Here is a 115,343-nt window from a genome sequence, read left to right as displayed (position 1 = left end):
TCTCAGGTTGAAGAAGCAATAAAATTTCTAAAAGAAAACGATAAAGCTTTAATTCGTTTTTATCAAGGAAATGCTTTCCAAGTGGAAGCACCTAACTTTGTCGAACTTGAGATACTAGACACAGAGCCAGGAGTAAAGGGTGATACAGCTACAAATGTTACAAAAGCTGCTACCGTTGAAACTGGAGCTATTGTCCAAGTACCTCTGTTTGTAAATATTGGAGATAAAATAAAAATCGATACACGTTCAGGAGAATATTTATCCCGCGTGTAAATCGAAAAAAGGAGGCTACCCATGCAGCATTTATATGAAAAGGTTTCTTATCTTAGAGGTCTTTGTGATGGAATGGAATTGTCTAAAGAGAGTAAAGAAGGCAAGGTTTTAGCTGCTGTTATTGAAACTTTGGATGAGTTTGCAGATGCAATAGTTGAGCTGTATGAGGAGCAACAAGAGTTATCTGAGTATGTGGATTCAATCGATGAAGATTTATCTGAAATCGAAGACGAGCTATACGAAGATGAAGGCTTGGAATTTGTTCAATTACAGTGCCCTTCATGCGGTGAAGAGGTAGAAGTTGATGAAGACTTACTTTATGACGAAACTCAAGATATTGTTTGTCCTGCATGCAACGAAGTGATTATTCACGCAGAAGATGATAAGGACGAGGAATAGTTTTAGTCTGTGTTCAAAATATCATACTTGTATGAGAAAAGGCTGCCTTTGCAGCCTTTTTTCAAAGTTAAAATTAAAGTCTATATTAATGAGGTCGAGAGATGAAGAGTAAATCATATGAACTTCAAAAAAAGATTAACTATGAGTTTCAAGATGTAAAACTACTTAAAGAAGCACTTACTCATAGTTCTTATTCTAATGAATATAAAAAAATAAAAAATAGAAATAATGAGCGTCTGGAATTTTTAGGTGACAGTATTTTAGGACTTATAATCAGTAACTATTTATTTAGACTTAAAAAAGAGCTTCCAGAAGGAGAATTGACGAAAATTAGAGCAGCTATAGTATGCGAAAGGTCACTTAAAGAGGTTGCAAAATCCATACAGCTAGGAGAGTATTTATATTTAGGAAAAGGTGAAGAGTCAACTGGAGGAAGAACGAGAGATTCCATATTAGCAGATGCTACAGAAGCCCTTATAGCTGCAATTTATCTAGATGGAGGCTTTAGAAAGGCTACTGACTTTGTACTTGAGCATATGGGAGATATAATTTCTCAAGCCATTCAAGGCAAGATTATGAGAGATTATAAGACTCAGCTTCAGGAACTAATTCAAAAGGATAATAAAGAAAATATAACTTATAAGTTAGTAGATCAGCTAGGACCAGACCACGACAAAACTTTTAAAATGAATGTGTTTTTAGGAGAAAAGCTCATAGGAACAGGGATAGGAAAAAGTAAGAAGGAAGCAGAGCAAGAAGCTGCAAAAGATGCCATGGAGAAAGAAAATTGATTATGAAAAAGAAAATTATACCGATATTTATTCCACATCAAGGCTGTCCGAATGATTGTGTTTTTTGTAATCAAAAAAGAATAACAGGAAAAGGTGGATCAATAGATTTTGAAGAGATAAAGTCGGATATTGAAGACTCATTAAAAACTATAAAACCAGATACCCTAATTGAAATAGCTTTTTTTGGAGGAAGTTTTACAGCAATAAATACTGAACTTCAAAGAAAATGTTTAGAAATAGCAAATTATTATAAAGGTATCGATGCTAGAATCCGTGATATAAGGATATCCACAAGACCTGATGCTATTTCTAAAGAGAAACTTGATTTTTTAAAAATGTATAATGTTACCATAATTGAGCTTGGTGTACAATCTCTAGATGAACAGGTTCTTATTTCCAGTGAAAGAGGACATGACTGCTTATGTGTTTACAGTTCTTCTTCTCAAATACAACAATATGGTTTTACTTTAGGACTACAGATGATGGTAGGCCTTCCTAATGATTCTCAGGAGAAGGCTATTTATACTGCACGTGAATTTGTTAAAATTAAGCCAGATTATGTTAGGATTTATCCTGTATTGGTGATTAAGGATACTAAACTTGAAGAACAGATGCTCCAAGGTGTATACTCACCAATTAGCGTAGAGGATTCAATTGAAATCGTAAAGAAAATATATCTTCTATTTGTCCAAAATAAAATAAAAGTAATACGTATAGGACTTCAGGCAACTCAGGAAATAAATGAAAATGAGTCGGTGATTGCTGGACCTTTTCATCCTGCTTTTGGAGAGCTTGTTTTTTCAAGATTATACAGGGACTACTTGGAAGCTTTTTTAATTGAGCATAAAATTCAGGAAAGCATTATTGTACAAGTGAATAAATCTCTTGTTTCTCAATTAGTAGGCAATAAAAAAGAAAATATTAGCTATATATATAATAAGCTGAATATAAGGGTCAGGGTAAAGGAAAATAACAAGCTTAACATTTATGAGCTTATTTTTGGAAATTCAAAGTTAAGTATAAATGATATATACAGTAGGCTTTTTCTAATCTATTTTTAAAGTAGGTGATAAAGAATGTACTTGAAAAAAATGGAAATAAAAGGATTTAAATCATTTCCAGACAAAACAGAAATTTTATTTCCTCATGGGTTAATCTCTGTAGTTGGACCAAATGGGAGTGGAAAAAGTAACATATTAGATGCTATAAGGTGGGTACTTGGCGAGCAAAGCATGAAAAGCCTTAGAGGCGATAAATTAGAAGATGTTATTTTTTCTGGTACAGAGAAGAGAAAGGAAATGAACTATTGCGAGGTTTCACTGCTTATTGATAACCAGGATAAAATGATAGATATAGACTATAGTGAGATAAGCATAAAACGAAAAGCTTTTAAATCTGGAGAAAGTCAGTTTTTTCTTAACAACAAGCAATGTAGGCTTAAGGATATCAAAGAGCTTTTATTAGACACTGGAATTGGAAGAGAAGGCTATTCCATTATAAGCCAAGGCAAAATAGATGAAATAGTAAATGGAAATTCTAACCAAAGAAGAAAAATATTGGAAGAAGCTGCAGGAATCACAAAATTTAGATATAAAAAAGAAGAAAGTGAAAAAAAACTAGATGTAGCAAATGAAAATCTTGAGAGAATACATGATGTATATAAAGAGGTTGAAAAACAAATACTGCCTTTAGAAATCCAAAAAACTAAGGCTGAAAAATATCTATTATTAAAAGAAGAGCTTCTTGCTTCTGATGTGAATAGATTGCTAAGCTCATATTTTTCTATGGATTCAGATGTAGAAAAAATTAATAGCTTAATATTAGAAACAGATGAAAATAATGCAAAACTCAGCGAACAGCTGGTATCAGAGGAAACTGAGTTAAATGAATTAGAAAACAAACTCAAAGAATTAGAGCAAGATAAACAAATTCTTTCTAATGAAAATACTGAGCTGGAAAGAAAAATGAATGAGTATGTCAGAAACAAGGATGTAGATAGCCAAAAAATAATTAACTTAGATGAAAATCTTGAGAAAAGCTATTCTCAGAAAGAAAAAATAATTTTTGAAATTAATTCTAATAAAGTAAATCTAGATAGTATTCAAAAAACTCATGAAGATTTACTCAAGCAAAAGAAGATTTTAGAGGATAGTCATAGCAATAAACGTGAAAAGTATGAAACTCTAGAAATAGAGCTAAAAAAATACGATGAAGAAATTGAGAATAATAGGAATAAAATTCTAGAGCTTATGAATGAACAATCTAGATTAATATCTAGAAATGAAATCTTAAGTGAGAATATTAATGATTTAGAAAAAAAGATGAGCTCATGGCAAAATGATCATCAAAATATTTTAAATCAGATTGAAGAAGTTCAAAAAAGTATAATTGAAAATGAAACTAAAATTAAGCTAACTGTAAATCAAATTGAGAAGCTAGATGAAGAAAAATCATTATTATCTTTAAGAATTACCGAAAATACTAATAAAATAGAAGCTCTTAAGTCTAAAAATAATAAAAACAACATAGATATATCAGAATGTTCATCGAAAGTTGGACTACTAAAAAAAATGGAAGCAGATAACGAAGGTTTATCTAAAGGAGTAAAGGAAGTAATCTTAAATAGGAATTTAAATGGTATCTGTGGAGCAGTAGCTAATCTAATAACAGTTAAGCCAGGGTATGAAAAAGCATTAGAAGCAGCGCTTGGAAGTCAAATGCAAAATATCATAATTAAAACTTCAAATGATGCGAAAAAATGTATTGAGTTTCTTAAAGAAAAAAAATTGGGAAGAGTAACTTTTCTTCCTATAGATTCAATATCAGGAAAGGTATTATCGTATTCTGATGAGGGTATTCTTGCTCTAGATGCAATTAAATACAAAGATGAATACAAGGATATAGCAGCTTATTTGCTTGGAAGAACAGTGATAGTTGAGGATATAGATAAGGCGCTTGAGATATCTAAAAAATATAAAAATTCATTTAGGATAGTTACCAAAGATGGAGATATTTTTAATGCAGGAGGCTCTATAACAGGAGGAAGCATTTTCACATCGAATAGCATTTTTACTAGAAGAAAGCAAATTTCTGAATTAGAAGAAATGCTAAAAGGCTTAGAATTAAAAAGATGTGATATAGAGCTTGAAATTAAGGAATTGATTGGAGTAAATGAGGATTTATTACTAGAATTAAGTAATAAAGAAAAAGAATATAAAAATATATCAGATGTAAAAATGGACTTACTTCAAAATCATAAAACTCACGTAATCCAGATGGAGCATCTAGAAAGCAAATCAAAAAACTCAATAAGCGATTCTGATTTAATTAGCAAGTCATTAGTGGATGCTAAAATTACATATAATAGAGAAAAAAATGAAGTTGAAGAATATGAAAAAACTATAAATCGTCTTAAGCTTCTTACAAATGATTTAATTAATAAGAAGAATAGTATTTCTAAAGTGTTTTCAGACGAGGATAGCGAGCTTAGAAGTTTGGATATGGAAAATGTCAGGCTAAATGAGCTTTTAAATTCTAAGCAGAGAGAATTAGATTCTTTTAATAGTTTAATTGAAAAAAATTCCAAGCTTTTAAATGATTTAGAAAGTGAAATCGCTTTTAATGAGAAACTAAAAAAACAAATGATAGATGATAATGCTTCTTTAGATGAGGAAGTAAATAAGTTGTCAGAGCAGATTGTTATAGTAAAAGATAAGATATATGTATGCAGTAATCAAGAAGATACTGTGAAAAAAGCATTAGCTCAGAAAAGAGAAGACTATAGGAATTTGGAAAAGGATTTAATAAGTTTACAAGCTAAAATCTCAAAGTTGGATTCGGATAAAGCAAAAATAGATTTTCAAAAGAACTCTATAATCGAAAAAATTAGAGATGATTATAGTATGGAGCTAGATGATGCAATAAAGCTTCTAGATGAAACCATAGACACTTCTAAAACTAAAATAGATAATCTGAAAAAATCTATTCAAGATCTTGGAAATATAAATGTAGATGCAATAGAGCAGTATAATGTAATTAAAGAGAGATATGATTTTTATAAGGAGCAAAAGGAAGATTTAGAGGATTCTATAAAGCAAATTAATCAAATAATTATAAGCCTAGAACAAAATATGGTAGTGGAATTTGAAAAAAGCTTCTGTGAGATTAATTCAAAGTTTGACGAGGTATTCAAAATACTATTTGGAGGAGGAAGCGGAAAGCTAATTTTAACTGACGAATCCAATATGCTGGCTTCTGATATTGATATAAACGTTCAGCCACCAGGGAAAAAAGTAAAATCTATCTCAGTTTTATCTGGAGGAGAAAAAGCTCTATCAGCTATTGCAATATTATTTTCTATACTTATGAGAAAACCAGTTCCTTTTTGCGTTTTAGATGAAATTGATGCTCCACTTGATGATGCGAATATAATAAGATTTATTACTTTATTAAATATTTTATCAAAGCAGACACAGTTCATTACTATAACTCATAGAAGAGGGACTATGGAGGCTTCTGAATATATTTATGGTGTAACCATGCAAGACAAAGGAGTTTCAAAAATAATCAGTCTTAAGCTTGAAGAAGCGAAAGAATATATTGAAAATTAATTAGGAGGACTTAGATGTTAAAGAAATTTTGGAACAGTCTAAATAAAAAAAATGATAGCACAAATGAAGAGATAGTTGAGAAAGATGACTTAAAAGCTGAAGAGGAAAACTGGGAGAACGCAAATACGGATGAAGATATAAATGCTAATGAAATGAATGAAGATGATAAAGAAGTGATTGAGGAAGAAAGTATAGTTGAAAGCATAGAAGAAAATATAGAAGAAGCTTCTTTAAATGATAATGTTGAAGCTGGAAAAATAGAGGAAGTGAGCTTAAACCAAGCTGAGTCTGATATGGATGAAGAACAGCCTCAAAAGAATCTTGGCTTTTTTGCAAAGCTTAAAGAAGGCTTAAGTAAAACCACTCAAAATTTAACAGGTAAACTAGATGAGCTTTTCAAAGGACATATAGAGATTGATGAAGAACTCTATGAGGAAATAGAAGAAATACTCATCACTGGTGATGTAGGCTTTGAAACTACATTGAAAATCGTTGATATGCTAAGAAAAAATGTAAAGAAAAAATCTATTCAGGATGTCAAAGATGTAAGAGAAGAGCTTAAATTAATAGTAGAAGAAATTTTATCTGGGGATGACAGTAACTTAAAATTAGAGCCTAAGCCAGCTATTTTAGTAATAGTAGGAGTAAATGGAGTAGGAAAAACAACTTCAATAGGCAAAATAGCAATGAGGCTGAAATCTGAAGGCAAAAGCGTACTTTTAGCTGCGGGAGATACATTTAGAGCGGCAGCAGCAGAGCAACTTGAAGTATGGGCAGACAGGGCAGGAGTGGAGCTTATCAAGCATCAGGAAGGGTCAGACCCTTCAGCTGTAATTTTTGATGCCATAAGTGGTGCAAAAGCCAGAAATACAGATGTACTGATTTGCGACACAGCTGGAAGACTTCACAACAAAAAGAACTTGATGCAGGAGCTAGCAAAAATATTTAGAATAATTGATAGAGAGTACCCAGAGGCGACGAAGGAAGTTCTTCTCGTTATAGATGCTACAACTGGTCAAAATGCTATTAATCAAGTGAAAATATTTAAAGAGGCTGCTCCGCTTACAGGTATAATTTTGACAAAGCTCGATGGAACAGCTAAGGGTGGAGTTGTATTATCTATAAAATCTGAGCAGCAGCTTCCTATTAAGCTAATAGGGGTTGGAGAAAAAATTGAGGATTTACAAGATTTTAATGCAAAGGATTTTGCAAAAGCTCTTTTTAGTTCGAATTAGTACCAAAAATAGCTTGACTTTTAATCGTTGGTGAGATAAACTACATTAGTGTAAAGTTGATAACCTTTACAGGGGTGAAAATATGGAACTAAAAAAAATCGTAGAAATTGCCCAATTGTTAGATTTATATGGGAATCTTCTAACAAAGAAACAAAAAGATGTAATGGAGCAATATTACAATGAAGATTTGTCGCTGAGCGAAATCAGTGAGAACTTGGAAATATCACGTCAGGCCATATATGACACCATTAAACGGTCAGAAAAACTTTTATATCAATATGAAGAACAGCTGAAATTTAACGATTTAATTTTACAGAAAAAGCACGATTTTAAAAATCTTATAAATGGTTTAGAGAATCTTAAGACTAGTATAATGTCTAAAGATGAAGCAAAAATGTTAACTAAGATTAATGAATTAATAGATTATTGCAAGGAGTTATCAGAATGATATTTGAAAATCTTGCTGAAAAACTTCAAAGTACTTTAAAAAATCTCAAAGGTAAAGGGAAGCTTACGGAGAAAGATGTAGACCTTGCAATGAGAGAAGTGAAGTTAGCATTATTAGAAGCAGACGTACACTATAAAGTGGTTAAGGATTTCATAAAAAAAGTTAAGGAGCGCTCTATTGGCTCGGAAGTTATGGAAAGTCTTACGCCAGGACAGCAGGTTATTAAGATTGTAAATGAAGAACTCTCAGAGCTTATGGGAGGAGTTCAAAGCAAAATCAATATATCCTCAAAGCCTCCTACTGTTATTATGCTAGTAGGTCTTCAAGGGGCAGGTAAGACAAGTACAGCAGGTAAACTAGCTCTTAATCTAAAAAAACAAGGTAAGCAGCCAATGCTTGTAGCTTGTGACGTTTATAGACCAGCAGCTATAAAGCAGCTAGAAATAGTAGCAAGTGGTGCAGGAGCAATATTTTACTCTGAAGAGGGTAATACGAACCCTGTAGAAATAGCAACTAAAGGATATGAAAAAGCTAAAACTTTAGGCTATGATATTGTTATTATAGATACTGCAGGTAGACTTCACATAGACGAAAACCTCATGGATGAGCTCAAAAATATTAAGTCATCTATTAAGCCTCACGAAATTATGCTTGTAGTAGACTCGATGACAGGTCAAGACGCTGTAAATATTGCTGAGTCCTTTGACCAAACGCTAGGTATAGACGGAGTTATACTGACTAAGCTAGACGGGGACACAAGAGGTGGAGCGGCTTTATCTATTAAGGCAATAACAAAGAAACCTATTAAATATGCTGCAGTTGGAGAAAAGCTCGAGGATTTAGAACAATTCTATCCAGATCGTATGGCATCTAGAATTTTGGGCATGGGCGATGTTATGAGCCTTATAGAAAAAGCCCAAAGTGCTTTTGATGAAGATAAAGCAAAAGAGATGCAAGCTAAGATGAAATCTTCTGATTTTACATTTGATGATTTCTTAGATCAAATGCAGCAGATTAAAAAAATGGGACCTTTAAAAAACCTTTTGGAAATGATTCCAGGCATGTCCCAGATGAAGCAATTAAAAGATGTAGATATAGACGATAAGGAGCTTGTGAAGATTGAGGCGATAATTCAATCTATGACAAAAAAAGAAAGACAGAATCCAAGCATTATCAACGCAAGTAGAAAAAAACGTATTGCAATGGGTAGTGGTACTCATGTAAGTCAAGTTAATAGGTTGTTAAAGCAGTTTGAAGAGTCAAAGAAAATGATGAAGCAATTTACTAATATGAGCAAATCTATGAAAAAAGGAAAAATGAAATTTCCTTTTCCAGGATTATAGATATACACTTTTAAGGAGGTGAAAAAATGGTAAAGATTAGATTAAGAAGAATGGGTTCTCATAAGAAACCTTTCTACAGAATAGTTGTATCTGATTCTCGTTCTCCAAGAGATGGTAGATTTATCGAGGAAATAGGTTACTACAATCCAGTTTCAGAACCTAAGGTGGTTAAGATAGATAATGAAAAAGCTGCAAAATGGTTATCAACTGGTGCACAACCTACTGAGACTGTAAGAACACTTTTCAAAAAGAATGGAATAATGGAGTAATCTGTAGCCAAGTTTTTATATCAGTAGGAGGGAATGAATATGGGAGAATTAGTAGCATTTATTGCGAGATCCCTAGTTGACCATCCCGATGAGGTTTCAGTTAATGAAAAACATACTGAATATTCGATAGTAGTCGAATTGAAAGTAGCCTCTGAAGATATGGGCAAGGTTATTGGCAAGCAAGGGAGAATTGCAAAAGCGATTAGAACTGTTGTCAAAGCTGCAGCCGTTAAAGAAAGCAAAAGAGTAGTTGTAGAAATTATTCAGTAAGGATTAGAGACTTCTCTAATCCTTTGCTTTTTTTACAAGATTTTCAAGAAATATAATAAATTCTGATTCCTTTTATAAATCAGAGCCATTATTTTATTTTTTGGTATTGCGATGTTTATGATTTGTAGTATCAATAAAGTTATGAGGTGAAAACTTGAAATCTAATAAATTGAGAATAGGAAAAATAGTAAATACTCATGGATTAAAAGGAGAGGTAAAAGTATATCCATATACGGATTACCCAGAGAGATTTAAAGAAATACAATATTTATACATGGAAAATAGCGATGAAAAAATATCAGTTGAAAATGTGAAGATAAGCAAAAATATGGTTATATTGAAACTGAGTAGTATTTTGACTATTGATGATGCAGAAAAAAATAGAAACAACTATTTATTTATAGATAGAGATAATGCAAGAAAACTGGACGAAGATGAACATCTTATAGCTGATTTAATAGGATGCAAGGTTTATGATATAAGTGAAAAATATATAGGGGTATTAGAAGATGTACTTCAGTATAGTGCTAATGATGTCTACTCCATAAAATCAGAAAATGGAAAAACCTACCTTGTTCCTGCGATTAAGAAATTTGTTCCAGTTATTGATATTGATAATAAGAAGATTATAATAGATCCTATTGAAGGAATGATTGAGTAATGAAATTTCATATTATGACCTTATTTCCTCAAATTATTGAAGCATATATGAGTGAAAGTATTATGAAAAAAGCAGAAGAAAAAGGTAACATAGAATATAAGACTTGGAATATAAGAGATTACTCAGAAAGCAAACATAAAAAAGTAGATGACTATCCATATGGTGGAGGAGCGGGAATGGTCATGACTCCTCAGCCTATAGTAAGCTGTTATAATGCTGTAGTTGATGATTTAGATGCATCTTTGAAGCAAGAAAAGAAGCCTAAAGTTATCTACCTTACTCCTAAAGGAAAAGTATTTAATAATGACATGGCTACAGCTCTTGCAAAAGAAGAAAGCTTGATATTGCTTTGCGGTCATTATGAAGGAGTGGATCAAAGAGTTATTGATTTGATTGTGGATGAAGAAATATCTATTGGAGACTACGTTTTAACTGGAGGGGAGCTACCTGCTCTTATACTTATAGATAGTATATCAAGGCATGTTAAAGGCGTTTTAGGACACGAAGAATCCTTGGAGGAAGAATCATTTACAAATGGATTGCTAGAATACCCTCATTACACTAGGCCTGAAGTTTTTATGGAGAAGGAAGTGCCTAAGGTTCTGTTATCAGGCCATCATAAAAATATTGAATCCTGGAGAAAGCTAGAATCTATAAAATTAACTATGAAGCTAAGACCTGACTTGTTTGACTATGAAGCTCTGTCTAAGGAAGATAAAAAATTACTTAAAAAACACAATATTATTGACAAATAGATAGTATTAAGATATAATTTTATAGGTTATAAATACGAACGTTCCTCTGGTGAATTGCATTAAGAACGTTTTATGAGGAGGAAGAAAAATGGAAATTATTAAGGCAATTGAGCAAGAACAATTAAAATCAGATTTACCTAAATTCTCAGCTGGTGATACTGTTAAAGTACATATCAGAGTAAAAGAGGGAAAAAGAGAAAGAATTCAGATCTTTGAAGGCGTTGTGCTTAAAAGACAAAATGGTGGAGTAAGAGAAACTTTTACAGTAAGAAAAATTTCTTTTGGTGTTGGAGTAGAGAAGATTTTCCCAGTTCATTCTCCAAGCATTGAGAAAATTGAAGTTACTAGAAAAGGTAAAGTAAGAAGAGCTAAACTTAACTACCTAAGAGATAGAGTAGGTAAAGCAGCTAAAGTTAAAGAAGCTAAATAGTAGTTTTGATAAAGGGACTGTTTATTCAGTCCTTTTTATTGTATATACAAAAAGCTTTGAGATGAGGGATAACATGAAAAAAAGTAATAGTAAAGTGAACAAGCCTGTTATAAAATCATCACGCAAGCCTAGCACGAAAAATAACAAGGTAAAAGATTTAAAGGCGGATGAAGCTAATAAATCTAGTTCTCAGGATTCTGATTTGAATATAAACTGGTATCCTGGACATATGAAGAAAACTAAAGAACAAATTTTAGAAAATATTAAATTAGTAGATGTAGTTTTAGAAATCGTAGATGCTAGAGCGCCATACAGCACAAGCAATCCTGATATTGACGACATGGTAAAAAACTTACCAAAGGTCGTAGTATTAAATAAGGAAGACCTAGCTGATCCTAATAAGACACAGCAATGGATTGAGTACTATAAGACAAAAGGTCATGAATCTGCTATGATAAATTCCTTAACTGGTAAGGGACTTAACGAATTGCTGGCATCTTTAAATAATAAATCCAAGGACTTATATAAGAAGCTAGAAAGCAAAGGCAGGAGAAAAAGAGCATTAAGAGTAATGGTAGTAGGTATTCCCAATGTTGGAAAGTCTTCTATTATAAATAGAATAGTTGGAAAGAAAAGTGCTCAAACTGGTGATAGACCAGGAGTTACAAAAGGCAAGCAGTGGGTTAAATTAAAAGGAGATTTAGAGCTTTTAGATACTCCAGGAGTCCTATGGCCTAAGATTGAAGATCAAAGTGTAGCTATGAAACTTGCTTTTCTTGGTTCTATAAAAGATCAAGTTATGGAAATTGAAGAAATAGCTATGGAACTAATTAAGTACCTAAAAGAAATTAAACCTCAAATTTTCACTGAAAGATTTGATCTTGATAAAGATATAAGCGATATGGAGGCTATAGAAATAGCAGATTTTATAGCTTTTAAAAGGGGATATATCCTACCTGGAAATCAAGTGGATTATTTTAGACTATCGTCTTCATTACTAATGGAGTTTAGAGCAGGAAAGCTAGGGACAATAACACTTGAAACACCTAAATCAATTTAATATTTGTATAAATAAGATAAGCCTTAATTAAAGTGAGGCTTTTTTTTATTGGTTTTTATTGATAATATTGTTATAAGACTAAAAAATGAGGTATATTATGGAAAACTTAAGTGTAAAAGAAATCAAAGATATAGTGCAAACTAGTAGCTACGAACAATATTTGAGTTATATAAATATTTTATCTAAAGATAAAAGAGAATCAGTAAAGAAAATTGCGATGTCTTTATCAAAAAAATTGGATGCTGTTAGAAAAGAAGAAGAGCGCTTAAAAAATATGTTTATTATTGAAGAATCGCTATTTGCTGAAGGCTATAAAAAAATTGGAGGAGTTGATGAAGCTGGAAGAGGGCCCCTTGCTGGACCAGTAGTTTCAGCTTGTGTTATTTTAGATAAAAATCCTATGATTGATGGAATTGACGATTCAAAAAAAGTCAGCGAAAAAAATAGAGATAGGATTTTTGACACTATCTTAAACTCTGATATTGTATATGGAATTGGAATTTCAGATAGCAATGAAATAGATGAATATAATATACTAAATGCAACCTTTCTAGCTATGAAGCGTTCTATTGCAATGGCATCACAAAGACCGGATTTTATTATTGTAGATGGTAATCAGCAAATAACTGATATAAATCATCCTCAAAGATGTATAGTTCAAGGAGATTCAAAATCTATAAGTATTGCATGTGCTAGTATTCTAGCAAAAGTAACAAGAGATAGAATTATGAAGCAATATGCAGAGATTTATCCCCAGTATGGATTTGATAAACATAAGGGCTATGGGACTAAAGAACACATTGAAGCTATAAATAAATATGGAATTACGCCGATTCATAGATTAAGCTTCTTGAAGAATATATATTAAGAAAAAGGTGATATTTTGAGAATAGATATAGGTTCTAACAGTATACGCCCAGAACTAATACTTAATAAGAGTAATATTGATTCTTTTGAATTTAATAATAGAGGAGAAAACGTAAGGGGTAGAGTAATTGATGTAAACCAAAATATGGTACTTATTCAAACGTCAACTGGTAAAGAATTTGTTGCGAACACTACTATTCCAATGGAAAATTTCATCGGGGAAGAGATGCTATTTACTGTATTATTTAATGAAGAAGGTCAAATCTTTTTAAAACCTCAACTAGATGAAAAAAAGCAGAATCTTATCAAGGACTTAAAGGTCGAAGATTTACTGACTAAGCTTGGAAAAACTGTTAATTCAGAAAATAAAGAAATAGTAAGACAAATGATTAAGTCTGGAATCCCAGTTACAATAGATAGCTTTAAGGAAGTTAAGGATTTATCCTTATCACTTAAAATGCTTCAAAATCTACAAGGAGAGCTATCAGCAGAGCAAGAGGATATGCCGTTAGATAATATTGTTAGGCTGTTCCAAGACGGTAAAGAAGCTACTGCTGTCAATAATTCATCTAAGCAATCAGCCTTACCGAAAGAATTAGGATTAAAAGATATTATCATACTAAAAAGCTTGAATTTAGAAGTGAATCCCAAGAATTTAAAGGCGATGGCTAATATAGAGCAAAAAATTGCTGATAAGGATATAGATATTTTAGATATAAAAGCCTTAGTAATAGATAATAAAAATGTGCAATTAAATTTAAATACGAAGTCAGAGGAAGGAAAAGCTTTAGAAGCGAGTAATATAGCTCCAAAAGCTCAAGAGGACTTATTTAAAGAATTAGCTTTCAAACCTAAGGACGATATCTTGGGTAAAGATAATGCTTTAAATAAATTATCAGATAAAGAAAATGATAGCATGAAAATCCAACAGCAGCCTGATTTAGTGGATATGGTCGTAAAAAAACTAGATTTAAAAACTAAGCTTGGATCAGAGGATATAAAACTAGACTTAAATAAAATAGAATCTGAGTTTGAGAAGATATTAGCTTCACTGGAGCCGGGCTCAAAAGAAGCTACAAAGTTAGAAAAGGAAATTATGCCGAAATTAGAGCTTTTAAAGGATTTGTCGAAGAATATCTTCTATCAAGTTGTTCCTTTTCAGATTGATAAATATGAAAATATAGCTCAGTATTATATGAAAAAAAATAAGAAAAGTAAGACTAGAGAAGAAGGAATAACTGTTGCATTTTCAATTGAAACTCACAAGCTAGGGAATGTTAAAGCGATGTTAAACTACAAAGATATGAACAATATTTCTGTTAATATAGCTACAAAAAGCAAAGAAGTCGAAGATAAATTTAAAAAGGCTATCCCTATACTGAAAGAACGATTAAATTCTATAGGATTTACAGGTGTTTTATTGTCAACAGAAATTCAAAATGTCAATGTCTCGCAAATCCTAGATGATGTGGTGTATAAAAATATTGACTCAAAATCTTTTGAAACTTGGGTGTGATTTATGAAAAGAAAAATTAAAGGCAAGGAAACTGCTGTTGCATTAAGATACGATATGAATGAGTTTATAGCCCCAAAAATTGTAGGAAAAGGGCAAGGAGAAGTAGCTAAACGAATAATTGAAAAAGCAAGGGAGAACGATATACCTGTATATCAAGATGAAAAACTAGCAGGTCAGCTAAGTGCAATGGAAATTGATTCATTTATTCCAGAAGAGCTATATGAAGCTGTGGCGCAAATTTTAGCTTTTATTGCAGGAGTTGATGCTGATGAAATCCAATAATTACTCAAAAGGAAAACTAGGAGAAGATATTGCAGTAAACTATCTCAAAAACTGTGGATTTGAGATACTAGATAGAAATTTTGCAATAAAGGCGGCAGAAATTGATATTATTGCCTATAAAAATAATATAGTGAATTTTATTGAGGTGAAGGCTAGAACCACAATAGATTTTGGATATGCGCATGAAGCTGTTGATGCTAGGAAACAAAATAAAATTAGATTGGCAGCCGAGGTTTACCTAAACCAAACTAACCTAATATATGAAGAAATATCATTTGACGTTGTTGAAATATATTTTGATACTAAAAATATCAATCATATCATTGGTTGCTTTTAAGGGGGCGGATATGTTTTTTAAAATTATTTCTGCAGGAACATCTGGAATAGAAGGTTATATAGTGGAAGTAGAAGCTGATATGACCAAAGGCTTACCAGGGTTTTCTTTAGTAGGCTTGCCAAATGCAGCAGTTAAAGAATCAAAAGAGAGAATTAAATCAGCAGTGTGCAACAGTGGCTTTAGATATCCAAATAAAAAAATTATAGTCAATTTATCTCCAGCTGATATAAAAAAGGAAGGCTCTCACTATGACTTAGCTATTGCTTTAGCCATTCTAAGAGAAGTCGAAAATATAGCTGAAGAAAAGTTTGAAGATATTGCTTTTATAGGAGAGCTGTCACTAGATGGAAAATTAAAACCTATAAAGGCATGTACTGCATTAATCCTTGGGTTACTAAAAAACTCCAAAATAAAAAAGGTTATTATCCCTTTTGAAAATTTTAATGAAGCCTCTATGATTCCAGGTATAGAGATATTACCTCTAAAAACCCTAAAAGAAGTTTATGATTATTTGGTGGAGAAGAAATCAATAGAATATGAAATTAATTTAAATGAAAAAAACCACGAAGAGCCTGATAATCTTCTTGATTTTAAAGATGTGAAAGGCTGCCAATTAGTAAAAAGAGCAGCAGAAATATCGGCTGCTGGATTTCATAATTTGCTTATGATAGGACCACCTGGCTCTGGCAAGACAATGATAGCAGCAAGATTTAACACTATAATGCCAGAGCTTAATAATGAGGAATTTATTCAAGTAAGCCAAATTTATAGCTTTTTAGGTCATATTCCATCAGAAATTAAAATGAGGAAAAGACCATTTAGACAACCTCATCATACAATAACCTATGCCTCGCTTATAGGGGGAGGGCACAATAGCAATCCTGGAGAAGTAGTGTTATCTCATAATGGTGTATTATTTATGGATGAGTTTCTAGAATTTGATAAAAAATTAGTAGAGGGCCTTAGGCAACCACTAGAAGACAAAAAGGTTTCAATTTCAAGATTAAATAATAAATATACTTATCCTTCGGACTTTATTTTGATTGCGGCAATGAATCCATGTCCTTGCGGAAACTTTTTGAATCAATCAAAGGCTTGCAGCTGCAACGATAATAAGATAAAAACATATCTATCTAGAGCCTCAACTCCTATTTTGGATAGAATGGATATTTTTGTCGAAACTTCTCCTATTCCCTATGAGGATTTAGTAGTGGAAATTGATGAGGAGGACTCAGCTACAATTAAGAAAAGGGTAGAAAAAGCAGTTGAAATTCAAAAAAATAGATTTAAATCCTTGAAAATTAATTACAATAGTCAAATGAATTCTAGGCAAATAACAAAATATTGCATACTATCAAAGGAAGCAAAAAGCTTGCTTGAGGCAGCTTTTAAACAGAGCAATTTGACAGCAAGAAGCTATCATAGGATTTTAAAAGTATCTCGTACTATTGCAGATTTGGATTCAAGTGAATTAATTAATATAAATCATATAGCAGAAGCTCTGAATTTCAGGAAAACATTTCATAAGTATTGGGATTAAAACGATTTTAAAATACGAAATTTTCAAAATTTTCACTGAAAGGATTGACTATGAGCCGAAAAAAGTTATTTTTATCATTATTTAAGAAACTCTCAATTGAAAGACTTGCTTATATAGATTCTACTATTGAAGAAGATAATAAGATTCCGAGTATTGAAGAAATGAACGATTCTATTAATTCATCTATAGTTGATAATGAGTTATATTCCTCTAAATATGATTATTTTATTCAAATAGAAAACTATATTGAAAAAAATAATTTGAATTATTTGACATACTTTGATGATAAATTTCCTCAAAAGCTAAGAGAGATAGCACAAGCTCCAAGACTATTATATTACAAGGGAAATTTAGATAATATAGGGTCTCTATCAATAGCTATAGTAGGAACGAGAAAACCATCAAATTATGGGATATGGGCGGCAAATAAATTCTCAAAAGAACTTGCTTCTAATGGGTTTTGTGTAATTAGCGGGATGGCCTCTGGTATTGATAAATTTGCTCACCAAGGAGCCTTAGAAAGTGATGGAAAAACTATATGTGTACTAGGCTCATCGATAACGAAGCCATATCCCAAAACCAATTCTAAGTTGATGCAAACTGTGATTGATTCAGGAGGTTTGGTGATAAGTGAGTATTCTGATTTAAGCCCTATTATTCCTGCGAATTTTGCTTACAGAAATAGAATTGTAAGTGGATTGTCGGATGGGATATTGATAATTGAAGCTGGAATGAAAAGTGGAACACTCATTACTGCAGATTTTGGATTGGAGCAGGGAAAAAATATTTTTGCAGTACCAGGAAGCATTGACTCTGTTTCTAGTATTGGTACAAACAACCTAATAAAGCAAGGAGCACAACTAGTAACCTGTGTAAATGATATTTTAGAAGCTTATGGAATGAATTATGGAAATGTGGTGACAGGCAGTAAAGATATGAGATCTCTTTCTGAGATAGAAAGAACTATATATGGTTGTATTCAAAGTAAGGGAATATGTACTGCTGATATGATATCAATTCATACTTCACTAAATATTAAAGATGTAACAGGAATTCTCAATATCTTGGATATAAAGTCATTTATTAATTATGATGGACATATAGCGAGTATAAAAACATAATGTGTATTGAAATAATTCATTATTTAATATATAATCCATAAAGCATTCAAAATTCAGAATATTATCTTTTAAAAAAATATAATATTATACTTCTAATGCTGATTACAGCTAATTAAGATTAAGGTTAGTATATGAATCAAATTTGTTTTTATTTGACAAAATTGAATTTTAAATATATAAATAGATTCGTATCGTTTTTTTAAGCAAATTGTTTTATTTATATTATATATAAGCAACCAGATAAAATATTTGAGGTGAAATAATGGGAAAAAATTTGGTTATCGTAGAATCACCTGCGAAAGCTAAGACAATTGGAAAATTTCTAGGCAAAAACTATACGGTTAAGGCTTCTGTAGGACATATTCGAGATTTGCCAAAAAGCAAATTGGGTGTTGATGTAGAAAATGATTTTGAGCCACAGTACATCACAATAAGGGGAAAAGGAAGCGTAGTAAACGAATTAAAAAAGCAAGCAAAAAAATCTGACAAGGTATATCTGGCAACTGACCCTGATAGAGAGGGAGAGGCTATTTCGTGGCATCTTGCTTATCTACTAGGGCTAAATGAAGAAGAACCTATAAGAATTGAATTCAATGAAATAACAAAGGATGCAATAAAAAAAGCTATCAAGCATCCTAGGAAAATAGATAGACCTCTTGTAGATGCTCAGCAAGCTAGGAGAGTAGTAGATAGATTGGTGGGTTACAAAATCAGCCCGATTTTATGGGCTAAAATCAGAAAAGGCTTAAGTGCTGGTAGAGTTCAGTCTGTCGCTACTAAGCTAATTTGTGATAGAGAAAATGAAATTAATGCTTTTGAGCCTGAAGAGTATTGGTCTATTGATGCAATAACTCAAATCGACAAGAAAAATAAAGTTGACTTTAAGTTTTATGGTGATGAAAAAGGTAAAATAGAATTGCATAGTAAAGATGAAGTAGATTTAATTTTAAAATCAATTAAAAATAAAGATTTAGTGATAAAAGCTGTAGAAAAAAAGGAAAGAAAGAGAAGCGCGCCAAAACCTTTTACTACAAGCTCACTTCAGCAAGAAGCATCAGGCAAATTGTCTTTTACTACAAAAAAGACGATGATAGTAGCTCAGCAGCTTTATGAAGGCGTAGATATAAAAGGCAAGGGAAGTCTTGGTCTTATAACATATATCAGAACCGATTCCTTTAGAATATCGGATGAGGCTCAGGAAAATGCAAAAAACTATATTAATGATAAATATGGAAAAGACTATTTCAAAAAGTATCAAAATAATTCTAAATCAAAAAAGAAAATTCAAGATGCACATGAATGTATTAGACCTTCATATGTAGACTTAGCACCAGAAGACATAGAAGATTCACTTTCTAAAGAGCAGTTTAAACTATATAAATTAATCTGGGAAAGATTTATCGCGACAATGATGGCAGATGCAATATATGATTCGCAAAATATAAGTGCATCAATAGACAAGTATATTTTTAAAACAAGTGGTTCAAAGCTGAAATTCGATGGTTTTATGAAAGTATATAGTTTTAGCTCTCAAGAAGAGACCATTTTACCAGATATGAAAGAAGAAAGTGTTTTTCCAGTAAAGAAGATAGACCCAAAACAGCATTTTACTCAGCCTCCTGCGCGATATAGTGAGGCTAGCCTAGTAAAGACTTTAGAGGAGCTGGGAATAGGAAGACCTAGTACGTACGCTCCAACGATTTCAACTATACTACAAAGAGATTATGTAGAAAAAAAAGGCAATAGCTTGATTCCTACTGAGCTAGGATTTATAGTAACAGAAATAATGAGTGAAAATTTCAAAGAAATCGTTGATTATACATTTACAGCTGATATGGAAAACAATTTAGATAAGATAGAAGATGGAGAAATTGAATGGCAAAATATAGTTAAGGATTTTTATTCTCCTCTAGAAGAATCTATTGAAAAAGCTGTTGAAAATATAGAGAAGGTTATTTTGGAAGAAAAAACTGATGAAATCTGCGACATATGTGGCTCTGAAATGGTAATTAAATTTGGAAGATTTGGCAAATTTATAGCTTGCAAAAACTATCCTGAATGCAAAGGAACTAAGCCTATACTTGAGAGAATAGGAATTAAATGTCCAGAATGTAGTGATGGCGACGTAATAATTAGAAAAACAAAAAAGGGAAGAATTTTTTATGGATGTTCTTCTTTTCCAAAATGTAGATTTGTTTCTTGGGATAGGCCAAATGGAGAAAAGTGCCCTAAATGTGATTCTTTCTTGGTTATAGCTAAAACTAAGACCACTGAAAAAATAAAATGTTCAAACAAAGAGTGCGATTATGAAAAATAGGTAAAAAAGCTTGAATATTTTCATAAGTTGTGATAATATTTTTTGTGGTATTAAAATACTTTAGAAAATTTAAAAAATTCAAAAAATAATACTAAATTCTCTAATATAAAAAATAATTCATTAATATAATAATTGTGTAGAAACGATAAAGGAGAGAATAAGATGTCAAGCTTATTATTAGAAAAAACAAGAAAAATCAATAAGATTCTTCAAAATTCAGGTTCAAACCCAGTATCATTTACGGAGCTTAGCAAAACATTAAAAGACGTTTTAAATGCCAATGTATATATTGTAAGTTCTAAAGGAAAGGCTCTTGGAGTTGAGCTTACTCATATGTCAGACAGTTCAACTATTATTGATGAAAAAACAGGAGAAGAAAGACTACCAGATAGCTATATTGAATCAGTTAATCGTATATTTGAAACCATATCAAATTTAACTCAAGAAAAGCTTTTAGAGGTTTTCAAAGATGACGTAAAAAGCTATGAAAAATATGCAACAATTGTACCTATAATGGGAAGTGGACAAAGACTAGGAACTCTTATTTTATCAAGATATGAAAGTAAGTTTTCTGATGAGGATTTGATACTTGCTGAATATAGTGCAACTGTTGTTGGTCTGGAAATTCTAAGAGCTAGAAGCGAAGAATTAGAAGACGAAATGAGAAGCAAAGCTGTTGTTCAAATGGCTATTAATACACTATCATATTCAGAGCTTGAAGCTGTTGAGCACATCTTTAATGAACTTAATGGAGATGAAGGGCTTCTAGTTGCTAGTAAAATAGCTGACAGAGTTGGAATTACTCGTTCTGTTATAGTAAATGCACTTAGAAAATTTGAAAGTGCTGGTGTAATTGAATCCCGTTCTCTTGGAATGAAGGGTACTCATATTAAGATTCTAAATGACAAGCTGCTTGATGAACTTAAAAAGAATAAGCATTAGTAATTACAGCCCGGCTATTTGTCCGGGTTTTTTTATGTATAAAATTGATTAAGGATTAGTAAATTATATTTGATTGATTAATCGTTTAGCTTATTATTCAAATACTTAATTTTATCCATAACCATATTAAAAGAGTTATAATAATTTATATTATTATTACGAGGAGTTATCTTTATGAAAAAACCACTGGCAGATATGATAAGGCCTAAAAAAATTGATGAAATAGTTGGACAAGAGCATTTGACAGGGTCTGACGGGGTAATCTATAGGGCTATAGAGAATAATATAATACCAAATATGATATTTTATGGCCCGCCTGGAGTTGGAAAAACAAGTGTAGCAAATATTATTGCAAATTCCTGCAATAAATCTATACACATGTTAAATGCAACCTATACTAAAACTGAAGAAGTAAAAGAAATATTAAAGGACTCTAAGCTTCAAACTCTTGACAGTAAAGAGATTATATATATAGATGAAATACAAAATTTTAATAAAAAACAGCAACAAATTCTTTTAGATTATATTGAAAAAGGGGACATTGTTCTTATAGCTAGCACCACTGAAAATCCATACCACTATGTATATAAAGCGCTGCTTAGTAGATGCTTTGTGCTTGAGTTTAAAGCCTTAGAGCATAAGGATATAAAAAAAGGGGTGCAGGTTCTTATTGCATCTTTAAAAAATGACACTTACAAAATTAAGATTGATGATATTGCCTTAGATAATATCGCTCATTATGCAGATGGAGATATGAGAAAAGCAGTTAATTTAATAGAACTTATTTTGCAGTTATATGAAGATGAAAATGAAATCAACATTAGTATTGAGCTTTTGAAGAAGCTAAATATATCAAAGCAGCTTATGTATGATATAAGTGGAGATAGTCACTACGATATTTTAAGCGCATTCCAAAAATCAATAAGAGGTAGCGATACAGATGCCTCACTTCACTATTTAGCTCGGCTTATTAAATCAGGTGATTTGAAATCTATTTGCAGAAGGTTGCTTGTGATTGCTTCAGAGGATATTGGACTAGCTTATCCTAATGCTATAACTATAATAAAAAACTGCGTTGATAGTGCTCTTCATTTAGGATTTCCAGAAGCGAGGATACCTCTTGCTCAAGCAGTTATACTATTAGCAACATCGCCTAAATCCAATTCCGTTATTAAAGCAATTGATAGCGCTATGGATGATTTAGAAAAGTTTTCAGTAGGAGATATACCTCTTCATTTAAAGGATGCACATTATTTAGGAGCGCAGAATTTGGATAGAGGAATAGATTATAAGTATCCACATAATTATGAGAATAATTATGTTGTGCAACAATATCTACCAGACGCAATAAAAAGCAGAGTATATTACCAATCGCAAAAAAATAAATTCGAAACTAGCATTAAAAATTATTGGAAAGATATTAAAAAATAATTGATTGTCTTTTGATTGACAAAGAAAAGACACTAAGCTATAATAAAATTAATTCATAGTAAATGACTAGGGATTATGAAAAGAGGTTATAAACGTGAAACTATCAACGAAAGGAAGATATGGACTTAAAGCCATTTTTGAATTAGCCTTAAAGGAAGAGGAAAATCTTCCACTTTCATTAAAGTATATTGCAGACAAGAATGGACTTTCAGAGCAGTACTTAGAACAAATCTTTGCTATATTAAAAAAATCAGGTTTAGTGAAAAGTGTAAGAGGAGCTCAAGGTGGTTATTATCTTAGCAAGCCTTCCTCACAAATCACAGTAGGTCAAGTGCTTAGAGCTTTAGAAGGGCCTATGGCTCCATCTGATTGTGTTTTAGAAGAAGATGCTGATTGTGAGAACTCTGACTTTTGCGTTACCAAGGTAGTTTGGCAAAGAATTAAAGATAGTGTAGATAGTGTTATAGATTCTGTAACGTTAAAAGATATGGTTTTAGATCATAAACTAAAAAGTAGCAAAAATAATTTTAAGGAGATGTGATTTATGGAGCAAAAAAGAGTTTATCTTGACAATGCAGCGACTACTCCGGTTAAAAAAGAAGTTCTAGATGCTATGATACCTTACTTTACAAATAATTATGGGAACCCATCTAGTATACATTTCTTTGGCAGAGAGGTTAGAAAGCCTGTAGATGAAGCTAGAGAAAAAGTAGCAAAGTTATTAGGTGCTACAAGCAATGAAATATATTTTACAGCTGGGGGATCTGAATCAGATAACTGGGCAATTAAAGGTGCAGCTTTTAAATTGATGAATAAAGGTAAACATATAATAACAACTAAAATTGAGCACCATGCTGTGCTTCACACTTGTGAATACTTAGAAAAAGAGCATGGATTTCAAATCACTTATTTAGATGTAAACAAGGATGGCTTAGTAGATTTAGATAATTTTAAAAGTAATCTAAGGGATGATACAATTTTAGTTAGTATAATGTTTGCCAACAACGAAATTGGAACAATTCAGCCTATAAGAGAAATCGGCCAAATTTGTAAAGAAAAAGGGATTGTTTTCCATACAGATGCAGTACAGGCAGTTGGAAATATAAAAATTGATGTAAAAGAACTTAATATAGATATGCTATCACTTTCAGCTCATAAAATTTATGGACCTAAAGGAATAGGTGCTCTTTATATTAAAAATGGAGTTAAGCTAGACAATTTAATCCATGGTGGAGCGCAGGAGCGTAAAAAAAGAGCTGGAACAGAAAATGTACCTGGGATTATAGGTCTTGGAAAAGCTTGTGAAATTGCAAATGACAATTTGGAGAGCCATATTTCTAAGCTTACTAATTTAAGAGAAAGACTCATGAATGGAATTTTAAATGAAATACCTCATACTATTGTAACTGGAAGCAGAGAAAATAGGCTGCCTGGAACTGCAAGCTTTTGCTTTAAGTTTATAGAGGGTGAGGCTTTGCTTCTGAGCTTAGATTTAGTTGGTATAGCAGGCTCGAGTGGTTCAGCTTGTACATCTGGTTCACTGGACCCTTCTCATGTGCTTATGGCACTTGGACTTACTCATGAGATAGCGCATGGCTCTTTACGACTTAGCTTATCTGATTTTACAACGGAAGAAGAAATTGATTACGTAATTGAGAAGCTTCCGCCGATTATAGATAGACTTAGAAGAATGTCACCATTATATGAAGATTTTTTGAAGGGAGAATCAGTTAATGTATAGCGATAAAGTTATGGACCATTTTACAAATCCTAGAAATGTTGGAGAAATTGAAGGTGCAGATGGTGTTGGAGAAGTTGGGAATGCCAAATGTGGAGATATAATGAAAATATATCTTAAAGTAGAGGATAATGTAATTCAGGATGTAAAATTTAAAACTTATGGATGTGGCTCAGCCATAGCAAGCTCTAGTATGGCTACAGAAATGATTAAAGGCAAGACTGTTCAGGAAGCTTTAAATTTAACAAACAAAGCAGTTGCAGAAGCTTTGGATGGTCTTCCGCCAGTAAAAATGCACTGCTCAGTTTTAGCAGAGCAAGCAATAAAGAAAGCTCTTCAAGACTATGCGCTAAAGAATAATTTAACTATTGAAGGATTAACTGATGTTGAGTTTGATGATGATCACGATCATCATGATGATATAGAAGAAGATTAATATTGATTTTTGTAGTCCAAGGCTATATAATTGTATCAATATAATTTTAATACCAAACGGCTATGATAAGAATAGTAAAGTAGCTTAATTGCCTTACAGAGAGGGGACATATGCTGAAAGTCCCTAGGTTATTATTACTTGAAGCTGACTTTGAGCCTGACTGTCTAATAAATAGTCACGTTAACTACGTTACAGTTAGATTAAGTGGCCAATTGGCAATTAGGGTGGTACCGCGATTTAACCTCGTCCCTGTGATATAATAGATATCATAGGAACGGGGTTTTTTATTTTGATTTTAATTTGATTGAGGAGGTTATGATTTGAAGAATTTAGGGGTAAATGAAATTAGAGAAATGTACCTTAGTTTTTTTCGTTCGAAAGATCATTATTCTAGAAGTAGCTTTTCTTTAGTACCAGAAAATGATAAAAGTCTTTTGCTTATAAATGCGGGCATGGCTCCAATGAAAAATTATTTTATGGGGATAGAGACTCCGCCTAATAAGAGAATGGCTACCTGTCAAAAGTGTGTTAGAACAGGAGATATCGAAAACGTTGGAAAAACTGCTAGACATGCTACTTTTTTTGAAATGCTTGGAAATTTTTCTTTTGGAGATTATTTCAAAAAAGAAGCTATTGCATGGGCTTGGGAGTTTGTTACAAAAGATTTAGAGCTAAATCCAGATGATTTATGGGTTACAGTGTATTTAGAAGATGATGAGGCCTTTGATATATGGGAAAAGGATATAAATGTCCCTAAAGAAAGAATTGTTAGACTTGGAAAGGAAGATAATTTTTGGGAGATAGGAACAGGAACAGGTCCTTGTGGTCCGTGCTCAGAAATATATATAGATAGAGGAAAAGAATTTGGATGTTCTGACCCTGATTGTAAACCAGGATGTGACTGCGATAGATTTTTAGAATTTTGGAATTTAGTTTTTACCCAGTTTAATAAAGATGAAGATGGAAACTATAACCCTCTTCCAAATCCAAATATCGATACTGGTATGGGATTAGAAAGAATGGCATGCATCATGCAGGGCGTAGATAGTATTTTTGACATAGACACTATGAAAAGCATCAGAGACAATGTATGCGAGTTGTCAGGCAAAGAATATGGAAAATCGACTGAAACAGATGTTTCCATTAGATTGATTACTGACCATTCTAGAGCAGTGACTTTCTTGATTTCAGATGGAGTTCTTCCTTCGAATGAAGGTAGAGGCTATGTGCTAAGAAGGTTAATAAGAAGAGCTGCAAGACATGGAAGATTATTAGGAATAAAAAATAACTTTCTAGTTAAACTTATGGAAACTGTAATAGAAAATTATGGCGAGGCATATCTAGATTTAGTGGAGAAAAAAGAGTATATCAAAAAAATATTAACAGTTGAAGAAGAAAAATTTTCCGAAACCTTAGATCAAGGTATGGTTATTTTAAAAGAGTATATGGATAAAATTAAGTCAGAATCTAAAGCTGTTTTAAGTGGAGAAGATGCATTTAGATTATATGACACTTATGGATTCCCTATAGAATTGACATTTGAAATTGTTGAGGAATATGGACTAAAGGTTGATGAGGATGGATTCAAAGCTGAAATGCAAAAGCAAAAAGAAAGAGCTCGCTCTGCAAGGACAGATAAAGGAGTAGAGGGATGGAAGGAAACTGCTGACACACTTACTTTTTCTATAGAAAAAAATGAATTTATTGGATATGATGAACTTGAAACATCGGCTCAAATTAAAGATATCATATATGATAACCAGAAAATAGATATCTTATCAGAGGGGCAAGCAGGAGAACTGGTTTTTGAAAAAACTCCTTTTTATGCAGAATCAGGTGGACAAGTAGCTGATAAAGGGATTGTAAAAAGTGAAAATTTTGTGGCTGAAGTTAAGGATGTCCAAAAATCTCATAATGGACTATTTATCCATAGGGTAGAAGTTGTATCAGGAGAAGCTAAGCTTTCGGATAAATGTGAATTAGTAGTCGATGAAAAGCTAAGAAAGTCTACTCAAAGAAACCACACTTGTACTCATCTTTTGCATAAAGCTTTAAGGGTGGTATTAGGGGCTCACATACATCAAGCAGGTTCTTTGGTTTCTGATACTAGATTAAGATTCGATTTTACTCATTTTGAACCTATTACTTCTGAGCAATTAAGTCAAATTGAAAATATGGTGAATGAAGCTATATTTAAAGCTTATCCAGTTAAAGTAGAGGTAATGAATATAGAAGAAGCAAAGAAATCTGGTGCTATGGCTTTATTTGATGAGAAGTATGAAGATAATGTAAGAGTTGTTTCTGTAGGAGAATTTTCTACTGAGCTTTGCGGAGGAACGCATGTGAGCAATTCTTCTGATATCGGTATGTTTAAAATTCTTTCTGAATCTGGAATTGCTTCTGGAGTAAGAAGAATTGAAGCAATTACAGGAAGTAATGTATATCAATATTTATTGGAAAAAGAAGCAGTTCTTGATGAGATAAAATCTTTAGTAAAATCAAATGAAGACAACCTAGTAATTAAACTATCTCAAACTATTGAAGATTATAAGACAGCTCAAAAAGAACTTTCAAAGCTAAAATCAGAAATTGCAAAGAATCAGATTAATGAAATTTTAGAGGGAGCTAAAGATATTGAGGGTATTAAATATGTATATAGCTCATTTGAAGATTTAGATGATGAAACACTTAGAAATGCAGCAGAAAATGTAATTGATAAAATAGAAAATTCTGTTGTACTACTAAGCAGCTATTTTGAAAATAAAATTTCTTTTGTTTGTATGGTATCAAAAGGTGCACTTCAAAAAGGTGTTCATGCTGGAAAATTCATAAAAGAAGTATCTTCACTAACAGGCGGCGGCGGTGGTGGAAAACCTAACATGGCTCAAGCTGGTGGTAAAGATATCTCGAAATTGAGCGAGGCTATGAAGCAATCTGAGACGATACTAAAAACTTTTATAAATTCTTAAATTAGATAGATTTTAGAATATAAAGGAGCCTTTATGGCTCCTTTATACTTGATTTAATTTGTTTTATATAATATCATATCTAACATAGATAGTTGTAGAGGAGGAGAAATAATGAACGATAATATGGATTTTACTATGAAGTTTGAGCATAAAAAAGACGAAGAGAAAATGGACGAAAAGGAAGTAGTTAATTTTGTATATGAAGCGTTAAAAGAAAAAGGCTACAACCCAGTAAATCAGCTTGTAGGGTATATGCTTTCTGGAGATCCAACCTATATAACTAGTCATAAAAATGCCAGAACAATAATAAGGAAATATGAAAGAGACGAATTACTAGAAACTATAATTAGGGAATATCTAGAGGGAAAATAATTTTATGAAAAATAAAAAGATAATTAGTATTATATTGTTTGTTTTTTTAATTCAAGTATTTGCTCAAAGCTTAGTTTTTGCTGAAAATAAAGCACCTAAAAATGAAAAGCTAATTATTATCACGGCAAATAGGCTTGATTTAGAAGATTTCAAATCAATTAACTCTATTGGTGAATCTAATCAAGGCTATATCGGGTTGATGAATATCAGAGGGGCAAAGGGTACAAATGATGCAAGTTCTTATGCAAGCATAGGATGGGGAAGAAAATCTTATGTATTGAATAAGGACTTGACTTTTTTTGATTATTCAGATGTAGCAAAATCGAACCATTATAAGTTTACAACAAAAGAAGAACCTAGCAAAATTTCGAATTTGAATATAAATACATTAATTCAGACCAATTCAGAATCTGATTTTGGAGCTATACCAGGGAACCTAGGTGAAATTGCGAAAAAAAATGATTTGAAAATATCAGTTATTGGTAACTCAGATAAAGAAGAGCCTCTTCTTTTTTCTGGTGCTATAGCCATGGACACTTTCGGAAGAATAAATTCTGGAAATATAGATGATGTTAATATAGTAGATTATGAAGCGCCATATAGCATTAGAACTGACTATGATAAACTGCTGATTTCATTTAGAGAGCAATATAAGTCATCAGATATTGTAGTTATAGAGCTAGGTGATAGCTATAGACTAGATGAATATAAAAAAATGATGACAGATTCTGCATATGAAGAATATAAAGGTACGCTCATTAATAGAATAGATTCCTTTATATCAAATGTAGAAAATGAGCTTTCTAAAAATGATTCGCTCATGGTTGTAAGTCCTTTTCCAAGCTTAGAAAATTACAAAGAAGGATATAGACTATCTCCGGTTTATATTTTGAATGAGAATGAAGAAGGTTTGGGAGTATTAACCTCGGCATCTACAAGAAGAGATGGAGTTATATCAAATATAGATATCTCAGCATATATAAATAATAGATTCGAATTAATTAATCCTGAGATTTCTGGAAAGCCCATAGTTGAAAAGCAATATGAAAACCCGTGGACTTTTTTAGAAGCAGAGAATCAAAAAATAGTTTCTCTTTCAAGTGTAAGAATTCCAGTACTTTACACTTACGCAGTTTTTGAAATGTGTGTATGGATTTTGACTTTGATAATTGGATTATTTTATGCTAAAGTTCCTAAGATAATTATAAGAGCAGTGAAATTTATTCTTAGAATTACTTTATTAATCCCACTAGTGATTTTAATAATTCCTATTTTTAAATTTGCTGATGTAATTTATTCTCTTATAATTGGCTTACTGTTTTTAACAGGAGGCTATGCTATAATTTCAAAGTTAATAAAAAATGATTTAAATACCATAGCTATTTTGAGTGGACTTACAACAATAATTCTCTTATTTGATATGGCTGTATTTAATCAGTTTCTAATAAAAAACTCTTTGCTTGGATATGATCCAATTATAGGAGCAAGATTTTATGGTATAGGTAATGAATATATGGGTGTTTTAGTTGGAGCTTCTCTTATAACAATTAGCATATTCTTTGAAAAATTTGGGTTTAAAAATATTATTTTACTACCTTTTGCTTTAGCAGTGGTGTTTATAATGGGGAATCCAATGATGGGAGCAAATGTAGGAGGAACAATTACTATATCTGCAGCATTTTTATTTTTAATATTAAAATCCAATGGCGTTAAAATTGATATAAAAAAAATCATAGGAATTTTTGTGGCAATAGTTTTAATTGTATCTTTTATGGCATGGATGGATTTCAACAACGAAAATAGAAGCCATTTAGCGAACACCATACTCACTATAATAAATACTGGACCATCAGCAATACTGCAAATAATCATACGTAAAATATCTATGAATATACAGCTTATTTCAGCTTCCATGTGGAGTAGGGTGCTTATTCTAGCGATAATACTAATGGTAATGCTATTTTATAAGCCATTTGGAGTGTTAAAAAAGTTATGTCAAAAGCATCCATATATAGCTAATGGATGGATAGCTATATTGGTGGGAAGTGTAGTTGGATTTATGGTTAACGATTCTGGTGTTGTAGCTGCAGCAACAAGCATAAGCTATGTTGTTGTGCCTATGCTAGTTCTTTTATTAAATAACAGTGATGATATTAATTTCTTGAAAAAATAGAAGGTAAATTTATGGAGTATAATATTTTAGGAAAAAGTGGAATTAAGGTTTCTAAAATTTGTTTTGGAACCCTTACATTAGGCCCTCTTCAGAAAAATTATTCTGTGAGGGAAGGAGCAAATCTTTTATCTTATGCATATGATAAAGGAATAAATTTTTTAGATACTGCAGAGCTTTATGATAACTATGCTCAAATTAAAGAGTCCCTAATAAATAGACCTAGAGATTCGGTGAACATATTTACAAAATCCTATGCCTATGATTCTAAAACTGCAGAAGATAGTCTAGCTAAAGCTCTAAAAGAACTAAACACTGACTATATTGATGGGTTTTTACTTCACGAACAAGAAAGTGAGCATACCTTAAGAGGACATATAGAGGCAGCAGAATTTTTTGTTAGGGCTAAAGAAAAGGGATACATCAGAACATTTGGGGTATCAACTCATAGTATTAATTGCGTACTTGCTTCTCTAAAATATGATTTTATCGATGTAATTCATCCACTTTTTAATAAAAGCGGAATTGGAATATTAGATGGAAGCGCTTCAGAAATGCTTTCAGCAATCAAAACGGCAAGGAATAAAGGTGTTGGAATTTACTCGATGAAGCCACTGGGTGGAGGTAATCTTATTAAAAATTACGATGAGGCTTTAGATTATGTTTTATCAGTTGATGAGATTGATTCTATAGCCATTGGAATGCAATCTACATTTGAGATTGATGCGAATTTTATGAGATTCAGTAACGAAATCATTCCAGAAAAGCTCAAAGAAAATCTAAGAGCTCAAAATAGACAGCTAATAATTTCAGATTGGTGTATTGGATGCAGGGAATGTGAAAAGGTATGTAAACAAAATGCAATTAATGTTATAAATGGAAAAGCTGTAGTAGATAAAGAAAGATGCGTTTTATGTTCTTACTGTGCTCCTAGATGTAAGGAGTTTTGCATAAAAATAATCTAGAAGGGGTAGTTGATGAGAAGAATTTTAGGTCTTGATATAGGAGATAAAAGAATTGGAATAGCTGTTAGTGATTTGCTTGGGATGATGGCACAGCCACTTTATACCTTGACTAGAAAGTCCACTAAGGATGCAATAAATGAGATAGCTGAAATCATACAAAAAGAAGATATAAAGCAAGTGGTTGTAGGATTACCTAAGAATATGGATTCAACTGAAGGTATACAAGCTAAAAGAACTAGAGATTTTTCACAGTTGCTTTTAGAAAAAACTAATAGTAATATAGAAATAATATATTGTGACGAAAGATTGACTAGCAAAATGGCTAAGCAAAGCTTAAGTCATATGAAGCTAGCTAAAGCAAAAGAAAAAAAGTTGATTGATACAGCAGCAGCTGTACATATATTACAGGGCTATTTAGATAGCAAAAAATAATTTTGGAGGTTTATTATGAATAACGAAATTAACAATGATATTATCACGCTGATTGATGAAGAGGGAAATGAAGTTGAATTTGAGCTTGTAATGAGCATAGAAGCGAATGAGCATGATTACGCTATACTTGCACCAGTTGAGGAAACTGAAGAAGATGAAGCTTATATTTTTCGTATAGAATACGATGATGAGGATGAAATGTCATTAATTCCAATTGAAGATGATGAAGAGTATGAGATGGTAGTTGAAGTTTATGAAACACTGATTAATGAATAAATAGCAGCTTGTTGACTTTTATTAACAAACTGTTATAATATTAATTGATAGATGTTATTATTTGATAGCTAATTTATAATAGTGGGTGATCATATGGATACTTATGTAGAGCAATTGAAAATGAAACTAAAAGAAGAGGGCTTTAAGTTAACCCCGCAGAGAAGATGTATTGTAGAAACTATGGTATCATCAAAAGGGAAACATTTGAGCAGTGAAGAAATCTACGATGAAGTAAAAAATGAATGCCCAGAGATAGGTTTAGCTACAGTATATAGAACTCTTCAAATGTTGGATAAAATTGGCTTCACAAATAAATTAAATTTAGATGATGGATGCGTTAGATATGAACTTAATTTAGATAAAGACTCACATAACCATCACCATTTGATTTGTAAGTCATGTGGAAAAGTTATAGAGGTTGAAGAGGATTTACTTGATCATCTAGAGGAAAAAATTGAGCGAAGCTATAAATTTAAAATTAATGATCACGATGTAAAATTCTATGGCATTTGTGCTAATTGCCAGTAGATTTAGCTTATATTAAATATGCTGCTCCCCAGTAATATTTGTTGGGGAGTTTTATATTTGATTGATACAAAAGTTAAATAGAAAGCAAGCAGTACCATAAGCAAGATTACAATATTTTCTATTATATTAACAGAGCTTTGCCCTTTAAAAGGATTTAGCTTGAATCTGTGTTTTGATAAAGGCCAGAATAAAGGTATTCCTTGAGGAGTCAGAATATCTCCTAGGAATATATGACTTAGATAGCTTAATGTAGATATCATGTTAAGATTTTTGATTATAAAGCCCAAATTATTGGTAATAAAGTATAATATGACAGCTGAAAAAATCGAATGTGAAAAGGTTCTATGTGAAAACCAAGGAATAAGTATAAAAAACAATAATAGCTTAACAATAGCTATATTTTTAAAAAGATTGTATGATAATATACAAATCAGTATTAAGAAAATGCTTATAATAAGCTTACGAATAATAGAAGTTTTAAATTTCTTTTTAATTGATATGAATAAAATTAAACCTAAAAAAAATAATATAGAATAATCAAATTTTTTTAAATATCCAAGGTAAAGAAGCGTTGATAGTGGAACTAGCATCATTAATGCTTCAACAAGAGACTCTATTTTTTTATTTGAAAGCTTTTTTGAGATTACAGAGTTAAAGTGGTCCAAATCAGGAAGAAGAGAAAAAAATAGGCTTATAGCTCCTCCTAAAATAGTTAACTCAGTGTTACTTAAAATAGTGTAGTTGTAATATGTCAATAACCCTATGGATGCGTGGGCTTTGCCCTTCAATATAATCACTTCCTTTGATTCAGATAAGATTTTTTAAGTCTATCAGTTTCAAATATGGTTGTCAATTTAAAAAGATTTTATTATTAGGTATTATAAAAATGCCTTAATTATAATAACGCCCGGAAAAAAATGAAAAGGAGAGATTAAATGGCAAGAAAAACATCAAAATTAAAAATAATTCCTTTAGGAGGATTACAGGAAATAGGAAAGAATATGACTGTCATTGAATATAAAGATGAAATCATAATCATAGATTGTGGACTTAGTTTTCCTGAAGATGAAATGTTAGGAATAGATATAGTTATTCCAGACATAACCTATTTGATAAAAAACAGAGAAAAAATTAAAGGCCTAGTATTGACCCATGGACATGAAGACCACATTGGTGCGATACCTTATGTTCTAAAGAAATTAGATATACCTATATATGGGGCAAATTTAGCTATAGGTTTATTAGAAATTAAACTCAAAGAGCATAGGATAAGTACAAATTCATTAAATGTAGTTAATCCAGGCTCAAAAATTAAGCTAGGTAACTTTGAAGTAGAATTTGTTAGGGTTACTCACAGTATACCAGATGCATGTGCTTTAGCTATCACAACTGGCGTAGGCACTATTTTCCATACTGGTGATTTTAAAGTGGATTATACTCCAATAGATGGACAAGTAATGGATCTTCATCGTATAGCAGAATTAGGAAGCAAGGGCGTACTGCTAATGATGGGAGAAAGTACAAATGTTGAAAGACCAGGGTATACTTTATCAGAAAGCAATGTAGGACATACCTTAGACGAAATTTTTTCTGAAGCTACATCTAGAATATTAATTGCAACATTTGCATCTAATGTTCATAGACTTCAGCAAATTATAAATGCAGCATACAAAAATGGTAGAAAAGTAACTACCTCAGGAAGATCTATGGTCAATGTCGTTAATGTAGCTAGGAATTTAGGTTATTTAAATATTCCGGAAAACACTTTTATAGAATTAAAAGATATTAACAAATATCAAGACCATGAGCTTGTTATTATGACAACAGGATCTCAAGGAGAGCCATTATCAGCACTTACTAGGATGGCTTCTCAAGAACACAGGCAGATAGAAATTAAAAAAGGTGATTTAGTAATTTTTTCTGCTCATCCTATTCCAGGAAATGAAAAGCTAGTTTCTAGGGTTATAAATCAGCTTTTTGAAAGAGGAGCTAATGTAATCTACGAGAGCATATCAGATATACATGTATCTGGACATGCTTGCCAAGAAGAGCTTAAACTAATGCACAGACTAGTTAAACCTAAATTTTTTATACCGGTGCATGGAGAATATAGACATCTAAAACAGCATATGGAGCTTGCAAAAAAACTTGGTATGCCAGAAGAAAATGTTTTTATGCTTAGCAATGGCTGTGTATTTGAGCTTGATAAGGACCAAGGTAAAATAGTAAGTAAAATACCTTCTGGAAATATTCTTGTAGATGGATTAGGCGTTGGAGACGTAGGAAACATAGTTCTTAGAGATAGAAAACATTTATCAGAAGATGGTTTGATGGTTGTGGTAGTTAGTATGTCAAAAGATACAGGAAGAGTAGTTTCAGGACCAGATATTATTTCAAGAGGCTTTGTATATGTTAGAGAATCTGAAGATTTAATGGATGGAGCTAGAGAGGTAATAAAAAAATCTCTTGAAACCTGTGAAAATAAAAATATGAGAGAATGGTCTTATCTTAAAAACACAATTAAAGATGAGCTTAGAAACTATCTTTACGAAAAAACAAAACGAAATCCTATGATATTACCTATAATTATGGAAGTTTAATCTAAATACCCCGATATCATATCGGGGTATTTAATATAGAAATATTTAAAATGTGATTAAGACGACAAGGTGGAAAAATATGATAATAGATATGCTCACAATGTTACCTGGAATACTAATTGCACTAACTTTTCATGAATTTGCACATGGTCTAGCGGCCTATGCTATGGGAGATGATACTGCGAAAAATGCAGGTAGACTTTCCCTGGATCCTATGAAGCATATAGATCCTATTGGTTTTATTATGCTTTTTATTATGAGATTTGGATGGGCAAAACCAGTTCCTATAAATGAAAATAACTTTAGACATGAAAGACTAGGCTTATTTTTTGTATCAATCGCTGGAATTACTATGAACTTGATATTAGCCCTTATATTTCAGCTTATTTTATTTTTTACTGCTGATATAGTGCAGTTATCTGCATATGTTGATGTTATGAGAGGCATAGTTTGGATAAATATTATGCTTGCTGCATTTAATCTACTTCCAATACCTCCTCTAGATGGTTCAAAAATAATATATACTTTTTTACCAAGGAATTTAAGATTTACATTTTATAAATATGAAAGCTATGGCAGTATAATATTAATAATACTATTGTTGACTGGAGGGATAAGCTTACTGCTTAATCCAGTAATTAGTGCCTTGATTTCATTCCTCAATTCTATTATCCTATTATTTAGAGGATAAAGGAGAGAAAAATAATGTCATATGAAATTTGCGTAGACTGTTATGAAGGCCCTATGGATTTGCTTTTAGATTTAGTGTCAAAAAAGAAGATAGATATTTATGATATTTCGATATCTCAAATAACAAAACAATATATGGATACTATATCTGAGCTTAATGAAATGAATATGGATATAGCAAGTGATTTTATTTACATGGCTTCAAGATTGCTTGAAATAAAATCCAAGTATATGCTTTATGTAGGATTAGAAGAAGATATGGAAGATCCTAGAGTTGATTTATATGAATCAATAAAAGAATATGCAAAATTTAAAAATGCAGCATTAGAGCTCAATGAATCGCTAATGAAGGCACCCTCACGTTATTTTAGACCTAGTATAGAGATATACTATGAAGACGTTATTGATTTATCAAAAATATCACTTGATGATATTATTAAATCTTTCCCAAAATTTAAGCCTCAAGAAAAAGAGATTAAAAGAGATTTTACAAGAAGAATTATATCAATTGAAGACAAAATTAATGAAATAAAATCTATATTAAGCGAAAAAACATCTTTTTATTTTGATGAGATAGCTGGAGAAATTATAAAAGAAGAAAAAATAGCTTCAATGCTAGGAATACTAGAACTAGCAAAAGCTAAAGAAGCTTATCTTACCCAAAGTGATCATTTGGAAAGGATTCATATAGAAAGGTGGAAGGATATTGGATAAGCAATTTAATGTAGAGTCAGACGGACAAATCTATTTAAATCATCCAAAGTCTGATAAAATCAATAAAATTATATCTGTATGTGAATCGTTGATGTTTGCATATGGTGATTTGATATCCTTTAAGGATATACAAGCTATTTTCAAGAGTAAGAGTATAGATGTGTCTTTAAAGGAAATTAGGTATAGCTTAGAGCTTTTAAAAGAAAGATATAAGGAATCAGATAGTGGTTTAGAGTTAGTGATTATTGATGAAAAAATGCAACTTGCCACAAAATCAGATAACTATGATTACATTTCACTTTATTTACATCCTATTAAGAAAAAATCTCTAACACAAGCTTCTTTAGAAACTCTTTCCATCATAGCGTACAAACAACCAATCACAAAGCCAGAAATAGAAAGCATCAGGGGAGTAAAATGTGATAAAGCAATAGCGACATTATTAGAGGCAAATCTAATTGAAGAAGCTGGAAGACTTGATAAGATAGGAAAACCAATAATCTATAAGACAACTGAGATGTTCCTAAAGCAGTTTTCTATAGAATCTCTCAAAGACTTGCCAGTTCTTAAAGAAGATATGTAAATTATAATTAAAATGAAGGTGGAGTTGAAACCCAAATAATCTCAGCATTTGTTGTAGAATTATTTATTATATAGTGTTCTTTGTCAGGAGTAAAGTAGAAGCTTTCTCCTTTTTTTACTTTATACTTTTTGTTTCCTACAACTAAAATTATTGAACCTTTTAATACATATCCAAATTCTTCACCAGGATGAGGTCTATCTAGTTCACTTATCCCCTCTGGTTCAATTTCGATTAGGATTGGTTCCATGGAGTTTTTCTGAGAATTTGGAATTAGCCAGTGAATTTTAGACTTGTTATGTTCATAATATGCATCGTAAATATCTTCTTTTCCAAAAACAATTTTGTTGTTTGAGCTTTCATTGAAGAAATCTTTTAAATCTGTTCCTAGAGCTTCTAGTATATCTACAAGCGTTGCTATAGATGGAGAGGTTAAATCTCTTTCCAATTTAGATATAAATCCTTTAGTTAAATCGCACCTGAGTGCTAATTCTTCCTGTGTAAGGTTGTTTAATATTCTTAGTCGTTTAATTTTTTCTCCTATTACCATATAGTACATCTCCTTAAAGATATTGCATAGACAATTAGTTAAAATAGTAATTCAATTATTTTTTTATAGTTACATTTATGATATATACTTATTATAACAGTAAAATAGTAAAGAAGGGAACCTTATGAGGATAAACAAATTTATAGCTAGCTGCGGAATTGCTTCTAGAAGAAAAGCAGAAGAAATGATACAAGAAGGAAGAGTTAGAATTAATGACAGTGTAGTGAGCGATTTATCAACTAAAGTAAGTGAAATAGATATTGTAAAAATAGATGGAAAGATTATAAATAAAGTTGAAGAAAAATATTATTATATGCTAAATAAACCTATAGGCTATGTTTCTACGGCAAAGGATCAGTTTGGAAGACCTTCAGTAGTAGATTTTTTTGATAAAAAACAAAGAATTTATCCGGTTGGAAGACTGGATTACGACAGTAGAGGCTTGCTACTTATGACAAATGATGGAGATTTAACCTATGCCTTAACTCATCCCAAATATCATATTGAAAAAATATATGAAGTTAAAGTAAGCTCAGCTCTATCCAATAGTGAAATTGAAAAGTTTAAATCTGGAATTGATATAGGGGGATATATAACAGCTAAAAGCAGGATAACATTTATTGGTAATACTTCTTATGAAGTGATTATAAAAGAAGGTAAGAATAGGCAGATAAGAAAAATGTTTTCAGCACTTGGAAAGAATGTCCTAGATTTAAAAAGAGTCTCAATAGGTAAATTGAAATTAATGGATTTAAAAGAAGGAACATACAGAAAGCTAACAAATGAAGAAGTTGAATACTTGAAAAAAATATGTGAATTAAAAGGAGAATAACAAAATGATTCTATTCAAAAATTATGGTAAAGAGAAAAATGAAATTATATCTGCCTTATTGTCTGAGATACCATCTGAGTATGTAAATGACAATGTAATGATAGCTCAAGATGGAGATGAAATTATTGGGTCATGTTTTTATGAAATTGAAGGTCAATTTTGCAAGTTAAATTATGTACATATGATGACTGATGAAGAACTGATTAAAGATGGGTTAATTAGAACTCTCATCAATGCTATGGACCTTCTAGATGTAACTAAAATTATTGTGAAAATTGCAAGAGATGAATCATTTTATGCAAAAATAGGTTTTAATCCTTTATTTTTCAGTGATTTTATGATAGATTTAAAGGGAGAAGAATCAAATTATTTAATTTTGGACACAAAAGATTTCTTTGCAAATACATGTTGTAGTTCCAAATAAATTTTTTTAGGAGGAAAAAATGAAGAAGATTCGATTTACCGAAACAATCCTAAGAGATGCTCATCAATCTCTTATTGCAACTAGACTTAGTACAAAAGAAATGCTACCTGTTTTACAGCAGCTTGATAGTGCAGGATATTATTCACTTGAGATGTGGGGTGGAGCAACTTTTGACTCTTGCTTGAGATATCTTGGAGAAGATCCATGGGAGAGACTAAGAACTATAAGAAAAGCAGTAAAGAAAACGAATCTTCAAATGCTCTTAAGAGGTCAAAATTTATTAGGATACAAGCATTATTCTGATGATATAGTAGATTTATTCGTAAGAAAATCAATCGAAAATGGTATAGATATTATTAGAGTTTTTGATGCGCTAAACGACGTTAGAAATATAGAAACAGTAGTTAAATCTGGGAAAAAAGAAAATGGACATATCCAATGTGCTATATCTTATACTACAAGTCCAGTTCACAATGAAGAATATTATGTATCAGTTGCTAAGCAAATGAGAGATCTGGGAGCTGATAGTATATGTATAAAAGATATGGCTGGAATCCTTCTTCCTCAGGATGCATATAACTTAGTTAAAGCAATAAAAGAAAACGTTGATTTGGATTTAGAAATCCATAGCCATTATACTAGTGGAGTAGCTTCTATGATGTATTTAAAAGCTATAGAGGCAGGTGCTGATATAATAGATACTGCAATATCACCTTTTGCTATGGGAACGTCTCAGCCTGCTACAGAGTCTATGGCAGCAACCTTAATTAACTCTGGTTATGACACTAATCTAGATTTAAAAGCTTTGACTGAGATATCGGATTATTTTAAGGAAATAAAAGAAAAGTACATTAAAAATGGCATGCTAAATTATAAGGTTACATCTGTAGATCCAAATGCACTTATATATCAGGTTCCTGGGGGTATGCTTTCAAACCTTCTTTCACAGCTGAAGCTACAGCAAATGGAAGATAAGTATGAAGAAGTATTAAAAGAGGTTCCTAGAGTAAGAGAAGATTTAGGATATCCTCCTCTTGTTACTCCTATGAGTCAGATGGTAGGGACTCAAGCAGTTATGAATGTGATTATGGGAGAAAGATATAAAATGGTTCCAAAGGAGATAAAAGATTATGTAAAAGGGCAATATGGAAAATCTCCTGCTCAAATCAACCTTGAGGTTATAAGTAAAATTATTGGAAATGACAAACCTATAACTTGTAGACCTGCAGATTTAATTGAGCCTCAGTTTAAAAAGTTTAAAGACGAGATTAAAGAATTTGCAACGTCAACAGAGGATATTTTGTCATATGCACTTTTTCCAGAAGTTGCAAAAAAGTTTTTAGAAGATAAGTGGTCAAAAAAATATAAGATAGAAACTACTCTATACAATTCAAAAGATTGCACACATCCTGTATAAAAATGAAATATATGATGTGTAAAAAATCAAAATAAAGCTTTTCTATTACAAAAACACCTAAAAATTTAGGTGTTTTTGCAATTTATACTGCAAATGAAATTAAAACTCATCAACATGAAATAAAACTTGCAAAATTGCAATAATTTTGCTAAACTTAAGCAGTAGAATCTTTTAGAATATACAGTATAAATCAATATTTGAGGAGATGTGACCATTGGATAAGAAATTGGTAATAAAGCCAGAATGGTGCAAGGGCTGTGGAATTTGTGTTGCTTTTTGTCCTAAGAAAGTTTTAGGATTAGAAAATGGGAAAATAGCTATATTAGATGGCGATTCATGTATAAAATGCGGGCAGTGTGAACTAAGATGTCCTGATTATGCTATCTATTTGAAAGAGGTGTAATTATGAAAAAAAATATAAAATTATTGCAGGGTAATGAAGCCTGTGTTCACGGTGCGATTTATGCAGGAATGAATTTTTTTGCTGGTTATCCTATAACTCCGTCAACAGAAATTGCTGAGGTTTCATCGGAACTTCTGCCTAAAAATAAAGGTAAATTTATTCAAATGGAAGACGAGATAGCAGGAATGGCTACTACAATAGGGGCAGCGGTTGCAGGAGCTAAGGCAATGACTGCGACAAGTGGTCCAGGATTTTCACTTAAGCAAGAAAATATTGGATATGCATGTATCACTGAAATTCCTTGCGTCATAGTTAACGTTCAAAGACATGGTCCTAGTACAGGTCTTCCTACATCTCCAGGACAAGGTGACTATATGCAAGCTAAATGGGGAACTCATGGAGATCATCCTGTAATTGCTCTTTCTCCTACAACTGTAAGAGAAGTATTTGAATTAACTGTAAAGGCATTTAATTTTTCTGAAAAATATAGAACTCCTGTTATCTTGTTAATGGATGAAGTAGTAGGTCATTTAAGAGAAAAAATAGAAATTCCTGAAGCTGGAGAGCTGGAAATAGTACCTAGAAAGCTTCCAAAAGTAGCTCCTAGTGAATATAAAGCATACGAGTTTACAGAAGATTTAGTTCCGCCTATGGCAAATTTTGGAACTGGATATAGATATAATATCACTGGTTTAGTACATGATGAGACTGGGTTTCCAACAAACAGTACTAAGGAAGCAGCTAAATTACTCGATAGATTAATGGCAAAAATCAATAATAATTTAGACGATATTTTGATTTATGAAGAAGGCTTTGCTCAAGAAGCAGAGACTTTGTTTATTGCATTTGGAGGAATTGTAAGATCAGTTAAAGAAGCTGTTGCAACGCTTAGAGAGCAAGGCTACAATGTAGGCTATTTTGCACCGAAAACTGTATGGCCTTTCCCAGAACAAAGAATGCAAGAAATATCAAAAAATAAGAAAAATATTTTTGTTGCAGAAATGAATTTAGGTCAGATGATAGAACCAGTAAAGTTAGCTGTAGAGGATAAGAATATTGTTAAAGGTGTTAATAAAGCTAATGGAGAAATCATATCTCCTGAAGAAATTATAGAATCATTTATGGAGGTTGTGAAATGTCCAGTGAAATAATCAGTCAAACTATGAGAACAGATAGACTTCCACATATTTGGTGTCCTGGTTGTGGACATGGTATATTAATGAGAGCAATTGCTGTTGCGATTGAAGATTTAAAGCTAGATAAAGATAAGGTGTGTATAGTATCTGGTATTGGATGTTCATCTAGAGCAAGTGGATATATGGATTTTAATACTTTACATACGACCCACGGAAGAGCCTTGGCTTTTGCTACAGGAGTTAAGTTTGCAAATCCAGACCTTCATGTTATCGTGGTTACAGGAGACGGAGATGCATCTGCAATTGGTGGAAATCATTTAATTCATGCCTGCAGAAGAAATATCGATATAACTACTATTGTGTTTAATAACAACATTTATGGAATGACTGGAGGACAGTTCTCGCCTACTACTCCAAAAGGAGATAGAGGAACTACAGCGCCTTTTGGTAATATAGACAAAGCATTTGACATTTGTTCATTAGCAAAGGGAGCAGGAGCGACTTACGTTGCAAGATCAACTGCTTATCATGCTAATAAAATGATTGAATATATTAAAACTGGAATTAACCATAAAGGATTCTCTCTTATTGAAGGAATAAGCTCATGCCCAACCTACTACGGAAGAAAAAATAAAAAAGGTGGAGCTGTTGATTTATTAAATCATTTAAAAGATACCTTTGTAGATATAAAAGTAAAGGATAAATTGTCTCCTGAAAAATTAGAAAATAAAATGTTTATGGGAGAGTTTCATCATTCTGTGGAACCAGAATATACTGCAGAATATGATAAAATCATAGAGCTGTTTTCTACAGGAGGAGAAGAATAATGAAAAAAGAATTGAGATTAAGCGGTTCAGGAGGCCAAGGATTAATTCTAGCAGGAATTATATTAGCTGAAGCAGCCATAAATCAAGGGCTAAATGCAATTCAAAGCCAGTCTTATGGACCTGAAGCTAGAGGGGGAGCTAGTAAAGCAGAAGTAATAATTGGAGATGAAGAAATATTCTTCCCAAAAGTTAGAAAACCAAATATATTACTTGCTCTTTCACAGAAGGCTTTTGATCAGTATATTCATGATTTAGATTCAAAGTCAATAATAGTTGTTGACGAAAGTATACAAACTAATGATAAAATAGAAGTAGATATGATTTATAAATTGCCTATTCTAAAAACTGCAAGTGAAAAGATAGGAAAATCCATGGTTGCAAATATTGTTGCTCTGGGTGTGTTAACTCAGCTGATACCTGAGCTTGAGAAGCAATCTGTATTAGATGCTATACTTCAAAGAGTTCCTCAAGGAACTGAGAGTCTTAATACAACTGCATTTGAAGAAGGGATTCAGCTAATAAAATTATAATTAAAGGGGATTTGCATATGGGTAGTGAATCGGAAAAAAAAGATTTAATATCATTAATCCAAGGAAAATTTTCTAAACTTAGCAAAGGTCAAAAAATAATTGCTCAATTTATATTAGTGAATTATGATAAAGCAGCGTTTATGACTGCGGCTAAATTGGGAGAAACAGTAGGGGTGAGTGAATCTACAGTAGTAAGATTTGCCAATGCTCTTGGATATAGTGGCTATCCATTATTACAAAAATCCCTGCAAGAATTGATTAAAACAAAGCTTACAACTGTTCAAAGAGTTGAAATGTCAAAGGAATATTCAAGTGATTTTGCGATATTAAAAAAGGTGTTAAAAGCTGATATAGAAAATATAAAGGGAACCCTTGATGAAATCAATCCATCTTCATTTGAAAGTGTTATAAATCAATTGCTGAGTGCAAAGAAAATTTATATAGTAGGTCTTAGAAGCTCAGCTGCTATCGGAGAATACTTAAGCTTTTATCTAAACCTAATTTTGGATAATGTTGTTTTAGTTAACTATGGAATAAGTGATGTTTTTGAACAAATTTTAAAGGTTGGCAAGGATGATTTAGTTATTGGAATAAGTTTCCCTAGATATTCAAAGCGAACCTTTGAGCTATTGCAATATGCAAAAGAGCAAGGTGCAGAAATAGTATCAATTACTGATAGCCATTTATCTCCAATTGCGACATTATCTGATGAAACTCTTATAACAAGAAGTAATATGGCTTCCTTCGTAGATTCCTTAGTTGCGCCATTAAGTGTTGCAAATGCTTTAATTGTAGCTGTAGGGATGAGGAAAAAAGAAGAAATTACTAAATATTTTGATATGCTTGAAGAAATTTGGAAAGAATACAAAATTTATGATGAAAAATAAGTACAATGAGTAAAAGTGATTAAATAAATTTACATTAATCATTGTAATGGTGTACAATAAGTATTAAAAGAGAAATATAATATATTTCTCTTTTTTGTTGCTGAGATTTATTTTTAGCTAAGAACATCAAATTTTATGTTACTATATTTTATTATTTTTATGATATGAGGGATAATAATATGAATACATACTATATCGTTAGACATGGAAAAACTGTTTGGAATACTGAAAAAAGAACACAAGGCCAAAAAAATTCGGAGCTTACTGAGCAAGGTATTGAGCATGCAAGACAATTTTCAAGAAAAATTTCTCATATGCATATTGATGAAGTATATTCATCGGATTTAAAAAGAGCTTATGAAACAGCTAAAATAATCAGACCATCCTCAGAAATTCATTTAGAAAAAGGATTTAGAGAAATCAACTTTGGATTATGGGAAGGTCTAACAATAGAAGAGATTCAAAAAAATTATTCAGAGCTATATTCAAGTTGGCAAACCTCGCCAGAGGAAGTTGCTTTTATCGAAGGAGAAAAAATTGTAGAGGCTTTTGAGCGTGTAAAACAAGCTTTTTGGGAAATAGATTCAAAACATGAGAATAAACATATACTAATAGTTGCGCACGCTATGGTAATCAAATTACTCTTAGTTGGATTTTTAGATGCACCTATAAATAAAATATTTAACATAGTTCAAGGTAATTTGGCTATGAATATAGTGAAAACTAAAAATAAAAAAGCTACAATAGTTACAATGAATGATACATCGTATTTAGATTAATTGATAAAGAGGTATTAGTATGATAATAGCTATAGATGGACCTGCAGGGGCAGGAAAAAGTACAATTGCAAAGAAAGTGGCGGATAGCTTAGGATATGTTTATATTGATACAGGTGCTATGTATAGAGCTTTCACATATGAGCTTTTGACTTCTTCTATATCACTAAGCGATATAGAAGAAATTACTAAAGTGCTTGAAAAAACTAATATAGAATTCAAAAATAACGAGATATTTTTGAATAATTTAAATGTAACTAATGAAATCAGGAGCAAAAATGTAACCGCTAATGTATCAACAGTTTCTGCCATCCCTCAAGTAAGAGAAAAGCTAGTTGATCTTCAAAGAAAAATTGCTAGTGAAAGTAATAGTATTTTAGATGGCAGAGATATAGGGACTGTTGTATTTCCTAATGCAGAGCTTAAAATATTTTTAACTGCTAGTGTAAAAATAAGAGCACTCAGACGATATAATGAATTAATAGCCAAAGATAAAAATATAGATATAAATGAAATCGAGGCTGAAATTGAAAAAAGAGATAAATTAGATTCAAGCAGAGAAACATCTCCGCTTATTAAAGCATCTGATGCCATTGAAATTGACACCAGTGACTTAAGTATAGATGAGGTTGCAAATACTATATTAAAACTTGCAGAGGAGATTTGTGAGAATGAATCTTTATAAGTTATTAACATCTATTATTAAACCTATTTTTAATATATTATACAAAGTTGAGATTAAAGGAAATAAAAATTTACCAAGCCAAGGAGCATATATAGTAGCATCAAATCACATACACAATTTTGATCCTGTATTACTTGCATGCTTTTTAAAAGAAAGAGAAATTCACTATCTTGGGAAAAAAGAACTATTCAAATACAATTTTTTTGCAAAGATATTTGATAAAGTTGGAGTCATACCAATAGATAGAAATAAAAATGACATAAATGCTATAAAAAAGGTTTTGAAGCTATTAAAAACAGGAGGAGTTCTAGGTATTTTTCCACAAGGAACTAGAGTAAAATCAGAAGAACAAGATTCTGCTAAAGCTGGACTTGGAATGTTTTCTTTGAAAACAAATACTCCAATAATACCTGTTAGAATAGAGGGTAATTATAAGTTATTTAGCAAATTAACTATTAATATATTCGATATTTACGAGATACCTGACCAGTATAAGGATGTTCCTAATCAAGAAAATTATATGAACATTTCAAATGAAATTATGAAAATTATAAAATCATAATTAAAGGAGTAAACTAATGAAAGTTTTATTAGCAGAGCATGCCGGATATTGCTTTGGAGTCAAAAGAGCAGTAGAGCTTGCAATAAAGACCGCTCAAGATAATGATAATAAAGTATATACACTAGGCCCATTAATACACAACAATTCTGCAGTAGATATGCTTAAAGAAAAAAATGTATTTTCAGTTGATGATATAAATAATGTAGAGGGTGACAACATTATAATAAGATCTCACGGTGTTGGAAAAGAAATATACGATCATTGTAGCGAAAAAAAAATTAATCTTACTGATGCCACATGTCCTTTTGTCAAAAAAATACAAAAAATTGCTTACGAAATGTATAATAAAGGGTATAATATCATTATCATAGGAGATAAATCACATCCAGAGGTTCAAGGCATAAATGGTTGGTGCGATAATAAAGCAATTATAGGTAAGAATTTAGAAGAATTTTATCTAATTGATTTTAATAATAGCAAAAAATATGCAGTTGTAGTTCAAACAACCATGCCTCAAGATACATTTTTTGCTGTAAAAGAATATCTAATTTCATTAGGACTTACACTTGAGTTTTATAATACTATTTGTTTTGCTACTAAAGAGCGCCAGCAAGCAGTTTTAGATTTATCTAAAAAAGTTGATGCTATGCTTATTGTAGGAGGAAAACACAGTTCTAATACAAAGAAATTAGCAGAAATAGCAAAAAAAAATTGTGATACATTTTTAATTGAAACAGCAAAAGATATTGACCTAGAGAAAATTAAAACTTATGATATTATAGGAGTAGGAGCAGGTGCTTCTACACCGGACTTTATAATTAATGAAGTTATGGATCTTATTAACGAGCTATAGCTTTATAATTAATAAGTTAATCAATAAAGGCTTCAAGTAAGAAGAAGGACAAGTTCTTTTTTCTTAATTATGTTCACAAAATAAATTTTAAGGAGTTGGATTTAATGAGTAGCGAAATGGAAAAGCTATTATTGGAAGAAGAAAAGAATTATCAGGAAGTATACAAAGGAAGTATAGTAAAAGGTAGAGTAATGATTGAGAAAGATGATTCTTTCTATATAGATTTAAATTATAAAACTGACGGTATCCTGCCAAAGGATCAAGTGATAGATAGTGAATCAATAAAAGTTGGAGACGAAATAGAAGTTCAAGTAGTTAAAATTGATAAAAATACAGGAGACATTCTTTTATCTAAGAAAAGAGTTGACGAGTTTAAGGTATGGGATGAGGTTAAGGTTGGAGATGTTCTTCAAGTTAAGGCAGTTGAGTTCAATGCAAAAGGTCTAATTTGCGTGTACAAAACAGCTCTTAGAGGATTTATGCCACTTAGCCATATTGAGCTTAAATTCATCGGAGAAGATGTGTTAAAGAGCTACTTAGGAAAAACTTTTGAAGTGGAAATTATTGATATCGATCCAAAGAAGAGAAGATTAATTTTCTCTAGAAAAAATATTCTTTTAAAACAACAAGAAGCTCTTAAGACTGAAGTTGTTGAAAAAATAAAAGAAGGCGAAGTATTCGAAGGAATAATTAAGGATATTAAGGACTATGGAATTTTTGTTGATATCGGTGGATTTACTGGCTTAGTTCACATTAGCGAAATTTCATGGGATAGAAGTGAAAAAATCAAAGAGCAATACAAAATAGGTGAAAAAATCAATGTTCAAGTTATTAGCTTTGACCAAGCTTCAGAGAGATTATCACTTAGCATAAAATCACTTGCTGGTCATCCATGGGATGAGTTTATTTCTAATAATAAAGTTGGAGATATTGTAGCTGGAGAAGTTAAAAATATTAAAGAATATGGTGCATTTATTAATCTACATCCTACAGTAGATGGCTTTGTTCATATTTCAAATTTATCTTCTGACTTTATAAAAAATCCTAACGAAATTTTAAAGGTAGGCCAAAAAGTTGAAGTGAAAATCATTAGTATAGAACAAGAAAACAAGAAAATAGAACTTAGCTTAATCTTAGAAGATAAAGAAGTGGCAGAAGAAGAAACTACCGAAAAGGAGTAACTTATGTCTCAATACGAGTCTTTTAAAGAAAAGATTTTAAGAAAAACAGGAATAAACTTAAGTCTTTATAAAGAAAAGCAAATGAAAAGAAGAATTGAATCTTTAGCTAGTAGAAATGGCTATTCTGATTTAAATTTGTATTTCACTGCTATAGATAAAGATGTTGAGCTATTTAAAGAGTTCATAAATTATATGACAATTAACGTGTCTGAATTTTATAGAAATCCTGAGCAGTGGAAGATTGTTGAAAACGAAATTTTTCCTGCGCTGATAAAGAAAAAAGGTAATATTAAAATTTGGAGTGCTGCTTGTTCTACAGGTGAGGAGCCATATACAATTACAATGATACTCAGCCAGCATTTGCCTTTATCTAAAATTAGTATTATAGCGACTGATATTGATAAGGAAGCTATGGCAAAAGCTCAGACAGGTATTTATTCTGAAAACAGCTTAAAGAATGTTCCTTCAGCTATTGTTAGTAAGTATTTTTCTAAAATAACTGATAAAACCTACAGTATAAGTGACGAAATCAAGAAATGTGTATCTTTTAAGCAACACAATCTATTAAAAGATAAATTTGTTGAAGGCTGTGACCTTATTGTGTGTAGAAATGTTCTTATTTACTTCACTGAAGAGGCTAAGGCTGAGATTTACTCTAATTTTAGTAAATCTTTAAATCCAGAGGGAATTTTATTTGTGGGTAGTACTGAGCAAATTATTTCGCCTCAAAAATATAATTTAAAACCTATAAAAACATTTTTCTATACAAAATCCATATAGTCTAAGCTATATGGATTTTTTTATTTTCAAAAAAGTTGTAGGATTAATTATTTTGGGTATAGATTAATCATAGATACGGCTAACGTTTCTAATAGAGTATATAATATAGTTTGTAGCAAAGGAGGACTAATATGGAAGTTCTAAAGGTTTCTTCAAAATCAAATCCTAATTCTGTAGCAGGAGCATTGGCTGGAGTACTAAGAGAAAAAGGCTCTGCAGAAATACAAGCGATTGGTGCAGGAGCATTAAATCAAGCTGTAAAGGCAATAGCTATAGCGAGAGGGTTTGTTGCCCCTAGTGGTATGGATTTAGTTTGTATACCAGCATTTACGGATGTAGCTATTGATGGTGAAGAAAGAACAGCAATCAAATTAATTGTAGAACCAAGATAATATAAAATTGTATTATCAGAAATAAATGTATATAATTAAATTAATAAATTGTTTATTCATGATTATCGTGGGTAAATAAGTATTGGATTTATAATTTACTTTGAAGGAGGATGTTTTATGACAAAATATGTATGTACAGTGTGTGGTTATGTGTATGACCCTGAGGTAGGAGATCCAGATAATAATATCAATCCTGGTACATCTTTCCAAGATATTCCTGAAGATTGGGTATGCCCACTTTGTGGAGTAGGAAAAGATCAATTCGAGGAAGAAGCATAAGATTTAATACTTAATCTTAGATTTAATAAAAGAGAGAAAGCCTTCTCTCTTTTATTTTGTAAAAAATATTAGCTTAAAGGGTAGTGGTAGATATGATGACAATAATTTATATTTTTTCAGGTATTTTACTTGTTAGGGTAATATACAGAGCTTTTTTTACAGAATTAAAGACAGCAACTGACTATCATCAAAGGGCAATGAATTATGAAATATATTTTCAAAATAGATCAAAAGCCATTAAATTATTGGAGCAAGCTATAGAAAAACCAGAATTTACTCGAACAGAAAAAGGAAGCTTCGATTTAAAGATTGGAATTTTGTATTACAAGATGAAAAAATTAAACAAAGCTAAAGAGCATTTTGATAAGATTTTAGATTTTGTAAGAAAAGACAATTTTAAATATATGAAGGATATATCTGCAATTGTACTTACATACTATGAGTTAGGAGAAAAAGATACTGCAAGAAAAATATACCACTGGCTACGTGCAAAAGAAAAATTCGATCCGGATTTTGATAAATTAGATTATCTAGATTTATACATATGGAAATAAGAGTGGAAATATATCTATTAGTAAAATAAACCACAAAATAAAGTACTTGAAGATTTCTAATGCTCTGGAGCTTTTAGTACTGAAACTAAACATGAAAAAACCGCCTCTGCGGTTTTTTTTAATAAGTTATAATTTTTTTATCTTGGAATTTTGATGATTGAATAAGCTCTTGCTTACTTTCTGGGATAGATATAGTGGCTGGGTTTCCATCACTTATATATCTGAATTTTGTTCCCTGCTCATATGCTTTTAGCCAGTCATAAAGACCAACTCCATCAACATTTGTTTCACTTGCACGGACCCTGCGTATTTTTGAAAAATCAAAGTCCTTGTGATATGGAGAAAAATATGGATCCCAACCAACAAGTAAAACTGCTATATTGTCATATGAAATATTATCAAATAAACCTTTATAGGTTAGAGAATAATTTTCCTCAGAGGGCTTTGCTCCATAAGGTAATGCTAATGTTTGAATATTTAATTCAGGATAAGTGCTCTCATGAGTAGACTTTAGTAATGCAATTTCTTTTTGAATGTCTTCAGGAGAGGCTTTTTTTAGGTCTAAGTGAGTTAAAGTATGATTACCTATTGAATAACCATTTTGAGCAAGGAACTTCAGCTTGTCTACCTCTTGGCTTTTGCTTCCAAAAGCAAGCTGGTTAAGGAAGAATGTTGCAGTAGTATTAAAGTCTGGAAAATCTGCTTTAAAGCTTTCTAGTATTCCGATAGCGCAAGTTGGGTCAATTTCTCCATTTTCTAAATATCTGAAATTGTTTTCATTTCCATCATCAAAGGTTATAACAACTGGAGTATGACCTTTTTCTGTAGCTATATTACCTAGTGCGTAGTCCTCTAAAGATATAGCTCTAAAACCGTTATTATATAGAGTTTCTAAATCACGACGAAAATTTTCAGGTGTTCTTGTCCAAGTTGCTTCCTCTTCGCCAATGTTATGATACATAAGTACCATTACTTCTTGACTTTCATCAACTTTCAATGCCTTAAGCTCATCAGATTCAAGAATTTCAAATTCCACCTTTTCATCAACAGCTTCTACACTTGAAGCTGCAGGCGAAGTTGTTGAGTCTGAATCAGAAATAGTTTTATTAGAAGAGCAGCCTGTAATGATAAAAGCGAAAAGCAAAATATAAATAAATAATTTTTTCATTATTATTGATTCTCCTTTATTTTGAAATAGTAAGTTATGATATAACCATTATATGATAAAATAAAAGAAATTACATATAAATAACGAGAATTTAAATATTTGCGCATGAATTAGCTAAAAAAGGATAATATAAATTATATAGTTTAAATTAAGAGGAGGGTGTCATGAAAAATTTTATTGAAGCATTTGAAGTTAAATCTAATTTAGACGAATACGTAATTATAGACTGTAGATTTGATTTAGTTGAAACAGACTATGGAATTAAGGCATATAAAAACTCACATATAAAAAATGCATTCTTTTTCGATTTAGAAGGTGATATGTCAGCAAAGAAGTCTGTTCATGGAGGAAGACACCCATTGCCAGATATGGCCATGTTTATAAATAAGTTAGAGGCGATTGGGATTTCAAATGATACAAAGATATTAGTTTACGATGACGATATTTCAGTTGCTGCAAGATTATGGTGGATGTTAAAATATATTGGAATTACGAATGTAAAAATATTAAATGGTGGGATTAATGCAGCAGCTCAGGCAGGTATTGAGATGGAAAGTGGTGAACCAAATAAAAGCAATCATCTGAAGGGTAAAATCGATGCTAGAATAAATAACGATCTATTAATAGAGATGGATGAACTAAAAATCATAATTTCTAAAGGCAAGAACTATATTTTAATCGATTCAAGATCACCAGAAAGGTATAAAGGGCTAATTGAACCTTATGATAAAATTCCAGGAAGAATTCCAACTTCAATCAATATATTCTTTAAGGATGTAATGAATGAAAATAGAATAAAAGAAATTGAAGATTTAAAAAAAGTATATAATAATATTGATTCTGATAAAATGGTAATTGCTTACTGTGGTTCAGGGGTGACAGCACCGATAAATATAGTAGCTATGGATGAGGTAGGATTATATTCTAGACTTTACTTAGGTAGTTATAGTGATTATGTATCATATAAAGACAATGTAATCGAAAAAGATTAAATACTTGGAGGCGATAAAATGACGACTATTGGCTTAAGTTTGAATTTGATTGTTCTATTTTTAGTCCTTGTATATTTAATCCTCATAGCTAAGAACAGCTTGAATCTAAACAAAAGAATTAATAGATTATCCAGTAAAATCAATAATATATTAAACAAGTACAATCTATAGAAAATAGGTGTAGGAAATTATGGACACTAGACTATATAATTCTTTGCGCAAAAGCATTATATTTAAGGACGTTTCTGAAGTTAATTTTAATGAGATAGTTAATGAAATTCCATTTAGAATTCTTGATTATAAAAAAAATGAAATACTATTTTTTGAAGGCGATGATTGTAATTCTATAGGGATAGTTTTAGATGGAGAAGTGGAAGTTAATAAAGGCCTTACAATTGGAAAAAAGGTCAATATTACTAAAATTAAAGCCGGAGATATGTTTGCAGAAGCTGTGGTTTTTTCTCAATATCATAAATTTCCAGCTACTATTGAAGCTTCTTCTGACTCAAAGGTATTATTTATATCTAGGGAAAACATAGTAAAAATGTGTTCTAAATATCCTGATTTTATAGAGAAGTTCATGGGGATTTTATCAACTAAAATCAGTATTTTAAACAATAAGGTGTCTCTTCTTTCTATGAAAAGTATCAGACATAAGATATTATTTTATATTTCGAAAGAAGGAAAGCAAGATAAAAATGGGCATTTATCAATTAAGATAGCAAAACAGGATTTGGCAAATAAAATTGGCGTTGAAAGGCCATCCTTATCAAGAGAATTGATTAAGATGCAAGATGAAAATATGTTAAATATGGATGGGAAAAAAATAACTGTTATTTGTGATATCAACGATTATTTAATATAAAGGACGAAATGCTATGAAAAAAGACAACTTAATTTTAAAACTTGGAGTATCTATAATAATTTTTAATCTGTTTTCTTCATCAACTTTTGCCCAGACAAAAGCTTTGGTTACTGCTGACATCTTGAATGTAAGAACTTCACCACAAATAAACTCAGAAATAATTGGAAAGATTCCAAAAGGAGAATTTGTTACGGTTCTTGAATCTGGGGAATGGTCAAAAATAGATTACTACAGCCAAGAGGCCTATGTTTCATCACAATATCTTACTTATCAGAGTAATTCTATAGATATTATAAATGATGTTTCTACTCAGACTTATTTTGAAGAAACTTATTTTGATGATTTATCTAAAGTACTTTTTGATTATAATGCTTCAAACTCTACAAGCTATAATTTACCTAAAGAGGTAATGGACAATACTAAATATACTGAGCTAATGAAAAGCAATCCTTTATTCGAGTATGCCTTTAAGCAATTAGATAAACCATATGTATATTCTATGGCAGGGCCAGAAAGCTTTGATTGTTCTGGTTTTACCTACTATATTTATAAGGAGATAGGAATAAAAATACCTAGAACCTCAGAGCAGCAATCTCAAAAAGGGATTAATGTTGATAAAAGTAGTCTTATGCCTGGAGATTTAGTTTTTTTTGATACTAGAAGTGTTAATAATAGCTTTGATATAACTGATTCATATGAAGATAGTGAGCAATATATAGATATATTATTTCAAAATGAGCTATCGTCATTAAGAGATCAAAAAACTTCATCAAACTCGTTTATTCTCGAGAAAGTAACCCATGTTGGTATGTATATTGGAGATAATAAGTTTATTCATGCCTCATCTGGAGGGAAGAAAGTAATTATAAGTGATCTTACAACTGGATATTATAAAACTAGATATTTATTCTCCAAGAGATATTTATAAAGGGATAATGCCATTAATTTATAGAACTGCGGAGGCATGCCTATATGTATAGAAATAATAAGATATTGTTAGATACTAGCGACGTTATTAATATTTTTAATGAAAAATTGAGACATATGTTAGATAAAAATTTTTATTTCGGATTGGACTCGAGATTGTCTGAAGTTCTACGCGAAAACATGTATGAAAAATTAGTATCTATTTTTACTTCTTTGATGAAAAATATAGATTTTTCGAATAATATTTTTTTAATAAAAAATGCCAACATTGATTTGTTGGAGCACAGCATTAATACAGCCGTATATTCAGGAATTATTGCATCATTTATGAATCTTCCAAATAGCAATATTAAAAATACTATTATGGGAGGAGCTCTTCATGATATTGGAAAAATTTTTGAAGAGGAGGCCTTTGGACTGAAAAACACAGTATTTTTTGATGAAGATGATGAAAGTATTTATACTCATGTTTTAAGAGGTAAACAGCATATAGACAGCTTTTCGGATATAAGCGAATATGCAAAAAAAATAATATTAGAGCATCATGAGCATTATGATGGCTCTGGGCACCCAAATGGAATAGATTTTGAAAATATTTCTTTACTAAGTAGAATAGTTGCAATTGCAAATGTATACGATGCAATGAACAATAAAAATGGAGAAAATGGAATTTTTGCTCCCTATGATTCTGTAGAGTATATTATGGCTTATTCAGGAACTATGTTTGATTATGACATAGTAAAAGTTTTTTTTAAGAAAATAATTCCATATCCTATAGGAACTTTAGTTAGATTAAGCGATGGTAGAGTTGGGGTAGTTGAAAGAATTCCTGATGGCTTCTTATTTAGACCTGTAATAAAAATAGTAAAACAATTAGATACAAGAATTATTATGGAAGAAGTATCTTTGATGGATAACCCTTCAATTACTGTTAAGGCAATTTTGGAAAAAACTCCTAACCCTTCAGTACAGTCATATTTAAAACATGGATTTAATTAAAGGCTGAATCACTTTGCAAAGTGATTCAGTTTTTTTAAATATATTTCAAAAATATCTAACTATATAATTAAATTTATATTTATAACCAAAACTTTATGATATAATTTTAATAGATTATCGCAATGTTAAAAAAATTAAATATATTTTGGAGGTAATTTATGGCGTTGAAACATGAATCGAAAAATGTTTGGAAAAATTTAAAAGAAAATGAACTTGACTTAGTTATGGATTATGCAAATCGCTATATGGCATTTCTAGATAATTCTAAAACTGAAAGACGTTGTGCTAATGAAATTATAAAATTAGCTAAAAATAATGGCTTTGAAGATTATAATGAAGTTCTAAAAACAGGAAAGATTGAACCTGGAACTAAGATATATCTCAATAATAAAGAAAAGTCAGTAGCACTTGTAGTTATAGGAAAACAAAGCTTAGAAGCTGGAATGAATATTGTTGGTTCACATATCGATGCACCACGACTTGATTTAAAGCCATTTCCACTTTATGAAGATGGAAATATGGCATTATTAAAAACACATTATTATGGTGGAGTTAAGAAATATCAGTGGACATGCATACCACTTAGCCTACATGGAATAGTATTTACTAAAGACGGAAATAAAATAGATATTTCTATTGGAGAGAATCAAGATGAGCCAGTATTTTATATTAATGATTTACTAATTCATTTATCAGCTGACCAAATGCAAAAGAAATTATCTGAAGGAATAACAGGTGAGCAATTAAATGTTGTTGTAGGCCATAGACCTATGATTTCAATTGACAGCGAAGAAAAAGAAATTAAAGACCCAGTAAAAGAAAATATTCTACATATACTTAATGAAAAATACGGAATAATTGAAGAAGATTTTATGCTTGCAGAGTTTGAAATAGTTCCAGCAGATAAAGCAAGACATGTTGGACTTGATAGCTCTATGATTTCAGCTCACGGCCATGATGATAGAGTATGTGCATATGCTGGTTTAGAGGCTATATTTGATGTGGAAATCCCTGAGATTACTGCAGTTTCTTTATTTGTAGATAAAGAAGAGATAGGCTCAGTAGGAAACACTAGTATGGAATCTAAATTCTTTGAGAATATGATAGCTGAACTTATTGCCTTACAGGGAGAATATTCTGATCTAAAGGTAAGAAGAGCATTTGCTAACTCTAAAGTATTATCTGCAGACGTTACAGTTGGATTTGATCCTACATTCCCAGAAGTTTTAGATAAAAAGAATGCCGCTATGATTGGTCATGGAGTTACAATTTCTAAATATACTGGAGCAAGAGGCAAGGGTGGCTGTAATGATGCAAATGCTGAATACCTTGCTTACGTAAGAAAAGTGTTTGATCAAAACGAAGTTATCTGGCAAATTGGTGAACTTGGAAAAGTTGATCAAGGCGGAGGAGGAACTATCGCTTATATCCTTGCGCAATATGGCGCAGAAGTAGTTGATTGTGGTGTTCCTATGCTTAGCATGCACGCACCTCTTGAGCTTGTAAGCAAAGCTGATATCTATATGACTTATAGAGCTTACAGCAGTTTCTTAAAATAAGCACAATAACCTTAGTAATAAAAGTAATGAAGACTTGCTATAGAATCTAACAAAGCCTAGTGCTTTTTCAGAAAAGAAAATTATTTTATTAATAATAAAAAACCTCTGTTTAGAGTAATCTATAATTAGATTTTCTAAATGGAGGTTTTTGTTTTATTGTGAATTCAATAAGGATTGATTATACTTTGTGAAGCCTTTAATTTCTTTAAAGGTATGAGTTCTTAATTTTTTGTTATTTGTAAATAGAGGCAATATAATCAATAAAGTTTTTTTCTAGGTGAGAGAAAATTCTTTCTTTTGAATAAACAAAATAAAAATTTCTTTCCAAATTCAAGTCAGCCACTTTGTATTTTTTTATAAGTCCAAGCTTAAGTTCATTTTCAATAGCTTTGGATGAAACAATAGAGCAGCAAAGTCCAGCTTGAACTAAGCTTTTTATTGTTTGGGTATTTTCTGCCATGGATTTGATTTTCAAGTCATAGATGCTTATTTTATGCCTTTTTAATTCTTTTGATAAAAGATTTCTAGTTCCTGAGCCTTCCTCTCTTAAAACTAGTGGAAGAGTTTGCAAAGTTTCTAAGCTTACTACCTCTGATTCATTATCAAAATCTACTGGAGTAATTAAAACAAGGTCATCCTTCATAATAGGAAGGTATTCTAAAGATGAATCTTTAAAGAATGAGCCTGTAAATCCAAATGGAATCTTACAATCTTTTAATGATTCAACTATTTCAAAAGAATCTAAATGATTTACCTTATATGTAATATTTGGATAAAGTGAGCTAAAATCCGTTAGAAGGCTAGGAATTATGTATTGCTCTGGTATAGTACTGGCATTTATAGTAAGAGTACCTTCTATTTTTCCAACATATTCGCCTAGATTATACTGAGCAGTATCTTTTAAAGATAAAATTTTCTGTGCGTAATCATAAAAAATTTCTCCAGCTCTAGTCAACGAGATTTCTCTATTTGTTCTATTGAGAAGAAAAGTACCCAGCTCTTTTTCTAAATTCTGCATATGATTACTAAGTGTAGGCTGAGTCAGGTAAAGCTCACGAGCAGCCTTAGAAAAACTTTTATTTTTTGCAATAGCTATAAAAGATTCTAATTGTCTAAAGTCCATTATATTTCCTCCACTTGATTATTATGTATTATATTATATCTTAGATTTCATAATATTGTTCCACTTTTTAGTATAAGTTTATATTAATAGAAATTCAACAAGCTTAGTCGATTATATCTATTAATAAAAACTATTTATGCTATAATTTATATTGTTATTAATGATTATCAGGAAGGGTGTTGTCATGACTACCATAGATAACCAAAATAAAATATTTTTTTGTCTTGATATAGGAACTAGAAGCATCATGGGTATAGTAGCAGAGTTTATTGACGATAAGCTGAATATTATCCATAGTGTAACTGAATTTCATAAAGATAGGGTTATGCTTGACGGACAAATTCATGATATTGAAGGTGTAACCAAAATAGCAAGATTAGTAAAAGAAAAGTTAGAATCTGAAATTGGATATGAATTAAAAGAAGTATCTATAGCTGCGGCAGGAAGATCATTAAAAACAATAAGAACAGATTCAAGTATCAAAATAGAGCCGGATGTACCTGTAGATAAACATATACTAAAGAGCTTAGAAATAGAGGCTATCCAAAAAGCTAGGCAAATACTTGTTCAGCAAGATGAAAATAACCATAACTACTATAATGTGGGTCATACAGTTATAAATTATATGCTTGATAATTCAATGATAATTAACCCACTTGGGCATAAAGGTTCAAATCTGTATATTGAAATTATAGCTACTTTTCTACCTCAAATTGTAGTAGATGGGCTTTATAAGGTTATGGATAATATAGGTCTAGATGTGGGATTCATGACTCTAGAGCCAATTGCAGCCATAGAAGCAGCTGTTCCAAATAATATAAGATTATTAAATGTTGCACTTGTAGATATTGGCGCTGGAACATCAGATATTGCAATTACAAAAGATGGTACGATTGCGGCCTATGCTATGACCTCAACAGCTGGCGATGAAATTACAGAAATGTTAGCAAAGACCTATCTTTTAGATTTTGACACTGCTGAAGCTGTAAAATGTAATTTATGTAATAGCAGTGAGCAATCGTTTAATGACATTTTGGGCATCAATCAAAGTATGTCATCAGCTGACATCCTAGATACTATAGAGCCATCTATTGAAAGTGTAGCATCAGAGATAGCTGAAAATATAATAAAACATAATGGTAAGTCTCCTAGTGCAGTATTTTTGATTGGTGGAGCCAGCCAAATACCTAGACTGAATAATTTCATTGCATCAAAGCTGGAGCTTCCAAAAGAAAGAGTTGCAATAAAAACTATTGAGGCTATACCAAATTTGATTGCATCAAAAGGTATGGTAAATGGACCAGAAGGAGTTACTCCAATTGGTATAATTTTGTGCACATCGAAAAATAAGAGAAATGATTTTATAGAAGTAAGAGTCAATGACTCTAAAGTAAAGATGTTTAGAAGTAAAAAGCTTAAAATTAGTGATGCTATAATTTTAGCTGGATTTGATCCAATTGATCTTATACCAAGAAAAGGCAAGTCCTTAAAAATTTATGTTAATAATACTGAGAAGCTAATTACAGGAGAGTACGGCAAGGAAGCAAATATATTTTTAAATGGAAAAATTGCAAACTTAGATTCTGACATCAACGATGGAGATAGTATAATAATAGATCCTGCTATTCAAGGTAAAAATGCAAAGATTTATTTAAATCAAATTTTGGATGAAAAAGATGTAGTATATTTAAAAAAAGAACCTAAAAATAGAATAGTAGATGTTACATTAAATGGCAAAAGCATAGATGCTTGGGATTGCGAGTTAAATGACAATGATAAGATAGATTATAAATATTTGTACTCAGTCAAAGACTTATTTGATTACTATAATATTGGTGCGACAGATAGCATACTTGTAAACGAAAAACTGTCTGAGCTTACATCCCCTCTTGTTTCTGGATGTGAAATAGATTTTACGAATGAGTATGAGAATTTACAAGCTTATGATATTGATGAAGAAGAATTAGAAGAAGCTAAAGAGAATTATTTCGAGAACTTGACAATAGATACGAAAAATGACAATGTAACAGCTGAACATAATAAGGTGTATAATGATATTGGACAAACTAGAGATTTTTTATATACATCATTTAAGATTAAATATAATGATGAGCTACTAGAGCTAGCGCCTAAAAAATCAAAATTGCTATTTATTGATATTTTTGATTATATAGATTTTGATAGAACTAAGGCAAACGGAAAGCTGCTTTTGCTTCATAATGGAAATCAAGCTGATTTTATGAAGGAGCTAAAAAATGGCGATGAAGTTGTTATAAAATGGATATAGTTTTGCTAAGAAGTGATTAGTTAGGAGTAAGATTTTATTGAAAGATTTAAAAACATATAGGGCCCAAATAGATGAAATTGACAAAAAGCTGATTGATTTGTTTGAGCAAAGATTAGATATAGTAACAAATATCCATAAGGTTAAAAAAAATAATGATATACCTATTGTAAATGAGCTTAGAGAAGCAGAAGTGATAAGCCAAGCAATCTGTAACTTAAATAATAAGACTTATAGTGATGAGATAACTGAGTATATGAAAGCTATAATCGCAATATCTAGAAAGCTACAACTTAAATCAAAGGATACAGGAAATTAAAATTATATTAATTATTTTAGGAGGCTGAAAAATGTTAAAGAGAATAGTTTTAAACCTAGAAGTTTTAGAAGGAATGCTTTATTTTTGGCAAGCAACAAAAGATAAGGAAAAGGTAGGAGAGGCATATATAATGAGCATAGCAGGAAAAGATGCTATGAAAGAAGTATATGATTCTGAGTTTGGTATGGAATCTGTAAGAGTGGTTTTAAGTGCTATATCAAATAGAGAGCTACTTAATAGCACAAATAAAAAAGAAAGAAGATTTTGGAATAATAACATGTGGATGCTTGAAGATATGACTCTAATGCAACAGATGATAGCTCCGCTAAAAAAATTAAATTTAGATAATGTAGCTAAAGAAATTAATGAAAGCAAAGCTGATTTCCCTTATGAAGAAATAGAGATTGTGTTTTTCCCTGGGCATATGGATGCTAATAAGATTGAAAATAATAAACTATATTTAAACTTCTTTTTAGTAAAACCAGATTTATTTAATGAGGAAGTAGTTTTATTTGAAGATAAAGAAGTAAAGGATTATATTAAAAATTTAATTTTATCAATGAATTAATTTGACGGTGTAAGATAAAGGAGATTATATTGAAAAAGATAGTTATAATTGGCGCAGGCCCATCAGGTATGATGGCTGCGCTTTATGCTTCGAAACAAAGCTCAAGTGTAACACTGCTTGATAAGAATAAAATTTTAGGTAAAAAATTGCTTATAACAGGTGGAGGCAGATGCAATATTACTAGCAATCTGCCTCTAAGTGATTTTTATTCTCATATTACTAGCAATGAAAAATTTCTTTATAGCTCATTTAATTTTTTTGGAAAAGATGAGCTTTTGGAAATGTTTAAAAGTGAAGGTGTTAAATTTAAATCTGAAGGGCAAAAAATATATCCAGTAAGCAATAGGGCAGATGAGATTTTATCTGTGTTAGAAAAGCTGCTCATTGAAAGTAAAGTCGATATTAAGCTAAACGAAGACGTATCTGACATAATAGTCCAAGATTCTAAGGTAGTGGGTGTGAAAACTGATAAAAATTTATATACTTCGGACTGCGTTGTTGTGTGTTCAGGTGGATGCAGTTATCCTTTAACAGGCTCTGATGGAAAGCTATTTTCTATTTTAAAAAAGCTAGGTATAAAAACAACAAAGTTACATCCAGCCCTAGTTCCACTAAAAACTTCCATGACTTCAAACTTAGCGGGGATATCATTAGATGATGTTATACTAACTTCAAAGCATAGTAAAAAATTATATTCAACTAGAGGCTCTATGATATTTACTCATAATGGAATTAGTGGACCTGCGGTGTTAGATTTGAGCAGCTATATATCTAGCTATAAGCCAAGCGATATAAGTTTATTTATAGATTTTTTACCAGAAATATCTAGCGATAAAATTACTGACATACTATATGAAAAGTCGAAGAAGAATCTTTACAATAGATTCAAGGGATATCTTCCAACAGAGCTTATTAAAACAATACTTCCAGATATAGATGCAGATAAGATTTTTAATTTGAAAAAAGCTCAAGCAAATGAATTAGTTGGCAATTTAAAATCATATAATGTCGAAGTAACTGGGTTTGGAAAGCTCTCTGAAGGGATAGTTACAAAAGGAGGCGTGGATTTAAAAAAAGTAAATCCATCAACCTTAGAATCTAGAATTGTAAAGGGCCTTTATTTTGCGGGAGAAGTGCTGGATTTAGATGCAAATACTGGGGGATATAACCTGCAAATAGCATTTTCTACAGGGGCCCTAAGTGGTTATAGCGCATCAATTTGAGATTAAACCTTTAATATACTACACTAAAAAAATGCAGGTATTTGAAATTTCTATTTGATGAATAAAATCTTTCTATTAGACGGGTATTTTTTTCTATCTTATGATTAATATTGAAGTATTATTAATCCTAGGAGGTTATTTTAATGGAAATAAGAAAAGACTTACCTGAAATTTTTGAAGATTTTTCTGAAGCAAGAAGAAATGGTTTTATTTCTGCAAAACAATTCAAAGATCAAAATAAACCAATGATTGGAACATTTTGTACATATATGCCTCAAGAGCTACCTCTTGCTATGGGAGCAGCAGTAGTTTCTTTATGTGCTACATCTGACGAGACTATAGCTGAAGCTGAGGTTGATTTACCGAGAAATCTCTGTCCACTTATTAAGTCAAGCTATGGCTTTGGAAAAACAGATAAATGTCCATATTTTTATTTTTCTGATTTAGTAGTAGGAGAGACAACTTGTGATGGTAAAAAGAAAATGTACGAGCACATGGGGCAGTTTAAAGATGTACATGTGATGCAGCTTCCTAATACTCAGTTTGGAGAACAGGCATTTGAGCTGTGGAAAAGTGAAATAGTAAAATTAAAAGAGTTACTAGAGGAAAAATTTGATGTTGAAATAACTGAGGATGCAATAAAATCAGCTATTAATTTAAAAAATAGAGAGCGTTCAGCTCTTAAGGATTTTTATTCTCTTGGAAAACTAAATCCTCCAGCAATTTCAGGAGGAGATATTTTAAAAGTTCTTTATGGTTCAACATTTAAGTTTAATAGAGAAGACACTATTGAAGAAGTAAAAAATCTTACAAGTCGAATTTTAGATGAGTATAATGCTGGCAAAAAACTGGACTCAAAACCTAGAATATTAATTACAGGCTGTCCAATTGGAGGAGTAACTGAAAAGGTTGTAAAAGCAATCGAAGACAATGGTGCTTATGTTGTTTTTTTTGAAAACTGTATGGGAGCTAAAGCTATTGAAGAAAATGTATCAGAAGATAATGACGATGTTTATGCTGCTCTTGCTGAGAAATATCTTTCAATAGGCTGTTCATGCATGACCCCTAATCCTAATAGGATAACTATGCTTAATAAAGCTATAGATGAATATAAGGTAGATGCAGTTGTAGATGTTTTATTGCAAGCTTGTCATACCTATAGCGTTGAAACTCTTACAATCAAGCAATTTGTAAATAAAGAAAAAAATATTCCGTATATGAGTATAGAAACTGATTATTCTACATCTGATGTAGGACAGCTTAATACTAGAATGTCGGCGTTTATAGAGATGCTATAGGAGGAATTGATGTTAATTGTAGGAATTGATTCTGGCTCTACTACCACAAAAGGAGTTTTGCTTGAAAATAATTCAATTATAAAAACTCTTATTGAGCCAACTGGCTATAATCCAAAGAGTACGATTATGAGTATACACTCAGAGCTGACTAAGGGAAAAGAAGCCTATACTGTAACAACTGGATATGGCAGAAACTTACTTGAAAATGCCGATAAATCTATTACGGAGATAACTTGTCATGCAAAGGGTGCTTCTTATCTATGTAAGGGAATTGATGCAGTAATCGACATTGGAGGTCAAGATAGTAAAGCAATCATGCTAAGCTCTGATGGCCAAGTTATAGATTTTCTTATGAATGATAAGTGCGCAGCAGGAACTGGCAGGTTTATTGAAGTAATGATGAAAATACTTCATAAAGACATTGGACATATAGATAGCTTTATCAAGGATAAAACTGCTGTTAAGATTTCGAGTATGTGTACAGTTTTTGCAGAGAGTGAAGTGATTAGCCTTTTAGCTAATAATAATGATCCAGGAAATATAGCAAAGGGAATTATTGATTCTATTTGTATTAGAACTTCAAATTTTGCAAAAAAAATGCCAATCAATTCTAAATCTAAGGTATTTTTTAGTGGAGGCCTTGCTAAGAGCAATGAAGTAAGATTACTATTAGCTGAAAAGCTAAATTGCGAAGTGGTGACTCATGAATATGCTCAGTATGTTGGAGCAATTGGGGCAGCTGTTATTGGCAATCAAAAAGCAAATAAAATATTAATGTAGTTTAGAACGTTAGTGTTAAAAGAAAAATAGGGCTATTGGAAATGAAAGTTCTTTATTTCCAATTAGCCCTACTATTTTTATTGAGACTACTAAAATCCTAATGGAATTTTTGTAGCTATTTGCTATTAAGATATTTTAAAAATATTTCTAATTTCATCAATATTATCAGTATATCCAAGTGCTACCATTAGCTTAAGTCTTGCTTTTTGACCATTTAGCTCGCCTCCCAGAACTACTCCCATAGAGGTCAAATCCTTTCCCCCGCCTTCATATCCGTAAGATTCCATAACCCTACCTGAAGGGCATCTAGATACTATTACAACTACTACATTATTTTTAAGGGCATACTTAACTCCAGCTAAGGCCTTTGGAGGCAAATTACCTCTTCCCATTGCTTCTATGACTATTCCTTTTGCTCCGGCATTTACAGCACAGTTTATAAGAGAATCATCCATGTCTAAATAGGATTTAATTAGATAGACATTATTTTCTATGGTATCAGTGTTGATAAATTGTTTTGTTACTATATCTCTATGTACGATTAAATCATTTGTATCAATTGTTCCAATTGGACCATATGGAGACTGAAAAGTATTAAGTGACAAGGTATTAGTTTTTGTAACTTCCATTGCAAGGTTAACTTCGTTGTTTAATACTACTAAGACTCCCTTGTTCATAGCAAGAGGAGATATCGCAGTACAAACTGCTGCAGCTAAATTGCTTGGACCATCATATCCAAGCTCTGAACTGTTTCTCATAGCACCCACAACAACTACTGGTTTAGGTGTATTAATCGTTAAGTCAAGAAAATATGCAGTTTCTTCAAGGGAATCTGTTCCATGTGTTATTATGACTCCACTTATATCATTTCTTTTCACTAAATCTTGAATCAATGAGCGAATTTCCATTAATCTATCTATAGTCATATGAGGACCAGGAATTTCAGCATATTCAATTACTTCAATTTCTGCTAGCTTGTCTATGTTTGATACCATAGACAGGATTTGGCTACCAGTTAATGTAGGAATTGCTGCTCCTACTTTTTCGTCTACGGTCATAGAAATAGTTCCGCCTGTAAATATAATTGCCACTTTTGGTTTCATTTTGTCTAACCCCTCTCGTGAATTTCAGCATAATAAAATTCTAACATTTTAAAGTTATAAAAGTCTACATAAATAGAAAAAAACCTCTGCATTTGCAGAGGTAAACGAAAAACTCGTTTCAAAGGGGTATTGGGAATAGAGATTTTGAGGTTATCAGGGGGGATAACCGTCTTTAATAGTATACCAAATAAATGTATTATCTGCAATAATTTTTTAAAAAGCTGCATAAAACATAATTATGATAGGTAATTTTTTTGTTTTAAGTTATAATAAATTTTGTTATAAGTTATAATAAATAATATATTATATAAAATTATCGTTAGAGGTGAGTAAAATTGAGTATAGATAATTTAATTAAAAATCTAAGAATAAGAAGATTTAAAGCAGAGTTCTTTGTAGATAGAGATGAATTATTTAAATACATCATTAAGGAAACAAATCAGGATGAAAAAATAGGATTTGGCGGATCAAAAACATTAGATGACTTAGGTCTTTATGAACAGTTCATAGGCCAAGGAAAAGAAGTTTTTTGGCACTGGAAGGCTGAGCCAAATGAGAGACTCGAAGTGCTAAAGAAAGCTCAGCACGTAGATTCATATTTTTCAAGCACAAATGCAATTACCTTAGATGGGAGACTTGTGAATATCGACGGTAATGCAAACAGAGTTGCCTCGATGATTTTTGGGCCTAAAAAAGTTTTTATAATAGCTGGAGAAAATAAAATTGCAAATGATTTAGATAGCGCTCTAAATCGCATTAAAACTATTGCATGTCCTCAAAATGCAAGAAGACTTGAAAGAAACTTGCCTTGTGCAGTGACAGGACAATGTACTGACTGTAGAAGTGATGAAAGAATGTGTAATGTAACAACTATAATTGAAGGAAATATCCCTACAACTGATATTAGGATATGTATAGTTGGAGAAAATTTAGGTTATTAGAGGTGAAAAATGCAAATATATTTAGACAATAGCTCAACAACTATACCGAATTCAGAAGTAATAGATGAAATCACATCAAATCTTAGGGAGTGTTTTGGCAACCCATCATCTATACACAAAATTGGAATAGAAGCTGAGAAAATTATAAAAAAATCAAGAAGCACTCTAGCTGATGCGTTAGGAGATGCAAAACCTAAAGAAATTGTGTTCACTTCTTGTGGAACTGAGTCGAATAATATGGCTATTAGAGGCGCTTTATCTGCAAACAAAAGAGCTGGTAAGCATATAATTAGTTCTTTTTCTGAGCATGACTCAGTATACAAAACACTAGAAGATTTACAACAAAGAGAAGATTATAAGGTGACATTTTTAAAGCCGAACAAAGATGGAATTATAACTGCAGACCAAGTTAAAAATGCATTGAAAGAAGATACTATTTTTGTTAGTCTTATGCATGTAAATAATGAAATAGGAGATATTAATCCTATAAATGAAATAGGCCAAGTTATAAAATCATATAAACAAAGCATAGTCTATCATGTAGATGCTGTTCAATCATTTTTGAAGCTGAAAATTAATCTAGAAAATATAGATTTGTTAAGCATAAGCGGACACAAGGTTCATGCACCTAAGGGGATAGGAGCTTTATATATAAGAGAAAAGACGAAAATCCATCCACTGCTCACAGGTGGAGGGCAGGAGATGCAATTTAGGTCAGGCACCGAAAATACTGCTTATATAGCTGGGTTATCAAAAGCAATAGATATACAAAAGGGCAGCTTAAGTGAGGATTTAAATAGAATAAAAAAACTTAGAGAAAAGTTTATTTTAAATTTAAAATCAGAAATAACGGATATAGTTGTAAACTCATCTGAAAGCTCATTACCTTATATTTGCAACATCTCGTTTTTAGGAGTAAAAGGAGAAATCCTACTTCATACTCTTGAACAAAAAGGTATTTTCGTTTCTACCGGATCAGCTTGTTCTTCAAAAAAGAAAGGGTCAAGAGTTTTAGAATCCTTGGATTTAAGTTTAGGAATCAAAGATTCAGCAATTAGATTTTCATTTTCAAAAAATACCACTGATGACGAGCTTCAGTTTACAGTAGAAGTATTAAAAAAAGAAATTACAAAGCTAAGAAAATTATTGAATTATAAATAAAGCTTAGGAAGGAGCAAGAATGTACGATATTTTAATAATAAGAAATGGTGAGGTTGCAATAAAAGGATTGAATAGACCAGTTTTTGAAAATAAACTAATCAAAAATATAGAGTACACCCTATATCAATTCAAAAGCGTGAAAGTAAAAAAAGGTGATGGAAGGATTTATGTACATCTTAATGGTGAGGATCCTAACCAAATAGTTAAAAAAATTAAGAATGTTTTTGGAGTTGTATCTATTAGTCCAGCTATTGTTACAGAGCCTGGATATGAGAATCTTAAAGAGGGAATAAAAAAGCTTGTTGATGAAAAAACTAAAGATAGCAAGCTTATGACTTTTAAAGTAAATGCTAAAAGACTAGACAAAAGATTTCCAATGAAATCTCCTGAAATGAGCATAGATCTTGGAGGTTATGTTCTCAAGACATTCCCTCAAAGGTTTAAAGTCGATGTAGTAAATCCGGATTTAAATATTACTGCTGAGTTAAGAGCGGATTCTAATATAATATTTGCTGACAAGATAAAAGGAGTTGGAGGTTTACCAAGGGGAATAAATGGCAAGGGTTGTATCTTGCTTTCAGGAGGAATTGATAGCCCTGTTGCTGCCTATCTTATGTCTAAAAGAGGACTTTATATTGAAGCTGTTCATTTTCATAGCTTTCCTTTTACAAGTGAAAAATCACAGGAAAAAATCATGGATTTAGCAAGAACCTTATTACCATATACCGGCCAGATTAAAATTCATATGGTAAATCTTTTAGAAATACAGCAATCAATTGCAGAAAATTGCCCAGAGGAATTAATGACTATTCTATCTAGACGCTTTATGATGGCTATAGCTGAAAGAATAGCAACAGAGACAGAGTGCAATTGTCTTATTACAGGAGAAAGCATGGGTCAAGTAGCCTCCCAGACGGCTGAAGGTCTACTAGCAACGAATAACGCTGTAAAGCTACTTCCAGTGTTTAGGCCTCTTATATCTTATGATAAAGAGGATATAATAACCTTAGCCAAAGAGATTGATACCTTTGATGTATCAATTATACCTGAAGAGGATTGCTGTACTGTGTTTCTACCAAAGAGGCCAGCTACAAAGCCGAAGCTTGAAAAAATATTAAAAGCAGAAGAGAACTTGAATATTGAAATGCTTATTAACAATGCTATAGATTCTAGAGTTATTAAGGAGATGAAAAAATTTGAGTAAATTTCTAGTCAGATGTTTTGTATTTGCACTTGCACTGATGGCTACTTCCTATCTTTTAGGTTCTGTTGAGGTTACTGGATTTGTGGCTGCATTTATAGCAGCGATAATATTTGCTGGATTTAATACTATTATAAAGCCTATCCTTTTTATATTATCCTTGCCTATAACTATTCTTACATTTGGCTTATTTACTTTAGTATTAAATGGCATAATTTTTTCAATGGTTGCAGGGCTAGTCCCTGGATTCGAGGTTTATAGCTTTTCTGGTGCAATTTTTGGAGCTATAATTGTAAGTATAATAAATATGATTCTATCAAATTTTTTAGATGTGAATGATAAATAAAAAAAATCCTAGAAGAAAATTCTTCTAGGATTTTTAATTATTGTAAATAGAATTAAGCTCATTATACGTTAAGGTCTTTTATTATTTTAATGTTTTTAATAGTTCAACTAAGAATCCAAAAACTCTATCAGCTGAATTTATATCGAGATATTCATCAGGAGAGTGAACCCCATCCATATTAGGACCGAACGATAAAATATCTATATCGTTATTTTTTAGAGCATCTGCAAAGAAGCCGCATTCTAGACCTGCATGAATAGCTTTAATTACTGGCTTATTACCTGTTAAATCCTCATATAGCTTACATGCTATATCTCTTAAATCTGAGTTTGGCTTATATTGCCACTCAGGATAATCTGCTTCAGATTCAAATCTAAGGTTAAAAGCGTTTGCAATTATATCAAGCTTTTGAACCATTGCTGTTTTTAAGCTTTTTATTGAGCTTCTTAAGGAATTTGAAATAATTACTGTATTATCTTCAAATTTAACTACTCCTAAATTTTGAGAGCTGATTACAAAATCTTCTATATCTACGCTTTTATGATCTATACCAGAATGGATTAGTAAAAGTACATTAATTAATTTATCTGTAGATTCTTTATCCATAACAGCATCAAATTCATGATTTTTTTCGATACTTAAAGTTACAGAATCAGCAGAGCCCATCTCGTTATTATATAGATTTTCTAGCTCTTTAATCATTTTATTTAAATCTGATTCAAAGCTTTTATCAATATAAAATGCACAAGATGCTTCTCTAGGAATTGCGTTTATTTTAGAACCACCATTAAAATCAGCTAGTTCAAGGTTGAATTTTGAGTTTAGCTCAGCCAAGGTTCTTGCTAAAAGCTTGATTGAATTTCCTCTTTCTTTATGAATATCTGAACCTGAATGGCCACCTTTTAAACCTGAAATAAGGACTTTATATTTTGAATCCAAACTAGGCTTTGATTTCTTGAAATCCAAATACATGTGATGGTCAATTCCTCCAGCAGAAGAAATATAAAATACGCCTTCTTCTTCAGCATCTAGATTTAACAATCTGCTACCTTTTAAATTCTGTGGATTGAAAAATTCGGCTCCCTTCATAGAAGTTTCTTCTTCTGTAGTAAGAATTACCTCAATAGGAGGATGCTCAAATTCATCAGAAGAAAGTATAGTAAGTGCATATGCTATAGCAATTCCATTATCTGCACCAAGTGTAGTTCCAGTAGCTCTAAGCAAACCTTCATGTTCTGTAAGCTTTAATGCATCCTTAGAAAAATCATGAACTATACCTTGATTTTTTTCACATACCATGTCTAGATGGCCTTGTAAAATGACAGTCTTTGAATTTTCATAGCCTTTAGTAGCATTTTTTTTAATTATTACGTTACCAGTAGTTTCTTCAATAAATGCTTCTAAATTGTTATCTTTGGCAAACTTTATAAGGAATTCAGATATTCCCGCTTCTTCTCCTGAACATCTAGGAATTTTAGTTATTTCTCTAAACCAGTCCATTACAATCTGTCCATTTTTTGATAATTGCATAACAAAACCTCCATCATAAAATTTCTTTTATATATATAGAATATCATACATAATTTGTTATTAAAAGTTATATTAACTTAAAATAAATCTACTGCAGAATAGTTCTCATTTAAAACGCCGTAAATTTTGCTTAAGCTTAGAATTTTATTAGACCAAATTTTATTATTAATCTGCTCGCCATAATTTAATGAAGGTTCGTTTGAAGAATTGATACTAAGAGCAAGCTCATAGTCTTTCCTTTCAACACTATAAAGAGCGTTGACAATAGATATTTGATTTGGGTAAACGACTGTTTTGCCGACACAGCCATTTAATTTATCAAGTAATATCTCCCTTATGAAGCCATCTAGGGAAGGATCATGTGTAAAGGCATGATTATATATAACTTTGTTTTGGTCAAAGGCATTGCTGCTTTTTGAAACAGTCTGAAAAGAAGTTATTTTTTTATCCCATGAAGATGAGTATATTGCTATATCTTCGTAACTTAAATTTATAAAGCTGTTTATTATGTCGTAAATTATACTAGCTGTTATTCCTACATCATAAATTGACATTGCTTCAAGCGAATTTACTCCAAGAACTGAATTAATATAAGAACCGCCAATTCTTATACCTAAAATCATATCTCTATACTCAAATATTGTTTTTTCTAGAGTAATTAATTCAGATATTCTAGAAGCTAGAGAAATAATTTCTTTGCTTTCTATTATTGGAAGTGCATATATATATTCTGAAATCAATCTTATTTTTTTTACCGTACTTAGATAAGCATCTGCGTTATTTGAGTTAAACTTTGGCAAAAAAAATCCAGAAATATATGAAATTATATCTTTTTCTTTAATTAAAATTTCATATAGTCTTTCGAATTGCAAAGGATCCTTGACGTGAATAAAAAACAAGGGAAGCTCATCTTTATTTATTCGATTTTCATTTTCAGCCATTTTTAAAGTTCTTAATGTATTGAGCAGAGTTTTTTCTGCAATATTAATATTTCTCTCTTCAATTAGATTTTCAAAGCACATTACGAAAGATGTAAGATGAGAATATCTTTTTTCTAGCAGATAGGGAGCAATATATTTAGTTGCTGGAAGGTATAGGGTTGCGCCTAGAGCGTATCTTAACTGATTTTTCTTTGTTGTATTATCAAAGGCTTCTGGTTTTTTATAGAAAATTTTATTAAGTTCAGAATCTGATAAGTGCATATAATGTCTCATAGTAATTCCCCTTTCAAAGTTTATGTAATTAGCGTTAACCTTAAGGGAAAAGCTGATATTAGATTTATACTCATAATCTAGTACATAGAAACATTATTTTATAATTGGAATTATTTATATAAAAAGGTTATAATGATTTTGTAACAAGACATTAAATTTATGGGTTGAAGGTGATGAAATGAAGGAAAACATGTTATATTTTGACTGGTATGTAGATGATAGAGTTTATTCGTTAGAATACGCAGGAATAGAAGATGATTTGGCTGTTTTGGAAACTGATAACTACATTTTGTATTTAACAATAGTTGGAGATACTTTAATTAAGAAAGATAATTTAAAATATAAAAATTACGATGATTTCCCATTGGACTTGAAGGAGCTAATTTCTAAAAATGGAATACAAGAGGAGTATGGCTCATATAAAGTAATTGAAAGCTGTTATTTTAATTATTGTATAAGCAAAAAAATAGGCGATGAAGAAGAATTTCTGTGCTGCTTTAATACGTTTAACCAAATAGGGTCTCAAGATGAAGAAAAATCTAAAATGAATCAATTGATAAATAGCTATATCGATACAATTAAGCAATAATATTCAAGGAGGATGGTATGGAGTTTAAACGTGCTTGTACTTTAGATTGTTTTGATTTATGTACATATGTGGCTAAAGTAGACGAAAATAAAGTAGTCTCAATAAAACCGGATAAAAATCATCCTTACACTAAAGGTTTTATGTGTTCGAAAGGGATGAAGCACTTAGATAGACTTTATGATAAGAATAGATTAAAAACTCCTTTATTAAAGGTAGATGGAAAATTTAAAGAAATCTCATTTGAAGAAGCTGTTAATATTTTTGCTCATAAAATAACAAAATATACATCGCAGTATGGCTCTACATCGATTTTAAGATATAGCGAATCAGGAGATTCGTCAGTTATGAAAAGCATTGCTTGGGAGCATTTTTTTAATTACTTAGGAGGAATAACTACTTCTAAAGGAGGGACCTGCTGGGCAGCTGGAATGGAAGCTCAGAAATGTGATTTTGGAGGAGCTTTAGGTCATTCGCTGGAGGATTTATTAAACTCAAATGCTGTAATTTTATGGGGGAGAAATCCTGCTAATACATCGGTTCATTTAATGAAAGCTGTGTTAGATGCACAAAAAAATGGAGCGACTATAATAACAATAGATCCTATAAGCACAGAAACTGCAAAAAAATCTGATTACCATATAAAGCCAAAGCCTGGAAGTGATGATGCACTGGCTATAGGAATCATTAAAAAACTTTTATTCAAAGACAAGTTGGATTATCAGTATATAGATAAATATTCACATAAAGGGACTGAGTTTATAGATTATATTAAAAGCATAGATATGAAAATCATATATGATAGAACTGGGCTTAGTGAAGAAACCTTTGATTTTCTTGCAGATATTTATATCAACTCTCCATGTGCAACTTATATAGGTTATGGAATGCAAAAATACAACAATGGAGGAAACTCAGTTAGACTTATTGATGCTCTTTGTTTTTTAAGCAAAAATATAGGAGTAGAGGGAGCAGGAGCAAATTATGCAAATAGAATTTATCCTTTGCTTTTGAATCTAGATCCTTTTAAGAGTGAAAAATATAAAAAAAATGAAAGAGAATTCTTTGTAAATGAATTTGCTGATTTTATTAAAGCCCAAGTAGAAGAACCTGTTAAGATGGCTATTATTTCTACTGCTAACCCAATGTCTCAATTTGCAGATGTACTTAAGTCTCATCAGGCATTTATATCTATTGATTTTACAGTAACCTTCGATATGTTTATGACAGATACTGCAAATTTATCTGATTTAGTTATACCATGTAGCAATACTCTAGAAACTGAAGATTTGATTTATAGCTCGATGAATTCCCCATATCTCAATTACAATCCTAAGGTAGTAGAACCTGATAATATTTTGATGGATGAATTTGAGTTTATAAAAGCGGTTTCAAAATTGATAGGTATAGATTTTCCAGATATACCAAAGAAAGATTACATTAAGGCTGTAATTGAGCCTGTCAAATCACAGGGCATAACGCTAGAGTCTCTAAAGAATGATTATGTTAATTTGCAAGCTAGTAGTGTACCCTATAAGGATTTGATATTTCAAACTCCATCAACAAAATATGAGTTCTATTCAGAAAGAGCTAAGGCTTGGGGATATCCTATGGCAATCTTGCAATGTGATATGAAACTGCCTAAGTATCCATATAGACTACTTACTCCACACAGAAAGGATTCGTTATTTAGTCAGCATCTTTTTGACTATGAAGGAATACCATTAGTTTATATGTCTGAAAAAATAGCAAAAGAAAAAGACCTAGATAATGAAGATACAGTTATAGTAAAAAATGACAAAGGAAGTATAGAGGCAAAAGTTAGAGTGCAAGGGGAGGATGAAGTAGTGTACATTTATACAGGCTATCACCAAAAACACGGAAATCCAAATATTTTGACCTCGAGCGAAAGCTCTGATATTGGAGGGCAAGTCTCTTACCATGAAACATTCGTAGATATTGAAATGAAAAAATAGACCCTTTAATGGGTCTATTTTTTAGGGTTTTACTATGATTAGGTTTAGTCAGTTTGTTTAGTTAAATAAATGCTGCTTCTACATCTTGCTCATTATCAATTTCTTTGATGATTTTAGATATTTTACCATCTCTAGTAGCAACAAGAGCAGGGAAAGTAGTAACACCAAGTCTGTTAGCAAGACCAGTTGATTTATATATATCTACTTTTGTCACTTTAACTTTGTCTTTATATTTTGCTTCAAAGCTGTCTATTATTGGAAGAAGCTCTCTACATTTTTCATCAACGGCATTCCAAATATAAACTACGCCTGGAAGGTCTTTGCTCATGATTTGAGTGTGGAAGGTCTCGCTTTCTGCAAGATATTTTTCTGCTGCGTAACCAGCAATAGCGCCATCGCCAACTGCTGTCGCAACCTGCTTAAGGAATTTATCTCTAACATCACCAGCAGCAAAAACTCCTTCGATATTAGTTTCCATTTTTTCATTTGTAAGCATATAACCATTCTTATTCATATCAAGAATACCTTTGAATATTTCTGTGTTAGGAATATATCCGATGAATAAGAAACAAGAATCTACATCTATAGGAATAATTTCATTAGTTTTAACATTTCTTAAGTTTACTCTAGTCAGTCTTTCATCACCTTCAAAGCTATCAACTACTGTATTCCATTTGAAATCCATTTTTGAGTTTTGAAGGGCTTCATTTTTTGCGATTTCGTTACAGTCCATCTTACCTGTATCATGCATTACAGAAACAATAACTTTTTTTGCAAACTTAGTTAAAAACATACCCTCTTCGATAGCAGCATCTCCACTACCAACTACTAATACTGTTTTATCCGTATTTGAAGCAGCGTCGCAGGTAGCACAAAATGAAATTCCTTTATCATATAGGAAAAGCTCCTCATTTTTAGCTCCAGTTAATCTAGGTTTTCCGCCTGAAGCAACTATAACGACTTTAGCTTCGAAAATATTTCTAAATGTTTCTACTTTTTTTATTTCTCCTTCTAAATCAACAGATTTTACATCTGTAAGCTTGAACTTTACTCCAAATTTCTTTGCTTGCTTATGAAAGTTGTCCATTAAACCTAGACCTGTTGTTCCTTCTGGAAATCCAGGATAGTTTTCAATTTCATTTGTATATGTAGCAAGTCCACCTACTAAAGATTTCTCTATTACTAGAGTGTTTAATCTAGCTCTACCACAATAAATTGCAGCTGTAAGGGCAGCAGCTCCACCACCTATAACTACTACGTCATATGATTCAACTTTTTTATCCATTTTGTCCTCCTACATGAAGTATTTTACTAAAAGCTTGCTACCTAAAAAAGCTCCTATGAAAAGCGCTATTCCAAATATCCAGCCTGATAGTGATAATGAAGCTATACCACTATAGAAAGCTCCTATATTACATCCATAAGCTAGTCTAGCGCCATAACCCATCAAAAATCCTCCTAAAACGGCAGCTATTACTTGCTTCTTGCTTTTGATTTTTTTGAATTTAAACTGAGATGCCATTAGAGTAGAAAAAAGTGCTCCAACAATTACACCTAAATTTCTTATTGACCCTGGATCATTTAAAAATCCAGCTTTTAAAGTTGCTTGAGCACTTTTTGTACTAAAATAACTCCAGCTATCCACATTTCCACCAAATAATTCAAATACCCAAGCGCCCCAATTTGCAAATGGTCCAGTAACACCCCATGGGTTACCAGTAACGGCAAAGGTTATTATTTGAAAAACTGAAAGTAATACAGCACCCATAACATAAGTCATTGGATCCTTAAACCATAATTTATAATATTTATTATTCTTTATATCCAAAGAGATTACCTCCTTAATTTTCGTTTGTATAATAGAAAAGGCATATTATGCCTTTTCTATTATTACTTCCCACTCACCGTCATCTACTTCTTCGATTTCTACATTATGTCCTTCTTTTCTTGCCCATTCAGGTACATTTTTCATAGCACAGCTGTGGTCGATTTGCACTATAAGTACGTCACCAGAAGCTAACTCTTTCATAGCATTTTCTGATTTAACCAGTGGAATTGGACAAGCCTCGCCTAGACAATCTAATATTACTTCTTTCATTTTAGAAATCCTCCTTAAAAGTTTTGATTAAAAATTAGTATTTTAATTAGCTTCATTGGTTTTTTTATTTTCCCATTTATCAGCTAAAATATACACACCTGCAATAATAAGTAGCTGTACAACTACAGCCCCCGCCCAACCGAAAATATCTGGAAGGAAAACCGATGGCCCTTTAGAAATAAATACTTTATGCCACCAACCAAAGTTATTTGCACCAACCAAAGAACCTATTACAAAGAATACTAATGATAGCATTTGCATTTGAAAGCCTTCACCAACTCTCATCAGAGTTCCAGAAGCACAGCCTCCTGCTATAACCATACCTATACCAAAAATTACTCCTCCAAATATAGTGGCAAAGCTTATTGGAACTATGTAACCTTGACCAGGAATAGGAAGCCCGTTTATATGTGCTCCATATTTTATTGCTGTAAATCCAAGCGTAGTAATTGCTAAAGCTACCATTACAGCTCTAGTAACGCTAGTGCTTCCAGTTAAAAGCGGGTCTCTCATGGAAGCTGTAAAGCAAAATCTTGATTTTTGAAGTATAAATCCAAAAGCATTACCTGTAATCCAAAAGAAAGCTAAATTACTTGATTTTGTTGATAGATAAATACCAAACAATACAATGAAGAAAAAAATTCCTATTCCAAAGGGAATCTGGTTCTTCTTAGGTTTTCTGCGTGAGCTAGATGAAGCTCTACTACTTCTTCTTGAAGAAGCAGAAGTTTCTGTAGAATTAATTTCAGACATCTTTCACACTCCTCTTGTTATATTTTTATTAATCTCTTTATGCTTTGATTATAGCATAAGGCAATAGGTATTACTTATTGCTTGTGATTATATAATATAAGTACTTTCTATGGTAGAGGTTTTGCTATAAGTATTGCTTATAATCTTATAACTAGATATAATATTTGTTAATAAAATAACTGTTTAGATATTTCATATAAATTTTGGATTAATAAGGAGATTACTCAAATGAACATTGAATACTTAAGATTTTTTTATGAGGTAGCATCAGTGAAAAGCATATCAAAAGTTGCTAATAATTCACATATTTCACAGCCTGCACTCAGCCAGCAGATACATAAATTAGAGGATAATCTAGGATATAAGCTTTTAGATAGAAGCAATAAAGGAGTTCAGTTAACTGAGGCTGGCAAAATTGTTGAAAAATATGCAAAGAATATATTAAAGGTATATGAAAATATGCTAGTAGATTTAAATGATATAAGCAATAACAATAAGGCTATAAGAATAGATGCCTTTCCTACGATGGCAACTTATGCACTTCCATGTACTATATATATGATAAAAGAAAAATATTCGAATTATAATTACTATCTTAATTCCGACTACTCACAGAAGGTTGAAAGCAACATAATAAATGACGTTTGTGATGTGGGATTTATTGAAGGAGCACCTGATAATAATGATTTATTTTATTCCTCAGTTGGTAGGGATAGAATGGTGATTGTTGCAGAAAAAGATTATGATATACCAGATAAAATAGCTGTAGATGAGTTAAATAGGTATCCTATGATACTTTTAATCGAAGAGTATAAAGCTCAAAAAGTATTAGAAAAGAAACTTATGGATTTAGGCTTTGATATAAAAAATCAGAATGTGTTATTTAGTTTAGATTCTATAGAATCTATAAAAACATTATTGATAAAGAGCTTAGGAATATCGATTCTTCCATATAGCTCTATTAAAAAGGAGCTGTATCTTAAACAATTAAAAGAAATTAAAGTTTTTGATGAGAGCTTAGAATATGATGTAAACATAATTTATAAAAAGGATAAAGAGATGGATACAAGCGTAAAAGAGTTTATTGATTTCCTTAAAAAAGTAGGAGAAAAAAGCTTTTGTTAATTTACCTCTACAAAAATTTCCCATACACCAGTTATAACTTCATCAAAATAGAAAGTGTAGGGGGATTTTTGAAGAATATCTTTTATATTTTCTAAAACGCAGCTATGGTCAGTGATTAATTTTATAGTTTGGTTAGCAGAAGCAGTTTTAATTGCGTCTTTAAGTTTAAGGATTGGAACTGGACACATATCACCTAGACAATCAATCTCTATCATTTCTATTCTCCTGACTGTGGTTTGATTACTAAACAAAATTAATAATTAAGTTAACACTATAAGTATAACTCATACTTACACAAATAAACAATTATAAAAAGCAAAGAAGGTTAATAGTTATGGAAATACCTTTTCATAAGGAATATCACTTTGAACAAGAACTAGAATATGTTAAAGATGCCTTTGATATTGGAGTTACAGCTTCAGATGGAAAATATACAAGCAAGGCAAAAGCTTTATTAAAAGATAAATTTGGGTTTCAAGAAGTATATATGACAACCTCGGCTACTCATGCTTTGGAAATGGCGGCACTTATACTTGATTTTAAGCAAGGAGATGAAGTTATATTGGCTTCATTTAATTTCCCATCGGCAGCTAATTGCATAGTATTAAGAGGAGCTACTCCTGTTTTTGTTGATTTGGATCCAAAAACCATGAATATATCTCCTGAGGAAATTGAAAAAAATATCTCTAGTAAGACAAAGGCAATTATAGTTATGCATTATGCAGGAATAGCCTGTGATATGGATAAAATTATGGAAATATCAAAAAAATATAAACTACCTGTTATTGAAGATGCGGCTCAAGCATTAGGTTCAAAATTTTATGATAAAAATCTAGGAAGCATGGGGGATATGGCATGCATTAGCTTTCATAGTACCAAGAATTTCATAGCAGGAGAAGCAGGATGTTTAATTATAAATAGAAAAGATAAAGAGTGGCTAAAAAAAGCTGAAATTATAAGACAAAAAGGAACAAATAGACAAGATTTAATTAATGGAAAGGTGTCAAAATATGAGTGGGTAGATCAAGGATCAAGTTATTGTCCATCAGAAATTCTGATGGCAGTTTTGTGTAGTCAACTTGAAAACTTTGATAGAATAAATAGTAAAAGAAAAAAACTTGCTAGCATATATTTAGAAAGATTGAGTAAAAAGAAATATAAAAACTATTTTAGACCTATGATTTTACCTGAGTATGCAAATTCCAATAATCATATTTTTTATATAATTACAAAGAACAAAATTATTAGAGATGAACTTCAGACTTTTTTAAAAAAGCATAATATAGGTTCAGCTTTTCATTTTATTCCGCTACATAATTCAATTATGGGGAAAAAATATGGTTTTGAGAGTAATGAGCTAAAGTATACTGATAATCTAAGTCAACGCTTACTAAGGCTTCCGTTGTATAATGCTATTTCTGAAAAAGAGATTAATTATGTTTGTGATTATATAGATAATTTTGTTGGAGAACAGATATTATGAAATCCAAAATATCAATTGTAGTTCCTGTTTATAATAGTAGTTTAACTTTGATGAGTTTATTTAAAGAAATATATAGTGAGTTTATAAATAAAAATAAAGATTTTGAAGTGATATTTGTCAATGATTCAAGCAAAGATGAAAGTTTAGATGTACTAAATAAAATCTACAGTGAATACCCAGATAAAACAACTGTAATTTCATTAAAGAAAAATTATGGACAGCAAAATGCAATTTTGTGTGGGTTTAGATATTGTGTATATGATTTAGTTGTTACTATGGATGATGATTTGCAAAATCCAGTAACTGAGATTTTCAAAATGGAAGAAAGGCTCAACCAAGGTTTTGATGCAGTTTATGGTGTTGCTAAGCATAAGCAACATAATTTATATAGAAATTTAGGAAGTAAATTGACGAATAGTACATTTAATGTGCTTGTTGGAAAACCAAAGCATATAAAAATAGGAAGTTTTAGAGTAATAAGAAAAAATATCATAGACGAAATAATAAAAACAGATAAAAACTTTATTTATATATCAGCTTTATTATTTAAAAGAACTACAAATGTAACATATATAGATGTAAGTCATAGACGAAGAGAAGTGGGGAAATCAAATTATAATATAAGAAAATTAGTTAGGCTCTATATAAATTTAATTATTTATTATAGCAGATTAAATTTTGATACTTATATCAATAAAAGACCTCAGTATGAAATAGATTTTATCAAATTAAGGAGGAAAAACTCTTGAAATTAATGATATTAGGAGGAGGCTCATGTCAAGTCAATGCAATAAATAAAGCAAAAGAATTTGGTCATGAAGTTATTGTAGCTGATTATCTTGATAATCCACCAGGCAGAGAAATTGCAGATACTTTTGTTAAAGCGAGCACTTTTGATTACGGTAGATGCTTAGAGGAAGCGAAAAAATTTAATATAAATGGAGTAATGACTTTAGGTACAGATCAGCCAGTTTTGACTTGCGCAAAAGTTTCAGAAGAATTAGGGTTACCTTTTTGTATTGATGTAGAAACGGCAGTAAACGTTACTAACAAAAGTAAAATGAAACAAATATTTGAAAAAAATAATATACCAACTGCAAATTTCAGATTTATAAGTAAAAATTTTATGGAGGAAGAATTAAGTAATTTAAATCCTCCCTTCGTTATAAAACCCATTGATAGTCAAGGACAAAGAGGAGTATACAAATTAAATACTATAGAGGAAATAAAGACTGATATCGACTCAGTGTTGACATTTTCAAGAGCTAATATAGCACTCATTGAAGAGTATTATGAATCAGACGAGATTACTGTAAGTGGGTGGGTCTATAATAAAAAGCTGAAAATACTTACTATAACAGATAGAAATACTTTTAGCTCAGGTAAACATATAGGTATATGCAAGAGCCATGTTTTTCCTTCTAAATATTATGATAAATATTATAAAGAAATACATGATATAAGTGAAAGAATAACAACAGCATTTGATATTGAAAATGGACCTATTTATTATCAACTGTTAATTGGAAATAGGGGAATAATTGTAAATGAAATAGCTGCTAGAATAGGAGGAGCTTATGAAGATATTTTTATTCCTATAATAACTGGAGTCGACTTTTTAGATTTTCTGATTAAATCGAGCCTTGGAGAAAAAATCGATATTTCTAAAATTGAGAACTATGATATAGATAAAAACAAAGAGTTTTTAAAGGTTATTATGTTATTTGCAAAGCCAGGCTTAATAAATAAAATGACTGATATAAATGAAATCGTATCAATGAATGGGGTTTTAGCAGCTGGATATAATTATAAGGCTGGAGATATACTTGGAGACATTCAAGACGCTAGACTTAGAGTTGGATATGTAGTTATAAAAGGAGATAATAAAGTTAACCTAGATGAAAATATTGATAGAGTTTTTAGTAAACTAAAAATATATAATGAGCACAATGAAAATATTCTACTTGATTTAGAAAATTAATGATGTAGTGGGGGTAATTACGATGAGAATATATAATAAATTAAAAACGTCAGCTGTGATTTTGCTTGTAGTAATAGTTTCAATGAATTTAATATCGTGTTCTTCAAAAAAAGCCGAAAATACAGATAATCTAGAGATTAATATAGGATATCAATTTGGAACTGCCTATTTTCCACTTGAGATAATCCAAATTAATAAAATTATAGAAAAAAAGTATCCTAATACAACTATTAGCTGGAAGCAGCTTGGAAATACTGCTGCTATAAGAGAAGGTATGCTTTCTGGGGATATAGATTTTGGATTTATGGCGATTCCTCCATTTTTGATTGGATATGATAAAGGTATGAACTGGAAAGCTTTTACAGGACTTTCTAGTGTTCCTTCATCACTTGTAGTAAATTCGCCAGATATAAATACTCTTGGGGACTTTACTGCTCAGGATAAAATAGCATTACCTCAGCAAGGGAGTGTACAGCACATTTTACTTTCAATGGCAGCAGATAAAGCTTTTAATGAGCCGAAAAAATTTGATTCTATGCTACTTGCAATGAGTCACCCTGATGCTATGGATATACTTAGAACTAAAAACGAAATAAAAGGACACTTTACAACACCTCCGTATACTCAGATGGAATTAAAAGACAAAGACATGAAAATAATACTGGAATCTAATGAAGCTTTTGGAGAAGAATTCACATTTATAATAGGTGCTGGAAAAATAGAAAATGAAACAGATATAAAAAAAGTTAAAATCTTAAATGAAGCTATCAAGGATGCCCTTATTTATATTGAAGCTAACCCTGAAGATAGTGCTGCTATTTTTTCTGATAAATACAATATGACAATACCGGAAAGCAAGGATTTTATGAATATGGAAGGGGTAAAGTTTAATCAGGAAATAAAGGGAGTAAATAGATTTAGTGAATTTATGAATAAGGTAGAGTATATATCAAAAGCTTATAACGAAAAAGAAGTAATATGGGATGGGTACTATGATTAAAATTAAATTTTTTTGGATTTTTTTAATAGTAATGCTATGGTCAATATTGTTTAAACTTGAGATATTTAATCCAATATTATTTCCGTCTCCTAGCTCAGTTATTACTGCTCTAGGACACTCGTTTTTTCAGGAAGATTTACACATTAAATTAGCATACTCTATTTCATTTATTCTCAAAGGTCTTGCTTTGGGATTTTTAGTTGCATGTATGTTAGTAATTTTTTCTTTGAATAACAAATATATAGATAGCTTATCAGATACATTGGCTTCAATGCTAGATCCACTTCCTTCTTTAGCTATACTTCCTATAGTTATTTTGTGGTTTGGAACGGGGAAAAATTCTATTATTTTTATTATTCTTCACTCTGTAATTTGGCCTGTTATGGTGAATATTAAGAGTGGAATAAAGACTCAGCCTATAGTATATAGAGAGCTAGCAGATTTGATTGGAATAAATAAGCTTCAGCGTTTTTTTGAAATTCAGCTAATCGGTGCACTGCCAAGCGTTATTACAGGGCTAAAAGTAGCTTGGGCTAGAGCTTGGAGAGCTTTAATAGGAGCAGAAATGATATTCGGAGCTATCGATGGAAAAAGTGGTATCGGGTATTATATATTTGAAAAAAGAGTTTTTATGGATACAAATGCTATGTATGCAAGTCTTATAGTAATTGTACTATTAGGTGCTTTGGTGGATTATTTATTTTCAGTTTTTGAAAACAAAACTTTAAAAAAATGGGGAATGATATAATGAAACCTATTTTAGAAATTAAAAATTTAAATAAGTCATATAAGGGAAGCAAAGTTATTTCAGATTTATCGCTTTGTATTATGAAAGGCGAATTTGTTAGCATACTTGGGAAATCAGGTTGTGGAAAATCAACTTTACTTAGATTAATTGCATCGATGGAAACAAAAGATGAAGGCTATATAGAGATAAACAATAGTGCTTATGATTATAAAGTATTTATGATTTTTCAGAATTTCAATCAGCTTTTTCCTTGGAAAACAGTGCTTCAAAATGTTAGCTTTCCTCTTGAAAAGCGTAAAAAATCTAAATTTAGAAAAAATGATATAGTCAGTCTGGCAAGAAACTATTTATCGCTTGTAGAATACGATGATGATTTAAATAAATATCCTTTTCAACTTTCTGGAGGGATGAAGCAAAAGGTAGCACTGGCAAGAGCACTTTGCCTTAATCCAGCACTTTTTCTCATGGATGAGCCATTTGCCAGTCTAGATGCACAAACTAGAACTTCAATGCAAAATCTACTAGTCGATTTGAGTGAGAAAAAAGAGATGACAGTTTTATTTGTCACCCATGATATTTTAGAGGCGCTAAATATATCAGATAGAATAGTTGTTTTAGGAGATACTATTATAGACATTCCTCTAAACATACCTAAAGAACATCGATTAAAAAATAATGAGATTTTAGATTTATACGATAAGATATATCAGTTAATTGGGTAATTAACTTTATAAATTGTAATGTCCCAGTAATCCTTAACAGCAATGGATTTGTATTCTTCATAAAGGCCAGTGAATTTAACCATATGCATGGGATAAAGTCTAGATTTACTTTTTGAAATTATACTGCATCTTTGAGCTAAAAATACTTCTAAATCTGGATAAAAATTTATATTGCCATAAACCCCATTATAGTGAGGCTTATTATTATAAAAAAAACTTAGATCTTCAGTGATTACTATATATTCAATTTTATTTTTTTCAATATATTCCTTAATGCTTAAATTATTTTCTTCAAGATATGGCAAATTTCTATAATCATAAAAATTTGAGTTTTGAAAATAATAGTGAGTATTTAGATTGCTTAATACTATACTATCCGATGGTATAGCATTTAAGACCTTTAGATATGAATTATATTCGAGATTCTTATAGGGCATTATATTTATATATGAAAAATAGCTAGAAATAATTATTATGCTAATTAAGACTAGATTTTGGGCTTTAGAACTTAAGTTTCTGACTAATAACACGGCTAAAATATAATAAAGTGGGAACTGAAAAATAATACTTGTTTGATTAAATCTTCCAATAATCATAGCTCCTAAATTTAAACCTGCTATACTTAAAATCATATATAATAAACATGTAAATTCAGTTTTTTTATTATTTGTATAGTTTTTTACTAATTCAATTAAAGATAAAATAAAAGTAGTTATAAAAAATACAAACTGGAAATCCAGATTAGGTATGTAATATGTTTTTCCGTTTCGCTCTATAATATCCTTGTAAAATTTAGTAAAACCTTTTATTTTTCCAACAATAGATGAGTCAACCTTAAAACTTTTGCCATAAGAAAAGTAATGAGCTACAAAGTCACTATCGAAATAAAAGCTAAGTAGCACAAATGAAGCAGCGAACAAAGAGACTGTTGTTAAAAATATAAAAATTTTATAATCTTTTTTTTGTTTATTGTAAAAAAATTCAAAACTATAAATTAAAAAAATAGGTAAAAATATTATAAAACTATTAGGATGAATTCCTATGGATAAGCCAATTAGCGAGCCAATTAAAAGTGGCTCGCTTTTTATTGTAAAAACAGAAAGCTTATTAAAAAGCATATTTAATTTTTGGTTTCTAGATGGTGTCAAAGTTATATTAAATCTACAGATAAATAAAATGTATAGGGAAACTAGAAATATAAAAAGCAAGAGTATTTCTTGCCTTGCAAAATGTGAAGCATAAATAAATTGAATGTCTACAGCTAATAAAAGTGTGCCTAAATAGGAAATTAAAGTTTTATTTGTGAGCTTTTTTAACAAAATATAAAATATAAATAGTGTCAATAGACCAAAGATAAGAGATATTAATCTCACTGAAAAAATATTATAACCCAAAAAGTAGATGAAAGGGATTTGAATCAAATGAAAAATTACTTTTAATGCATGAGGATATCTAGGCATTAAATCAAAAAAAGGTTCAGTAACAGATAATGAGGTATTTTCGAGCATATTTTTAGATAAGCCGCTAAGCCATGGCTCATCAGAATGAACGAAAGGAAATTTATCTAAATAAATTAGATTTAAGGATATATATGAAATTATAGTTATGAATAACAATATTTGATTTTTATTTATTTTCATTTTACTACTCCTAATTTTTTAACTTAATATATCTTAATATAGATTTTAATTATTGTCACATGTGAAATGTATAACAAAACCTTATGTAGTATAACTAATATATATTAGTTGGAATGAAAATTAGATGTTAATATTTAGTTAAAGATAAAACGTTAAAAAGATAACGTTAACATTAGGAGGGTATATAAATGAAAAGATTGAAATCAAAGTTTTCTGTTATTTCACTTGCATTAATTATGTCTTTATCACTTGCAGCATGTGCTCCATCTCAAGAGCCAGCTCAAGAAGCTCCTCAAGCACCAGTTGAGAGCACTGAAACTGAGCAAGTAGAAGAAGCCGATGTAGTTAAAGACGCAGCAAATGCATATTTTGCGAATATGCCTGAAAACATTTACAAAATTGATGAAAAAGAATTGGTTGAAAAAGTAAAAGCAGAAGAAGATATGTTGGTAGTTGATATTAGATCAAACGAAGACTATAACAAAGGACATCTTAAGAATGCAGTAAACATTCCTTGGGGGCCGGCAATAGCTGAAAACCTTGAGAATTTACCAGTAGATAAAGATGTTTACTTATACTGCTATACAGGACAAACAGCTGGACAAGCTACAGCTCTTCTTAATATGGCTGGATATAATGTTCGTTCTATAAACTTAGGATGGAAATTAGGACTTTCAAATGTTGAAGGTATCGAGGAAGTAACTCAAACAGAAGCTGTAGAGCTAGTAAAATCTACTCCAGCAGATATTGCTCCAGAGTTAAAGGATGCAATAAAAGTGTACTTTGATGAGTTAGTAGCAGCAAAAGGAACTACTTACGAAAATCATAAGATAAGCGAAGATGATGCAAAAGCTTTATTAGATGCAAAGGATGAAAGTATCCAGTTCCTATCAGTTAGAAAAGCAGAAGATTATGCTAAAGGACATATTGAAGGAGCAATTAACATTCCATTTGGAAAGGGAATGCAAGAATCATTTGGAACTTTACCAACAGACAAAAAAATTATTGTTTACTGCTATACAGGACAAACAGCTGGACAAGCAGTAGCAGGTCTAAGAATTTTAGGATATGATGCAGTTTCCATGAACTTTGGAGCAGGAACACCAGCAACAGGTGAAGGTGGATGGATTAATAAGGGATACCCTCTAGTACAAGAATAATAAAATTAAGAACTCACAAAAGTTTAGTCTTTTGTGAGTTTTTTATGTTTGTTTTTAAGAAAAATGTTATTATATATAGAAATGGCTAAGCTTATTCAAATAAATTTCTAAACAAAAACATAAGCTTAGGGCTATAATATAATTTTGAATACAATATAAATCATTGAGTAAATTTGATTTTTTTAGAAGAGGATGTTATAAATTGATAAAATTAATTATAAAAAAATTTGTAAAAAACTATAATGACGTAGAAAATAAATATGTAAGAGAATCCTATGGGATATTGTCAGGTATTTTAGGCATCCTATGTAATTTATTTTTGTTTGGACTCAAGCTGACTATAGGATTAATTATGAACAGTATAGCCATAATATCTGATGCATTTAACAATCTATCCGACATGGGTACCTCTATAGTAACTATACTAGGAGTGAAAATGAGTAATTCTTTACCCGATGAGGAACATCCATTTGGTCATGGAAGAATAGAATATATATCTTCTCTAATAGTCTCTTTTATAATCATGTTAGTAGGCTTTGAACTATTAAAAAGCTCAGTAGATAAAATACGAAATCCTGAAGAAGTAATATTTAATCCTATATTAATGTTGATTTTACTTATGTCAATTTTAGTTAAAATATGGATGTTTTCTTATAACACTTATATTGGAAAAACTATAAATTCAAGTATAAATAAAGCAACTGCAGCTGATAGCCTTAACGATGTTATAGCAACTAGTGCAGTGATTTTATCTACAGTAATTCAGCGCTATGTAAATGCTCCAGTGGATGGGTTTGTAGGAGTCCTTGTTTCTCTTATAATAATCTACACTGGGTTTAATATATCAAAAGACACTGTAAATATACTTCTTGGACAATCACCATCAGAGGAAACTGTAGAGAAAGTATGTAGTTTCATCCAAAAAAATGAGTATATTATTGGAATACATGATTTGAGAATACACGATTATGGTCCAGGAAGATCGATAGGTTCTGTTCATGTTGAGCTGCTTGATTCACTTGAGTTAGTTCATGCTCACTCAATCGTAGATAAAATAGAAAAAGATATTATAAGCCAAACTGGGATAGATATAGTAATCCATGTAGACCCAGTTGGCAAAGTAAGCAAAATTTAATCCTCAGTGAGTAGAGTATCAATAGATTTCCCAGGAGGGACTATTGGATATGCTCCTATATCACTATCTAAAAGGCATTCTATTAAATTAATCTGAGATTTATCCTGAACTTTTAGGATTGATTCTAATGTATCTAAATCTGAAGCTTTATAATAGTTTATTCCATATGCTTTTGATAAAAACTCTAGGTTTAAGCCATCGTTTATATCTGTTTGAGCATACCTTGAATTGCAAAATAGATTCTGCCACTGCCTTACCATTCCTAGTGACGAGTTATTAAAAAGCAAAATTGTAATAGGGATGTTGTGCCTTGAAAGAGTAAGTAGTTCAGGGTGGTTCATTCTAAATGAGCCATCTCCGGTTATAAGCAGAACATGAGAATCTGGATTTCCAAGCTTTGCACCAAGAGCTGCGCCCATCCCAAAACCCATAGTACCAAGTCCACCAGATGTTGCAAATTTCATAGGAAGCGAAAACTTCCAGAATTTAGCGGTCCAGATTTGATGCTGACCAACATCGGTTACAACTACAGTATTTTCTGGTACAGATTTTTGAGTTACAGTTAAAATATTTTTTGGATGAAAGCCTTCATAATCTTTTGCTAAATAATCATTGCTTCTAGTATGAGGGGATTTATATTCCATAAGCTTAGTGCTTATTTCATTCATGATTTCGTTTAAATCACCTAGAATTTCATATGAAACATCAATATTTTTACCTAGTTCAGTCTCATCAACATCAATGTGAACTATAGTTGAATTTTTAGTAAACCCGTTTCTATTACCTATAGCTCTATCAGAGAATCTTACCCCTACACCTAAAATTAAATCACTTTCATAGCAAAGCATATTTGCGTCTTTATCGCCATGCATTCCGACAATGCCATAAGATAGGTTAGAATTTCTATCAAAAGAACCTAGACCCATAATTGAGTTCACTACAGGAATATTGTGTTTAGTAGAAAGCTCATGCAAGCTATCCCAAGATTTACTTTTTATTACTCCACCACCAGCGTAAATAACAGGCTGTCTAGATGATTTAATTAGATTAACCACCTTGTCGATTTCAGCTTGATAGTTTAGATGTCTTTTATCTGTAGTTTTATCAATCTTATGATATTCCTTAGTCTCTATTTCCTGCATAAAAGCATCCTTAGATATATCTATTAATACAGGGCCAGGCCGGCCATTTTGAGCTATATAAAAGGCTTTAGAGACTACATCTTTTAAGTCATTAGCATCTGTTACTAGGAAATTATGTTTTGTTATTCCCATAGTCAAGCCAGTTATATCTATTTCTTGAAATGAGTCCTTGCCAAGTAGTGATTTTCCTACTTGACCAGTGATTGCTATAACTGGAACAGAGTCCATAAAAGCAGTAGCCAGCCCAGTAATTATATTAGTTGCGCCGGGACCTGAGGTTGCGATGCAAACACCAACTTTACCTGTAGTTCTGGCATAACCATCTGCAGCGTGAGAAGCTCCTTGTTCATGACAAGTTCGAATTTGTATAAAACCCTCAGACTCATACAGGGCATCAAAAAGTGGAATCACAGCTCCACCAGGATAACCAAAAATAACATCCACGCCTTCTTTAGAAAGGCACTCTATCAGGTATTTTGCACCGTTCAATGTATTCATTCCTTTCTATTTATAAATTGCACCTTTAGAAGCTGATGATACTGAATCAGCATATCTTTTTAAGTATCCAATATTTTGCTTTGGCAATTTTAATTTAAATTCTGCAGAAGCTTTTCTTCTATTTAGTTCTTCTGTAGATAAATCTAGATTAATAGAACCCTTATCGATATCAAGAATTATAATATCACCATCTAAAACTAATGATATAGGACCACAAACCGCTGCTTCTGGAGAAACATGACCAATTGCAGCTCCTCTGCTTCCACCAGAAAAACGTCCATCTGTGATTAGGCAAACTTTATCATCTAAGCCCATTCCACATAAAGCTGAAGTAGGGGATAGCATTTCTCTCATTCCTGGTCCCCCTTTAGGACCCTCATATCTTATTAATACTGCATCATCTGGCTGTATATTTCCAGACAATATTTCATTTACTGCTTCCTCTTCGGAATCAAAAACTCTAGCATTAAGAGTTTTATTGAACATCTTTTCATCTACTGCAGATTTTTTTACAACGCAGCCGTCTGGAGCTATATTTCCATACAAGACTTTTATTCCTCCTGTAGGTGAATATGGACTACTTATATCTCTAATTACTAATCCTTTTTTTATGTCAGCTATAAGCTCGCCAAGAGCTTTATCGTATACAGTTTTTACATTTAGATTTATTAGATTTGCTTTAGAAAGCTCATTCATTACAGCATATATTCCACCACTGTCGTTGAGATCCTCTATATGAGCTTCACCAGCTGGTGATAGCCTACATAAGTTGGGAACTTTTTTGCTAACCTCATCAACCAAGGATAAATCAAAATCCACCCTTGCTTCATTTGCGATAGCAGTTAAATGAAGGATGGTATTTGTAGAACATCCAAGTGCCATATCTACAGCTAGTGCATTTTGGAAAGCTTCCTTGGTCATTATATCTCTAGGAAGAATATTTTTATTTACTAAATCAACGACTAACTTACCAGATTTACGTGCCAATAGCTTTCGTTTTGAAAGTACGGCTGGAACAGTACCATTTCCTCTCATAGCCATACCTAAAGCTTCTGTAATACAGTTCATAGAATTCGCTGTGAACATTCCTGCACAGCTTCCGCAGGTAGGACAAGCCATATTCTCTATTTCTAACAGTTCCTCAGATGTGATTTTATTATCAGCAAAGCTTCCAACAGCCTCAAAGGCACTAACTAAATCCAAATCTTTAGTAGCAGATTTTCCTTTAAGCATGGGGCCTCCACTTACTATTATTGAAGGAATATTAAGTCTAGCTGCAGCCATAAGCATAGCTGGAACAGATTTATCACAGTTTGGAATCATCACTAGGCCGTCAAATGCATGTGCTTTTACCATCACTTCTATACTGTCAACAATAAGCTCTCTACTTGGCAAAGAATATCTCATTCCCTCATGATTCATTGCTAAACCATCGCATACTGTTATGACAGGAAACTCAAATGGTATAGCTCCAGCAGCATAGATTCCATTTTTTACTTCTTGGGCTAGTTCTCGTAGATGGATATGGCCAGGGACAATTTCATTAAATGCATTTACGACTCCAATGAAAGGTTTTTCAAAGTCCTCATCATCAAGTCCCAGAGACTTAAGCAGAGCTCTATGAGGAGCTCTTGCATAGCCTTTTTTTAGGTTGTCACTATTCATTACTTATCACCTTCAAGTTTCATCATTGTTCTTAAGCTTTTGCCTGTATTGACAATAGGGTGTTTAAGCTCATCGGCTTTAACCTGGTTATAAAAAGGTCTACCTGTTCTATTTTCTTCAATCCACTGATTTGCAAATGTAGCATCTTGTATCTCTGAAAGTACTTTTTTCATTTCATTTCTCACTTCCTGATTTACTATCCTACGTCCTACCCTATAATCTCCATATTCAGCAGTATCACTAATGCTATAACGCATTTTCTCAAATCCACCTTCATAAAGTAAGTCCACAATTAGTTTCATTTCATGAAGACATTCAAAATATGCTATTTCACTTTGATAGCCAGCTTCTACTAAGGTATCGAATCCTGCTTTAATTAATTCTGTAACCCCACCACAAAGTACAGCTTGTTCACCGAATAAATCAGTTTCTGTTTCCTCTTTAAAGCTTGTTTCAATAGCTCCTACTCTTAATGAACCTAGGGCTTTTGCATATGCAAGTGCTTTATCTTTAGCATTACTGCTGTAGTCTTGGTGTACAGCAATGAGGGCAGGTACTCCGCTTCCTTTTTCATAGGTTCTTCTTACAAGATGCCCTGGTCCCTTAGGAGCAACCATAAAAACATCTACAAACTCTGGTGGAACGATTTGTTTATAGTGAATATTAAATCCATGAGCAAACACAAGTGATTGACCAGGTTTTAAATTTTTTTCAATCTGGCTGTCATATACTTCCTTCTGCTTTTCATCAGGTAATAGAACCATAACAACATCAGCTTCTTTAACGCAATCATCAACAGACTTAACAGTAAGCCCGCTTTCCAGAGCCTTTGACCTGCTATTACTATCTTCTCTAAGACCAACTAATACATCAAGACCTGATTCTTTTAAGTTAAGTGCATGAGCGTGACCCTGGCTACCGTAACCAAGAATAGCTATTTTTTTACCTTTAAGTACATCTGCTTGAACATCATTTTCGTAATACATTTTAAATTCCTCCTAAGTAATGTTTAAATTATTTTGTGAATATTGTATTTTGAATACAATAAAAATTAATTAACTAATACTTCTATATCTGATAGCTTGGAGAGCTGTGCTCTTACTATAGATTCAGTTTCAATAGGAATGATGAGGCTTAACGAATTGCTATAAATAGATATCTCATAAAATTTGATACCCTTTCGTCTTAGCATAGTTACAGCTCTAAGAGCAGAATCAATTCCAGAAATTAAATTAACTTGTACATTCGTCTGCATTTTGTTACCTCCTATTTAAAATATAAAATAAAAAAACCTCCGTATCTATAAATCTAATTAATAGACTTATAGGGACGAAGGATTCGCGGTACCACCCTATTTATGGCGTTCATGCCATCACTTTATTCAGGTCTATCAACCTTAGCCTTGTTAACGGTGGCATCCGTTTTCTTCTACTTGTTTAATCTTTCGAAGAAACTGCTCAAGAGTGATCATTGTATTCTGCTATTGTCGGTTCTCAGCACTTCCGACTCTCTGTAAATAGCTAAGTGAATAGTTTTGTCTCTTTCAAAGCATTTAAATGATTGTTTTAGTTATTCTAGTATAAGAAATTCAACTTGTCAACACCAAATTCAATAAATTTTGCAAATTTTGCAAATATTTTTTTTATTTTTTAGTAGGAAAAAGATTTCCTGGGTATAAATTGTAAAATGATTGAAATATAAATAAATTTTACTATGATTACAATTATCATATAAAAAAAACTATCAAATTTAATTATTTTTTTATCAATAATAGTTGTAAGAGCAACTAACTGATGATATACTTTATTAGTATATTATAGAACAGGAGGATGTATTAATGGAGAGAATTGTTGTCTTAGGAGCAGGATACGCAGGGGTTTTAACTGCTAAAAAGCTTGAGAAAAAATTTAAAAAGAATACCGATATATCTATAACAATAATCGACAAAAATCCATTTCACACTATGCTTACTGAGCTACATGAAGTAGCTGCAAATAGAGTTGATGAAGACAGTATAAAAATGAGTCTAAAGAAAATATTTGCTGGCAGAAAAGTAAATGTAGTAATGGATGATATAGATAATGTTGATTTTGAAAACAAAAAACTGGTAGGAAAAACTACTGATTATCCTTATGATTACTTGGTTATTGCAGCTGGTTCAAAGCCTACATATTTTGGTGTAGAGGGCGCTGAAGAATTCAGTCACAAACTATGGTCTTATGATGATGCAGTTAAATTAAGAGAGCATATACATGAATCATTTAGAAAAGCTGCACTTGAAACTGATGCACAGAAAAGAAAGTTACTGCTTAGCTTTTATGTAGTTGGAGCTGGATTTACAGGCGTAGAAATGATAGGAGAGCTTGCAGAATATGTTCCATTTTTATGTCATAAGTACGAAATTAATAAAGCAGATGTTTCGCTAAACAATGTAGATATATTACCAAGAACAGTACCAATTCTTCCAGAAAAATTATCAGATAAAGTTGAAAATAGACTTAAAAAAATGAATGTAAATATGATTCTTGGTGCTGGGGTAGTTGGAATAGGCAAGGACTTTATTAAAGTTAAAATTAATGGTGAGGAAAATGTTTTTCCAGCTGGAACAGTAATATGGGCTGCTGGAATTGAAGGGTCAGATATTACAAATGATGCTGCTTCAAAAATAAGCTCTGAAAGAAGAGGCAGAATTAAAGTTGACCCTTATTTAAGATCAATCGACGATGAAAAAGTATATGTTATTGGAGATAACATGTTTTATATACCAGAGGGAGAAGCAGCTCCGGTTCCACAGATGGTTGAAAACTGTGAACATTCCGCTTCTACAGCTGCACATAATATTTTTACTTCAATTACAAAGAGTGGTCAGCTAAAAAAATATAAGCCTGAGTTTCATGGAGTTATGGTTTCCGTTGGAGGAAGATATGCAGTAGCAAGAGTTGGTACTCCTAAAATGATGATGAATCTTCCATCTTTCTTTGCAATGATGGTAAAACATCTTATCAATATGGTTTATTTCATTCAAGTAATGGGTTGGACTAAAATATTCAGCTATTTAAAACATGAATTTTTTACAATTAGGAATAATAGAAGTATAGTCGGAGGACATTTCTCTAATGTTACTCCAAGTTTTTTGATGGTACCACTTAGAGTATGGCTTGGCGGAGTATGGTTTTTTGAAGGGGTAAAGAAAGTAAATGAAGGGTGGTTTGAGGCACCAAAATTAACTGGTTTTTTTGGTGGAGCAAATGCTTGGTATCAAAATATTCTTAATCCTGGAGCTGTGGTTGATGCGGTGGGTGCTGCAACAGGAACTGCCGAGGCTCACTCAGTTACAGGAGCGACAGTAGCGGCGGATGCAGTACAGTCTGCAGGACATGCATTTTTAAATCTAGATATTTTTGGATTATTGAAAATTTATTTTGTAAGTGGACTTACATTTGCAGAATCTACCTTACATGATTTGACGATTAAATTAGATGTACCAATTTTGAACTTATTCCTTGACAAATTTATTACTTCAAGTGATGGAATACAAATATTTATGCAAACAACTATTGTTATATTAGAAATTGCGATTGGACTAGCTCTTATAGCGGGATTATTTACATTTCTATCCGCTGGAGTATCTGTTGTACTTCAAATTATGTTTTTAACCACAACCGGACTTCACTTAGATACTGTATGGATGATATTTGCTGGAATTGCTGTGCTTATTGGTGCTGGTAGAACCTTAGGACTTGATTACTATGTAATGCCATGGCTAAAGAAAGCATGGAGAAATAATGGTTTTGCTAGGAAGTGGTATCTATATCATGATTAGTTTAGAATCAGCAAAAAATGAATTTAATAATAAGCTAGTAGAGGTTTTAAGAAAAACGCCACCTTCTATTAGAGAGTGCACTTCATATTTATCGAAATCACTAGGGAAAAATCTTAGAGGGAATTGTATTCTTATCGTAGCATCGGATGAAAATCAATTGGTTCACGAGGATGCAATTAATTTAGCAGTTGCAATCGAGCTTTTTCATTTAGCTACACTGGTACACGATGATATCATAGATGATTCCCCTAAAAGAAGAGGGATGGATAGCTTACAAAGTAGATTCGATAAAAAAACTGCAGTTATCTGTGGAGACTATATCCTAGCTATGGCTATTGAATTAGCTCTAAAAGTGGATATAAAAGATGAGTACAAAAAGTATTCACTTGCAAATTATGCGAAATCTGTATGTCTTGGCGAGCTTATGCAGGATACAAATCTATTCAATTATAATTTGAGCTTAAAAAGATATCTAACAATAATTAGAGGTAAGACAGCAGCTCTATTTGAAGCCGCATTTGTCAGTGGAGCTATTGTTTTGGGAGAGCCAAAGTCCAATGTGGATTTATATAAGAAAATAGGAAGATATATAGGAATGATTTTCCAAATGTCTGATGATTGTATGGATTATGAGCTTACTCAAGCTGAATCAAATAAACCAGTTTTATCTGATATTGCAAAAGGAGTCATTACTCTTCCGTTAATATATGCAATGAAAAAAAATGAAACTATTCGTGAGAAGCTAGAGCAAGGATATGATAAAAATATTCTAGCTAGAGAAATAATAAATTTTGGTGGAGTGGAATTTACAAAGGCTTTTAGTGACAGATATTATGACAAAAGTATAGTTTGCTTAGACAAGCTAGAAATATCTTCTGAAAAATATACTATGATAAAAAATGTTTTAGATGTAGCAGCAAGGAGATAAATATGGAAAAAAGCAACACTACTATATCCAGATACTTTCAGTTTACTGAAATTAGAACTAAGATAACTAGCTTATTTCCTTTTTTAATATCAATACTGTATCTTATGTCTAAAAACCAACAAGTAAAAATATTTGAAACTATCCTATTTTTTAGTGCTATGTTTTTGTTTGATTTAGAAACAACTGCAATTAACAACTATATTGATACTAAAACTAATGGTGATAGTATTCCATATAGTAGGAAAAAGGGCAGGATATTAATATATATCATGTTAGCAATCAGTATAGCTTTAGGATTAGTGTTGGTTTACTATACAGATTGGATAGTCTTGATTTTAGGAAGTTTATGCTTTGCATTTGGTATTTTTTATACCTTTGGACCACTTCCTATTTCAAGAACTCCCTTTGGAGAAATAATTTCTGGGATATTCTATGGATTCTTTATTCCTCTGATTTTACTGTATATTAATTTTCCTGAGGGATATTATTTAAAAGTCTTGTTTACTGATACACACGTTTTATTAGAGGCAAACTATATTAATTTAATTCATTTAGTATTATTGTTTGCTATACCAACACTTACAACTGCAGGGATAATGCTTGCAAACAATACTTGTGATTTAGAAAAGGACATTTTGCAAAAAAGGCATACTTTACCTTACTATATAGGGAAAAAAGCTTCAGTCAGTCTCTTTAAATGGATATATATAACATCATATTTAATGATTCCTATTCTTGTATTTATAGGAGAATTAGGACTAATTTCACTAGTAGCACTAGTCGGAATAATTCCTGTGGCAAAAAATTTAAAAGAATTTGAGAACCAACAGGTTAAATCAGAAACATTTATAGTTTCTATAAAAAATTATGTAATCTTAAATTTAGGATTAGTGATAACCATGATGATAGATAATTTACTTTAAAAAGTATAGGACTAAATATCTTAAGCTAAAGAATATACTTTAATTATTTGTTTTTATTTTTGATTTATGAACTTGGTTTAATGGAAGGTAGTTCATACCTATCCTTTAAATAAAAAATTTATTTTACAAATAGGAGGAGTTTTGTTTATGAAGAAAAAAATGTTAGCAGGTTTATTGTCATTTGCAATGATCTTTTCACTAACAGCTTGTGGAGGATCAACAACTACTGAGGAGCCAGCACCAACTGAAGAGCCTGCAGTTGAGGAAACTGCTGAGCCAGCAGCTGGAGACGCAAAAACTGGTTTTGCTGTTATTTCAAGTGTTGCTAAATCTAAGGATGCAGCAGAAGAAGATGGCCTAGCTCAGACAGATTCTTTAGCGGTTGCAGTTATCGTTGATAAAGACGGTAAAATTGTAAACGCAGTAATTGATAGTGCTCAAACTAAAATCAATTTTTCTAAAGAAGGAAAAATTACTACTGATTTAGCTACAATATTTAAATCAAAGGTTGATATGGGCGAAGAGTATGGAATGAAAAAAGCATCATCAATTGGCAAAGAGTGGAATGAGCAAGCTGCTGCGTTTGCTGATTACGTAAAAGGTAAGACAGTTGAAGAAATAAAAGGTATTGCAGTTACAGAAGAAGGCGTGCCAACTGGTGACGACATTAAAGGATCTGTTACTGTTAAAGTTAAAGATTTTATAGCTGGTATTGAAAAAGCTGCAGCTAATGCTAAAGAAATCGGTGCATCTTCTACTGACAAATTAGGTCTTGCGATTGAAACTAATATTGCAAAATCTAAAGATGCAGGAGATGAGGCAGGACTTGCTCAAGCATACTCTACTTATGTTGTTACAACTACAGATGCTGACGGAAAAATCACTAGTGCTATGATAGATGGTTCTCAAGCTAATATTAATTTTGATGCTACAGGCAAAATCACTTCTGATTTAACAGCTGAGCTAAAAACTAAGCAAGAGCTTGGAGAAGGCTACGGAATGAAAAAAGCTTCAGCAATTGGCAAAGAGTGGAATGAGCAAGCTGATGCTTTTGCAGAATTTATAAAAGGTAAAACAGCCGATGAAGTAAAAGGTATGAAAGTTTCTGCTGATGGGGTAACTGAAGAAGAAGAACTTAAGTCATCTGTAACTGTACATGTTACTGATTTCATTAAACTAGCTGAAGCTTCAGTTAAAAAAGCAAACTAATCTATGCAAAGAAGTACCAAAATAGTGAAGATCATTATGATCTTCACTATTTTTTCAATATTAATTACTGGCTGTGTACCGAAAAAACAATCCTATAGTGCAGAATTTATGATTTTATTTAATACTGTAACTAAAATAATATCTTATTCTGAAAGTGAAGAAGAATTTAAAAAGCAATCAGAATTTATTTATAATGAATTAGAGCATTATCATCAGTTATATAATATCTATGATGATTTTGAAGGTGTAAACAATATCAAAACAATTAACGATAATGCTGGAATTAAACCAGTAGAAGTTGATAAAGAAATAATTGATTTAATTAATTTTTCTAAAGAGATGTATAGTGAAACAGGTAAACAGGTTAATATAGCTTTTGGACCAGTGCTTAGAATTTGGAGCAGATATAGGGATAATGGAGTTGAAGAACCTGAAAAGGCAGAGCTTCCGAAGCTTATAGATTTACAAAACGCAAATAAGTTCACAGATATAAATGAAATCATTATAGATGAAATAAATTCTACAGTATATTTACCTGACAAAAATATGAAACTTGATGTAGGAGCAATAGCTAAAGGCTATGCAACTCAAAAAGTGGTAGAGAAGGCTAAGAAAAATGGATTTGATAACGGAGTTATAAGTGTTGGTGGTAATGTATGCGCAATTGGACTTAAGGATAATAATAAGCCTTGGGGAGTAGGTATTCAAAATCCAAACAAGGATAGTGACGAGGATATAACAGGAACTTTATACTTAAGCGATATGTCGCTAGTGTCAAGTGGAGACTATGAAAGATATTATATGGTAGATGGAAAAAGATATCACCATATTATAGATACAAATACGTTATTTCCATCAGAATATTTTAGACAAGTGAGTATAGTTGCTAAAGATTCAGGTATAGCTGATGCATATTCTACAGCTGTATTTAATTTACCTCTTGAAGAAGGTAAAAAACTAGTTGAATCCAAAGAAGGATTAGAAGCAATGTGGGTTTTAAAAGACAATAGTATTGTATATTCAGAGGGATTTAAAAACTTTCAAATAAAGCCCTAATTGTTTTTGATAAAAATTATCAAAAAATGTAATGTTGATACTCTATTTTAAAATAATTAATAAATTATGCAAAAAAATATTTTTATGGAAGATAAATAGAAGATTAAGTGATATTATAGTAAAAATATCATTTAATCTTTTTTTATGGAGGTAGAACCATGTATGAATTAATTTCATTAACTAATAAAACCTATTATATCAACTCTCCTTCAAAGGTAGGATTATTTAAAATAAATGATAAAGAGATATATTTGATTGACAGTGGTAATGACAAAGATGCAGCTAGAAAAATTGACAAGCATATTAAAGAAAATAATTGGACCTTGAAAGGAATAATAAATACTCATTCAAATGCAGATCATGTTGGGGGCAATAAAATGCTTCAGGCAAGACACGACTGCGAAATCATATCTACAAGTATGGAAAATTCATTTACTAAGCATCCAGTTTTAGAACCATCATTTTTGTATGGAGGATATCCATTTAAAGCTATCAGAAATAAATTTATAATGGCAGAAGCAAGCAATCCAACCTCTGATATAGAAACAGCTGGAATCATAGGCTTATCTTATATTAAGCTTCCAGGGCATTTTTTTGATATGATTGGTATTATAACTGACGATAAAGTAGCTTTTTTAGGAGATAGTCTTTTTTCAGAGGAAATAATAAATAAGTATCACATATTTTTTATATATGATATTAAAGCATATATAGAAACTCTCAATATGCTAGATGGATTAGAGGCTGATATTTACGTACCATCTCACTGTGAGCCTACGAAAAATATTAAGAGCTTGATAAAAGCTAATAGAAATAAGATAGAAGAAATTGTTAATCATATTTTGCTGTTTTGTGAAAATCCACGATTATTTGAAGATATTCTTCAGCATATATTTTCTGTATATTCATTAAAAATGGATGCTAACCAATATATACTAGTAGGAAGTACATTACGGTCGTACTTATCATATATGTCTGATGAAAATTTACTGACATATGAATTTTCTGGCAGCAAAATGTATTGGAAGAAAATTTAATTCATAAATAAAAATAATCTTTTATCCTTGACAACCCCACTAAAAAGCTATAAAATCATTAAATCTTTATATTAAAAACATCTGTTTGTACAGTGAAGACAAATTGATTTAAGGGGGAAACATTGTTGAGTGAAATAGTCGTATCAAAATTTGGAGGAAGCTCGCTAGCTGATTCTAATCAGTTTAAAAAAGTGAAGGATATAGTTTTTTCCAATAAAAAGAGAAAATTTATTGTGCCTTCAGCACCAGGCAAAAGATATAAGGACGATGAAAAGATAACTGATTTGCTATTTCAATGCTATAACAGCATTGAAAATAAAGAGAAATTTATTGAGACATTCAAAATAATTGAAGATAGATATATACAAATATGTAATGAGCTTGAACTTGATTTAGATATATTAAGTTATTGTGAAGAAATTAAAAATACAGTCTATCAGAATAAGAGCCTTGATTACATAGTAAGTAGAGGAGAATATCTTAATGCAATTGTGCTGGCTGCGTATCTAGGCTTTAAGTTTGTAGATGCAGCTGAGGTCATAGTTTTTCTTGAAGATGGCAAATTAAACTTTGATGAAACTCAGTCAAGGCTTTATAAAATGTCACTGGAATATGATTATGCTGTTATTCCCGGATTTTATGGAGCTACTGATAAAGGCATTGTAAAAGTATTTTCAAGGGGAGGCTCTGACTTTTCGGGCTCACTAGTTGCAAATGGAGTTAACGCTTCTTTGTATGAAAATTGGACTGATGTATCGGGATTTTTAAAAGCAGATCCTAGAATAGTTGACCATCCAAGACATATCGAAAAAATAACATATAAAGAGCTTAGAGAGCTATCTTACATGGGAGCTTCTGTACTTCATGAAGATGCTGTATTTCCAGTAAAAAAATCAAAAATTCCTATTCAGATAAGAAATACTAATAGCCCTATGGATGAAGGAACTCTTATTCTAAGTGATTTTGAAAGCCCTAAATATCCTAAAACTATTACAGGAATAGCAGGGAAAAAAGATTTTACAGTTATAGCAATTGAAAAAATGCTTATGAATGAGGAAAAAGGATTTTTAAGAAAGCTATTATCAATAATTGAAGATAATGATATTTCAGTAGAACATATACCTTCAGGCATAGATTCTGTATCATTAATTATTAGTGATGAAGAGCTCAGAAATAAACTTGATAAGGTTATCGAGGAGATAAGGACTAAATTAAACCCAGATTCTGTAGAGGTATATCCAAACATGGCATTAATGGCAGTAGTTGGTAAAGGCATGATAAGAACAAGAGGAATATCTGCTAGATTATTTACTGCCCTTAAAGAACAGCAAATTAACGTGAGAATGATATCGCAGGGTTCTAGTGAGATTAATATAATTATAGGAATAGAAAATGAAGATTTTGAAAGCGCAGTAAACGCAGTGTATTATGCTTTCGAGCAAGCTAATATTTAAAAAAACATAAGAATTTTGGTATTTATATAAAAACTCCTTAATAATTTATGAATGGGTATGAAACCTTTTCAATTAAGGAGTTTTTTATTTGAGTTTGGATTAATATAGTATGTGAATTGACCTCCTAATACTTAGAAGTTTACATAAGTAACCTTAAATAAATTCAATTATAGTTTAACTATAAATATCTTAAAAATTTATTTATTTAAAAAAATGGATTTTAACTTTTTTGTAATTTTTTTCATTTCTTCACAAAATCTCCATAAACATTTATTAAGATTAAATAGTCAAATCAATGACGTTTTATTAGACAATTAATATTTCTTTAGGAGGACGAAATGAAAAAAAATACTATTTTAGCAAGTGCAATGGTTTTAGGAATGATTTTTTCTATTCCAATTGCATCATATGCCAATACTTATAATAAAGCAGAAGTAAAATCAAATCTAGTATTTGTAAGAACACAGGCAAATGAAGATTCCGCTTTAGTATCAAAAGCGATACAAGGACAAGAACTTTTTGTATTGGAAGAAGAAGGTAATTGGGTAAAAGTTAAAACTCAACTTGGAGTGGAAGGGTATGTAAATAAAAATGAGTTAAATATCAAAAAAACATATGAAGGGATAGTAACTAATGATGGAGTTAATCTTAGATTACGCCCAAATATTGAAAGTAAAGCTCTTAGTGTAGTGAATAACTCTGATAGAGTTTTAGTACTTGAAAAAAATGGAGAATGGTCGAAAGTATTATTTGAAGGTAATACAGGTTATGTTTTTTCAAAGTTTATAGCTACTGAAGATGAATTTAAGGCCTTAGTATCAAGAGCAGGTCAGAGAAATGATGCTGAAAAGCTTTTAATCATGGCAAACTCACTGATTGGAACTCCCTATAGTTATGGTTCAAATGGCCCCAACAGTTTTGATTGCTCAAGCTTTATCCAATATACGTACAAAAATGCCCTTGGAATTACACTTCCTAGAGTATCAAAAGATCAAGCTAGGGCAGGGGAGACGGTTTCAAAAAATGACCTTAAGTCTGGTGATATAGTTGCATTTAATACTTTTGGAAAGCCTGGAAGCATCACCCATGTTGGGATATATTTATCAGATGGAAACTTCATTCATGCTTCATCATCAGGTGATGGGGTAAGTATAGATAGTTTGAGTCAAGGATATTACTCAAATAGATACATCACAGCATCAAGAATTTTAAAATAGATATATTATTAAATATTTAGTATTTCAAGCCATTAGATAAAATTTTATAAATAATTATTAAAAACCTGTTTGATATCCAAACAGGTTTTTTGTAGTCATAGATTATGTGCAAAATAGGATAAGGAAAAGTCTAAACTTTTTATGTGATTTTTATTTTTTATCATAAGAAGAAAAACTAGATTATAAAAAAATAGTTATAGATTTGTATATTGAAAGTTAATTCCTAATAGTTTAAAAATATTTGGGGATATGACAGGAGAGATAAAAATAAGGAAAGTGGTGCGGGTGAAGGGATTTGAACCCCCACATAGTCACCTATGGCGGATTTTGAGTTGTTTCTTCCCAGTGGAGTATATAAAACTTTAATAGATTTTAACTGAATATAAAAGACATGTAATTAAGTGTTTTCATACTGTATAACTATTTTGTTGAGGAATATAAAATGTTGTAGGTTTTTCTTGAAAAACGCGTTTAAGAATAAAATGAGAGAACTTTAAGAGAACTAATTTAATTTGAGATTTAGTGTACAAAATACAATTTTAGAAATGTTACCTAATTGTGATAAAAAAAAAGACTATATTTTGCTAGTCTTTTTTTGTTAAGACAAAAGTCATAATAATTAGCAAATAATATAAGTAGCGTGATAATGATTTGAATTGTATTCTTTGATAACGATTTTGCTGTATTTATGCAAATGAAAGCTGAAAATTGACTTATATTCAAATATTGAATATAATGAAAGAGTGATTTTGCATAAAAATTGCAGAATGGAGATGCTGAATATGATTTTACAATTTAAAACAAAAAATTATAAGTCTTTTGTAGAGGAGGCAGCTCTATCTATGACTGCTGCACCTAAACAGACTGGATTAGATTATAGCTTGCTTATTCAAAAGATAAAAGGAAAGAGTATAAAAGGGTTGTGTTCTTCAGTAATATATGGACCTAATGCATCTGGGAAAACCAATATTATTGGAGCTATGGATACTTTTAGAGCTATTGTACTCAGAGGAAACATTCGGAATTCAGAAGATCAAACTTCCCCAAATCAAGCATCAAGTGCTTTGGAACTGATACCAAACAATGCTACAAGTTGTTCTGAACCAGTAACATTTACTATAGAATTTATCGAAAATGATTTTTTAATCTATTATGAGGTAAGTCTAGATTTAGGTTGTTTTTTGGATAATGACTACAATAGAAAAGTTTTACATGAAGAGCTTCATGTAAATAATGAAAAAATTTTTGTTAGAGATAAAAATTTATTTTTCGGAGATTTTAAAGTTATCAATGAATTTATAGCTGACAACATCAAAAAAAATGAAAAAAGCATTGTAGAGATAGCAAAGAATAGTTTGAATGATGAAGAACTATTTTTAATGAATGGTTTTAAACTAATAATTAGTCAAAGTTTTGTTAAACTGATATCAAATTGGTTTTCAAATAAGTTCATGGTTATTTATAGGGCGGATTCAATACAACTTATTGAAAGATTTGTAAATCCACAAAAACAAACAGTATATATTGAAAAAACGACGAATAATGCTGCAAAGTTATTTGGAATTAATTCTAATGCTTTAGGATATGTCATAAGTGAGGATGAGGCAGACGCTAAACTTTTTTCAATATTTGAAAATATAAAAAATAAAAAAAATGCAATTGTTGCTGCAGAAATATTTGAGTCTTATGGGACTATAAGGTTTGTTAATATGTTTCCATTAGTAATAAGAGCGATTTTAACAGGTGGGACATTAGTTGTTGATGAATTTGATGCATCAATACATCCAATGGCACTGATGAGCATTATAAATATATTCCATAATGATGAGATTAACTTAAAACATGCGCAGCTTATTTTCAATACTCATAATCCTATATTTTTAAATTCTAACATTTTTAGAAGAGATGAAATTAAGTTTGTAGAGAGAGATGATGACAGTAATAATAGTGTATTGTATTCTTTGTCAGATTTTGGAACTACAGGTGAAAAGGGCGTTAGAAAGCATGAAGACTATATGAAAAATTATTTTATAAGTCAATATGGTGCAATTAAAGATATTGATTTTACACCAGTCTTCGAGGAGCTAATCTCGAGAGAAAGAGAGGTGTAGAAAAAGTGAGGTTAAAGCACACAAAAAAGTATTATTTTAGTGTAGAAGGAGAAACAGAACAATGGTATTTAAAATGGCTTCAAAATTTAATTAACCAAACACCTGAATCGAAAATTAAAGTTTCATTTGATTGTCCAGTTCAAAAAAATCCACTAAGAAGGGCTAAATCAATTGTTCTAACTGGGAAAACTGAAATATATCATATATCAGATTATGAAAGTAATGATGAAACTCATGTAAGAGAATTCAAAGAAACTATTGATAGAATGAGTGAAGCGAAAAAAATAGGAAAGCAAATAAATTATAAATTTGGGTATTCTAACTTGACTTTTGATTTATGGATTGTGCTTCATAAAACAGATTGTAATGGAGCATTAGCTCATAGAAAGCATTACTTACAATATATTAATCGTGGATTCTGCGAAACTTTCCAAAAGATGGATGATTATAAACATGAGAATAATTTTAAGAGAATTCTAGGAAAAACGTCATTGCAAAATGTAATTGATGCGGTTAAACGTTCAAAGATGATTATGAAAAGAAATTTAGAAAATGGATATATACTACAAAAATATAAAGGTTATGAATATTATAATGAAAATCCATCATTAGCAATATGGGAAATAATTGAAAGAGTTTTAAATGACTGTGGATTGGTTTAAACAATGGAAATGATAAATTTCAAACATAAATATAATTGAATAATCCAAAGTCAAGAGTGATACAAAATCTGTATCACTTTTTTTGTTGAAATAAATTAAAAGAATATAGAGATATCAAATCAAAATTTATTAAAGAAATGGAGGAAGAAAATGTACAGTCAAAAGAAATTTTCAGTTAATGATATATACAACAATTCATTTCATCAGCTGCCGAGTTTTTTCTTTTTAGAAGATTTTCCCAAAATATCTGATAAAGCAATTATTCTATATTCTCTTTTAAAAAGTAGACATGAGCTATCTATAAAAAATAGATGGTTTGACAAAGAAGGCAATGTATATCTAATTATGAAGCGTGAGGAAATGGAAAAGACATTAAGAAGCTCAGATAAAACAATAACCAAAGCTATAAATGAATTAAAAGAATACAACTTGCTTATAGAAGTTAGGCAGGGAAAAGGAAGACCTAATCTAATATACCTCACTTATCCAGATATAGAAAAAATTATTAAAGAAAATCAAGATGAGGACATATTAGATTTTAATGAGTTAGAAAATATAGAAGATAATGCAATTATTGATATATCAATGAACCGTAATAATTACGAATCACTAGCAAATAATGATTTAAACCGTAAAAGCTCCGAGTCTAGAACCGGAAACATTACGACACTTAATAAATATATAGATAACGATATAGATAAAATATATATTAATCCTTCTATCTATCATAAAAATAGTGAAGAAGAAAAAAATGAAGAAGAAAGTGAAGGATTGAATGATGATAAAGAGTTAAATAAACGAAGTCTAAATGATAAAGAAATTTCAGATCAAGAATACAGAAAGTATGAAAAAATTGTCAAACAGAATATCGATTTTGATTTATTAATGAATAATAGCAATCCAGAGTTAGTTGCTGAAATTGTACAAATAATTTTAGATATTGTTTGTTCAACCAAAGAAAAATTTAGAGTTAATGGATGTGATACATCAGCTAGCATTATAAAGTCTAGATTCTTAAAACTAAATCATATGCATATAGAATTTGTAATTGATTGCCTGTCAAAAAACACTACTCAAGTTAAAGACATAAGGTCATACATCATTACATCGCTATATAACGCTTCTTCAACTATGAACCTATACTATACATCAAAAGTAAATCATGACCTATATTCATATGATTAATTGAGTTTAAGATAATTTAAAAAGAGAGGAGGATTTACATTTTGTTTATTTATATTGTTTGGAGAGTTCCACCTTAATAATTTAATTTACTAAAACAGAAGGGATGGATTGTCAACACTTATTAGGACAACTTTTTCTCGGACAGAATTGCCTTGTATTCAATAGGACTAAGATATCCTAAAGAACTATGAACCCTAAATTTGTTATACCAGTTGACATAATCAAATAATGATGTTTCTAACTCTTCAAAACTTTTAAATATTCTATTAAAAACAAATTCTGTCTTTATGATTTTAAAGGTAGCTTCCGCTACTGCATTATCATATGGACACCCTTTTTTACTCAGAGACCTGCTAATACTAAAGGTTTTCAGAAGATTATCAATCATAGAATTTTTAAACTCATTACCTCTATCAGTATGGAGTATATTTATATTATCTAGTGGATACTTCACATTAGCGAAAGCCTTGTAAACAATGTATTTATCTTTATTTGCGCCAGCAGAGTATCCGATAATCTCTCGATTATACAGATCCAAAAGTATGCATATGTAGTTCCATTTTCCATTAACATTTACATATGTTAAATCACTTACAATAACATCTAATTTTTCTTTATTTTTGAAATCTCTTTCAAGAAGATTATTTATTTTTTCCTCATTGCACTTTGTCTTATGAACTTTATATTGCTTTAAAGTATACTTAGAAACCAGTGAGTATTTGCTCATTATTCTTCGTATTTTTCTTCTTGAAGCAATGTAACCTATTTTGCTTAATTCAACCTTAATCTTTCTACTGCCGTAGTTATTTCGGCTCTTTTTAAAGATAGATATAATCTCATTATCTAACTTGCTATCGCAAATTTTTTCAATTTTTTTATAGTAAATTAGGCTCCTTGAGATATTTAAGATTTTACACATGGCGCTGATACTGTATTTATGCTTATTAGCCTTAATTATATCTACTTTCGTCCCATTAGAGTCTGCCCCAGCGAAGCTAGGGTATCAGCGCCGCTTGCTTTAAAATATCATTTTCCATCTTTAGCCTTTGATTTTCCTTTTTAAGTTTAATAAGCTCATTTTCTTCATTAGATCTGTTATCCTTCGCTTTAAAAGAACCAGAAGAAGAATAGTCTTTTACCCACTTATTTACAGTAGACCTAGCAATGTTATACTCTTTAACAACTTCATTTATGTTTTTTCCACTATTTATAAGTTCTACAATTTGCTTTTTAAATTCTTCATTATACCTTTTATTTGTATTAGACATGATAAACCTCCAAATTAATTTAATTTATTTTATCATGTCCGAGTATTTTCTGTCTAAATTAGTGTAACCTATCCACGCCTTAAGTGGCAAGATCGACCTCATTGTTACCAAGTCAGTCAGCCGATTTGCAAGGAACACAGTAGACAGCCTCACCACCGTTCGCCAATTGAAAGAGAAAGGAATCGAGATTTATTTTGAGAAGGAAAATATCTGGACCTTAGATTCTAAAGGTGAACTTCTAATCACCATCATGTCATCCCTTGCCCAGGAAGAAAGCCGCAGCATTTCAGAGAACGTCACATGGGGACAGCGCAAGAGATTTGCAGACGGGAAGGTTACAGTTCCCTTCGGCCACTTCCTCGGTTACGATCGGGGTGAAGACGGCAACCTTGTCTTGAACCCCAATGAAGCAGTTATAATCCAGAGGATCTTCAGCATGTTCCTACAGGGCATGACGCCTTATGGTATTGCCAAGCAGCTTACCGCAGACGGCATTTTATCACCCGCCAAGAAAGATAAATGGAACGCAGGCACCATCAAGCGCATCCTCACAAATGAAAAATATAAAGGAGATGCGCTTTTACAGAAAAGCTACACTGTAGATTTTCTTACCAAAAAGAAAAAAGCCAACGAGGGTGAAATCCCTCAATACTATGTTGAGAATAACCATGAAGCGATTATCGAGCCAGCGGTCTTCGACCTGGTCCAGAATGAGTTAGAAAAGAGAAACCCTGCAAACAATCGTCACAGCGGTGTTCATATATTCTCTGGAAAAATAAAATGCGGGGAATGTGGTAGCTGGTATGGCTCTAAAGTTTGGCATTCCAACAGTAAGTACCGCCGAATGGTCTGGCAGTGTAACCATAAGTTTAATCAAGATGAGAAATGCAAAACTCCTCATCTGGATGAAGATTTAATTAGGGAGCTATTTATACAGGCAACAAATAAACTTCTAGATGATAAGGATGAAATCATAACCAACTTTGAAGCCATAAAAGTAAGCCTTTTTGATACTTCTACCCTGGAAAAGGAGCAGGATGAACTGCAAAAGGAAATCGAGGTTGTAGCAGGGATGATACAACAAGCCATCTCATCCAATGCACACTTTGCTCTTGACCAGGAAGAATATCAGAATCGATACAACGGACTGGTTGAACGCTTTGGCCTTGCCAAGGCTCGCCATACTAGGATTACAGAAGAAATCACTGATAAGCAGATAAGGCTCAGTACAATGAGTTCCTTCCTCTTCACCCTTTGCAGGCAAGATAACCTTCTTACTGAATTTGATGAGAATCTGTGGAGTAGCCTTGTGGACTACGTTACTGTTTACGATAAAGAGGATATTCGGTTCACCTTCAAGAATGGAACAGTTATACAGACATAAAAAATGACCCCCTTCATGGATATTTACCTGTAAGGGGGTTTCCTTATGCCTTAATTTTTTAGTCCTCTTAACCAAGTATTTATGGATTATTTATGATGTAATATATATCAAAATATTGTATAATAATACCAGTCTCATAGAACCCTGTACTTTTCCAGATGAACACAAACCATTATATTAAAAAAGAGGTTTCTGACCATGAACGAAAAAGAATACAAAATTGTTACTACTATATTGAATTTTGCATTATTAATCATGAGTCTTGCATCAGTGTATATACTCACCAAGTTTACCGCATTACATATTGTCTATTTCCCAGAAGAAATCCCTTATATTAAGCAGGAAGCTTATATATTAATTTCATCTGCAGTATTTTTTATTGTATCTATGAAATTCAAATTTAAACTCAGTATGGTAATATCATTTATCGCAATTCTACTCGGGTTATTCAATTTTGCAGCTTTTACAACAATGACAATTTTATATTATAGGGAATTAAATCTAGATGCGTTTATATAGGAAGACTAATTGGAGGAGCCGATTGCTCGTTGCCCTATTTCAAAAATGATTATAACATGAAGTGTAATATGAATTTTTCATTTAGTAACAGTATACACTGTAGTGGAGGAAGGATAGTACTGATTAGCCATCTTTTTTCTTTTTTGTATAAAAAATCAGTACCTTACTTAAAAGTGTACTGATTTTTTATGGAGCTATTTCCCTATAGTCCCTTCTTGTAATTGTATTATTTTCTTATGACAAACTTGATATATCTGCATACAAAATTATTTGTTAAAATTAGGGTGTGGTATTTTTTCAACATCAAAAGTTTCATTTCTGTATTCTTCGTTAAAATAAGGAAAACGTGCAACTGTTACTTTGATTGGCATGGCTGTATTAGGATCTGTTCCCCAAAGCACACTCAGTTCTTCACCTTCATTTGCATATTTCCGGTCAATAAACGCAAGGGAAATCATCTTCTGATGATAAAAATCCTTTAAGCGGCCTGATGCAACACCAATCATACTTCCATCTTTAATAACTTTGCTAATTACAAATGGATCAGTTAATGCTCCATCTGCGACACCAGAGATATCATCACAAGGGGCAATGTCCTTTCCCATAAATTGGGAGACAAAGACCTTTGCGACATCCTCGGCATCCCACTCTAATGTCACTACAGTACGTGGAGGATTTTCTTTTAACTTTAACAGCGCTTCCTTACCGATAAAGTCATGATCGTAGTTAATCAGATAGTCCCATTTTACATCAAACGGTGTAACAAAAGCATTTTGAATATCATCAGATGCACTTCCGTAGAATTTATACTGCCCAAACTGAACATTATAACCCATATGATCGAGAACGTACTGTTTCATACCTTCACCATTAATAAGGAATGGATAGTAAAAATGGATATACTGGTTCGGGTAGCCACCTTGCGTATGATTTCTGCAATAATTTACAAGACCGAGGCGCTTAATACCAAATTCTTGGCCTGCTTCTACAATCGCATTATATACAGTATCGATATCTTTCATTGCACCATGCATTTCATATGCAAGGCTGCCCGACATACCAAGACGATGTATAGATGTAGGAATCCCCTTTATTTCAATAAATTTATGTTGAGCGAACTTCAAATCATGAATATTTGTTCCAGAAACCTTCTCCATGATTTCAAGAGAACGCGGTCCATCAATCTGTAAAAAGAATTCATCATACACCCATTTTCCTTGAACATTGAACCCTAGTGTTTCTACATAATAAGCCAATACAGGTGCAAGCCAATATGAACGGTATAGATCTTCCTCAAGTCTCATCAAGACACCATCTGCAAGCATCTGCCCTTTTTCATTACACAGAATAGTATGTCTGGAACCTCCAACCTTCAGTTTTGCATAATCCCTATTTACACTCACATAGTTCATTAATTTTACGACATCTGGTCCAGAGATATCATAAACTGGAGAAAGGGTGAGCATACATCCAAGCCAGGCTCCATTACGGCATGCGAGCAGTTCATCTTGGGGAGAAGTAAACATAAGTGGTGCGTATGTAGAATTACCAAAATTGAAAAGCAACGGTGCACCTTGATTGATACTACTATCAATACTAAACATAGAAATAAACCTCCTTCAAATATTGTGATGTGCTTTCACTATACCGTACCATAATTTCATTTTTTTGAGAAATGCTACATTTGATAGTGATTTATAACGTTGCGTTATAAATCACTTTATTATATAATCGTATATAAATGTAGATTTGGTGGAGGTAGTTATGATTAAATGGAGCTTTATAAAAGAATATGTTATTTTGGCGGAAACGCTGAGTTTTACAAAGGCAGCAGAGCTATCATATATTACCCAGCCTGCACTCAGCCGACATATTGCTATTCTAGAGGAAGAATTTGATTGCCGATTGTTTGAGCGCTCTACCAGAGAGGTTAAATTGACACCATCAGGAGAGGTTGTTTATGAAGCATTTCGCAGTATTCTTAATCTATATGAAACAGCACGTTGGCAGGCAAAATCTCTTGCAGTTAATCCTATAGAAAACATAATAATAAACAGCCCATATTATTGGACTGGAGATTACACAGAACCATTGATAAACCGGTTTGTGGAAGATTATCCTTCATGTAATGTATCAGTTAATTCATGCCAACCAATTGATGGCCTTATGGGGTTGGAGAATGGGGAATGTGACATTTTCATATCAATGGAAATGAAAGACATATCTACGCTAATATCCGGTGTACCCTTTGCAAAAGAGGAATTACATGTCTTTATGGATAATGAACACTGTTATACTCAAAAGAAAGTTATATCTTTAAATGATTTTAATAATCAGCCCTACATATATATGAAAGGGTTCGATAGATGGAAAAGGGAATATCTCCAAGGTATGGATCAAAAATTAATATTTCCGAGTATTGTAGAATGCTGCGAACAGATAGATATCATCGGCTTAACATTAAAACAAACAAAAGGTCTATGTATACTTCCATATAGTGTAAAATACATGAATCGTTCATACCTAATAAATAAACCATTTGCAGAAGCACAATTCGTGGATATGTGGGTTTATTATCGAATAGATAATCACAATCCCATGATAGAAAAATTTCTTAAAGCCAATAATTTACTTTCGTATCAAAAATAAACACTTCAATACATAAAACATCAATAATCTTTCCAATGTGGCAATGGCTTTATTTCAAGAATATCTATAGGAGGTATTTGCACATGGTTCTTAATCAGAAGTACCTCTTCAGTCGGTTCTCCAAAGGCTGTAAAATATGCTTTCGTCAAATAGTTTAGGACCTTATCCTTATCACTTTGATTGTCATCACTGTCATAGATGATTTTTTCACCACTTACCTTTGCAACTATCTCATAAGGATCGTTAATAGACGCCCACTCTTGGGATAAATTCAATCCAAGAAGATTATCGATATCCATCAATATTTCTGGTCTATGATGAACTTGTCCTCCGTAAGGACTTCTCTCCCACACTGATAAAAACCCACACGTAGTATAATCATAGTAAAACTTTCTCCCTATGGACCAACATTTATAAGCCTCTGTATCTTGTCTTGGGCAAGCCCCAAAAGTAATATCAAATCTTTTTCCTCGATATATCAGTATCCGCTCATCTAGATTGATATCAATACCGTGTTTTTCCAAGAACTGTCTTAACTCAGAGTCTTGACACAAATATGATTGTTTTAGATCTAATACTCCATGTTTCTGAAAGGAAGTGCACCCGTTTGCACTTGTTGTCACATGAAAATAGATAAATTCAAAATCTTTGTAGCTTCGTGGTAAATGCCCATAAGAACTAATCACGTCTTCCACAAGATAGTCTGTATATTTATACTCGTGTTGGCGACCAAGATATTTTTCCCACTTTGAGATTGGAACACCTGTGAGATTCATCAATGTCTGTTGAGCATATTCAGTTGTTCTAATATCGTAAGTCATATTAACCATAATCATCTTTTCCTCCTCATCCAGCTTTACATAAATAAATTTGAATCTATATATTTAATAATACCCCTGCACCAATTATAAAACTATTAGGAAATAAAAATAGCCGAGCAACCTCGACTTCTACCACTGCACACCCATTTTTGAGTTTGCACACCCCTAACCATAGCATCTTTTAGGATAATTAAATTGTATCAATTTCTGAATGATTATATCTATGTTCTTGCTGATTTTGATACAAAAAGAAAAAGCCCTCTCCGGCACAAATGTGCTGAAAAAAGCTTGAAATAAGGGCTTCCTAAGATTATTGATCATCGTAGGAAGCGTTTATCTTCATATATTTGATATTAGCCGCACCGCATGATAGGTCACCGGCCTTTTAGTAACTTACCCTGCAAAAGAGACATGGAAGAAATAATTAAAAAGTGTAGGCAAAATTAAAGAGTATGTTATTGCCCGATTTATATCATGTTTAGCTTAACGCGAAATATTACCTAATTGTATCAAATTAAAAAGTGCAACAAAAATTATACCATCATCAATTGATAAAAAGTATTTTATCTGGTGGTGGTTATACTTTGTCCTGAAATGCCTTGAAAAAAGATTTCTCGGAGATTATTGTAGGTCGCTTATTTCTTATTTTTGCAACTCCAGCGATTAGAAGAATCGTTTAAATTATGAATCCTTGCTTTCAATATCTTTTAGTGTTGTGCCATCAGAGGTCATCCACATTATAAGCCCATTAGCGCTAGCGTAGGTTATAAAGCCGGCGGCTGCAGAGGGACTTTTAAATAGTGTATCTTCTAGTAACACATTATTTATGTCGATTCTTTCTGCAAATTGCTCACGTAAATGTTGGATGTTCTCAGGACAACTTTTCGTTGGAGTTGCAGAAACTATGCCCCCCTTGAAAACAACAAAACCCTCATTCGTTATTCGACCTGTTGCGTTTGCTTTCGAAGTTTTAAGAAAAAGCATCACCTCTTCGCCGATGCTAGATGGCTCAGTTGAAGTCGCCTTGGATATAGTAACTAATGGCTCGAAAATCTTATGCCCAAACGTGCCCATTGTAATGGTCAAGCTTTTTTGTAACACTAAGTACGGTTTTTTAAGCCAAATTTCGCGCCTCGAAAGGTGTTAATCCACCATTATATGAATGAGGTCTAATGTGGTTGTACCAAACATGGACATATCTATTTACAGCTTCATCTAATTGATCTTCAGTATTAAATTTATTTGGATATATTAACTCTGCTTTAAATGATTTGTAGAATCTTTCCATGGGCGCATTATCATATGGACAGCCAGTTTTACTCATGCTTTGGATAATACCATTTTCTTTA

Annotated in this window: 115 protein-coding genes, 1 pseudogene and 2 other annotated features (1 of these 118 running past the window's edge); of the genes and pseudogenes, 94 read left to right on the top strand and 22 right to left on the bottom strand. The window is 31.5% G+C overall.

Features of this window, described 5'->3' with window-relative positions:
- From efp to B5X47_RS00420, 33 genes are all read left to right on the top strand, one after another.
- Positions 1–273: the end of an elongation factor P gene (gene efp, locus B5X47_RS00580; protein WP_013361800.1), read on the top strand. Its footprint begins 285 nt before the window's first position; the window shows 273 of its 558 coding nt (coding positions 286–558); its start codon lies off the left edge, out of view; it ends in the stop codon at positions 271–273.
- Between the two features lie 21 nt (positions 274–294).
- Complete coding sequence (locus tag B5X47_RS00575) at positions 295–672, top strand: CD1247 N-terminal domain-containing protein (protein WP_013361799.1); 378 nt, start codon at positions 295–297, stop codon at positions 670–672.
- A gap of 101 nt (positions 673–773) precedes the next feature.
- Positions 774–1,463: a ribonuclease III gene (gene rnc, locus B5X47_RS00570; RefSeq protein WP_079588281.1), complete on the top strand. Its 690-nt coding sequence runs from the start codon at positions 774–776 to the stop codon at positions 1,461–1,463.
- Positions 1,464–1,465: 2 nt separating this feature from the next.
- Positions 1,466–2,524: an elongator complex protein 3 gene (locus B5X47_RS00565; RefSeq protein WP_079588846.1), complete on the top strand. Its 1,059-nt coding sequence runs from the start codon at positions 1,466–1,468 to the stop codon at positions 2,522–2,524.
- Positions 2,525–2,539: 15 nt separating this feature from the next.
- Entirely contained in the window at positions 2,540–6,073 is a 3,534-nt protein-coding gene (gene smc / locus B5X47_RS00560) for a chromosome segregation protein SMC (protein ID WP_079588279.1), read from the top strand.
- A gap of 14 nt (positions 6,074–6,087) precedes the next feature.
- Entirely contained in the window at positions 6,088–7,308 is a 1,221-nt protein-coding gene (ftsY, locus tag B5X47_RS00555; RefSeq protein ID WP_079588278.1) for a signal recognition particle-docking protein FtsY, read from the top strand.
- Positions 7,309–7,390: 82 nt separating this feature from the next.
- Positions 7,391–7,756 (top strand): YlxM family DNA-binding protein, encoded by a 366-nt coding sequence (ylxM, locus tag B5X47_RS00550; protein ID WP_079588276.1) that lies wholly within the window; start codon positions 7,391–7,393, stop codon positions 7,754–7,756.
- Positions 7,753–9,099, top strand: coding sequence for a signal recognition particle protein (gene ffh / locus B5X47_RS00545; protein ID WP_079588274.1), 1,347 nt, complete (start codon positions 7,753–7,755; stop codon positions 9,097–9,099). The genes ylxM and ffh overlap by 4 nt, the downstream gene beginning before the upstream one ends.
- Before the next feature lie 26 nt (positions 9,100–9,125).
- Entirely contained in the window at positions 9,126–9,368 is a 243-nt protein-coding gene (rpsP, locus tag B5X47_RS00540; protein ID WP_013361792.1) for a 30S ribosomal protein S16, read from the top strand.
- A gap of 39 nt (positions 9,369–9,407) precedes the next feature.
- Positions 9,408–9,638: a KH domain-containing protein gene (locus B5X47_RS00535; RefSeq protein WP_013361791.1), complete on the top strand. Its 231-nt coding sequence runs from the start codon at positions 9,408–9,410 to the stop codon at positions 9,636–9,638.
- Between the two features lie 154 nt (positions 9,639–9,792).
- Complete coding sequence (gene rimM / locus B5X47_RS00530) at positions 9,793–10,299, top strand: ribosome maturation factor RimM (protein WP_079588273.1); 507 nt, start codon at positions 9,793–9,795, stop codon at positions 10,297–10,299.
- A complete protein-coding gene (gene trmD / locus B5X47_RS00525) occupies positions 10,299–11,054 on the top strand; it encodes a tRNA (guanosine(37)-N1)-methyltransferase TrmD (protein ID WP_079588271.1) in 756 nt (251 codons plus the stop codon). Before rimM ends, trmD begins: the two co-directional genes overlap by 1 nt.
- An 88-nt stretch (positions 11,055–11,142) precedes the next feature.
- Positions 11,143–11,484: a 50S ribosomal protein L19 gene (gene rplS / locus B5X47_RS00520; RefSeq protein WP_079588270.1), complete on the top strand. Its 342-nt coding sequence runs from the start codon at positions 11,143–11,145 to the stop codon at positions 11,482–11,484.
- A gap of 73 nt (positions 11,485–11,557) precedes the next feature.
- Complete coding sequence (ylqF, locus tag B5X47_RS00515; RefSeq protein ID WP_079588269.1) at positions 11,558–12,544, top strand: ribosome biogenesis GTPase YlqF; 987 nt, start codon at positions 11,558–11,560, stop codon at positions 12,542–12,544.
- Between the two features lie 97 nt (positions 12,545–12,641).
- On the top strand, positions 12,642–13,412 hold the full coding sequence (locus B5X47_RS00510) for a ribonuclease HII (protein WP_079588268.1): 771 nt from the start codon (positions 12,642–12,644) through the stop codon (positions 13,410–13,412).
- Between the two features lie 15 nt (positions 13,413–13,427).
- A complete protein-coding gene (locus B5X47_RS00505; protein ID WP_079588267.1) occupies positions 13,428–14,927 on the top strand; it encodes a DUF6240 domain-containing protein in 1,500 nt (499 codons plus the stop codon).
- Positions 14,928–14,930: 3 nt separating this feature from the next.
- Complete coding sequence (locus B5X47_RS00500; protein WP_079588266.1) at positions 14,931–15,209, top strand: EscU/YscU/HrcU family type III secretion system export apparatus switch protein; 279 nt, start codon at positions 14,931–14,933, stop codon at positions 15,207–15,209.
- Positions 15,196–15,546, top strand: a complete 351-nt coding sequence (locus tag B5X47_RS00495) for a YraN family protein (protein ID WP_079588265.1) — start codon at positions 15,196–15,198, stop codon at positions 15,544–15,546. Before B5X47_RS00500 ends, B5X47_RS00495 begins: the two co-directional genes overlap by 14 nt.
- A 10-nt stretch (positions 15,547–15,556) precedes the next feature.
- Positions 15,557–17,086, top strand: a complete 1,530-nt coding sequence (locus tag B5X47_RS00490) for a YifB family Mg chelatase-like AAA ATPase (protein ID WP_079588264.1) — start codon at positions 15,557–15,559, stop codon at positions 17,084–17,086.
- A gap of 50 nt (positions 17,087–17,136) precedes the next feature.
- On the top strand, positions 17,137–18,207 hold the full coding sequence (gene dprA / locus B5X47_RS00485) for a DNA-processing protein DprA (protein WP_079588263.1): 1,071 nt from the start codon (positions 17,137–17,139) through the stop codon (positions 18,205–18,207).
- Between the two features lie 262 nt (positions 18,208–18,469).
- On the top strand, positions 18,470–20,524 hold the full coding sequence (topA, locus tag B5X47_RS00480; RefSeq protein WP_079588262.1) for a type I DNA topoisomerase: 2,055 nt from the start codon (positions 18,470–18,472) through the stop codon (positions 20,522–20,524).
- 162 nt (positions 20,525–20,686) lie between these two features.
- The gene (gene codY, locus B5X47_RS00475) at positions 20,687–21,466 is read left to right on the top strand and encodes a GTP-sensing pleiotropic transcriptional regulator CodY (protein WP_013361710.1); all 780 of its coding nucleotides are present in this window, start codon (positions 20,687–20,689) and stop codon (positions 21,464–21,466) included.
- A gap of 174 nt (positions 21,467–21,640) precedes the next feature.
- Positions 21,641–22,897, top strand: a complete 1,257-nt coding sequence (locus tag B5X47_RS00470) for a replication-associated recombination protein A (RefSeq protein WP_079588261.1) — start codon at positions 21,641–21,643, stop codon at positions 22,895–22,897.
- Positions 22,898–22,991: 94 nt separating this feature from the next.
- On the top strand, positions 22,992–23,438 hold the full coding sequence (locus B5X47_RS00465; RefSeq protein ID WP_013361708.1) for an RrF2 family transcriptional regulator: 447 nt from the start codon (positions 22,992–22,994) through the stop codon (positions 23,436–23,438).
- 3 nt (positions 23,439–23,441) lie between these two features.
- On the top strand, positions 23,442–24,638 hold the full coding sequence (gene nifS, locus B5X47_RS00460) for a cysteine desulfurase NifS (RefSeq protein WP_079588260.1): 1,197 nt from the start codon (positions 23,442–23,444) through the stop codon (positions 24,636–24,638).
- The gene (gene nifU / locus B5X47_RS00455) at positions 24,631–25,071 is read left to right on the top strand and encodes a Fe-S cluster assembly scaffold protein NifU (protein ID WP_041487150.1); all 441 of its coding nucleotides are present in this window, start codon (positions 24,631–24,633) and stop codon (positions 25,069–25,071) included. The genes nifS and nifU overlap by 8 nt, the downstream gene beginning before the upstream one ends.
- Positions 25,072–25,124: 53 nt before the next feature.
- Positions 25,125–25,325, top strand: a binding site (T-box leader).
- Positions 25,326–25,391: 66 nt separating this feature from the next.
- Positions 25,392–28,040, top strand: a complete 2,649-nt coding sequence (gene alaS, locus B5X47_RS00450) for an alanine--tRNA ligase (RefSeq protein WP_079588259.1) — start codon at positions 25,392–25,394, stop codon at positions 28,038–28,040.
- A gap of 111 nt (positions 28,041–28,151) precedes the next feature.
- Complete coding sequence (locus B5X47_RS00445; RefSeq protein ID WP_013361703.1) at positions 28,152–28,412, top strand: IreB family regulatory phosphoprotein; 261 nt, start codon at positions 28,152–28,154, stop codon at positions 28,410–28,412.
- Between the two features lie 4 nt (positions 28,413–28,416).
- Complete coding sequence (locus B5X47_RS00440; RefSeq protein WP_079588258.1) at positions 28,417–30,585, top strand: hypothetical protein; 2,169 nt, start codon at positions 28,417–28,419, stop codon at positions 30,583–30,585.
- Positions 30,586–30,596: 11 nt separating this feature from the next.
- On the top strand, positions 30,597–31,547 hold the full coding sequence (locus B5X47_RS00435) for an aldo/keto reductase (RefSeq protein ID WP_079588257.1): 951 nt from the start codon (positions 30,597–30,599) through the stop codon (positions 31,545–31,547).
- 12 nt (positions 31,548–31,559) lie between these two features.
- Positions 31,560–31,979, top strand: coding sequence for a Holliday junction resolvase RuvX (gene ruvX, locus B5X47_RS00430; RefSeq protein ID WP_079588256.1), 420 nt, complete (start codon positions 31,560–31,562; stop codon positions 31,977–31,979).
- Between the two features lie 15 nt (positions 31,980–31,994).
- Entirely contained in the window at positions 31,995–32,255 is a 261-nt protein-coding gene (locus B5X47_RS00425) for a DUF1292 domain-containing protein (RefSeq protein WP_013361699.1), read from the top strand.
- Between the two features lie 93 nt (positions 32,256–32,348).
- Positions 32,349–32,783: a Fur family transcriptional regulator gene (locus B5X47_RS00420; protein WP_079588255.1), complete on the top strand. Its 435-nt coding sequence runs from the start codon at positions 32,349–32,351 to the stop codon at positions 32,781–32,783.
- A 2-nt stretch (positions 32,784–32,785) separates the two neighbouring features.
- Here B5X47_RS00420 and B5X47_RS14065 read toward each other — a convergent pair whose 3' ends face one another.
- Positions 32,786–33,580: a metal-dependent hydrolase gene (locus B5X47_RS14065; protein ID WP_408605637.1), complete on the bottom strand. Its 795-nt coding sequence runs from the start codon at positions 33,578–33,580 to the stop codon at positions 32,786–32,788.
- Between the two features lie 138 nt (positions 33,581–33,718).
- Here B5X47_RS14065 and B5X47_RS00410 point away from each other — a divergent pair, with 138 nt between their 5' ends.
- From B5X47_RS00410 to scpB, 4 genes are all read left to right on the top strand, one after another.
- On the top strand, positions 33,719–35,383 hold the full coding sequence (locus tag B5X47_RS00410; protein ID WP_079588253.1) for a ribonuclease J: 1,665 nt from the start codon (positions 33,719–33,721) through the stop codon (positions 35,381–35,383).
- A gap of 79 nt (positions 35,384–35,462) precedes the next feature.
- Positions 35,463–36,074 carry a site-2 protease family protein gene (locus tag B5X47_RS00405; protein ID WP_079588252.1) on the top strand — a complete coding sequence of 204 codons (612 nt, stop codon included), beginning with the start codon at positions 35,463–35,465 and terminating at the stop codon, positions 36,072–36,074.
- Between the two features lie 14 nt (positions 36,075–36,088).
- Complete coding sequence (locus B5X47_RS00400; protein ID WP_079588251.1) at positions 36,089–36,787, top strand: segregation and condensation protein A; 699 nt, start codon at positions 36,089–36,091, stop codon at positions 36,785–36,787.
- On the top strand, positions 36,780–37,370 hold the full coding sequence (gene scpB / locus B5X47_RS00395) for an SMC-Scp complex subunit ScpB (RefSeq protein ID WP_013361692.1): 591 nt from the start codon (positions 36,780–36,782) through the stop codon (positions 37,368–37,370). Before B5X47_RS00400 ends, scpB begins: the two co-directional genes overlap by 8 nt.
- A 7-nt stretch (positions 37,371–37,377) precedes the next feature.
- Here the strand turns inward: scpB and B5X47_RS00390 are convergent, their stop codons facing one another.
- Positions 37,378–37,917, bottom strand: coding sequence for a helix-turn-helix domain-containing protein (locus tag B5X47_RS00390; RefSeq protein ID WP_013361691.1), 540 nt, complete (start codon positions 37,915–37,917; stop codon positions 37,378–37,380).
- A gap of 124 nt (positions 37,918–38,041) precedes the next feature.
- Here B5X47_RS00390 and B5X47_RS00385 point away from each other — a divergent pair, with 124 nt between their 5' ends.
- The 17 genes from B5X47_RS00385 to B5X47_RS00305 all read left to right on the top strand — a co-directional run bounded on the left by B5X47_RS00385 (position 38,042) and on the right by B5X47_RS00305 (position 50,435).
- Positions 38,042–38,749, top strand: a complete 708-nt coding sequence (locus B5X47_RS00385; protein ID WP_079588250.1) for a pseudouridine synthase — start codon at positions 38,042–38,044, stop codon at positions 38,747–38,749.
- A 4-nt stretch (positions 38,750–38,753) separates the two neighbouring features.
- Positions 38,754–39,173 (top strand): GNAT family N-acetyltransferase, encoded by a 420-nt coding sequence (locus B5X47_RS00380; protein ID WP_079588249.1) that lies wholly within the window; start codon positions 38,754–38,756, stop codon positions 39,171–39,173.
- Between the two features lie 19 nt (positions 39,174–39,192).
- Positions 39,193–40,590, top strand: a complete 1,398-nt coding sequence (locus tag B5X47_RS00375; protein ID WP_079588248.1) for an oxaloacetate decarboxylase subunit alpha — start codon at positions 39,193–39,195, stop codon at positions 40,588–40,590.
- Positions 40,591–40,804: 214 nt separating this feature from the next.
- Positions 40,805–40,993 carry an indolepyruvate ferredoxin oxidoreductase subunit alpha gene (locus tag B5X47_RS00370; protein WP_013361687.1) on the top strand — a complete coding sequence of 63 codons (189 nt, stop codon included), beginning with the start codon at positions 40,805–40,807 and terminating at the stop codon, positions 40,991–40,993.
- Between the two features lie 2 nt (positions 40,994–40,995).
- A complete protein-coding gene (locus B5X47_RS00365; protein ID WP_079588247.1) occupies positions 40,996–42,144 on the top strand; it encodes a 2-oxoacid:acceptor oxidoreductase subunit alpha in 1,149 nt (382 codons plus the stop codon).
- Positions 42,129–42,956 carry a 2-oxoacid:ferredoxin oxidoreductase subunit beta gene (locus B5X47_RS00360; protein WP_079588246.1) on the top strand — a complete coding sequence of 276 codons (828 nt, stop codon included), beginning with the start codon at positions 42,129–42,131 and terminating at the stop codon, positions 42,954–42,956. Before B5X47_RS00365 ends, B5X47_RS00360 begins: the two co-directional genes overlap by 16 nt.
- Positions 42,956–43,486 carry a 2-oxoacid:acceptor oxidoreductase family protein gene (locus B5X47_RS00355; protein WP_013361684.1) on the top strand — a complete coding sequence of 177 codons (531 nt, stop codon included), beginning with the start codon at positions 42,956–42,958 and terminating at the stop codon, positions 43,484–43,486. Before B5X47_RS00360 ends, B5X47_RS00355 begins: the two co-directional genes overlap by 1 nt.
- A 17-nt stretch (positions 43,487–43,503) precedes the next feature.
- Positions 43,504–44,373 (top strand): MurR/RpiR family transcriptional regulator, encoded by an 870-nt coding sequence (locus B5X47_RS00350; protein ID WP_079588245.1) that lies wholly within the window; start codon positions 43,504–43,506, stop codon positions 44,371–44,373.
- Positions 44,374–44,552: 179 nt separating this feature from the next.
- Positions 44,553–45,152 carry a histidine phosphatase family protein gene (locus B5X47_RS00345; protein WP_159446358.1) on the top strand — a complete coding sequence of 200 codons (600 nt, stop codon included), beginning with the start codon at positions 44,553–44,555 and terminating at the stop codon, positions 45,150–45,152.
- A gap of 19 nt (positions 45,153–45,171) precedes the next feature.
- The gene (gene cmk / locus B5X47_RS00340; protein ID WP_079588243.1) at positions 45,172–45,834 is read left to right on the top strand and encodes a (d)CMP kinase; all 663 of its coding nucleotides are present in this window, start codon (positions 45,172–45,174) and stop codon (positions 45,832–45,834) included.
- On the top strand, positions 45,821–46,396 hold the full coding sequence (locus B5X47_RS00335; RefSeq protein WP_079588242.1) for a lysophospholipid acyltransferase family protein: 576 nt from the start codon (positions 45,821–45,823) through the stop codon (positions 46,394–46,396). The genes cmk and B5X47_RS00335 overlap by 14 nt, the downstream gene beginning before the upstream one ends.
- 16 nt (positions 46,397–46,412) lie before the next feature.
- Positions 46,413–47,249, top strand: a complete 837-nt coding sequence (gene ispH, locus B5X47_RS00330; RefSeq protein WP_079588241.1) for a 4-hydroxy-3-methylbut-2-enyl diphosphate reductase — start codon at positions 46,413–46,415, stop codon at positions 47,247–47,249.
- Positions 47,250–47,353: 104 nt separating this feature from the next.
- Positions 47,354–48,430, top strand: coding sequence for a 30S ribosomal protein S1 (locus tag B5X47_RS00325; protein WP_079588240.1), 1,077 nt, complete (start codon positions 47,354–47,356; stop codon positions 48,428–48,430).
- Between the two features lie 3 nt (positions 48,431–48,433).
- The gene (locus B5X47_RS00320) at positions 48,434–49,210 is read left to right on the top strand and encodes a CheR family methyltransferase (protein ID WP_079588239.1); all 777 of its coding nucleotides are present in this window, start codon (positions 48,434–48,436) and stop codon (positions 49,208–49,210) included.
- Between the two features lie 131 nt (positions 49,211–49,341).
- Positions 49,342–49,602, top strand: coding sequence for a stage V sporulation protein S (locus B5X47_RS00315; RefSeq protein WP_079588238.1), 261 nt, complete (start codon positions 49,342–49,344; stop codon positions 49,600–49,602).
- 117 nt (positions 49,603–49,719) lie between these two features.
- Positions 49,720–49,881, top strand: a complete 162-nt coding sequence (gene rd, locus B5X47_RS00310) for a rubredoxin (protein WP_013361675.1) — start codon at positions 49,720–49,722, stop codon at positions 49,879–49,881.
- 92 nt (positions 49,882–49,973) lie between these two features.
- Positions 49,974–50,435, top strand: a complete 462-nt coding sequence (locus tag B5X47_RS00305; RefSeq protein ID WP_079588237.1) for a tetratricopeptide repeat protein — start codon at positions 49,974–49,976, stop codon at positions 50,433–50,435.
- A 118-nt stretch (positions 50,436–50,553) separates the two neighbouring features.
- Here the strand turns inward: B5X47_RS00305 and B5X47_RS00300 are convergent, their stop codons facing one another.
- The gene (locus B5X47_RS00300; RefSeq protein ID WP_079588236.1) at positions 50,554–51,603 is read right to left on the bottom strand and encodes a polysaccharide deacetylase family protein; all 1,050 of its coding nucleotides are present in this window, start codon (positions 51,601–51,603) and stop codon (positions 50,554–50,556) included.
- Between the two features lie 164 nt (positions 51,604–51,767).
- Between B5X47_RS00300 and B5X47_RS00295 the strand changes: the two genes are divergently transcribed.
- From B5X47_RS00295 to B5X47_RS00275, 5 genes are all read left to right on the top strand, one after another.
- Positions 51,768–52,595 carry a sulfurtransferase gene (locus tag B5X47_RS00295; RefSeq protein WP_079588235.1) on the top strand — a complete coding sequence of 276 codons (828 nt, stop codon included), beginning with the start codon at positions 51,768–51,770 and terminating at the stop codon, positions 52,593–52,595.
- A gap of 190 nt (positions 52,596–52,785) precedes the next feature.
- The gene (locus B5X47_RS00290) at positions 52,786–53,460 is read left to right on the top strand and encodes a Crp/Fnr family transcriptional regulator (RefSeq protein WP_079588234.1); all 675 of its coding nucleotides are present in this window, start codon (positions 52,786–52,788) and stop codon (positions 53,458–53,460) included.
- Positions 53,461–53,473: 13 nt separating this feature from the next.
- A complete protein-coding gene (locus B5X47_RS00285; RefSeq protein WP_079588233.1) occupies positions 53,474–54,388 on the top strand; it encodes a C40 family peptidase in 915 nt (304 codons plus the stop codon).
- 44 nt (positions 54,389–54,432) lie between these two features.
- Entirely contained in the window at positions 54,433–55,386 is a 954-nt protein-coding gene (locus tag B5X47_RS00280; RefSeq protein ID WP_079588232.1) for an HD-GYP domain-containing protein, read from the top strand.
- A 158-nt stretch (positions 55,387–55,544) separates the two neighbouring features.
- Positions 55,545–56,945, top strand: coding sequence for an aminopeptidase (locus tag B5X47_RS00275; protein ID WP_079588231.1), 1,401 nt, complete (start codon positions 55,545–55,547; stop codon positions 56,943–56,945).
- A gap of 232 nt (positions 56,946–57,177) precedes the next feature.
- On the opposite strand, the gene B5X47_RS00270 is transcribed toward B5X47_RS00275, so the two are convergent.
- Positions 57,178–58,068: a selenium metabolism-associated LysR family transcriptional regulator gene (locus B5X47_RS00270; RefSeq protein WP_079588230.1), complete on the bottom strand. Its 891-nt coding sequence runs from the start codon at positions 58,066–58,068 to the stop codon at positions 57,178–57,180.
- A gap of 184 nt (positions 58,069–58,252) precedes the next feature.
- On the opposite strand from B5X47_RS00270, the gene B5X47_RS00265 reads away from it, so the two are divergent.
- The 6 genes from B5X47_RS00265 to B5X47_RS00240 all read left to right on the top strand — a co-directional run bounded on the left by B5X47_RS00265 (position 58,253) and on the right by B5X47_RS00240 (position 64,540).
- Entirely contained in the window at positions 58,253–60,355 is a 2,103-nt protein-coding gene (locus B5X47_RS00265) for a cell division protein FtsA (RefSeq protein WP_242950976.1), read from the top strand.
- A gap of 37 nt (positions 60,356–60,392) precedes the next feature.
- The gene (locus B5X47_RS00260) at positions 60,393–60,671 is read left to right on the top strand and encodes a chorismate mutase (protein ID WP_159446357.1); all 279 of its coding nucleotides are present in this window, start codon (positions 60,393–60,395) and stop codon (positions 60,669–60,671) included.
- 31 nt (positions 60,672–60,702) lie between these two features.
- Complete coding sequence (locus tag B5X47_RS00255; protein WP_013361664.1) at positions 60,703–61,239, top strand: TDE2712 family protein; 537 nt, start codon at positions 60,703–60,705, stop codon at positions 61,237–61,239.
- A gap of 29 nt (positions 61,240–61,268) precedes the next feature.
- Entirely contained in the window at positions 61,269–62,462 is a 1,194-nt protein-coding gene (locus B5X47_RS00250) for a BaiN/RdsA family NAD(P)/FAD-dependent oxidoreductase (protein ID WP_079588228.1), read from the top strand.
- 143 nt (positions 62,463–62,605) lie between these two features.
- Positions 62,606–63,760 (top strand): double-cubane-cluster-containing anaerobic reductase, encoded by a 1,155-nt coding sequence (locus B5X47_RS00245; protein WP_079588227.1) that lies wholly within the window; start codon positions 62,606–62,608, stop codon positions 63,758–63,760.
- A 9-nt stretch (positions 63,761–63,769) separates the two neighbouring features.
- The gene (locus tag B5X47_RS00240) at positions 63,770–64,540 is read left to right on the top strand and encodes an acyl-CoA dehydratase activase (RefSeq protein WP_079588226.1); all 771 of its coding nucleotides are present in this window, start codon (positions 63,770–63,772) and stop codon (positions 64,538–64,540) included.
- Positions 64,541–64,665: 125 nt separating this feature from the next.
- On the opposite strand, the gene B5X47_RS00235 is transcribed toward B5X47_RS00240, so the two are convergent.
- Positions 64,666–65,643 (bottom strand): asparaginase, encoded by a 978-nt coding sequence (locus B5X47_RS00235; protein ID WP_079588225.1) that lies wholly within the window; start codon positions 65,641–65,643, stop codon positions 64,666–64,668.
- Between the two features lie 335 nt (positions 65,644–65,978).
- Between B5X47_RS00235 and B5X47_RS00230 the strand changes: the two genes are divergently transcribed.
- From B5X47_RS00230 to B5X47_RS00215, 4 genes are read left to right on the top strand one after another with little or no spacing between them, the layout of a single operon-like run.
- The gene (locus B5X47_RS00230) at positions 65,979–66,584 is read left to right on the top strand and encodes a lactate utilization protein (protein ID WP_079588224.1); all 606 of its coding nucleotides are present in this window, start codon (positions 65,979–65,981) and stop codon (positions 66,582–66,584) included.
- Between the two features lie 9 nt (positions 66,585–66,593).
- Positions 66,594–67,745 carry a cysteine desulfurase family protein gene (locus tag B5X47_RS00225; RefSeq protein ID WP_079588223.1) on the top strand — a complete coding sequence of 384 codons (1,152 nt, stop codon included), beginning with the start codon at positions 66,594–66,596 and terminating at the stop codon, positions 67,743–67,745.
- Between the two features lie 19 nt (positions 67,746–67,764).
- Positions 67,765–68,949, top strand: a complete 1,185-nt coding sequence (gene thiI, locus B5X47_RS00220) for a tRNA uracil 4-sulfurtransferase ThiI (protein ID WP_079588222.1) — start codon at positions 67,765–67,767, stop codon at positions 68,947–68,949.
- Positions 68,942–69,292 (top strand): phage holin family protein, encoded by a 351-nt coding sequence (locus tag B5X47_RS00215; protein ID WP_200805053.1) that lies wholly within the window; start codon positions 68,942–68,944, stop codon positions 69,290–69,292. The genes thiI and B5X47_RS00215 overlap by 8 nt, the downstream gene beginning before the upstream one ends.
- Before the next feature lie 81 nt (positions 69,293–69,373).
- Here the strand turns inward: B5X47_RS00215 and B5X47_RS00210 are convergent, their stop codons facing one another.
- Complete coding sequence (locus B5X47_RS00210) at positions 69,374–70,822, bottom strand: aminoacyl-histidine dipeptidase (RefSeq protein ID WP_079588221.1); 1,449 nt, start codon at positions 70,820–70,822, stop codon at positions 69,374–69,376.
- A gap of 77 nt (positions 70,823–70,899) precedes the next feature.
- Positions 70,900–72,036, bottom strand: coding sequence for an HpcH/HpaI aldolase/citrate lyase family protein (locus B5X47_RS00205; protein WP_079588220.1), 1,137 nt, complete (start codon positions 72,034–72,036; stop codon positions 70,900–70,902).
- Positions 72,037–72,214: 178 nt separating this feature from the next.
- Here B5X47_RS00205 and B5X47_RS00200 point away from each other — a divergent pair, with 178 nt between their 5' ends.
- The gene (locus B5X47_RS00200; RefSeq protein ID WP_079588219.1) at positions 72,215–72,625 is read left to right on the top strand and encodes a hypothetical protein; all 411 of its coding nucleotides are present in this window, start codon (positions 72,215–72,217) and stop codon (positions 72,623–72,625) included.
- 17 nt (positions 72,626–72,642) lie between these two features.
- Positions 72,643–74,598, top strand: a complete 1,956-nt coding sequence (locus B5X47_RS00195) for a molybdopterin-dependent oxidoreductase (protein ID WP_079588218.1) — start codon at positions 72,643–72,645, stop codon at positions 74,596–74,598.
- 61 nt (positions 74,599–74,659) lie between these two features.
- Here B5X47_RS00195 and B5X47_RS00190 read toward each other — a convergent pair whose 3' ends face one another.
- The 4 genes from B5X47_RS00190 to B5X47_RS00175 are packed head-to-tail and all read right to left on the bottom strand — an operon-like array spanning position 74,660 to position 77,449.
- Entirely contained in the window at positions 74,660–75,883 is a 1,224-nt protein-coding gene (locus tag B5X47_RS00190) for an FAD-dependent oxidoreductase (protein ID WP_079588217.1), read from the bottom strand.
- 9 nt (positions 75,884–75,892) lie between these two features.
- Positions 75,893–76,426, bottom strand: coding sequence for a YeeE/YedE thiosulfate transporter family protein (locus tag B5X47_RS00185; protein ID WP_079588216.1), 534 nt, complete (start codon positions 76,424–76,426; stop codon positions 75,893–75,895).
- A 45-nt stretch (positions 76,427–76,471) separates the two neighbouring features.
- Positions 76,472–76,696, bottom strand: a complete 225-nt coding sequence (locus B5X47_RS00180) for a sulfurtransferase TusA family protein (protein WP_079588215.1) — start codon at positions 76,694–76,696, stop codon at positions 76,472–76,474.
- Between the two features lie 42 nt (positions 76,697–76,738).
- Positions 76,739–77,449 (bottom strand): YeeE/YedE thiosulfate transporter family protein, encoded by a 711-nt coding sequence (locus tag B5X47_RS00175; RefSeq protein WP_079588214.1) that lies wholly within the window; start codon positions 77,447–77,449, stop codon positions 76,739–76,741.
- A 228-nt stretch (positions 77,450–77,677) separates the two neighbouring features.
- On the opposite strand from B5X47_RS00175, the gene B5X47_RS00170 reads away from it, so the two are divergent.
- Positions 77,678–78,574 carry a LysR family transcriptional regulator gene (locus B5X47_RS00170; RefSeq protein WP_079588213.1) on the top strand — a complete coding sequence of 299 codons (897 nt, stop codon included), beginning with the start codon at positions 77,678–77,680 and terminating at the stop codon, positions 78,572–78,574.
- Here B5X47_RS00170 and B5X47_RS00165 read toward each other — a convergent pair.
- Positions 78,571–78,789: a sulfurtransferase TusA family protein gene (locus B5X47_RS00165; RefSeq protein WP_013361646.1), complete on the bottom strand. Its 219-nt coding sequence runs from the start codon at positions 78,787–78,789 to the stop codon at positions 78,571–78,573. The genes B5X47_RS00170 and B5X47_RS00165 overlap by 4 nt on opposite strands.
- A gap of 119 nt (positions 78,790–78,908) precedes the next feature.
- On the opposite strand from B5X47_RS00165, the gene rffA reads away from it, so the two are divergent.
- The 6 genes from rffA to B5X47_RS00135 are packed head-to-tail and all read left to right on the top strand — an operon-like array spanning position 78,909 to position 84,508.
- Complete coding sequence (rffA, locus tag B5X47_RS00160) at positions 78,909–80,057, top strand: dTDP-4-amino-4,6-dideoxygalactose transaminase (RefSeq protein WP_079588212.1); 1,149 nt, start codon at positions 78,909–78,911, stop codon at positions 80,055–80,057.
- Entirely contained in the window at positions 80,054–80,806 is a 753-nt protein-coding gene (locus B5X47_RS00155) for a glycosyltransferase family 2 protein (RefSeq protein WP_079588211.1), read from the top strand. The genes rffA and B5X47_RS00155 overlap by 4 nt, the downstream gene beginning before the upstream one ends.
- Positions 80,807–80,811: 5 nt before the next feature.
- Positions 80,812–82,038 carry an ATP-grasp domain-containing protein gene (locus tag B5X47_RS00150; protein WP_079588843.1) on the top strand — a complete coding sequence of 409 codons (1,227 nt, stop codon included), beginning with the start codon at positions 80,812–80,814 and terminating at the stop codon, positions 82,036–82,038.
- A 22-nt stretch (positions 82,039–82,060) separates the two neighbouring features.
- A complete protein-coding gene (locus tag B5X47_RS00145) occupies positions 82,061–83,038 on the top strand; it encodes an ABC transporter substrate-binding protein (protein ID WP_079588210.1) in 978 nt (325 codons plus the stop codon).
- Positions 83,031–83,786: an ABC transporter permease gene (locus B5X47_RS00140; protein ID WP_079588209.1), complete on the top strand. Its 756-nt coding sequence runs from the start codon at positions 83,031–83,033 to the stop codon at positions 83,784–83,786. Before B5X47_RS00145 ends, B5X47_RS00140 begins: the two co-directional genes overlap by 8 nt.
- A complete protein-coding gene (locus B5X47_RS00135) occupies positions 83,786–84,508 on the top strand; it encodes an ABC transporter ATP-binding protein (RefSeq protein WP_079588208.1) in 723 nt (240 codons plus the stop codon). Before B5X47_RS00140 ends, B5X47_RS00135 begins: the two co-directional genes overlap by 1 nt.
- Here the strand turns inward: B5X47_RS00135 and B5X47_RS00130 are convergent.
- Entirely contained in the window at positions 84,493–86,148 is a 1,656-nt protein-coding gene (locus tag B5X47_RS00130; protein ID WP_079588207.1) for an ArnT family glycosyltransferase, read from the bottom strand. The two genes, B5X47_RS00135 and B5X47_RS00130, sit on opposite strands and share 16 nt — an antisense overlap.
- Before the next feature lie 188 nt (positions 86,149–86,336).
- Here B5X47_RS00130 and B5X47_RS00125 point away from each other — a divergent pair, with 188 nt between their 5' ends.
- Positions 86,337–87,308: a rhodanese-like domain-containing protein gene (locus B5X47_RS00125; protein WP_079588206.1), complete on the top strand. Its 972-nt coding sequence runs from the start codon at positions 86,337–86,339 to the stop codon at positions 87,306–87,308.
- Between the two features lie 202 nt (positions 87,309–87,510).
- Entirely contained in the window at positions 87,511–88,443 is a 933-nt protein-coding gene (locus B5X47_RS00120) for a cation diffusion facilitator family transporter (RefSeq protein WP_079588205.1), read from the top strand.
- On the opposite strand, the gene ilvB is transcribed toward B5X47_RS00120, so the two are convergent.
- From ilvB to B5X47_RS00100, 4 genes are all read right to left on the bottom strand, one after another.
- Positions 88,440–90,083, bottom strand: a complete 1,644-nt coding sequence (gene ilvB / locus B5X47_RS00115) for a biosynthetic-type acetolactate synthase large subunit (RefSeq protein WP_079588204.1) — start codon at positions 90,081–90,083, stop codon at positions 88,440–88,442. The genes B5X47_RS00120 and ilvB overlap by 4 nt on opposite strands.
- 6 nt (positions 90,084–90,089) lie before the next feature.
- Entirely contained in the window at positions 90,090–91,748 is a 1,659-nt protein-coding gene (gene ilvD, locus B5X47_RS00110) for a dihydroxy-acid dehydratase (protein WP_079588203.1), read from the bottom strand.
- The gene (ilvC, locus tag B5X47_RS00105; protein ID WP_013361634.1) at positions 91,748–92,734 is read right to left on the bottom strand and encodes a ketol-acid reductoisomerase; all 987 of its coding nucleotides are present in this window, start codon (positions 92,732–92,734) and stop codon (positions 91,748–91,750) included. The genes ilvD and ilvC overlap by 1 nt, the downstream gene beginning before the upstream one ends.
- Before the next feature lie 65 nt (positions 92,735–92,799).
- The gene (locus B5X47_RS00100; RefSeq protein WP_079588202.1) at positions 92,800–93,003 is read right to left on the bottom strand and encodes a hypothetical protein; all 204 of its coding nucleotides are present in this window, start codon (positions 93,001–93,003) and stop codon (positions 92,800–92,802) included.
- A gap of 67 nt (positions 93,004–93,070) precedes the next feature.
- Positions 93,071–93,304, bottom strand: a binding site (T-box leader).
- 281 nt (positions 93,305–93,585) lie between these two features.
- Here B5X47_RS00100 and B5X47_RS00095 point away from each other — a divergent pair.
- From B5X47_RS00095 to B5X47_RS00045, 11 genes are all read left to right on the top strand, one after another.
- Entirely contained in the window at positions 93,586–95,571 is a 1,986-nt protein-coding gene (locus tag B5X47_RS00095) for an NAD(P)/FAD-dependent oxidoreductase (RefSeq protein ID WP_079588201.1), read from the top strand.
- The gene (locus tag B5X47_RS00090; protein WP_159446356.1) at positions 95,564–96,499 is read left to right on the top strand and encodes a polyprenyl synthetase family protein; all 936 of its coding nucleotides are present in this window, start codon (positions 95,564–95,566) and stop codon (positions 96,497–96,499) included. The genes B5X47_RS00095 and B5X47_RS00090 overlap by 8 nt, the downstream gene beginning before the upstream one ends.
- 2 nt (positions 96,500–96,501) lie before the next feature.
- Positions 96,502–97,422, top strand: coding sequence for a UbiA family prenyltransferase (locus tag B5X47_RS00085; protein WP_079588199.1), 921 nt, complete (start codon positions 96,502–96,504; stop codon positions 97,420–97,422).
- 147 nt (positions 97,423–97,569) lie between these two features.
- Positions 97,570–98,631, top strand: coding sequence for a hypothetical protein (locus B5X47_RS00080; protein WP_079588198.1), 1,062 nt, complete (start codon positions 97,570–97,572; stop codon positions 98,629–98,631).
- A 108-nt stretch (positions 98,632–98,739) separates the two neighbouring features.
- Entirely contained in the window at positions 98,740–99,687 is a 948-nt protein-coding gene (locus tag B5X47_RS00075; RefSeq protein ID WP_330395718.1) for an FAD:protein FMN transferase, read from the top strand.
- Between the two features lie 158 nt (positions 99,688–99,845).
- A complete protein-coding gene (locus B5X47_RS00070) occupies positions 99,846–100,724 on the top strand; it encodes an MBL fold metallo-hydrolase (RefSeq protein WP_079588196.1) in 879 nt (292 codons plus the stop codon).
- 125 nt (positions 100,725–100,849) lie between these two features.
- Complete coding sequence (locus B5X47_RS00065; RefSeq protein ID WP_079588195.1) at positions 100,850–102,178, top strand: aspartate kinase; 1,329 nt, start codon at positions 100,850–100,852, stop codon at positions 102,176–102,178.
- Between the two features lie 338 nt (positions 102,179–102,516).
- Entirely contained in the window at positions 102,517–103,395 is an 879-nt protein-coding gene (locus B5X47_RS00060; protein WP_079588194.1) for a C40 family peptidase, read from the top strand.
- A gap of 782 nt (positions 103,396–104,177) precedes the next feature.
- Entirely contained in the window at positions 104,178–105,506 is a 1,329-nt protein-coding gene (locus B5X47_RS00055) for an AAA family ATPase (RefSeq protein WP_079588193.1), read from the top strand.
- A gap of 5 nt (positions 105,507–105,511) precedes the next feature.
- Complete coding sequence (locus B5X47_RS00050) at positions 105,512–106,168, top strand: RloB domain-containing protein (RefSeq protein ID WP_079588192.1); 657 nt, start codon at positions 105,512–105,514, stop codon at positions 106,166–106,168.
- Between the two features lie 150 nt (positions 106,169–106,318).
- Positions 106,319–107,353, top strand: coding sequence for a DUF6017 domain-containing protein (locus B5X47_RS00045; protein WP_079588191.1), 1,035 nt, complete (start codon positions 106,319–106,321; stop codon positions 107,351–107,353).
- A gap of 121 nt (positions 107,354–107,474) precedes the next feature.
- Here the strand turns inward: B5X47_RS00045 and B5X47_RS00040 are convergent.
- A pseudogene (locus B5X47_RS00040) lies at positions 107,475–108,621 on the bottom strand (IS3 family transposase).
- A 70-nt stretch (positions 108,622–108,691) separates the two neighbouring features.
- On the opposite strand from B5X47_RS00040, the gene B5X47_RS00035 reads away from it, so the two are divergent.
- Positions 108,692–110,005: a recombinase family protein gene (locus B5X47_RS00035; RefSeq protein WP_143215729.1), complete on the top strand. Its 1,314-nt coding sequence runs from the start codon at positions 108,692–108,694 to the stop codon at positions 110,003–110,005.
- 198 nt (positions 110,006–110,203) lie between these two features.
- Positions 110,204–110,524 carry a hypothetical protein gene (locus B5X47_RS00030; RefSeq protein WP_079588190.1) on the top strand — a complete coding sequence of 107 codons (321 nt, stop codon included), beginning with the start codon at positions 110,204–110,206 and terminating at the stop codon, positions 110,522–110,524.
- A gap of 266 nt (positions 110,525–110,790) precedes the next feature.
- On the opposite strand, the gene B5X47_RS00025 is transcribed toward B5X47_RS00030, so the two are convergent.
- Positions 110,791–112,128, bottom strand: coding sequence for an aminomethyltransferase family protein (locus B5X47_RS00025; protein WP_079588189.1), 1,338 nt, complete (start codon positions 112,126–112,128; stop codon positions 110,791–110,793).
- A gap of 160 nt (positions 112,129–112,288) precedes the next feature.
- Between B5X47_RS00025 and B5X47_RS00020 the strand changes: the two genes are divergently transcribed.
- A complete protein-coding gene (locus B5X47_RS00020) occupies positions 112,289–113,173 on the top strand; it encodes a LysR family transcriptional regulator (protein WP_079588188.1) in 885 nt (294 codons plus the stop codon).
- A 20-nt stretch (positions 113,174–113,193) separates the two neighbouring features.
- Here the strand turns inward: B5X47_RS00020 and B5X47_RS00015 are convergent, their stop codons facing one another.
- The 3 genes from B5X47_RS00015 to B5X47_RS00005 form a co-directional block, all read right to left on the bottom strand.
- The gene (locus B5X47_RS00015; protein ID WP_079588187.1) at positions 113,194–114,009 is read right to left on the bottom strand and encodes a hypothetical protein; all 816 of its coding nucleotides are present in this window, start codon (positions 114,007–114,009) and stop codon (positions 113,194–113,196) included.
- A gap of 666 nt (positions 114,010–114,675) precedes the next feature.
- A complete protein-coding gene (locus tag B5X47_RS00010; protein ID WP_079588186.1) occupies positions 114,676–115,095 on the bottom strand; it encodes a DUF4357 domain-containing protein in 420 nt (139 codons plus the stop codon).
- A 13-nt stretch (positions 115,096–115,108) separates the two neighbouring features.
- Positions 115,109–115,343, bottom strand: a 235-nt coding sequence (locus tag B5X47_RS00005) for an integrase core domain-containing protein (protein ID WP_143215728.1), incomplete at its 5' end; no start/stop codon positions are given.

The organism is Acetoanaerobium noterae (genome assembly GCF_900168025.1).
GTDB lineage: Bacteria > Bacillota > Clostridia > Peptostreptococcales > Filifactoraceae > Acetoanaerobium > Acetoanaerobium noterae.
Note: the sequence above shows the minus strand (reverse complement) of the source record. Positions and strands in the feature narration are given on the sequence as shown.

Bases quoted from the DNA above. Each gene is read 5' to 3' on its own strand.
- B5X47_RS00575 (WP_013361799.1), top strand. From the start codon at position 295: ATGCAGCATTTATATGAAAAGGTTTCTTATCTTAGAGGTCTTTGTGAT.
- rnc (WP_079588281.1), top strand. From the start codon at position 774: ATGAAGAGTAAATCATATGAACTTCAAAAAAAGATTAACTATGAGTTT.
- B5X47_RS00565 (WP_079588846.1), top strand. From the start codon at position 1,466: ATGAAAAAGAAAATTATACCGATATTTATTCCACATCAAGGCTGTCCG.
- smc (WP_079588279.1), top strand. From the start codon at position 2,540: ATGTACTTGAAAAAAATGGAAATAAAAGGATTTAAATCATTTCCAGAC.
- ftsY (WP_079588278.1), top strand. From the start codon at position 6,088: ATGTTAAAGAAATTTTGGAACAGTCTAAATAAAAAAAATGATAGCACA.
- ylxM (WP_079588276.1), top strand. From the start codon at position 7,391: ATGGAACTAAAAAAAATCGTAGAAATTGCCCAATTGTTAGATTTATAT.
- ffh (WP_079588274.1), top strand. From the start codon at position 7,753: ATGATATTTGAAAATCTTGCTGAAAAACTTCAAAGTACTTTAAAAAAT.
- rpsP (WP_013361792.1), top strand. From the start codon at position 9,126: ATGGTAAAGATTAGATTAAGAAGAATGGGTTCTCATAAGAAACCTTTC.
- B5X47_RS00535 (WP_013361791.1), top strand. From the start codon at position 9,408: ATGGGAGAATTAGTAGCATTTATTGCGAGATCCCTAGTTGACCATCCC.
- trmD (WP_079588271.1), top strand. From the start codon at position 10,299: ATGAAATTTCATATTATGACCTTATTTCCTCAAATTATTGAAGCATAT.
- rplS (WP_079588270.1), top strand. From the start codon at position 11,143: ATGGAAATTATTAAGGCAATTGAGCAAGAACAATTAAAATCAGATTTA.
- ylqF (WP_079588269.1), top strand. From the start codon at position 11,558: ATGAAAAAAAGTAATAGTAAAGTGAACAAGCCTGTTATAAAATCATCA.
- B5X47_RS00510 (WP_079588268.1), top strand. From the start codon at position 12,642: ATGGAAAACTTAAGTGTAAAAGAAATCAAAGATATAGTGCAAACTAGT.
- B5X47_RS00500 (WP_079588266.1), top strand. From the start codon at position 14,931: ATGAAAAGAAAAATTAAAGGCAAGGAAACTGCTGTTGCATTAAGATAC.
- B5X47_RS00495 (WP_079588265.1), top strand. From the start codon at position 15,196: ATGAAATCCAATAATTACTCAAAAGGAAAACTAGGAGAAGATATTGCA.
- B5X47_RS00490 (WP_079588264.1), top strand. From the start codon at position 15,557: ATGTTTTTTAAAATTATTTCTGCAGGAACATCTGGAATAGAAGGTTAT.
- dprA (WP_079588263.1), top strand. From the start codon at position 17,137: ATGAGCCGAAAAAAGTTATTTTTATCATTATTTAAGAAACTCTCAATT.
- topA (WP_079588262.1), top strand. From the start codon at position 18,470: ATGGGAAAAAATTTGGTTATCGTAGAATCACCTGCGAAAGCTAAGACA.
- codY (WP_013361710.1), top strand. From the start codon at position 20,687: ATGTCAAGCTTATTATTAGAAAAAACAAGAAAAATCAATAAGATTCTT.
- B5X47_RS00470 (WP_079588261.1), top strand. From the start codon at position 21,641: ATGAAAAAACCACTGGCAGATATGATAAGGCCTAAAAAAATTGATGAA.
- nifS (WP_079588260.1), top strand. From the start codon at position 23,442: ATGGAGCAAAAAAGAGTTTATCTTGACAATGCAGCGACTACTCCGGTT.
- nifU (WP_041487150.1), top strand. From the start codon at position 24,631: ATGTATAGCGATAAAGTTATGGACCATTTTACAAATCCTAGAAATGTT.
- B5X47_RS00445 (WP_013361703.1), top strand. From the start codon at position 28,152: ATGAACGATAATATGGATTTTACTATGAAGTTTGAGCATAAAAAAGAC.
- B5X47_RS00440 (WP_079588258.1), top strand. From the start codon at position 28,417: ATGAAAAATAAAAAGATAATTAGTATTATATTGTTTGTTTTTTTAATT.
- B5X47_RS00435 (WP_079588257.1), top strand. From the start codon at position 30,597: ATGGAGTATAATATTTTAGGAAAAAGTGGAATTAAGGTTTCTAAAATT.
- ruvX (WP_079588256.1), top strand. From the start codon at position 31,560: ATGAGAAGAATTTTAGGTCTTGATATAGGAGATAAAAGAATTGGAATA.
- B5X47_RS00425 (WP_013361699.1), top strand. From the start codon at position 31,995: ATGAATAACGAAATTAACAATGATATTATCACGCTGATTGATGAAGAG.
- B5X47_RS00420 (WP_079588255.1), top strand. From the start codon at position 32,349: ATGGATACTTATGTAGAGCAATTGAAAATGAAACTAAAAGAAGAGGGC.
- B5X47_RS00410 (WP_079588253.1), top strand. From the start codon at position 33,719: ATGGCAAGAAAAACATCAAAATTAAAAATAATTCCTTTAGGAGGATTA.
- B5X47_RS00405 (WP_079588252.1), top strand. From the start codon at position 35,463: ATGATAATAGATATGCTCACAATGTTACCTGGAATACTAATTGCACTA.
- B5X47_RS00400 (WP_079588251.1), top strand. From the start codon at position 36,089: ATGTCATATGAAATTTGCGTAGACTGTTATGAAGGCCCTATGGATTTG.
- B5X47_RS00390 (WP_013361691.1), bottom strand. From the start codon at position 37,917: ATGGTAATAGGAGAAAAAATTAAACGACTAAGAATATTAAACAACCTT.
- B5X47_RS00385 (WP_079588250.1), top strand. From the start codon at position 38,042: ATGAGGATAAACAAATTTATAGCTAGCTGCGGAATTGCTTCTAGAAGA.
- B5X47_RS00380 (WP_079588249.1), top strand. From the start codon at position 38,754: ATGATTCTATTCAAAAATTATGGTAAAGAGAAAAATGAAATTATATCT.
- B5X47_RS00375 (WP_079588248.1), top strand. From the start codon at position 39,193: ATGAAGAAGATTCGATTTACCGAAACAATCCTAAGAGATGCTCATCAA.
- B5X47_RS00365 (WP_079588247.1), top strand. From the start codon at position 40,996: ATGAAAAAAAATATAAAATTATTGCAGGGTAATGAAGCCTGTGTTCAC.
- B5X47_RS00360 (WP_079588246.1), top strand. From the start codon at position 42,129: ATGTCCAGTGAAATAATCAGTCAAACTATGAGAACAGATAGACTTCCA.
- B5X47_RS00355 (WP_013361684.1), top strand. From the start codon at position 42,956: ATGAAAAAAGAATTGAGATTAAGCGGTTCAGGAGGCCAAGGATTAATT.
- B5X47_RS00350 (WP_079588245.1), top strand. From the start codon at position 43,504: ATGGGTAGTGAATCGGAAAAAAAAGATTTAATATCATTAATCCAAGGA.
- B5X47_RS00345 (WP_159446358.1), top strand. From the start codon at position 44,553: ATGAATACATACTATATCGTTAGACATGGAAAAACTGTTTGGAATACT.
- cmk (WP_079588243.1), top strand. From the start codon at position 45,172: ATGATAATAGCTATAGATGGACCTGCAGGGGCAGGAAAAAGTACAATT.
- B5X47_RS00335 (WP_079588242.1), top strand. From the start codon at position 45,821: ATGAATCTTTATAAGTTATTAACATCTATTATTAAACCTATTTTTAAT.
- ispH (WP_079588241.1), top strand. From the start codon at position 46,413: ATGAAAGTTTTATTAGCAGAGCATGCCGGATATTGCTTTGGAGTCAAA.
- B5X47_RS00325 (WP_079588240.1), top strand. From the start codon at position 47,354: ATGAGTAGCGAAATGGAAAAGCTATTATTGGAAGAAGAAAAGAATTAT.
- B5X47_RS00320 (WP_079588239.1), top strand. From the start codon at position 48,434: ATGTCTCAATACGAGTCTTTTAAAGAAAAGATTTTAAGAAAAACAGGA.
- B5X47_RS00315 (WP_079588238.1), top strand. From the start codon at position 49,342: ATGGAAGTTCTAAAGGTTTCTTCAAAATCAAATCCTAATTCTGTAGCA.
- rd (WP_013361675.1), top strand. From the start codon at position 49,720: ATGACAAAATATGTATGTACAGTGTGTGGTTATGTGTATGACCCTGAG.
- B5X47_RS00305 (WP_079588237.1), top strand. From the start codon at position 49,974: ATGATGACAATAATTTATATTTTTTCAGGTATTTTACTTGTTAGGGTA.
- B5X47_RS00300 (WP_079588236.1), bottom strand. From the start codon at position 51,603: ATGAAAAAATTATTTATTTATATTTTGCTTTTCGCTTTTATCATTACA.
- B5X47_RS00295 (WP_079588235.1), top strand. From the start codon at position 51,768: ATGAAAAATTTTATTGAAGCATTTGAAGTTAAATCTAATTTAGACGAA.
- B5X47_RS00290 (WP_079588234.1), top strand. From the start codon at position 52,786: ATGGACACTAGACTATATAATTCTTTGCGCAAAAGCATTATATTTAAG.
- B5X47_RS00285 (WP_079588233.1), top strand. From the start codon at position 53,474: ATGAAAAAAGACAACTTAATTTTAAAACTTGGAGTATCTATAATAATT.
- B5X47_RS00280 (WP_079588232.1), top strand. From the start codon at position 54,433: ATGTATAGAAATAATAAGATATTGTTAGATACTAGCGACGTTATTAAT.
- B5X47_RS00275 (WP_079588231.1), top strand. From the start codon at position 55,545: ATGGCGTTGAAACATGAATCGAAAAATGTTTGGAAAAATTTAAAAGAA.
- B5X47_RS00270 (WP_079588230.1), bottom strand. From the start codon at position 58,068: ATGGACTTTAGACAATTAGAATCTTTTATAGCTATTGCAAAAAATAAA.
- B5X47_RS00265 (WP_242950976.1), top strand. From the start codon at position 58,253: ATGACTACCATAGATAACCAAAATAAAATATTTTTTTGTCTTGATATA.
- B5X47_RS00255 (WP_013361664.1), top strand. From the start codon at position 60,703: ATGTTAAAGAGAATAGTTTTAAACCTAGAAGTTTTAGAAGGAATGCTT.
- B5X47_RS00245 (WP_079588227.1), top strand. From the start codon at position 62,606: ATGGAAATAAGAAAAGACTTACCTGAAATTTTTGAAGATTTTTCTGAA.
- B5X47_RS00240 (WP_079588226.1), top strand. From the start codon at position 63,770: ATGTTAATTGTAGGAATTGATTCTGGCTCTACTACCACAAAAGGAGTT.
- B5X47_RS00235 (WP_079588225.1), bottom strand. From the start codon at position 65,643: ATGAAACCAAAAGTGGCAATTATATTTACAGGCGGAACTATTTCTATG.
- B5X47_RS00225 (WP_079588223.1), top strand. From the start codon at position 66,594: ATGCAAATATATTTAGACAATAGCTCAACAACTATACCGAATTCAGAA.
- thiI (WP_079588222.1), top strand. From the start codon at position 67,765: ATGTACGATATTTTAATAATAAGAAATGGTGAGGTTGCAATAAAAGGA.
- B5X47_RS00210 (WP_079588221.1), bottom strand. From the start codon at position 70,822: ATGCAATTATCAAAAAATGGACAGATTGTAATGGACTGGTTTAGAGAA.
- B5X47_RS00205 (WP_079588220.1), bottom strand. From the start codon at position 72,036: ATGAGACATTATATGCACTTATCAGATTCTGAACTTAATAAAATTTTC.
- B5X47_RS00200 (WP_079588219.1), top strand. From the start codon at position 72,215: ATGAAGGAAAACATGTTATATTTTGACTGGTATGTAGATGATAGAGTT.
- B5X47_RS00195 (WP_079588218.1), top strand. From the start codon at position 72,643: ATGGAGTTTAAACGTGCTTGTACTTTAGATTGTTTTGATTTATGTACA.
- B5X47_RS00190 (WP_079588217.1), bottom strand. From the start codon at position 75,883: ATGGATAAAAAAGTTGAATCATATGACGTAGTAGTTATAGGTGGTGGA.
- B5X47_RS00180 (WP_079588215.1), bottom strand. From the start codon at position 76,696: ATGAAAGAAGTAATATTAGATTGTCTAGGCGAGGCTTGTCCAATTCCA.
- B5X47_RS00175 (WP_079588214.1), bottom strand. From the start codon at position 77,449: ATGTCTGAAATTAATTCTACAGAAACTTCTGCTTCTTCAAGAAGAAGT.
- B5X47_RS00170 (WP_079588213.1), top strand. From the start codon at position 77,678: ATGAACATTGAATACTTAAGATTTTTTTATGAGGTAGCATCAGTGAAA.
- B5X47_RS00165 (WP_013361646.1), bottom strand. From the start codon at position 78,789: ATGATAGAGATTGATTGTCTAGGTGATATGTGTCCAGTTCCAATCCTT.
- rffA (WP_079588212.1), top strand. From the start codon at position 78,909: ATGGAAATACCTTTTCATAAGGAATATCACTTTGAACAAGAACTAGAA.
- B5X47_RS00155 (WP_079588211.1), top strand. From the start codon at position 80,054: ATGAAATCCAAAATATCAATTGTAGTTCCTGTTTATAATAGTAGTTTA.
- B5X47_RS00150 (WP_079588843.1), top strand. From the start codon at position 80,812: ATGATATTAGGAGGAGGCTCATGTCAAGTCAATGCAATAAATAAAGCA.
- B5X47_RS00145 (WP_079588210.1), top strand. From the start codon at position 82,061: ATGAGAATATATAATAAATTAAAAACGTCAGCTGTGATTTTGCTTGTA.
- B5X47_RS00140 (WP_079588209.1), top strand. From the start codon at position 83,031: ATGATTAAAATTAAATTTTTTTGGATTTTTTTAATAGTAATGCTATGG.
- B5X47_RS00135 (WP_079588208.1), top strand. From the start codon at position 83,786: ATGAAACCTATTTTAGAAATTAAAAATTTAAATAAGTCATATAAGGGA.
- B5X47_RS00130 (WP_079588207.1), bottom strand. From the start codon at position 86,148: ATGAAAATAAATAAAAATCAAATATTGTTATTCATAACTATAATTTCA.
- B5X47_RS00125 (WP_079588206.1), top strand. From the start codon at position 86,337: ATGAAAAGATTGAAATCAAAGTTTTCTGTTATTTCACTTGCATTAATT.
- ilvB (WP_079588204.1), bottom strand. From the start codon at position 90,083: ATGAATACATTGAACGGTGCAAAATACCTGATAGAGTGCCTTTCTAAA.
- ilvD (WP_079588203.1), bottom strand. From the start codon at position 91,748: ATGAATAGTGACAACCTAAAAAAAGGCTATGCAAGAGCTCCTCATAGA.
- ilvC (WP_013361634.1), bottom strand. From the start codon at position 92,734: ATGTATTACGAAAATGATGTTCAAGCAGATGTACTTAAAGGTAAAAAA.
- B5X47_RS00100 (WP_079588202.1), bottom strand. From the start codon at position 93,003: ATGCAGACGAATGTACAAGTTAATTTAATTTCTGGAATTGATTCTGCT.
- B5X47_RS00095 (WP_079588201.1), top strand. From the start codon at position 93,586: ATGGAGAGAATTGTTGTCTTAGGAGCAGGATACGCAGGGGTTTTAACT.
- B5X47_RS00090 (WP_159446356.1), top strand. From the start codon at position 95,564: ATGATTAGTTTAGAATCAGCAAAAAATGAATTTAATAATAAGCTAGTA.
- B5X47_RS00085 (WP_079588199.1), top strand. From the start codon at position 96,502: ATGGAAAAAAGCAACACTACTATATCCAGATACTTTCAGTTTACTGAA.
- B5X47_RS00080 (WP_079588198.1), top strand. From the start codon at position 97,570: ATGAAGAAAAAAATGTTAGCAGGTTTATTGTCATTTGCAATGATCTTT.
- B5X47_RS00075 (WP_330395718.1), top strand. From the start codon at position 98,740: ATGATTTTATTTAATACTGTAACTAAAATAATATCTTATTCTGAAAGT.
- B5X47_RS00070 (WP_079588196.1), top strand. From the start codon at position 99,846: ATGTATGAATTAATTTCATTAACTAATAAAACCTATTATATCAACTCT.
- B5X47_RS00060 (WP_079588194.1), top strand. From the start codon at position 102,517: ATGAAAAAAAATACTATTTTAGCAAGTGCAATGGTTTTAGGAATGATT.
- B5X47_RS00055 (WP_079588193.1), top strand. From the start codon at position 104,178: ATGATTTTACAATTTAAAACAAAAAATTATAAGTCTTTTGTAGAGGAG.
- B5X47_RS00045 (WP_079588191.1), top strand. From the start codon at position 106,319: ATGTACAGTCAAAAGAAATTTTCAGTTAATGATATATACAACAATTCA.
- B5X47_RS00030 (WP_079588190.1), top strand. From the start codon at position 110,204: ATGAACGAAAAAGAATACAAAATTGTTACTACTATATTGAATTTTGCA.
- B5X47_RS00025 (WP_079588189.1), bottom strand. From the start codon at position 112,128: ATGTTTAGTATTGATAGTAGTATCAATCAAGGTGCACCGTTGCTTTTC.
- B5X47_RS00020 (WP_079588188.1), top strand. From the start codon at position 112,289: ATGATTAAATGGAGCTTTATAAAAGAATATGTTATTTTGGCGGAAACG.
- B5X47_RS00015 (WP_079588187.1), bottom strand. From the start codon at position 114,009: ATGATTATGGTTAATATGACTTACGATATTAGAACAACTGAATATGCT.